Raw genomic sequence first — 115,343 nt, forward strand, 5'->3', positions numbered from 1 at the left:
TACGGTAGCATCATTGGCAACTACCACACACATCCTCCCCTGCACATAACCTATTCCAGTCACCACTCCGGCAGAAGGACAGCCCCCTTCTTCTTCATACATCCCATCGGCGGCCAATGCCCCAATTTCCAAAAACCGCGACCCCTTATCCAATAAATAGTCAATCCTTTCCCGGGCAGTTAATTTGCCTTTTTCATGCTCCCTGGCAATCCTTTTTTCTCCTCCCCCTTTTTGGACCTTTTCCAGTTTATGGTTCAATTCATCAACCATCTGCTTGAGCAAATCCTCATTTCTATTGAATTCAATATCCATAGGGCTTAAAATTAAATTGGGGATTTATCCCCTTTATTGGCCTTACCAACAAGGTGGCACCCCTCCTGAAAAGTTGTTTTATCCAATATAAAAAAATAAAGGTAAAAAAGCCTTCAGTCCCGGGTATTGAGTTTTTCTACGGTGTTCCGGAACTCCCTTTCCGGGTTATAACAGAAACAAAAAAAAAGCCCGAGAGGATCGGGCCAAACACTAAACACTCAATAATTGATACTATTTATAATACTAAAATGACTCAATCTCCTCCTTATATGACTTAATAGCACGGTAAATGGCAGATGCTACATAAGCCTGTCCATTTTCACTTTTCAAGTACCTTTCTTCTGTTCGATTGGACAAAAAGCCGGTTTCTATCAAAACAGAAGGCATACTGGTTGTCCACAACACATATAAAGGAGCCTGTTTAACTCCGCGGCTATGCCTATGAAGCCTGGTTTTAAAATCATTTTCCACTTTTTGGGCCAATGAAATACTATTGGAAAAATAGGCCTTTTGCATTAAGTTGAACATCATATAAGATTCTGGGGAATTGGGATCAAAGCCTTCATAATTTTCCTGATAACCATCCTCCAATAGAATTACGGAATTTTCCCTTTTCACCACATTAAAGTTGCCTTCAAAATTTTTCGACCCCATTACAAAGGTTTCGGTACCATGTGGGGAAGAAGAGCTGGAGGCATTGCAGTGAATGGAGACAAACAAGTCGGCTTTGTTCCGGTTGGCAATATTTGCTCTTTCCTTTAATTCAATAAACACATCACTTGTACGGGTGTAAATCACCTCAACACCTGGGATATTTTTTTCGATATAATCCCCCACTTTTAGTGCAAGAGACAATACCACGTCTTTTTCTCTACTGTGACTTCCACTGGTTCCGGGATCTTTCCCCCCATGACCAGCATCAATCACAATCCTTCTTAAACGAAATTCCCTCAATCCCTCACCTGTAGGAACAAAGGAAGAAAGCAAAACCCCACAGGTCAGGAAGCAAATTATTAGAATATTTTTGACAGTGGTTCGTTTCATAAACATTATTAACGTTAACTTTACGCAAAATTTAGAAATTTTTGAAGTAAATAGAAGTAATCGGTGCAGAATATTACGGTCGTTTATCTTTCCCTCATTTTATCATTAATCTCCATTTCGGGGCTAAGGGCGCAGGACACCATTCCAAGGCCCGCTGAAAAGGAAATTATCGCTCCTGACCTGACACCTGACATTGATAGTGCCCTTGTCTTTCCCGACAGTTTGTTGGTCTTGGATTCTCTTCCAAAAACCGATACAACAAAAGCTGTGCCCAAGGGAGATATCCAAAACCCAATTAATTATTATGCGGAAGACAGCATTGTCTCCAATTTCAAAGAACAAAAAGTATATCTTTACAGGGGGGCTTGGTTTGAATATGGGAATATTAGACTGGAAGCAGATTACATAGAAATCAACTGGGACAAAAGTGAATTATATGCCTCAGGCCTTGAAGATTCCACAGGAACGGTAACGGGCAGCCCTCTATTCCAGGAAGGAGGAACTTCTTACGAAATCCGCAAGCAAATGCGGTATAATTTTGAAAGCCGAAAAGCCATTATTACCGATGTGGTGACCGAACAACAAGAAGGATTATTGAGAGGCCAGACAGTAAAAAAAGATGAAGAAGGCAATGTGTACCTTCACAAAGGTTATTACACTACCTGTAATCTGGAACAACCCCATTGGCATATTTCCTCCAACAAAATCAAATCGGTCAAAGGAAACCAAACCATTTCCGGCCCTTTTAATTTATATTTCAATGGTATCCCCACACCTATTGGGCTGCCTTTTGGATTTATACCCGATCAACCAGAAGAAAAGGCTTCCGGAATCATTATTCCATCCTATGGGGAAGAAAGAAGAAGGGGCTTTTTCTTGCGGGATTTCGGTTATTATTTTGCCTTCAATGACTATATACATTCCAGGCTTACCGGGGAAATATTTTCCAAAGGAGGCTATGGCGTAAAGCTGTCCACGGTTTACAAAAAAAGGTATCGTTTTAATGGGGGGTTTAACATTGATTTCCAACAGTTCCGTAGCCCTGAAACTGAAGAAACTCCCTTGGATTACACGACACTTTGGGTCAATTGGAGCCATAGCCCTGAATCGAGGGGAAATTCCAGGTTTTCTGCTTCCGTAAATGCAGGGACCACCAACTATAACAATTTGGTGGTCAACCCAACCAATTACATGAGAAATACCAACTCGGAATTCACTTCCAATATCTCCTACAGCAAAACCTTTACCGGGACTCCTTTCAGCATGTCCGCCAACCTAAGGCATTCCCAAAACGTCCAAACCGATGAGGTAAGGTTGGTTTTACCGGACATCTCTGTCAATATGAACCGCCGAACCCCATTCCGGAATGTGGGTTTTGAGCCTTTGAAGACCCTTAACTTTGCCTGGAATTTTAATGCTCAAAACACCATTAACAACCGGGTAGAACAGGAATTGGGAGTGGAAAATGAGTTTTTACAGGAGGATCAATTTGCAGACACCCGCAATCCAGAAGTCACTACATTTAACCTTCAAAACCTTCCAAAACTATTGAAAGAGGCAGAAAATGGGTTCAGACATTCCTTACCGGTTTCCTCCAATTTCACCTTATTCAAATATTTTACAGGAACAGCTGGGTTCCAATATACCGAACTATGGTATTTTGATAAAATCAATTACTACTACAACCCAACCGAAGAGCGCGTTGACAGGATATTGGAAGATGGTTTTACCAGGGCAGGTTACTACAATTCTTCCTTTAACATGTCCACCAATATTTACGGTTTTTATTCATTCAAGGAAGGATCTAAAGTGGAGGCTATCAGGCACCATCTCCAGCCAACATTCGGTTTTTCCTACACTCCGGATTTCTCCGACCCAAAATATGGTTACTACCAAAATGTACAGGTGGATAATGAGGGCAACCAACAGCTCTACTCCCGTTTTCAGGGCCAGTTGTTCGGAGGTCCACCAAGAGGAGAGTCTCGTTCTTTGAATATCAACATCCGGAACACTTTGGAGGCTAAAGTAAAAACTAAAAGCGATACGGCAGAAACCACCACCAAAAAGGTTCCTATTTTGCAATCCCTTAATATCTCCACCAACTATAACTTTGCTGCGGATTCATTCAACCTGGCTCCAATAAATATGAACACCAGGACCTCATTTTTTGACAACCGCTTTTCTGTGGCCATGTCTGCTACCTTGGACCCTTATGCTACCAGAACAACCATTAACCCTGAAACGGGAAGTGAAACTATAAATAGGATCAATGAATTTGCCTGGAACCAGGGACAAGGGCTGGGAACCCTAAGAAGAGCCAATTTAAACTTAAATGGAAGCATCCGGCCGGGATCTACTGAAAAAACGCCCGCTGACACCCGGGAAGAATTGACCAATGAATACCTCGAACAGGGAGGAGAAATGAATGAATTTGCGGAAAGTGAAATCGACCGGATGGCCAACGACCCCAGCCAATACATTGACTGGGACATTCCCTGGAATTTGAATTTTGGCTACAATCTTAGCTATAGCAAATCCACCCGTGGAAACACCAATATCACCCAGGCAGTCAATGTTTCAGGAGACCTAAGTCTTTCGGAAAAATGGAAAATCAATTTTAATACTGGATTTGATATTTCCACCGCCAAAATCACCCAATCCATGATTGGAATTGCCAGGGATCTCCATTGCTGGCAGATGAATGCAAGCTGGATTCCATTTGGCAGGTTTACCAGTTACAATATTGACATCAGGGTCAAAGCAAGCATCCTGCAGGACTTGAAGATTTCCAGAAGAAGATCCTTCTTTGATTCTTTCTAAGAGTATATCATACAATTCTTAAATTTTTTACCTAACCTGGTAATCGGGATCTAAAAATTTGATAAATGGTACAAAGTACAAGGTACGATTTACCCGAATAAAGCTGAAAGACTGTAAAAGCTTCAACAATAATAGCCCGGGGTGCCAACCCAGGGAGATTTGATTCGTGATATCCCGCCAAACCCGTTTGTGGTGGAACTAAACTGAAAATTTAGATAAGATAAAAAAACCAGACTGTCGCCTGGTTTTTTTATGGTTCCTATTAATTGTTGGTTAAATGCTTGACCTGCTGAGTGGCATGGTCATACACCTTGGACCGCCCAGGCCCCGGGATAACTCTGAGGATGGAATTTCCAACACCTCCACACCGGCATCTCTTAAAGACCTGTTAGTGTATTTGTTCCTACTATAAGAAACCACTCTTCTAGGCCCTATGGCAAAGACATTGGCACCATCAAACCATTGTTCCCTTAGGGCATATTCCTTATTTCCATTCCCCAATTGAATGATCTCCAAATAAGGAATTTCCTTTTCAAGTACCGTTAATAAAGATTCTTTCAGGACGGTTCTTTTTATATGGACCTGATCATTATCAGAACTCTTCAGGGTATATAGGGAGGTTTTCAATACTGCTTCCAAAGCATCTGGGTAGGTCAACACCAGGTTTTCATCCAATATGGTAAAAACTGTATCTAAGTGCATAAAATTCCTTTGCTTGGGCAGGTGAACTTCGTAAACCCTTTCCACTGTTCCTTCTGCCAAAAGAGACTTAGCCACATGGTAAATGGCCTTTTCATCAGTCCTCTCAGAATTACCAATAGCCACAGCTTTATCAGAAATAATGATCACATCCCCTCCTTCTATACAAGCTGGGCTGTTATGGCCATCAATGGGATATATTTTATGATTGTTATCCATAAACTCCGGATGGTTCTCAAAAATGGCCCGAACAATATTTGCCTCCCTCTGCCGGCCTTCCATTTTCATGCTTGAAAAAATCATCCCCCCAGGGGTCAAAGCTGCTGTATCCCTTTGGAAATACAAGTTGGGGCTGGGAGGAATGATATAGGCAAAATCCATTAAATCCACTACCGGAAGTTTAGGGATCTTACGCTTCAATTCATGAACTTTGATCCCGGCCATCAATGCAGTTGAACACTCTGAGGTGGATAAACGAGCCACCATACTTTCCGCCAAATGAGATAATCTGGATACCGAAAGGGCTTCCTCCATTAATTTAAAAAGCACCTTTTCATCCGATATGGTTTCCATTAAAAGCTCATGGAGGCCATAAATCCGGGCTCCAGTGGCTTGTTTTATGACTTGAGTAAAATAATCATGCTCCCTTTGCATAGCCTCCAAATAAGGAACATCCTCAAATAATAATAATTCTTTATTGTAAGGAGTCAGCCGGTCTATTTCTCTTCCCGGCCGATGCATTAGCACTGCTTTGAGTGCACCAAACTCTGAGTTGAGTCTTAAATCCATCATATCACGTATATAGACCTATTTTCAAATTTTCAACAATTTAACAAAATAATTACCAATAAAGAAACAAAAATGATAAAACGTTAAAATTTAAATAATAAATCCGATAATTAACAATAAAAACAGTAGATAAATCATTAAAACACCCTAAAAACCTTCCAGGAATAAACCACCCCTTCTAATTTGGGTACAATTTTTTTTCAAAAATAGAGAAATTCACAAAACATGGTAATTACCTAAACCAAAAACCAATAATATATCTCAAAAACCGAAAAATAAGGATAAAAAAAAGCCAGGATTAACCCGGCTTTTTAATTTATTCACTGATCCATTTTTCCACATCCTCTTTGCTAGGATTGGAAGTCTCCAATTTCAATTTTTTCCTTCTTCCACAAACGTCGTTAAATAATTTATTGGCATTTTGTTCTTTCAATTGGTCAATGGTATGAATATTCAAATCCCTTAACGCAGGGATCAATCCCGGGTCCACCCCAACTGCCATAAAATCTTCATCAGTAGCAATCTTTTGCTTTTTCTCTGGTCTCATCTGCGGGAAGAACAACACCTCCTGAATGGTTGAATTATTCGTCAACAACATGGTCAAACGGTCAATTCCAATTCCAAGACCTGCTGTCGGCGGCATACCATACTCCAAGGAGCGAAGGAAATCCTCATCCATGGCCATGGCTTCATCATCCCCACGGGCAGCCAGTTTCAATTGTTCTTCAAAACGCTCCCTTTGGTCAATCGGATCGTTCAACTCAGTATAGGCATTGGCGATTTCTTTTCCATTGACAAATAACTCAAAACGCTCCACCAACCCTTCATCGGATCGGTGTTTTTTGGCCAGTGGGGTCATTTCAATTGGGTAATCTGTAATAAAGGTTGGTTGAACCAGGTGATCTTCCACTTTTTCACCAAATATCTCATCGATCAATTTTCCACGCCCCATGGTATCATCCACTTCTATACCAAACTCATGACAAACTTCCCTGAGCTCGGCTTCATCCATTTTACTCACATCAATTCCCGCATATTCTTTGATGGAATCAAAAAGGGTCAATCTTCGATAAGGGCCTGAGAAATCAATTTTAGTATCCCCAACGGTTACTTCAGCAGTACCATGAACTGATATGGTCACTGTTTCCAGCAGGTCTTCCACCATTTTCATCATCCAGATATAATCCTTATAGGCAATGTAAATTTCCATTGCAGTAAATTCTGGATTGTGGGTCCTGTCCATTCCCTCATTTCGGAACATTTTTCCAAATTCATAAACCCCATCAAACCCACCGACAATCAACCTTTTCAGGTACAATTCATTGGCAATACGAAGGTATAGTGGCATATCCAGCGTATTGTGATGGGTGTTAAAAGGTTTGGCAGCAGCTCCACCATGAACAGCTTGAAGAATGGGCGTTTCCACTTCCAACCATCCCCGCTCATCAAAATACTTCCTCATATTGGTAATGATCCTGGAACGGGTAAAAAACACATCTTTCACCTCAGGATTTACCGTAAGATCCACATAACGTTGGCGGTAACGGAGCTCTGGGTCAGTAAAACCATCATAAACATTTCCTGCCTCATCCCTTTTCACAACAGGTAAAGGTTTTACGGATTTTGATAAAACCGTAAGCTCTTTCACATGAAGTGAGATTTCTCCTGTCTGGGTAGTAAAGATGAACCCCTTTACGCCAATATAATCTCCTATACCTAATAGTTTTTTAAATACTTTATTATAAAGTGTTTTATCCTCTCCCTCACATATATCATCCCTTCTTACATATATCTGCAATCTTCCAGTGGAATCCTGAATTTCGGCAAATGAAGCTGAACCCATGATTCTTCGACTCATCAATCTACCGGCCAGGGAAATATTTTTATAATCATTTTTTCTATTCTCGTAATTCTCATGGATATCTTTTGCCGTTACATTGATGGGAAATTCAATGGCCGGATAAGGGTTAACCCCTAATTCCATCAAAGCTTCACGGTCCTTTCTCCGCTCTATCTCTTGTTCACTCAATAATTGCATAGGTGTTGGATATATTTAATTTTCTTTTTTTATGGCAGCACGTCTTGCCATCTCCTTTTTGATCAATTCAATTTCAAAACTGCTATGTCCAGACATACTGGAATTTTCTTTGGCCCTTCTGGACAGGTAAGGCATAACCGCCTCCACAGGGCCATAGGGGACGTATTTGGCGACATTATAACCGGCTTTGGCAAGGTTATAAGATAAATGATCCCCCATTCCATAAAGTTGGGCAAAGTAAAACCGCTCATCGTCCGGTTTAACCCCATGAAGCCCCATAAGCTCCGTAAGGATGATATTACTCATATCATTGTGAGAACCATTAACCAGGTACACCCTTTGTTTATTATTGACACAAAACTGCAAGCCCTTATTAAAGCAATCGTCTGTATCCTTTTTGGTAGGATGTATTGGATTGGGATAGCCCATATCTTCAGCCCGGTCTGCCTCTTTTTCCATATAAGCCCCCCTTACAATTTTAACCCCCAGATAATACCCTTTGGCCACTGCATCATGGTGGGCAGCTTTTAAGTTTTTCAACATATCTCTGCGGTACATCTGATAGGTATTGTAAACAATGGCTTTGTCCTTATTGTATTTGGCCATGGCATCATAGGTCATATCATCGATTACATCCTGAAACCAGGACTCCTCCCCATCGACCAGAATCCGGACATTATTTTCATAAGCAGCCTTACATAAGGAGTCAAATCTGCTTTTCAGCCTCACAAAGGCATCCCTCTCTTTGGAATTTAGCTCTTTACCGGCTTGAACCTTTGTCATGACCTTATAGTCCCCAAGGCCTGTGGCTTTAAAGACAGTAAAAGGGATTTCCTTGGCCCCGGCAGACCGCAATATGGTCCGGCGGATTTCATCCCTGGTAAAATCATAACTCCTTTCGGTTCCTTCACCTTCTACGGAATAATCCAGGATGGTTCCTATCCCGAAATCAGCCAATTCCTTGATAGAGCGGGCACTGTCTTTAATGCTTTCCCCTCCGCAAAAATGGCCAAACACCGTTTTTTTCATGAGTCCCTTTACCGGCAACTTTAATTTTATGGCTAACCTGGCCATTGCTACTCCCAAAATTACAGCCCACTTCTGATTCATGGCAGTAAATATGAGGTACATCTTTTTTAACTCCGCATCACTTCTAGATGCAAAGGCAACTTCTACATTCTCAAAAGAAATATTGGGTTTTGTATTCATATTATCGATTCAACGTGCAAATATACCAAAAAAAACACCTACTGACTTTATTTTGTCATCTGAATTCTATTAAGACTATATTTTCCTAAAGAAATATTAAGTCCACCTTATTTCAACCATATCTTGAATTAAAATACGTACAGTTTTCGTGCTTGACAAAAACTGATCTAAAATTTATTTATGATCAATACCATGTTTTTAAGTACAACCTTTAAAAAAACGGTTAAGGAAATAACATTCACCTCTTTCCTCCTCTATAATTGTTTAACTTAAATCAGTAAATTTTGTTACCCCTATCTGCTTACATAAATAAATTGATCCACCTTGCAAAAAATAATTGTTTTTTTATTGGTTTTTAAAGGAACAACTTTTAATTTTGAAGCCATGTTTAAACAAGCAGCAACATACTTTATTTACTTCTTCTTTTACTTTCGTCCAATCGGTCGAATCGGAGCTGCTTATTGTCTGAATAAAAAATAAAATTTCATACATCAATCAGGGAGCCCGATTCGAAAGAATCGGGCTTTTTTGTTAGAATCAAGTTAAAACAAAATGAAAGATCACTTACAAACATCAGAATGGGGCCTTGGACTGGAAGGACATATTATCATCGCAGGACCCTGTAGCGCTGAAACCCCAGAGCAAGTGGAAAAAGTTTGCCTGGACATGAAAAAAGAAAATATCATCCCTTCCATGTTCCGTGCTGGAATCTGGAAACCAAGAACCAGACCAGGAAGCTTCGAAGGAATCGGTGAAGATGGCCTAAAATGGATGGAGATTGTAAGGAACCACCTGAACATCCCTATTACCACTGAAGTTGGAAACACTGCCCACGTGGAATTGGCTTTGAAACACAATGTTGATGTCCTTTGGATTGGTGCCCGTACTACGGTAAACCCTTTCGCTGTACAGGAAATTGCCGAAGCCCTAAGAGGTACTGACATCCCTGTCATGGTCAAAAACCCAATGAACCCAGACCTTCAACTTTGGTTAGGCGCATTGGAAAGATTATATGCAGTAGGTATCCATAAACTGGCTGCCATCCACAGAGGATTCAGCGATGCTTACGACAAAAGATTCAGAAACAAGCCTAACTGGTCCATGCCCATCCACTTGAAAAGAGAATGGAAAGGAATGGAAGTCATCAATGACCCCAGTCATATCGTAGGAAAAAGAGAGGGTATTTTGGAAGTTGCCCAAAGAGCAATCAACTTCGGGTTGGACGGATTGATGATCGAAACCCACCATGACCCTGACAATGCATGGAGTGATGCCAAGCAACAGGTTACACCTGCACAATTGAAAGAAATCCTCTCCAAGATTGATTTCAAGAAAACCTTGGACAAAGAAAAACCAAGTGAAAAGCTGCATGATTTAAGATCTGCTGTGGACCATATGGATGACCAATTGTTGGATTTGCTTGCTGAGAGATTTGCTGTCATTGACCAAATTGGAGCCCATAAAAGAGAACACAAACTGACCGTTTTCCAGGCAGACCGTTGGAAGCAAGTAATGGATTCCAGAACTGAAAAAGGTGTTAAAAAAGGATTGAGCGAAAAATTCATGAAAGAATTGCTTTTCTCTATCCATGAAGAATCAGTTAAAAGACAAGAAAAGCAATTAAGAGCAGGAGATCCTGTCGATAAAAAAGCATAACTGATTATATTTGTTCAAAAACAAAAAAGCCATTGGAATCAATAATTTTCTCGACCCAGATTGCCACTGATCTAGATCGGTATTTGAAGACCAAAAACTTCTCAAAGCTTGGTCTTATTGCAGACCAAAATACCTTCAATGCCTGCTATCCTTTAATCCAGGAAATCCTCCCCAAACACGAGCATTTCCAGTTTCAGGCAGGGGAGGGCAATAAAAACCTGCAAACCTGTATATCCATTTGGGAATGGATGACCGATTGTGCATTTGACAGAAAATCACTGATTATTAATCTTGGAGGCGGAGTGACTGGAGATATGGGCGGATTTTGCGCAAGCACCTACAAAAGGGGCATCAGGTTCGTAAATATACCAACCACTCTGCTTTCCCAAGTTGATGCCAGTGTAGGGGGCAAGTTGGGGGTGGATTTTAATGGTTTCAAAAACCATATTGGGGTATTTAATGAACCTGAGGCGGTAATCATTTCTGATGCCTTTTTGAAAACCCTACCCCTTCCTGAGTTAAGGTCAGGTTATGCCGAGGTCATTAAACATGGCCTTATCATGAATGAAAATTATTTTCACAGCCTTAAATCCCACAACTGGGAGACACAGAAGTGGAAAGACATCATCGAAAAATCCGTTTCCATTAAAAAGGAAGTGGTGGAGAAAGACCCCAAAGAAGAAGGTTTGCGTAAAATCCTGAACTTTGGTCATACCGTGGGCCATGCTGTGGAATCCTTTTATTTGGGCAGCAAGTATCATCTACTTCATGGTGAGGCTATTGCCATAGGCATGATTGCCGAAGCATACCTTTCCAGACAACATATCGGCTTTTCCCAAGAGGGCCTTGACACCATCATCGAAACTCTTCTGTCCATTTTTGGCAAAGTCAATATTCCTTCAGAAGATCTGGAAGCCATTGCCCAATTATGCTTTCAGGACAAAAAGAATGAAGGCAAAACCATCAACTGTTCCCTGTTGAAAAAAATCGGGTCATGTGATTATAATATTGCCGTCAGCCAAGAAGACATTATTAATTCCTTAAATTTTTACAATACCATCCATAAATGAAACCCATTACGCTTCCGGTCAAATCCTCCTTTGGCGAAGTGACCATCCCCTTGCCATCATCCAAAAGTGAAAGCAACAGGGTATTGATCATTGATGCCCTGACTCCCGGGAAAAATCATATTACCAACCTGGCTGAAGCCCGGGATACACAAACCATGATCCGCCTTTTAAAAGAGGATCCGGAAACTTTCGATGTTTTGGACGCAGGAACCACCATGCGTTTCCTGACGGCATTTGCAGCCTTAACCGGCCGAAAAAAGACATTGACAGGAACTCCAAGGATGTGTGAAAGACCCATCGGGATTTTAGTGGATGCTTTAAGGGAAATCGGAGCCGATATTTCCTACAAAGGCCAGGAAGGTTTCCCTCCTATGGAGACCAAAGGTTTCAATAAGCAGCTTGCAAATCATATCAAAATCAGGGGAGATGTCAGCAGCCAATACATTTCTGCACTTTTGATGAATGCCCCATTGCTGCCCCAAGGTCTGACTTTAGAGTTGACTGGAAAAATCGGCTCCAGGACTTATATTGAAATGACTCTGGAACTGATGAGGCAATTTGGTATAGAATACAGCTTTGAAGGGAACATAATTAAAGTACCTCACCAAACCTATAAGAACACTTCTTTTGCCGTGGAAAGTGACTGGTCAGGTGCCAGCTATTGGTTCAGCCTGGTGGCCTGTGCAGATAAAGGCGAGTTTTTCCTTGAAGGATTAAAGCCCAACAGTTTGCAGGGAGATTCCAAGATAGTAGACATCATGGATAAGCTTGGCGTGCAGAGTGAATTTAAAGATGGGGGTATTTTGCTGACAAAAAAACCAGTTTCAGGATTACCTAAATTTGACTTCACCCATTGCCCGGACCTGGCTCAGACTGTCGCAGTTACTTGTGCCCTGACAGGACAAAAAAGTGAATTCACAGGACTGGAAAGCCTAAGGATCAAAGAAACTGACCGGATTTATGCACTTCAGCAGGAATTGGCCAAATTCAATGCTCAACTGGTGGAAGGAGAAAATGAAATTTTCACCCTGATTCCTTCAAATGAAATTCCTGAGGAAGTGAATATTCACACCTATGATGACCACCGTATGGCCATGGCTTTTATGCCGCTGGCTACCAAAACCAAGGTCACCTTTGATGACCAGGAAGTGGTCAATAAATCTTACCCCAGCTTTTGGAAACATTGTGCTTTGGTAGGTTTATCCTAAAAATTCCAAGAAAGACATTTAAAGGGAGGCCTAATTAAGTCTCCCTTTTTTTATGTCTATCAGAAAGTAAATTGGGGTAATTAGGGTATTTGTTGTTACCCCGGTACTTTTCAAAGTAAATCAGCAATTGTGTTTTTTCTTTATATTATTATTTTCCCTTTTGCACAATAGGTTGGATTGGCACTCAAAAGGATTACGCAACATCATTCATTCAAAGGGAAATGATGTCTATTTTCATAATAGTACTATTTTTGTGGTGCCGGTCGATTGAACGGAAAGTCAACCAAGAATTATTCGATTTTGAAAGATACACAGGAGAAAATCGCCATACAGGGCATCAAAGGATCTTACCATTATCAAGTGGCCAAAAATGTATTTGGTCCGGATACCGGGATTATTGAGTGCCTTTCTTTTACAGAACTGGTCAAAAAAATCATCCAAAAAGAAGCAGACATTGGGATTTTAGCTTTGGAGAATTCCATTGCAGGCGCTATTCTGCCTAATTATGATTTGATCGACCGGAACAACCTTCAGATTACCGGAGAATTTTATTTGCCCATTTCCCATCAATTGATGGCCCTCCCAGGGCAAACCATCCAAGACATCAAAGAAGTTCGCTCCCACCCCATGGCTTTGCTTCAGTGTAAAGCATTTTTTGAAAAGTACCCCCATATTCAACTAATTGAGGACATGGACACCGCATCAGTAGCCAGGGACATTAGAGAAAAAAAATTAAAAGGAGTGGGTGCAATCGCCGGTGTTGCTGCAGCAGATTTTTTTGAATTGGAAATTTTGGCTTCCGATATTCAAACCATTAAAAATAATATCACCCGCTTTTGCATCGTCCAAAATGAAAATGAGGCCAATACGCAAAAAGGTTTCGATAAGGTTTCCCTAAAGCTGGTTTTGGAAAACCAAAAAGGAATCCTGGCCAAAGTACTTCAGGTGATGAGTGAGCATAACTTGGATTTGACTAAAATCCAATCCCTGCCAGTGATTGACAAACCCTGGCATTATGCCTTTTTTATTGACCTTTTGTTTGAATCCAAGGAGGATTACACGCAAACCCTATCTGTTCTTGAGAAAATGGATATTTCCATCAAAATTCTCGGTGAATACAAAAACGCAAAAATCTAAAACATGATCAGTCCGGCCCAGCGTCTAAACAACGTCAAAGAATATTATTTTTCTCAAAAATTAAGGGAGGTAGCCCAATTGAAAGCTGATGGAGCGCCCATCATCAATATGGGGATTGGAAGCCCTGATCTCCCACCACACGAAAGTGTTATAGAGGCACTGAACCAAACCAGCATAAAAGCAGATGTCCATGGTTATCAAAGTTACCAGGGACTACCCGCTTTAAGGGAGGGCATTGCTTCTTTTTATAAAAAGTATTACCAGGTCCAGCTCCAACCTCAGGATGAAATACTCCCTATGATGGGCTCCAAAGAAGCCATAATGCATATTTCCATGGCTTACCTAAACCCCGGAGACAAGGTACTAATCCCAAATCCTGGATATCCCACTTATTCTTCAGTGACTGAACTAGTGGGTGCAGAAGCTATTTATTATGATTTAAAAGGGGAAAACAACTGGTTACCTGATTTTCAGCAATTGGAAGAATTTGCAAAAAAAGGAATCAAGATAATGTGGATCAACTACCCCCATATGCCTACAGGTGCCAATGCTCCTGAAACCACCCTCTCCCAATTGGTTGAGTTTGGCAAAAAGCATGGGATCTTACTTGTCAATGACAACCCCTACAGCTTTATCCTAACAGCCAAACCTCTCAGCATTCTTTCCATACCTGGAGCCAGGGAGGTAGCCATGGAACTTAACTCCCTTAGCAAAACCTATAATATGCCTGGATGGAGAGTGGGAATGCTTTGCGGGAAGTCAACCTACCTGAAGGAGGTTTTAAAGGTAAAAAGCAATATGGATTCTGGGATGTTTTTGGGCATACAAAAAGGAGCAATAGCAGCTTTAAACCTTGACAAAACCTGGTTTGAACAAATGGATGATATATATAGATCCAGAAGAGAGCTGGTATGGCAAATTATTGACAAAATCGGGGCATCCTACGACAAAAGCAGTTCGGGAATGTTTGTATGGGCCAAATTACCAGAGGGCCAGGACAGCAAAGCATTTGTTGATCAGCTATTGCAAAAAAACCATCTTTTTATTGCACCAGGAGACATTTTTGGCAGCAATGGAATTGGATATATCCGTTTTTCCCTTTGTGTTCCAGAAGATAAAATCAAAGAGGCATTAAAAAGGATTTAATAACAAAATGGCTAATCTCAATCAACCCATTAGAAAATCCATATGAAAAAGGTACATATCATCGGTTTGGGGCTATTAGGGGGATCTTTTGCCCTGGCCTTAAAAAAAGCTTTCCCAGGCATCCGCATTACCGGAACAGACCATAATCAGCAACACCAAGAGGAAGCTGTTCAAATTGGTTTAATTGAGGAAATAAAAGATGTTGCAGCCCCTGATACAGACCTAATCCTAATAGCCACCCCTGTTCATACCATTCCGGATTTGCTCAGGTCAGTTTTGGGCAAGATAGATAAAAACACTCTGGTCATGGATTTTGGAAGCACTAAAGCACAAATCTGCCAATCCATAGCAGACCACCCCAATCGGGAAAACTATCTTGCTGCTCACCCCATTGCAGGGACAGAATTTTCCGGACCAAAAGCTGCTATCGATCACTTATTTTCCGGGAAGATCCTTATACTTTGTGAATTGGAAAAAACCAACCTGGAATTAAAGGGGAAAGCATATGAGATTTTTGAAGCCCTTGGGGTAAAACTCCGTTTTATGGGACCAATGGAACATGACAACCAGTTGGCTTATGTTTCCCATTTATCACATATCAGTTCATTTATGTTAGGAAAAACGGTTTTGGATAAAATGGAAGATGATAAAAATATATTGAATATGGCAGGAAGCGGTTTTTCTTCCACGGTTAGATTAGCCAAAAGTTCACCAGCTATGTGGACTCCCATCATTAAGGAAAATAAAAGCAATATCCTGGAAGCCCTTAACCAATATATCAATAACCTGATGGAATTCAGAGACGAAATTGTTCAGGATGATTACAAAAAGCTTTTCAAGAAAATGGAGGAAATTAATAGAATCGGAAATTTGTTAAACTTGGAAAAATAATTCATCCTCCTGCTTATCGGCCCCCTTTGGCAGGTTATAATTTTTTAAAATATTCTGAGGAATAAAGTAAACGGCTTCCATACCAGGAAAACAGCTCCCCATCCACCAACTTGATTTGGGAAAAGGGAAATTTTTTCTTGAATTGTGCCTTATCCTTTTCATTAAAAGGATAAGGTTCTGTACTTAATAAAATATATTCAGGCTCTAGTGCCCTGATTTCTTCTTCGGTAATCTCTGGGTATCTTTCTTGTGAAACTATATTGATAAACCCGGCCCTTACCATCATGGTATCAATAAAAGTATACCTACCTACTGCGATCATAGGATTTTTCCAAATCAAGTAAATGGAAGTTCCTTTTTTTAAAAAGCCCCCCTCCATGTCTCTCAACATCAATTGGTTCAATGATTTAGCTTTTTCTTTTGTGTCTGTAATTTCTCCGATGGCCCATATCAACACCAATACGTCTCCTAAATCCTCCACATCGCTTACCCAAACTGGAAAATCCTTTTCCAACCTCTCAATCCCTTCTTTATAATTTTCCTCCTTATTACCAATGATTAAATCGGGCTGAAGGCTTTTTATTTTATCAAAATGAAAATTTTTGGTTCCCCCCACAATTACTTTTTCTTTTTTTAAGCCTTTGGGATGGTTGCAAAACTTGGTAACCCCTACCAGTTTATCCCCTAAACCCAAATCTACTAACAACTCAGTCAAAGACGGGACCAGTGAAACTATTCTTTCAGGTTTTCTCCCAATCCAAACTTTCCTGTTCATCTGATCCAAGTATTTCATAGCACTTTAGTCTAGGTAATTCTATTAATTAATAATTCACCTGCAATCAGCAAAAAACTATAAAAACAAAGGCTTTTTATTTGATTGGAATTATTTAAACTAAATCAGACTGATAGCTAACCCGATTTTTCGCGCCCTCAAAAAAAATTTTCTTTAAACCAATTCAAATCAACACTAGTAAAGAGCATTTTTTTTGATGTACACTACAATTTCCAAAAAAACAACCTTAAACTTAACCCACAATCCTTTATTGCTTTTTTTACACGAGTGGTAATTATACCTTTATTTAGGTTCAATTTGCCTTTTTATTTCCTTTTTTCCAAAACATTAAAACCTTCGAAATCTTTCTTTTATTCATACCTTAATAAAAGTCCCCAAAAAAGGTTTCAACAGGGAGCCTAAAGGGAAACTAAAAAACCGGAAACTCTCTAATTTGCTGATAAGCCTCTTTTTTAGGATCAAAAAACAAACAAATATGCTGGATACCATTACTAATGGCAATGTATTCTGCACCGATGGATTTATTATAAACGCAAACCTGTTCCACTGTCTTTTGGGTTAATTTCACCTCTGGGGCTTTGCATTCAATTAATAAAAAAGGATCTCCCCGGCGGTTCAACACCAAAATATCAAATCTTTTATTTACCCGGTTATATTTGAGACCTCGTTCCAGTGAAAACAAACTTTTTGGATAATTTTTCCAAGTTACCAAATAATGAATTAGGTGCTGGCGGACCCATTCTTCTGGAGTTAGGACAAGAAATTTTTTCCTTAAGGGATCAAATACATTTAATCTTCCCTTTTCTTCTTCCAATTTAAAATTCCCGGCAGGAAGGTTTAAGGGGTTTTTTAAGAAGGAATATTTTTCATCTACCATAAGGCAAATATGACAGCTTTTGGATAGATAGTGAAGCCCTGACTCAAAAATATCATTCCCACATTGTTAAGGCCTCACTACTCAATGCAATCCCCTTTCTTATTTGGTAGTCAAATAAGGTTTTATCCGGTCTAGCCAATCCTCTGAAAAAATCTTGATGTTCAGCAATTCATCCACTGTTTCGTATTCCCCATGTTGCTTTTTATAGGCCAAAATGACTTTGGCATAACCGTAATCAATATAAGGATGGTTAGCCAATTCTTTTATAGTAGTTTCATTTAGATTGATTTTTTTGGTAACCTTTGAGTTGAATTCAAAATACTCCAATACCCTAAGAGCCACTTCTTCTTTCAAGCCATATACATCCATCAATTGTTCTTTTTGATAAAAGCCGCCAAGACTCTCCCTGAATTTTACAATCCGGGAGGCTAGGGTTTGGCCAATTCCGGGCACAATCTGCAAAACTACAGAATCAGCTTCCGCAAAGTCCATTTTTTTTAGCTGAGGTTCCTTTTTCCTTTTAAAAGAATCCTTAGGAAGGTCAACTGAATCGACAGAATTAGAGACCCGCATAACCGGTGCTTTATTCGCCTTATTTTCTGAAAATTCCTTTTCCCATTCCTTCAATTTACTCCTCGCTTCCTGTAAATAGGCTTCGTATTGTCGCTCATGCTTTTGTTGCAACAAAAAATCATAAACGGAGGGAACCCAATACAATAGGAACAGGGCTGGCAAAACCAAAAGAAAACCTTTGGACTCCCTTCGCGAAAATCCCAGATAATTTTTAAAAAAATAAAAAAGGCGTTTCATTGTAATAGATAAAAAAAGAGTAAATTATAAAATTCAATTTCCTCCTGTTATCCTAGTAACAGGTTGGTAATAAATTTAATAAATTGGAATTATTTTCCCATATAAATCATTAATGATGTAATTATACCAGTCATATACATTAATATTATTTAGACACATTTTAAATTACAGAGTGCTTATGAAAATAATTCATTTCGTGCACTTTCTGTAATAAATTTGTAGTGTAAAAATACCAATAATGCAGCACAAGTTTAGAGCCATCAGTTTGTCCTACAAGAATACTCCTGTGGAAATCAGGGAAATCATCGCTTTGGATGAAACGGCTATCCAGTCTCTTCTGATAAAGCTGAAGGAATTTTTTAATGTTAGGGACACCCTGATTTTATCTACTTGCAACCGAACTGAAGTTTATTACTCTCATGAGCTGGATTTAAGTGTGGAGATCATTAAACTTATTGGTTCGGAGAAAGGGCTGCATGATGTGGTATCCTACATGGAATACTTTAAGATTTTTCATGAAGATAAGGAAGCCATCCAGCATTTGTTTAAAGTTTCCATGGGATTAGAAGCTCAGGTAGTAGGCGATATGCAGATCTCCAACCAGGTCAAAAGGGCATATCAGACTACCGCTGACATGGATATGGCTGGACCATTCCTCCATAGGTTGATGCATACCATTTTCTTTACTAATAAGAGAGTGGTACAGGAAACTGCATTCCGGGATGGAGCGGCATCCGTTTCTTATGCTGCCGTAGAACTAATTGAGGAACTCACCTCTAACACCATAGAACCAAGGATTCTTCTTATTGGATTGGGAGAAATTGGTGAAGATGTTGCCAAAAACATGGTTTACCTACCCCAGGCCAAAGTCACTCTTACCAACCGGACTTTTGCCAAAGCAGAAGCCATGGGTACGGAATTGGGTTATGAAGTTATTCCATTTGAAAAAGTCTATGAAGCCATGGAAGAGGCAGATGTCATAGTTTCCTCCATAACTACTTCCGAGCCCTTTATTACAAAAGGCCTTACCAAGAAATTCGACATTCAGAGTTACAAGCTTTTTGTGGACCTTTCTGTTCCAAGAAGTATAGAAACTACCGTGGAAGATGTCCCAGGGGCACTGTTATATAATGTGGACAATATCCGCAGTAAGGCTACAGAAACCCTGGAAAAGAGAATGGAGGCTGTCCCTCAAGTGGAAGCCATCATCTCTGAAAGTATCGAGGAATTTTATGATTGGAAAAAAGAAATGATGGTTTCCCCAACCATCAATAAATTGAAAAATTCCTTAGAGCAAATCCGCAAAGAAGAGCTCGAACGATATCTGAAAAATGCAAGCGAAAAAGAATATGCCATCATCGATAAGATCACGAAAAGCATGATGCAAAAAATCATCAAGGTTCCAGTGGTCCAGTTGAGAGCTGCGTGCAAAAGAGACCAGGCGGAAGAAATGATTGATATTATTTCTGACCTTTTTGACCTGGAAAAAGAAAACACCAAATCAAAGGGGAAATAGGCTCCCCCTATTTTCCTCTAACCTCCACTTTTTTAAAGGCTATTCCAATTATTTCTATTTTAATCAATTCTGCTTTTGATTAATGGCCCCATTCGATTTTCTTTGATTCAAATTCAGTAAAATGCCAGTATATCCAAAAAATAAGCTCAAGTTCCTTGCCCTGGGACTTCTTTTCATGTGCGCAAGCTATAATAGCCAAGCCCAGGTATATGAGGTTTATGATGACCAATTACAACTCATCCAAAAAATCAACAACGATCATATTTTCCTTTTGAGCAATGTAATCCGGGTAAGCGATAAAGATGGGCAGATCAAACTGCTCAATTATCGGTATGAACCTTTTTTGAACATTGATGGAGAAAAAATCTTCCAATACCTATCTCCCTGGATCATTATCCAAAAAAACGGAAAATTTGGGGCTTACCATGAATATGGAGAAAAAATCCTAGACCCCGAATATGATGAAATAGAGCCCTATTTCAATCAGATTTTAGCAAGAAAAGGGAATGAATATTTTCATTACGACAGGGGAAACAGAGAGGTAAAGCACCTTGGAAACTTCCAAAAGGCCTGGATAGCCTCTAATGGGCAAGTGATCGGAAAAATCCCTTCAGGTTACTTATTGCCACTATCTCCCCGACCTGATCATGTTTTCGAGAAAATAAGCAGCCCCAGTCCCAATACCCTTCTAACCCAAGAAGCCTCTGGTTACGGTTTAGTCAACAGGCAAGGGGAATATATTCTTGAACCGATTATCGATACCATCGCCCACCTGGAGGGGGATCAGTTTTATGCCTTTAATCAAAAGCAGCATATGCTGCTAAAGGCTCAAGAGGCTGATGTGGATATTAGTTACAGTAGTTATCACAAAATCACTGCTGATGGGAATGTTATCCTGGAATATATCCACGGCAAACTAAGGCGAATTATGAAGAACGGGGGAATATTACTGGACATACAAGGCATGGAAAGTGTAACCGAAGCAGGACAAAACCATTACAATGTCCTTTTTAAAAATAAAAAGCTCGGGCTTCTGGATGAGAAGGGGATCTGGAGAGTAGTTCCCACCGAAAACATCACCCAGCTTTTTCCCGGGCGGCAAGGCTTATATGGAGCCCTTATTGATCGAAAGTATGGCTTTGTGGACCAAAGTGGAAAACTAAGAATTTCCAACCGTTTTGAAATGGTAGGGCAGTTTTCTGAAGGCTTTGCCAGTATTCAATCCGGAGGAAAATGGGGATTTATAAATCAGAATGATGAAATCACCATAGAACCGCAATTTGACCAGGTGGGTGATTTCCACCGGGGCTTAGCCTTGGTAAAGAAAAATGGAAAAGACAACCTGATTGATACACAAGGAAATTTGATGCTTTCAAAATATTATGACCAAATTTCCCTTATTGCGGACCATTATTACATTACAGAAAGTAAGGGACAGTATGGTTTAATAAATCCCTTGGGAAAAGAAATAGCAACCCCAAAATTTGACGATATCAGAAGGGAAGCTTATGACCGGATAATTGTAAAAAGAAATGGAAAATACGGATTAATGAATGAAAAAGGCAATTATATTTTACCAATTTACTATCAGGACATTCTGCTGGACCAAGGCACCCAGAAAATTTTAGCAGAAGACATCTATATCCCACCGGTATTGGTAGAGGATGGAAAAAAGAAACGAAAAAAACAAAAGGGGGCATAAAAGCTCCCTTTTGTTTGCCTGGATGAATTCTAAGGTAAAGTTGATATTACCCAAGAGCATTTCATTTTATGGTTATTAATTTCAGGATCTTTGCTGCGCACCTATAAATAGGTGAAAAGAGAAAAGACTAATAATTTGGTACCGCCTTTTGGTCCACCGACAAAATTCAACGAAAATATCAACACCCTGAAATTTTTAAAGAATTGAAGGCCAAGGTTTACAAAATGGCGGTAATTAACCGTTTTGCTCTAGCCTAACCCTCACTATCATTAATTCAATATTCACAATTCACTTAGAGGTACACTCTCTCCAGGTATGGTTATAAAATCATAGAAAACTTCTAATTCTTATCCCCATTGGATTTTTTATTCCCTCTTTTGCCTTCCTCAGGTTTTGAAATAGAATCTCTCATTTCTGTATCTGATTTTATATTTTCCATTCGGTAATAATCCATCACACCAAGGTTACCAGAACGGAATGCTTCCGAAATAGCTTTTGGAACCTCTGCTTCTGCTTCTATGACTTTGGCTCTCATTTCAACATTTCTTGCCTTCATTTCTTGCTCCAAAGCAACCGCCATGGCCCTTCTTTCTTCAGCTTTTGCCTCAGCAACTTTCAAGTCAGCAGATGCCTGGTCTATTTGCAGTTTGGCGCCAATATTGGTCCCCACATCAATATCTGCAATATCAATAGATAGGATTTCAAATGCGGTTCCTGCATCAAGTCCCCTTTCCAAAACGAGTTTGGAAATCTTATCGGGATTTTCCAGTACACTTTTATGGGTATTTGCAGAACCAATGGAGGTCACGATACCTTCCCCTACCCTGGCAAGGATGGTATCCTCTCCGGCACCACCTACCAACTGGGCGATATTAGCCCTTACGGTCACCCGGGCTTTTGCAATCAACTGAATCCCATCTGCAGCAACAGCAGCAACATTGGGAGTATTGATCACTTTCGGATTAACAGAAATCTGAACCGCCTCAAAAACGTCTCTCCCCGCCAGGTCAATGGCCGTTGCTTGTTTAAAGGAAAGATTAATATTGGCTTTATCAGCTGATATCAAGGCCCTGATTACATTGGGCACATTTCCTCCTGCCAGAAAATGGGTCTCCAGATCATTGGTTTTCAGATCCAGACCAGCTTTGGTAGCGGTAATCAAGGAATTGACAATGATGCTGGGTGGAACTTTCCGGATCCTCATTCCAATTAGTTCCCCAATCCCCACTTTCACATTGGCAAAAATGGCCGTGATCCACAAGTTGACCGGGACAAAATAAAGAAAGATAAAAAGCAGGATTAAGCCCCAAAGGCCACAACCAAAATAAACACGGTGTTAGATATTTCTCCCATAACTTATTGTTTTATGATAATTTTATTGCTTTCCAACTTGTGAATAACTACTTCGGTACCTGCAGAAATAAATCCGGAATTGGATTTCACTTCATAAATTTTGTCATCAAATTCCGCCTTCCCAAAGGGTTTTACATCCGATATCGTCCTTCCTTTTTGGCCAACTTCCAGTCCTGCCAGCCTTTCATCAAATGCCCTTCCCACACTGGTTTCCTTTAGTGAAAAACGATTCCAAACTCCTGATCGAAACCCATAAAGAACAACCAGGACATTCCCCAACACAGTTAAAGCCACAACGATAAAAGCCGTTTCAGTTTCAAAATTTTGAAAACACACATAAATCCCCATTCCTGTGAAAAGGACCCCTAATATGCCAACCAAAGTGGTTCCGGGAACAAAAATTACTTCAACCAGGACCAGAAGGAGCCCCAGCACCAATAAACTCAAAATAATCGCCCAGGTCATAAAAGTTAGTAGTTGAACTGTTTAAATTATGCCATTTTTTCGGGAAAATAAAATAAATAATGAATAATAGGTCAATCCCTTCCCTCATAAAAAAACCGCTTTGCTGCTGGGTATTTTCACAAGCAAAGCGGTTATAAAATTCTTTAATAATGCTTAATTAATAGGCTTTGGCAAATAAGACCCTCCCTTTGGATGGTTTTCCTGTCAAAACACAAGCACCTTCTTCTTTGACCTGATCAAGAGGTATGCAGCGAATGGTAGCTTTGGTCAAATCCTTGATTTTTTCTTCGGTCTCAGCGGTTCCATCCCAATGGGCAGAAATAAACCCTCCTTTTTCCTCAAGGACTTTCTTAAACTCATCCCAATCATTGACCTTTCTGGTATTATCTGCTCTGTAATCTTTGGCTTTTTTATAAATATTGGCCTGAATTTCATCCAACAGAGCAGGAATTGCTTTGGATACATCCACCTCATCCAACTTCATCATTTCCTTGGTCAGTGTATCCCTTCTCGCAACTTCAATGGTATTATTGGCCAAATCCCTTGGTCCAAGGGCAATTCTGACAGGAACCCCCTTCAATTCATACTCAGCAAATTTCCAGCCCGGCTTATGAGTATCCCGATGATCAAATTTGACGGAAATCCCCAAGGGATTCAATTGATCCATAATCTCATGAGCTTTCTCCTCAATGGCCTGCAATTCCTCTTCACTGCGGAAAATAGGAACTATCACCACCTGAATCGGGGCCAATTTAGGAGGAAGCACCAAGCCATTATTATCTGAATGGGCCATGACCAAAGCTCCCATCAAACGGGTACTAACCCCCCAGGAAGTTCCCCAAACATAATCCAAACCTCCATCTTTAGAGGCAAATTTTACATCAAAAGCCTTTGCAAAATTTTGGCCCAAAAAGTGGGAAGTTCCAGCTTGTAAGGCCTTACCATCCTGCATCAAGGCTTCGATACAATAAGTTTCCAAAGCTCCTGCAAATCGTTCTGTTTCCGTCTTCAGGCCTTTTACCACGGGCATTGCCATATAATCTTCGGCAAATTGTGCATATATATTCATCATTTGCACTGTTTCTTCCTCAGCCTCCTCCCGGGTGGCATGGGCCGTATGGCCTTCTTGCCACAAAAACTCAGCAGTTCTCAAAAACAAGCGGGTTCTCATTTCCCACCTTACCACGTTGGCCCATTGGTTGACCTTCAGGGGCAGGTCCCGGTAAGATTGGATCCAGTTTCTGTATGTACTCCAAATCACTGCCTCTGAAGTCGGCCTTACAATCAGCTCCTCCTCCAGTTTGGCCTCTGGGTCCACGATTACCCCTTTATTGTCTTCGGAGTTTTTCAACCGGTAATGGGTTACTACCGCACATTCTTTGGCAAAACCCTCCACATGACTGGCTTCCTTGGAAAGGAAGGATTTTGGGATAAACAGGGGAAAATAAGCATTGCTGTGCCCAGTATCTTTAAACATCTGATCCAGTTGACCTTGCATTTTTTCCCAAATGGAATACCCATAGGGTTTGATAACCATGCAACCTCTTACGCCAGAGTTTTCTGCCAAGTCTGCTCGCTTCACCAATTCATTATACCACTGGGAATAATCGTCTTCCCGTTTTGGTAATCCTTTGCTCATATCAATTATTTGTTGTTATGAAAAAACTCTTTAACTTTCGTTCCTGATAATTGAAGGCAAATATAAATTAAAAAATGATAACCCTCCCCTGATCGCCACGTATATAGTGGTAGATGTTATAAACTGCATGATTATGATGAAATTAATCCCATATCGTTATTTTTCTTTTCTTCTTGCTTTAGGATTCACTGCTTGTAGTAGCAGCTATACCGCAATGCAGGGAGAATCCGATGATTTATACTTTATGGCCTCGGATAATGCCGCTGCCACAGCTCATGCTGTACCCAATAATACCCCCGGGCATTTTGAGGATTATGAAATCGCTGAGGGCAGTGCTCAGGAGAATTTTTCTGCTAAAAATGTAAATCCTGAATACATTGCCAAATATCAGATACAAAGCGATCGTGCAGATGATGAAATCGTCTATTTCGATGATGCTCCGGTTGCTTCCACAGAAGGAAAGGTTGGTGAAAGCGGAGACATCAATGTATATAATAACTTTTATGGTTACAACAACCCAAGGGGCTCTGCCTTTAATTCCAACCCATGGATGTATAATTCCTTTGGCATGATGGGAGGATTCTATCCAAGATTTGGATATGGCGGATTTTATGATCCCTTCTGGAGTTCTCCATTTGCCTTCCGACCAGGACTAAGCATCTCATTAGGATTTGGCTTTGGTAATTCTTGGGGATACAGACCTTATTACGGTGGATTTTATGATCCCTTCTACGATCCATTCTGGGATCCCTTCTGGAGTCCTGCTTTAGCTTATAGTCCCTATTCTAGATTTTATGGTTATGGCGGTTATTATAACAGGCCAATCATAATAAATAATATTTACGAAGGGGAAAGCAGAAACTTAGTTAGGGCTGCAAGGACCAGGAGAGGAAGTACCCTATCGGGTGATTATAGAGAAAGCAGAACTGCTATTGCTCCAAGTTCAACAAGGACAGTGGCCAGAAGAAGTGCCATTAGCAGGACAACATCCAGGTCCAGGGTAGATGGTTCCGATTTTAGTCGTTCAGAAAACGACTATTATAACAGCAGAGTTTCTGCAGAACCAACTAGGAGAAGCATCAATTCCGCAGCTATGACCACGAGAACCTCTACTACTACTAGAAGTAATAGGGACACTTATACACCTCCCAGAAGATCAAGCAGACCTAGTGTAACTCAACCTAGCGAAAGGTCCTCCTCAAGATCTTATTATGAAGCGCCAAGGTCAGGAAGGAGCACTTCCCCATCTTATAATAGAAGTACTTCTCCTTCAAGACAAAGAAATATTTCAACACCCTCTAGAACAAGAAGTTCTAGTTACACTCCCTCAAGGAGTAGCAGCTCTTCCAGAAGCAGCTCCTTCAGTTCTGGTAGCAGTTCGTCCAGGAGCTCAGGAGGCTCTACCAGTGGAAGTTCTGGAAGATCTAGAAGAGGGGGAAATTAATTATCCCCCTTTTTTTACCATTTTTTCAGTTCACACCGTTAAATAAGCAGATAACATCTTGGTATAGGCATAGTAATTGTCATTTTGGCTTATGACAAAATGGGATTTTATTAGCTAAAAAAATTATGAAAACATCTATTAAAATACTTTCTGGATTAACTTTTCTTGGACTATTATTGGCCACTGCAAAAGTAAAGTCTCAAGGTATTGATGACGCATTAAGGTTTAGTGAACATCAAGCTTCTGGTTCTGCAAGGGTAATGGGAATAGGCGGCAGCCAAACTGCCATCGGCGGAGATGTTTCCAACATCCATGGGAATCCTGCCGGGCTTGGTTTTTTCAGAAAATCTGAATTTAGCTTTACAGCTTCCTATGGAAACTTACAATCCAGGTCTACTTTTCTTAACCAAATACAAGAGGATAATACAGGAAATTTTGCCCTGCCCAATTTAAGTATTGTCCTAAGCAATATGAAAGATCCCTTGAATAGGGATAAATGGAGGGGGCATACTTTTGGTATTTCCATTAACAGGTCCCATTCTCTTAACCGTAATTTCGGTTACACATCATCCCGTTCTGGTAATTCATCCTTACTTGACTATTATGTTAATGATTACACCAATTTTGGTGAACCTCCATTAGGAGACCCTGCGGGGCTACCATTGGATGTTGAAATCATTGAAATAAATTCTGATAACACATTTGAAAAATCCGATTACGCCATTGGCAATCCTTTTCAAAGTGAGCTAATCGAAAATGAAGGTAGCAGAAGCCAGGTAACCTTTTCCTTTGGAGGTAATTATGACAACAAACTATTTGTCGGTGCAGCCGTTGGGATTACTTCAATAAATTTCCGTTCCTTCAAAACCTACAAGGAATCATTTATTGATGAAAGTGATATCAAAGCATTGGATTATGAGCTTAGAGAAAACCTTTACCAAAATGGTACTGGAATCAACTTAAACCTGGGCATGATCTACAAACCAATAGATGAACTTAATTTGGGGGTTTCATTCAGATCACCCACCTGGTCCAGGTTTGAAGATGAATTTGATGCCGATTTATACGCACAGTTTTATGATATTGAGGGAGACCCGGAGTTTGAAAACTATGAAACCAGCGATATTTATATATCCACCATTAACTTGCGAAGCCCCATGAAAATAAGCGGTGGAGCCACCTTTTTCTTCCAGAAAAATGGCTTTATCACAGCCGATGTAGATTACCTGGATTATTCCACCATGCATTTTTCTTCTCCAGATTTTTCTCTCGACAATGCCAACCAGGAAGTCAACCAGTTTGCGGAAAAGGTAATCAATTACCGGATTGGTGGAGAATACCGGTTTGATATCTTTAGAATTCGGGCTGGGACAGGTTTTTATGGAGACCCCTTGGATGAGCCAGACAGGGACCGATCCAGAATTCAATACACTGGTGGGATAGGAGTAAGACTGCCCAAAATGTATATAGATTTTGGCTTGGTACACAGCCAATTTGACAGTTACTATTTCTCATATCCTACTGCTGATCCCAATTTTGTTGACAACAAACAGACAACAGGTTTTTTAACCTTTGGGTTTAACTTCTAAAAAAAGTCAATAACTCAGAAATTAATAGCTCAGCGGAAATATCGTCTCCGCTGAGCTTTATTTTTGCCTTTTCATAATAATCAATTCTTTCTGAAAGCATATCCTGTAATTTCAGGGTAATTTCCCCAGTTTCTAGGCCTTGGAATAGGGGGCGTTTGGCTACTTCACCTTTGGTCAACCGCTCTAATATTTGTTCCAAGGAAACATCCAAGAATACTGAAATCCCCTTTTGATTGATGATTTCCATATTTTCATTGTAACAAGGGGCGCCCCCTCCGGTGGATAAGACAAAAGCTTCATCCCGGTCCAGGGCATCAGAAAGGACATTGGATTCCAGCCTTCGAAAATATCCTTCTCCCTTATCCATAAAAATTTTGGGGATGGATTCCCCCTCCCTTTTCACAATTAGGTCGTCCAAATCATAAATCTTAAACCCTAATTTATTGGCAATTTCTTTTCCAAGGGTGGATTTGCCACTGCCAGGCATTCCAACCAAAACAATTTTAACTTGGTTTTTCATGGAGTGAATAAGCTTTTTATCCGGGTAGTTTCAGGAATATCTGAATAGTGATATTTTTTAAGAATAATTCCATCTTGGATCAACATAAGTCCTGGATTGGAGCGAATCATGGTTTTAATCACTGTTGCATCTCCAAAATAATAAGGAACATCCCATCCCCTATTTTCCATTAAATTTTCAATTTCCTCATCAGATGAAGCGGTAATAATCACCGTTTTCCCTACCTCCAGATCAATCAGTGAATCAAACCCTTCCAAAACTTCAGGGTCCATATTATGAAAATTACTGATCAGAATAATAATTTTGTTTCCCTTTAAAATAGTCTCTGTAAAATCTCCCTGTTCATTCCATATAGCAAAATCGGAAATTTTGGGAAGTACTTCCGGATTTTTAAGTTTCATATCCACAAATTCATACCCATCTTCCTTAGGGTATTGGTCCAGAACCACTTCAGCCCCATCTTTTTTCATGATATATTGGTATTCCAATTCCCCGGAAGGTTGCATGGCCTGGGTAATATTTACCCCTTCCTTATAGGGCCGGAAATCAAGGAACGGCAAATTCCAAATTGCCCACAAAGAAAGCCCCAGCGCCCCAAAAAAGGCTAGAACTACAGAGATTTGGGCCCAAAATGCCTTTTGTTCAGGAAGACTTTTTCGAAATAGGACTAGCGTCCCTATCAATACTAAAAGGAAAATATCCTTATAAAAGGACTGCCAAGGGGTCAATTTTATCGCATCTCCAAAACAACCACAGTCGGTCACTTTATTGAAATAAGCAGAATAGAAAGTAAGAAAAGTAAAAAACAAGATCATGGCCGACAATAAACCCAAGGTCCAATTTCTTTTCACCCCCAAAATCAGCATCACTCCTAATACAACTTCCAAGGTAATCATAACCACAGATAGGGGAAGGGAAACTGGCATTAAATATCCAAAAATCCCTGCTATATCCTGGGAAAAAACATGGAAATATTCTTCCATTTTAATAGATGTCCCTATAGGGTCATTGACCTTGATCAGACCAGAAAAAATAAAAAGCCCCCCAACAATAAACCGGATAAGGCCCAATACAAATTTCTTAAGCATGTTGCTCTTCCTTTAACCGAATCAAACAAAAAACTGAATAATTGATCATATCTTGATAATTGGCCTCAACGCCCTCGGAGGCTAAAGTTTTACCTTGGTTATCTTCAATTTGTTTGACCCGGTATAATTTCATCAAAATAATATCGGTCATAGAGGCTACCCTCATATCCCTCCAAGCCTCACCATAATCATGGTTTTTATTTTCCAACAGTCCCCTTGTAGCTTCCACCCATTTATCATACATAGGTTCGAGTTCAGTATAATCCAATTCCAACCTATCATCTTCCTTCATTTCCAATTGGATCAAAGCAATTAAACAATAATTGATAATACCAATAAATTCCTCCTGAATAGTATCCCCTATTTTTTGTGATCCTTTTTCCTGGATAGACCTGATGCGCTGAGCTTTAATAAAAATCTGGTCTGTAATGGAAGGAATTCTAAGTATTCTCCAAGCCGTCCCATAATCAATGGTTTTCTTCTTAAAAAGTTCTTTACAAAGGCTAATAACTTGATTATATTCGCTAACTGTTTGCGTTCTCACAGCAATGATTATTTAATGAAAGATAGGTCTCAATTCACTTCAGAAATCGAAGATAAATTATTTCCCCCAAAAATAACACTTCAGATCAAAGGAAAGCTTTACTTCTTGGACGAACCTTGGGTTATGGGAATCCTCAACATCACTCCAGACTCTTTCTTTAGTGAAAGCAGGTTTTCTAAAGAATCCGGGAAAGTTTTGTCTCAAGCAGAAAAAATGATTGGAGAAGGGGCAAAAATTCTGGATTTGGGGGGATATAGCAGCAGGCCTGGTGCTTCGGAAGTTTCCATTGAGGAAGAACTTGCCCGGGTCATCCCGGCTGTCAAGGTCATAAAAACAGAATTCCCTGATATTTTGGTTTCCATTGATACCTTTAGACACGAAGTAGCCCGCCTTGCATATTATGAAGGGGCCGACATCATTAATGATATTTCAAGTGGAGAATTGGACAAAAGCATGATTCCTACGGTCGGAAAATTAAAAATTCCCTATATCAGTATGCATATGAAAGGGAATCCCGAAACCATGCAGGCCAAAACGGAGTATAATAACTTAGAAAAGGATATTTTATCATTTTTTAACGAAAAACTGAACCAATGTAAAAATGCTGGCATTAATGATGTAGTAATTGACCCTGGGTTTGGTTTTTCCAAAACAATAGGGCAAAATTATAGGATTCTTAAAAATTTATCTTATTTTAAGACTATAAAGGCCCCTGTCTTGGTTGGTGTTTCTAGAAAATCCATGATTTACAAAAGCTTGGATATCCAGCCTCAAGAAGCACTCAATGGGACAACCGCTTTGCATATGGTGGCATTGATCAACGGGGCAGATATCCTTAGGGTGCATGATGTAAAAGAAGCAATTGAAACAATTAAACTATATAAACAAATTTACCGTTGAATTTACTTTTCAAAATTGGCTTTTTGGACGTTTCCATTGTCAATATTATAGACATTACACTGGTAAGTATTCTGATCTACCAGGTCTATAAATTGATGAGAGGAAGTGTTGCCATTAAAATTTTCTTGGGATTTTTATCGCTTTATTTGGTCTATCTGGTGGTCAATGCCGCTAAGATGGAATTGCTCTCCATTATTTTGGGGCAGTTTATGGGAGTTGGTGTCATTGCTGCCATTATTCTTTTTGCTCCTGAAATCAGAAAATTCCTGCTTATAATTGGAAAGACTTCTATCCTATCCAATGAAAATGTACTTCAAGAATTATTGTTTTGGAGAAAAAAGGAAACTATGGCTTTCAATATCACTCCTATTATGGAGGCTTCCAAATCCCTTGCAGGGACCAGCACCGGGGCTTTGATGGTGATTTCCCGTAGTTCCGAATTAAAGTTTTATGCAGAAAGCGGGGATTTGATCGACGCTGTGGTTTCCAAAAGATTGTTGATTTCTATTTTCAATAAATACAGCCCCCTCCATGATGGGGCCGTTATTATTTATAATGGAAAAGTTAAAGCTGCCCGTTGTATCCTTCCAGTTACTGAAAGGGAGGTTCCTGCCCAATTTGGCCTTAGACACCGAGCTGCTATTGGGATGTCAGAAGCCACCGACACCTTGGTATTAATAGTTTCAGAAGAAACAGGCCAGGTCTCTATGGCCAAAAATGGCAAAATTCTTCATAATCTATCTTTCCAGGAAGTGAGGGAAATGCTCAATGATTATTTGACCGGAGAGGATATTGACGAAAAATTTGAAACCATAAGCGCTTTTAAAAGCAGAAAGTTAAAGCAAAGAACCGCTGAAGCATAAATTGGGTTCCACCAGATCCCTTTTTGGCAATTCCTGAAATAGGTGACCAGTTTATTGATCTTCTTCTGTTCACTACAAAGGTTTCCAAAAGAATTATCAAATAATAACGGTAAAGTAAAAACTGAGCCTCCTCTCCTATTCAATTACCTTCAACTCCTTACCAACTTCGACAAAGGCCTTAATAGCCCTGTCTAAATGTTCTTTTTGGTGATTGGCGGAAAGCTGCACCCTAATTCGGGCTTGCCCCTTAGGCACAACAGGATAATAAAAACCGATCACATATATGCCCTTTTCCAAAAGTTTTTCCGCCATTTGTTGGGAACGTTCCGCATCATATAGCATTATTGGGACTATTGGATGCTGACCCGGCTTTATTTCAAACCCTGCCTCAAGCATTTTTTTCCTAAAATACCGGGTATTATCTTCAAGCTTATCCCTGAGGGCAGTAGTTTCCGACAAAAGGTCAAAAACGGCAATAGATCCCCCGGCAATTGCAGGGGCAAGGGTATTGGAAAACAAATAAGGCCTTGATCTTTGCCTCAACAATTCAATAATCTCTTTCCTCCCTGAAGTAAATCCACCGGAAGCTCCACCTAATGCTTTACCCAAAGTTCCCGTAATAATATCAACTTCTCCCATAACACCTTTTAATTCGGGCACTCCCCTTCCTGTTTTTCCTAAAAAACCGGTTGCATGGCATTCATCAGACATGACCATGGCCCTATACCGCTTTGCCAACCCAACTATCTGGTCCAATTGTGCAATAGTTCCATCCATGGAAAATGCCCCATCAGTAACGATGATTTTTTGCCTTGCCCCCTTTAAATCGGCCTCCTTAAGCTGCTTTTCCAAATCATCCATATCATTGTGTTGATACCGGAACCGCATTGCCTTACATAGCCTTACCCCATCAATAATCGAGGCATGATTTAGTGCATCAGAAATGATAGCATCCTCAGAACCAAACAGGGGTTCGAAAACACCACCATTGGCATCAAAAGCTGCAGCATACAAGATGGTATCCTCTGTTCCCAAAAATTCGGAAATCTTTTTTTCTAATTCCTTATGCAAATCCTGCGTTCCGCAGATAAAGCGAACGGAAGACATGCCATAACCATGGGAATCAATAGCTTTTTTGGCCGCTTCTATTACTCTAGGATGGCTGGACAACCCCAAATAATTGTTGGCACAAAAATTTAAAACTTTTTCCCCTCCCTTAATGGTGATTTCTGCACCCTGGGGAGAAGTGATCACTCTTTCTGATTTAAAAAGTCCTGAATCCCGAATGGACTCGAGTTCAGCTTCTAAATGTTGCTTAAAACTTTCATTCATAAATGTCCGATCAACAATTAAATCACTGATTTAAAAATACTTATACATAAATGTAATTGAAATAAATCACAATTAGGACAAATGAAATTGTTATTTTTATATAGCATTTAAACAATTACAGCAAATTTCCTTCTGAGGCATTATTTAAAATTTGGACCAATTATATGGAACGCATTTTAATCACCGGGGCAGCTGGGCAAATAGGCGCTGAATTAACCAAATTCTTAATTGATATTCATGGACAAAATAATGTTTTGGCCACGGATATTATTGAACCCAACCGCTATCCTTTAGAGGATGCCAGATACCGGAAATTGGATGTTCTGGATTCCAATGCCCTTGGAAATATCGTTCAGAAAGAAAGACCTACCCAGATCTTTCACTTGGCAGCCCTGCTTTCAGCAAAAAGTGAAAAACAGCCTTTAACAGCCTGGAGATTGAATATGGACGGATTATTGGCCATTTTGGAAGTGGCAAGAGAGTTAAAAGTTCCAAAGGTATATTGGCCATCTTCTATAGCTGTTTTTGGCCCGGACACCCCATCCCAGAACACCCCTCAAAATACTGTTATGAACCCCATAACTGCCTATGGCATTTCTAAACTGGCAGGTGAACGCTGGTGTGAATATTATTATAGAAAATACCAACTTGACATTAGGAGTTTAAGGTATCCTGGCCTGATTGGTTACAAATCAATGCCTGGAGGAGGCACTACCGATTATGCAGTAGAAATATTCCGAAAAGCCATTGAAAGTGAACCTTATGAGTGCTTTTTAAAGGCTGACACTTATCTTCCCATGATGTATATGGGGGATGCAATCAATGCAACTCTTCAGTTAATGCAAGCCCCTTCTACTAGAATAAAAGTTCGGAGCAGTTATAACCTCAGAGGGATAAGTTGTTCCCCAAAAGATTTATTTGAAGGCATCAAAAAGTTTTACCCTGCCTTTCAAATCAGCTATAAACCTGATTACAGGCAAGAAATTGCCGACCATTGGCCGGATAGCATTGATGATAGGGAAGCCCGGAAAGATTGGGGCTGGCAACCTCAATTTGACCTGGAATTAATGATAAAGGAAATTTTAATTAACTTGCCAAAATACTTGCTTCACCCAAAATAGGTTCCTATGAAACTATGTACTTCTCTCTTTGCTATTTGTATAGGTTTACTGTGTTTGGCTTGCGACCCCTCTGCCAGTGAATCCGAAAATTCAGGTACGGAATCCAATTCACTGGAAGATAACAACGTCATTCTGGAAACAGGCGCATCAAAATGGTACACTTATGAAGGAACGGTTCCCTGTGCGGATTGTGAGGGGATCAAAATGGAATTGAGGTTAGAAAATAAGCCTAACAAAAAGGAAAGGGCGTACGAGCTTTTGGAAACTTACCTAAAAACTGATGAAGGAAACAGGTCTTTTGAATACCAGGGAATTTATGAGGTTACCTATGGCCTGGAGGAGGAACCTGATGCCATGGTAATTACTTTGTGGGACCAAAACAATTCCATAGTAAAAAGTTTTGTCCAGGAACAAAGTGGGAACCTCACCATGCTAAATCAGCAAAATAAAAGGATTAAATCCCCTTTAAATTATTCCCTGGAAAAAAAATAAAGCCTGATAATTCAGGTTTTATTTTTCAAGTATTTCATCAGGCTGAAATCCCACCAAATATCTTCCATCAGGAAATACCATCACTGGCCTTTTGATCATACTGCTATTTTTTATTATCAATGGTATTGCAGAATCTTCCTGTTTCAAACTCTCCTTTTCTTCATCGGATAATTTCCTAAAGGTCATTCCCTTTTTATTGACCAGCTTGTCCAAAGGTATTTCCTCCAAAAATTCATTCAACAACTCTTTTGTTGGGGGCGTTTTTTTATAATCAATAAAAGAATAGTCCACCTTGTTTTCCTCCAAAAACTTAAATGTCCTCTTCATGGTATCACAGTTTTTGATACCATATACCTTTACATTTTCCATATACTTCTCAGGAATTTAATATTCTCCCCCATTTCCAATTGGTAAAAAGGGGCAGTGTTCTATTGAGTTTTATTTAAAAAAGCCAGTCACTGGAAACTGGCTTTTTTAATTAATAAATATCCAATACTTCCTTTAAGGAATCTTCGTTGGCCTGTACAATATGTTGTACATGCTCATCCTTAATGGCTGTGGACAAGAAAAAGCTTTCAAATTGGGATGGTGCCAAATAAACACCGCGAGACAGCATAGCTTGAAAATATTTTCCAAAAAGCTGGGTATCGCAAGATTTTGCCGTTTCAAAATCCACCACTTCCTTATCGGTAAAAAACAGGCTAAACATACTTCCCAGATGAGTCATTGAATAATTCAAGCCCAATCTTTGTAGGGTATCCTTAAAACCACCTACAATTTTTCCACCTGTTTTATCCAATTCTTGGTAAATAGAAGGATTGTCATGCAAATGTTTTAACATGGCATAACCAGCAGCCATTGCAATTGGATTTCCAGACAAAGTGCCTGCTTGATAAACTGGTCCAGTTGGCGAAACAAATTCCATTATTTCCTTTTTTCCACCGTAAGCTCCAACTGGCATACCTCCACCGATGATTTTGCCCATGGTAGTCAGGTCTGGAGTCACATCAAAAACTTCCTGAGCCCCACCAGGTGCCAAACGAAAACCTGTCATCACCTCATCAAAGATCAATATGATCCCTTCCCTGTCACACAATTTCCTCAAACCTTCCAGGAAGCCTTTCTTCGGCAATATTAGCCCCATATTACCTGGAACAGGCTCTAAAATGATGGCAGCAACTTCCCCCTTATTGGCTTCCACAAGTTCCTCAACTGCTTTCAAATCATTATGAGGGGCCAAAAGGGTATCCCTGGCTGTCCCTTGGGTCACACCCGGGGAATTGGGCATTCCCATGGTTATGGCTCCAGAGCCTGCTGCTATCAAAAAAGAATCCCCGTGGCCATGATAATTACCTTCAAACTTGATGAATTTATCTTTACCAGTATAACCCCTTGCAAGTCTGACCGCAGACATAGTGGCTTCCGTTCCAGAATTAACCATTCTCACTTTTTCTACGGAAGGGACCATTTGAGTGATCAGGTCGGCAATTTCAATTTCCTTTGCCGTAGGAGCTCCAAATGAAGTCCCGAGTTCCGTAGCTTTAAGGATGGCTTCTTTGATGGCCGGGTGATTATGCCCCAAAATCAAAGGCCCCCAACTGTTTATCAATTCAATAAACGCATTCCCATCCTCATCATATAAGTACGGGCCATCTGCTTTTTTGATAAATAATGGATCCCCACCTACTGCCTTAAAAGCCCTCACAGGAGAGTTAACCCCTCCAGGGATAAATTGCTGTGCCTTCTCAAAAAGAGATTTACTAATATCAATTTTCATCAAAAACTGCTTTATTTTATTTCTTCTAACTTCCCTTGATTCATTTTTAATATTGGAATATGCTGATTGTACTGGGAATAACTAAAATTCAAACCAAAACTAAGGGTCCCCTGCTGATCTCCCAATTGGTTAAGGTTATTTCTAAAATCAAAACCCAAACGATTGTTTAAAGAATGAGCGACCCAATCCATCAGCTCGTAACCTAAATAGGCATTGATATTGGGGTAAGTCTGGAATTTTTCAAAAAACTTCTCCCTAAAATCGGAGACGGATTCCTTATCCATTTTGATGGTGTTGTTACCTATATAATGAAAATCATTTCCCCCTAGCATTTCAAAATTCACAAAATTAAAATATAACCAGGAATCCATGACCATAATAGGAATATCAGTTGTCAGGGACTCCAACAAAGAAAAAGTGGGGGAAGCGATATAAGGATCATCTGAGAAAATCACCACCATATCTGCATTATAAACTGTATCTTCCCTTATTCCAACATCCTCTAAAAAATCACGAATGTTATTGGAATTGACTTTCCTATTATAAGTTATTTCATACCCTCTATTTTTAGCTTCTTTTACGAATTGACCGGCCATCAACTCATCCCTTGTGGATCCAGAATAGGCCAAGGCCACTTTATTTCCAATATTTTTGTTCCGGCAAAATTCCAATACCCGTTGAACAATGCCTCCGGTGGATGGCCTGAACAAATAGGAATAATCCATCCCATCAAATTGATCCTTGATATTGGAAAGCGGGTTGATATAGGGAATTTGATTGCTTTCTGCAAAGTTAGCAACAACGGAAGTTTCTTCAGGGTAAATTGGCCCTATGATAATATCTGCAACCTGGAAAAAAGGATCGTCCAGTATTTTTCTCACCACCCCTTCATTCCTTTCAGAATCAAATGTTCGGACCGTCAGTTGCTCCCCTCTTTTTTTGGCTTCCTCAATGGCCATGGAAATGCCCTGGTACAATTCAAAAACAAAATTATTCCCTTCAATATTCCTAACTCCAGTGCCCCCTTGATAATTAAAAGGGAGAATAATAGCCACCTCCAGTATATTATTTTTGATATTTTGACTGGTTGGTATTTGGAGCTCCTCCTGCTTCATTTCCTGAAGTTCTCTAAATACTCTTTTTTCACTGTTAGACATCACCGTCTGTTGCTCCAGTTTTTCCAGTAACACTTTACTGTACCCCTTATTATCCTTAAATGTATTCCAGTGGGCCACCAAAAAACTTACAGAAACATTCCCTTTAAGATAATCATAACTGGCCTTTTGTCCTTCCTCTTTCAAGGCGGCATCCCGAATTTTGTTCAACACCGTAAGGGCATCAAAATATTCCTTCTGATTAAAATAATTTAAAGCCAAAAGGTATCTTGCATCATCCTCCTTTTCCCAATTATATTCATTTACAAGTTGGCTCAGGGTTGCCTGGGAAAGGGCATACTGACGGTTTTGAAAAGCGGCCCTAGCAAAATGATACCGGGCATACAATGCCAGTTCCCCATATTCCCGATAGTCCAAATAGGGCCTTAAAAGGCCCATGGCTGCTTCGGAATTTCCATTTTCGATCATTTGTTTGGCTCTCCTGTATTCAGGTGTCGCTTCTTGTGCCATAAGGGACGCACTGACAAAAAAAGCCATCAAAAATCCTATTAATTGCTTCATCTGTTTTCTATAATTTATGTATTCTCCCCTGGTTACCTGGGTTTATAATTGGGATGGTAAGTTGGATTATTTAGTAAAGGCTGTCCTGCAAAAAAAGGGAGCTTTCCCCGGATCCGAATCATTTCTGGGGAATTATTTTTGTCCATCTCATTTTTATATTTCCAGGACAAAATCAAATTTTATACCTAAATCCGACCAGTTTACGAATTTAATGGATTTCAGACCAAAACAGATAAAAAAAGCCTGATTTTAAATCAGGCTTTTTTTATTCCCATTCAATGGTTGCCGGTGGCTTAGAACTGATATCATAAACCACCCTGTTAACTCCTTTTACTTTATTGATAATTTCATTGGAGATGTTTCCTAAAAACTCATATGGCAAATGTACCCAGTCAGCAGTCATGCCGTCCACAGATGTTACTGCTCTCAAGGCCACAACCCTTTCATAAGTCCTTTCATCTCCCATTACTCCTACAGACTGGATAGGAAGTAAAACAGCACCTGCCTGCCATACATCATCATAAAGACCGTTATCCTTTAGACCCTTGATAAAAATATGATCCACCTCCTGCAAAGTGGCTACCTTTTCCGGGGTAATATCACCCAAAATCCTGATGGCCAATCCTGGCCCGGGGAATGGATGTCTTCCAATAATATTTTCAGGGATTTCAAGTGCTCTACCAACCTCTCTCACCCCGTCTTTAAACAAGGTATTTAGGGGTTCTACCACTTTCAATTTCATGAAATCAGGTAGCCCACCCACATTATGGTGGGATTTGATAGTTGCAGAGGGCCCATTTACGGACACAGACTCGATCACATCAGGATAAATTGTACCCTGCCCCAACCATTTTACACCTTCTATTTTATGAGCTTCATCATCAAAGACCTCTATAAAGGTTTTGCCAATGGCTTTTCGTTTTTCTTCCGGGTCAGATAATCCTAAAAGAGCATCATAAAAACGCTGCTTAGAATCCACCCCAATTACATTCAAGCCCATGTGTTTGTAGGAATCCAGCACTTCCTCATATTCGTTTTTACGGAGCAAACCGTTATCTACAAAAACACAGGTCAAATTATCTCCAATGGCACGATCAATCAAAGTGGCTGCTACTGAAGAATCAACACCACCGGAAAGCCCCATTACAACTTTATCATCTCCTATCTTCTCTTTTAGGTCCGATACAGTTGCATCGATAAAAATATCTGAGGTCCAATCTTGGGGGCAACCACAGATATGCACCACAAAATTCCTCAGGAGGTTTTTCCCTTCTGTGGAGTGAGTCACCTCAGGGTGGAATTGAATTCCAAAGGTTTCCTCCCCTTCCACCTTAAAGGCCGCTACTTCAACTGATGGAGTACTGGCAATCACCTTAAAATTTCCGGGTAATGTTTTAATCGTATCCCCATGAGACATCCATACCTGGGAACCATGGGTCATTTCTTTCAATAAATCTTCATGAAGATCCAAATGGGTCAGATTGGCCCGACCATATTCTCTGATTTCAGATGGAGTTACATCTCCACCATATTTCTGAGCCAAAAGTTGGGAACCATAACAAACCCCCAACACGGGCAATTTTCCACGAAACTGATCCAGATCAAGATCAGGAGCACCTTCATCCCTCACCGAACAGGGGCTACCTGATAGAATGATTCCTTTGATATCAGAAGTGATCTCAGGAATTTTATTATAAGGGTGAATTTCACAATAAACGTCGAGTTCTCTTACTCTTCTGGCGATGAGCTGTGTATATTGAGAACCAAAATCTAGGATTAAAATCTGTTCTGCCATGCGCAAAGTTAACCAAGCTTCCATAAATCAAAAAATAGTTCCCAAAAATTTCGGAATAATATTTGGATGGGAAGTTCCATTTTTCAAGACTTCAAAATGTAAACAGCTAATTTTCTGACAAATACCATTAATCCCTCCTAACCAACCTCAAACGATCAAAGCAAATAAAAGCCCACAATGGAGCATTTCATTATGGGCTTTTTTATTATAAAAACTTCGTTTTACTCTACGTATTTAAAATTATAATTGGGATTTAGATCTTCCAGGAAACCGGTAATCAAATCAATCACATTGTCAATATCCTTCTTACTGGCAGTCTCAACGGTGGTATGCATATACTTGAGAGGAAGAGAAATCAAAGCTGAAGGCACACCTTCATTTGAATAGGCAAAAGCATCGGTATCAGTTCCTGTCCCCCTAGAAGCAGCCGCACGTTGAAAAGAAATTTCTCGTTTATTGGCGGACTCAATGATCAAATCCAATAATTTCTTATGTACGGAGGCTCCATAAGTAAGTACAGGTCCATCACCTGCAACCTGTTCCCCACTTGTAATTTTGTTGTACATAGGGGCAGTGGTGTCATGGCACACATCAGTAATAATTGCAACATTGGGTTTAATGTTGGCCGCAATCATTTCTGCTCCCCGGAGACCTATTTCTTCCTGAACTGCATTGACGATATATAGCCCAAATGGAAATTCTTTTCCGGATTCCTGGATTTTCTTAGCCACTTGGGCAATCATATAACCGCCTACCCGGTTATCCAATGCCCTACCAGCATAAAATTTACCATTTAAGTCCAGTAAATCATCCTGAAAGGTCACCACACACCCCACATGAATACCCATTTTTTCAACATCTTCCTTGCTGCGGGCACCTACATCGATAAAAATATTTTCAAGGCTTGGCTTATCTTCTTTATCCCCCTTTCTCACATGGATAGCAGGCCAACCAAATACTCCAGGGATTATTTTAGCATCAGTATGAATATTGACCCTCATGGAAGGTGCAATGATATGATCTGAACCTCCATTTCTGCGGACGTAAATATATCCTTCCGGTGTAATATAGTTTACAAACCAACTGATTTCATCGGCATGTGCTTCTATCACAACCTTAAATTCAGCCTCCGGATTGATCACCCCAACAGCTGTCCCATAATTATCAGTAAAATGCTGATCCACATAGGGTTTTAAATAATCCAACCAAATTTGTTGGCCAGAAGCTTCAAAGCCTGTGGGAGAAGCATTGTTTAGGTATTTGTAGAGAAATTTTTCTTCGTTTGTCATATTTTATTTTTTATCCTAATGTTTAATCGTCCACAGTACACTTTACTGTAAACCGAAACTTAATTTAGTTCACTGAGTTTCGCAATTCCTGAATTTTCTAACCAGACCATTCACCTTGATAGTTAGTTCCAAGACCATCTCCCAAACTCTTAGATTTTCAAACTTGAACCCCATTAATAATAAATTTTATTAAAAAGTAAAAACTCCCTGGCCCTTTACCATACAGCAGTGGACCGTGGACCATTTAACTCACCTACAACGGTATATTCCCATGTTTTTTTCGGGGCAGTTTATCTACTTTATTGGAGAGCATCTTAAATCCACGTATTAGCTTTTCCCTGGTTTCAGAGGGCAAAATCACTTCATCAATAAATCCCCGATGAGCTGCCCTGTAGGGGTTGGCAAACCGTTCAGTATAATCATCCACTTTTTCCTGAAGTTTTGCTTCAGGGTCTTCTGCTTGGGCAATTTCTTTTCTAAAAATGATTTCTGAAGCACCCTTGGCACCCATTACGGCAATTTCTGCTGTTGGCCAGGCAAAGTTCAAATCTGCCCCAATATGTTTTGAGTTCATCACATCATAAGCACCTCCATAAGCTTTCCGGGTGATAACGGTAATCCTTGGGACAGTGGCTTCGGAAAAGGCATACAAAAGTTTTGCACCATTTGTAATTATCCCATTCCACTCCTGGTCTGTCCCGGGTAAAAATCCCGGAACGTCCACCAATACCAACAAGGGAATATTGAAACAGTCACAAAATCGAACAAACCGAGCAGCCTTAACTGAAGCATGATTATCCAATACCCCTGCAAGGGATTGAGGTTGATTGCCAACAACTCCAACACTTTTTCCGGCAATCCTTGCAAAGCCCACCACAATATTATCGGCAAAATTTTCATGGACCTCTAAAAAGGAGCCTTCATCGACTATCCCCTGGACAACTTCCCTCATATCATAGGGATGGTTGGGGTTTTCGGGGATTATATCATTCAAGATTTCCCTTGATTCATCTTCCTTTAAAGTATAAGGCAAATGGGGAGGATTATCTTCGCAATTTTGGGGAATATAACTTAAAATCTCCTTGATTCTCTTGATGCATTCCACTTCATTTTCACAGGAAAAATGGGTCACTCCGCTTTTGGTTCCATGAGCACTGGCGCCTCCTAATTCCTCTGCAGTTACTTTTTCCTGGGTTACTGTTCGTACTACGGAAGGCCCGGTAACAAACATATAGGAGGTATCTTCCACCATTAAAATAAAATCTGTAATGGCTGGAGAATAAACGGCCCCACCAGCACAGGGCCCCATGATCCCAGATAATTGGGGCACGACACCGGAAGCCAGGGTATTCCTGTAAAAAATATCTGCATAGCCGGCCAGGGATTTTACACCTTCCTGAATTCTTGCGCCTCCCGAATCATTAAGGCCAATTACAGGGGCCCCATTCTTCATGGCCATATCCATGATTTTACAGATCTTTTCCGCATGGGTTTCAGATAAGGAACCTCCAAAAACAGTAAAATCCTGGGAAAAAACATAGGTTAGCCGACCATTAATTTCTCCATACCCAGTAACCACTCCATCACCCAAATAATACTCCTTGTCCAATCCAAAATCTTTGGAACGGTGCATTACAAAGCGGTCTATTTCCTGAAAAGTCCCCTCATCGAGCAGAAGATGTATTCTTTCCCTTGCAGTAAGTTTTCCCTTTTTATGTTGGGCTTCAATCCTGACTTCCCCTCCACCCTTTATAGCTTCCTCATTTTTCTTTTCCAGTAGATCGAATTTTTCCTTATTCCCCGGAAAGGTGTAAACTCCTTTGGTTGAACTTTTCATAAACAAATCCCTTTTTTAATATAACAATTTCTTAAAAGTCATTTAATCCCAACATCTCAATAAACCATTACTTTTCCCAAAATCTTTCAGTTGAAATAGAGTTTTTTTGCGGCTTCACCCCTCTAACCAAATATAACCAGCCAATGATTAGCGAAGAAATTTTTTATAGAAATAAGCTATTTGGTACAAAAAAGGGAATTAAGCCAATGGACAAAAAAATCACTTCACAGAATCCTAATCTTGAAGCGGTTGCATTTTAAATAAACTTCATATATTCGCACAACTAAAATTTGGGCTTAATGACAAAAGAAAAGGCAGCCATAATTGATATGGGAACCAATACTTTCCATTTATTATTGGTGGAACTTAATCAGAATGGGTTCCAAACCCTCTACAAGGAAAAAGTTCCGGTAAAAATCGGGCAAGGGGGCATAAGTAACGACCTCATTCACCCGGAAGCCCAAAACAGGGCTTTAAACGCCCTGGGCCATTTCCGTAAACTGATTGATAAAGAAAACATCAAACAAGTTTATGCTTTTGCAACTAGTGCGGTAAGAAGTGCCAAAAATGGAAAAGAATTCACCCAATTTATCAAAGACCAATTGGACATTGAGGTCCATGTCATCAATGGAGATCAAGAAGCAGAACTCATTTATGAAGGAGTGCAGTTTAGTGGATCTTTGGAGGATGAAAACAGCTTAATCATGGATATAGGCGGTGGGTCTGTAGAGTTCATCATAGGTAATCAACATCAGGCGTTATGGAAAAGGAGTTTTGAAATTGGCGGACAACGATTGCTGGATCTTTTTCATTACCATGATCCCATTTTGCCAGAAGAAATAGGTAGGTTAATGGGTTACCTGGACGATCGATTAACCCCTTTGAAGGAAGCCATTGCACTTTATCAACCCAAGAGATTTGTGGGTGCTTCAGGCACTTTTGACACCCTTACAGACATGTATTATGCATCAGTTCATTTGTCCAAGGAAAAGGGCGAAAGGGTATTTCATCTTCCAAGAATCATTTTTGAGGCTTTTGCACAAAAATTAGTAACTCTAAACAAAGCTCAAAGGCTGGAAATCCCAGGCATGATTCCCATGAGAGTGGACATGATTGTGGTGGCCACTTGTTTAATAGAATATATTCTGAAATTTGTGGATGCAGATGAACTAATTTGTTCCCACTTTGCACTGAAAGAAGGGGTTATTTCCAAATTAATCAAAGGGGCGCAGTTAGAGGTTCCGGTTTATATCAATAATTCCCATTAGACCCTAAATAAAATTACTACCCCCTTTAGTTGATGGCGGCTTAAAAATGAAATACAAAAAATGAATTTTACTTTCGAGCAACTATTTGATTTCACCAAAAATATTTTTGTCAAAATAGGGTGTCCAGAAAGAGACGCTGAAACGGCAGCAGAAGTGTTACTTTCTGCTGATTTGAGAGGAGTGGACTCACACGGGGTGGCACGCCTTTCTGGCTATGTCAGACTTTGGGAGGCAGGTAGGATCAACCCTAATCCCAATGTAAAAATCATCCATGAGACCCCAAGCACCGCGGTAGTAGATGGTGATGGTGGTTTAGGCCTTGTTGTAGCCCCTGTGGCAATGAAAGTTGCCATGGATAAAGCCAGGAATGTAGGAACAGGCTGGGTTTCTGTAAAACACTCCAACCATTATGGTATTGCAGGTTATCATGCCATGCAAGCCTTACAAGAAAACATGATTGGACTTAGCATGACCAATGCAAGTCCATTGGTAAGCCCCACCTTTTCAAAGGAAAGGTTATTGGGGACCAACCCTATTTCCATTGCCATTCCAGCCAAAGAACAGCCTCCCTTTGTGGCTGACATGGCAACCACAACTGCAGCAAACGGTAAGCTGGAGATTCTTCAAAGAAAGGGGGAAAATGCTCCGGAAGGTTGGATTCAGGGAAAAGACGGCAATCCCACCACCAATCCCTATGGGGTTAAAGAAGGCGGATCATTATTGCCATTAGGTGGAGACCGGGAACATGGTTCCCACAAAGGTTACGCATTGGGCTCCATTGTTGACATCTTTTCTGCAGTACTATCGGGGGCAAATTATGGCCCCTGGGTTCCTCCCTTTGTGGCTTTCTTGGAACCGGACCCTAATCCTGTAGGAGAAGGATTAGGACACTTTTTTGGAGCAATGAGAGTGGACGCCTTCAGGCCTGCTGATGAATTTAAATCCCATATGGACAAATGGATAGAGCGGTTTAGGTCTTCGGCTACAACTCCTGGTCATGAAAAGGTTTTGATTCCAGGAGACCCTGAAAGGGAATTGGAGCAGGAAAGAAGAAAATCAGGAATCCCCCTATTAAATCCAGTTGAAAAGGATTTGAAGGCTCTTGGAAAAAAATTTAAAGTCCCATTTGCAGAGTAGGCTACAAAATTTCTTCTTAAGGATATTAAAAAGTCTTTTAGTAAATAAAACTAAAAGACTTTTTTCTTTTTCCCTTGAATACCAATATTTTATAAAAACACAAACCTTTTCATACTACCAATATCAAAGTTTCCCAATTTAAATATACCCATTCCAAATTGTATCAACTTTTGGAAAGTCTGAAATATATTTTTTAAATTATGTCCATGTCAAAATTCCATCATTACCAAAGTATTTTAGAGTGGACCGGAAACACCGGCATGGGCACCAGAGGGTATCTAGCCTATAAAAGAGATTTCGATATTATTATCGAAGGGAAATCCACCATACATGGCAGTGCCGACCATCATTTCAGAGGAACCAAACACAGGCATAATCCGGAAGAACTATTTTTATCAAGCATATCTTCTTGCCATATGCTCTGGTATCTTCATCTTTGTGCAGAAGCAGGGATTAGTGTAGTCAATTATGAGGACCATTCTGAAGGCATAATGCTGGAGGAAAGAAACGGTTCGGGCCATTTTAGTGAAGTCACGCTTTACCCTGTGGTCACCGTTGAAGACGAATCCATGAAAAACAAAGCCATGGAATTACATGAAGAGGCCAGAAAACATTGTTTTATAGCTAATAGCTGCAATTTTAAAATCAGGCATAAACCTGTGGTAAGGATTCAAAAAAAGGTTACTCAAGATGGAATTTATCCACCCCATAATTAACCCAATACTGACAGGTTAATCCAAAGGGGCCACCGGCTGGAAATAATAAAATAATGTTATTGGGGGTGGAATATAGTTTTCTTGCACCCTTTCAAATTTCAGTTCACTCTCGAAAACAAAAAATTGCATCATAAAAAAAGCACCGGCCAAAAAACCGGTGCTTGTCTCACTGAACGAATAGCAACTATTCTTCCACAATTTCATTTCCTTCAGCATCATACTTTTTGGTGATGCCTTCCTCTTCAGTACCAAATTTTACTTTGTAAATAACTTTTCCTTCATCATCAGTAATTTGATAAGCTTTTGAAATGGTCAATTCTTTGGTTTCCTCACTCTCACCGATGGTGTCTTTTACCGCTTGAGGCAAATCTTCAGGAGAGATTTCCACTTTGTCTTGTACCGTTTGAACAAAAGCGGGAGATTCATTTACTGGCAATGCCTGAACTCCTGCAGCTGTAAATACTCCAAATGCGAAAATTAAAACTAGTTTTTTCATGGTTGTTTTATTTATTGTTTTATAGTTCAATTAAATTTCCTTTTTCATCAAAGGAGACTTTCAATACTTCTCCTTCCTGGGTCTTAAAAGTAAGGTCATAGAGTTTTTCCTCTTCACCTGCCTCTACTAGATAGGCTTTTTCTAGTACCAAGCTGGACAACAAAGTATCCTTTTCCACCTTTTTGGTAACCATCTCAGGTAACATCTCGACTTTCACTTCAGTTTTTTCTCCTTCCATCACCGGTTCCATTTGGCTAACCTCCGTCATTTCCTGGTTAGGTTCTTCCATTTTATGAGACAAAGAATCTTGATGCTCTTCGTGGGAATCTTTATTTTCATTTTGCCCCCCACAAGAAACCAGCACAAAAGCTGGGATAGACATTAAATACAGTAATTTTTTCATAGCATTGTTGGCTTAGTTTTAATATAAGGTGCTTGTCGGACGAACTCGCAATGAAGTCCTATAGGTATTTTTGTTACTTTCTTCACCAATATGATAGCCTGTGGCTCCAATCAGCATCAAAATCACAAAACCTATTAATGACAGCATTAGAATTACTTTTTTTTCTACTGTCACTCACTTATTTTTGTTTATTTATATATGATCATATGCCATGCCATTCGAAAAATGCCCTTAAAAGGGCAAATAAGGGCTTCTTCAAAAAAATCAGATGTAGCTAAAATCCCCAAATTGTAGAAACAATAACTAGCAACAACAACATTTAGAACAAGACAACTTCACATTTCACCAAACATCAGCTAACTAAATACCATTCTTGCAATAAAAATATTTCCTGCCTTGATTTTTCCCTTTTGCTCAAATGAGAATGGATAAAACTGAAAAAGGTTAAAATTCCAACATAAAAAAAACGTGATCGACCATCAAAGCTATAAATATGCTTAGTTATTTATGGAAATGAGCTATCTATTCCATAACTTTAAGTAAAAGGAAACTGAAATGAACAGGTATTTTCTAAATATTGCTGCATTTTTTATTTTATTAATAACACCACTTCTGGCATGGGCCCAGATCCCAACTGGAACTCCAAGAACTGATGACCCATTTGTCATTAATACCACTGCAGATATAATTATATACTTGGTATTGCCATTATTAGTGATTGTATTATTTATATTCTGGTGGTTCTTTTACAAAAAGCCAAAAGAAAAAGAAAAAGAAAACAAAGGCTCCTGATCTTTGCCTTAACAAAAAATACATCCCCATTAAAAACTACTTTCTTACTCTTAGTTTTTCCAAAATGGTATTTAACTGTTTCTGATTTTGTATATATGGGTTTAAATCGAACACTTCCACTTGTCTAAAGTCTATAGGGTGGCTTTCACTTTGGAGCGAAATATATCCCTGTTTTAATGGGCGCCCATCTTTTTTTACATTTTCATCGTAATCATGCACATTACCTCCTCCAATTTGAGGTTTGTAGTAAGTCAAAACGGTGTCCCCCTCCACTATATGATGAATTACAGAATTCCCAAGAACCAAAAAATCTGCTGATACCCATTGTTCACCATGAAATGTTTTGGAATGGGAAGAAACGCAATGTGGGGTAAATAGCTCCCCATCCATCACCACATGGGTTCCTGGAGTACAAAGGTTACTGGTGGTTCTTTCTTCCACTCCATTTCCACCGAGCAATTGTCCCTCAATGGAAATGGGAAAATCCTGACCTTTCCCCATGGTTTCCGGAGCTTGCGAATGTAGCATGGCACCACTATTTCTAATGGCCCAATCTTCACCCCCTGGAGCTTGTTCACCAACAAACCTGTATTCTATATGAAGTAAATAATTAGAAAAGGGTTTGTCATAAAAAATATGGCCATATTTTTTATCAAAATCCTCATACCCCTCATAGCGAACTTTTAAGAGCCCATTCTCTACTTTAAAGGTATTGGCATAATTATCCCCCAATTCATGTTTAGAAATTTTGACCTTCCAATCATTCAAATCCTTCCCATTAAAAAGTGAAATCCATTGATCAGAAGAAACCTCCATCTCATCTTCAACTTTCTTTTCATTAGAATTACAAGACAATAGAGCTAATAATATAAAGATGGGTAAAAATAAATACCTTAGCATATTTTTTCTTTGCTTTATAATTTAATGAATTTCGGGTATATCCTGCTTTGATATAATTGACCTTTTGAAATTAATTTTCTATTAAAGGTAAAAATCATAATAAAAATTTCTTTTCTATTTTGAATTGAGCCCCTGCTAACTGAAAGGAAAGAAACCAGCCCGTTTCCTTAAAATCATTAAATGAAAATTTGGGCTGGATTTACTAGGATGAAATTTATTATTAATGGAGGTATTTTCCTCTATTTTTTATTTTTTCCTAAAGGGTATTGTCTGTTTTTTGGAATGTTATTAATAATAATTCCAACAATAAATAAAATCAAAACCCCAGAAAAAACGGGGCTAAGCAAATAATAATAGCCCAAAGTTTTTACTTTCTCGGTCCCAATGACGGCTATAAGTGCTGTAGCCCCTCCAGGAGGGTGCAGCGACTTGGTCAGCTGCATCCCAATAATAGCCATGCCAACTGCCAAACCACAACTCAACCAAATCACCTCATATTCACCTACAAATTTGTACACAGTTACTCCAATAAAAGCGGAGGTCAGATGCCCCAATATAAGGTTTCTTGGTTGGGCCAGGGGACTTTTCGGAGAACCATACACCAAAACTGCTGAAGCTCCGAAAGAACCAATTAAAAAAAGCTGTCCGGAGGGAGAAAAATCATGAAAATAGGATTGCAACAGACCAATGCAGGCTATCCCGATAAAACCTCCAAAAAAGGTCCAAAACATTTCCATTAACTCGGAGGGCCTTAACTTCTCTTCCACCCTCCACAACTTGTTGTAAGTTCTTTTAAAGCCTGCTAGTTTACCTATATCCATTTACCACTAATAATTGAATTAAATTGGAATATGAAAAATAAGAACCCAAAATTAGCTGGCCATAAATTATCCACAAAGCAATCGGAGATAACCAAAAATTATAATAAATTAATCAGGTCTGAAACCTCCAAAGAAAACAGCATAAAAATCAACCCACTTCTCTGCAAGGATCATAAACCAGAACAAATAGGGGTGTTTCATTCAACTATAAAAAACTAATAATCCGCCATCAGATTCAACAAACAGTTAAATCTAAAGCTAGCTATATTTCTATGAAAAAATTTCCTAATTGTATATTTTTCAACTTTCGGTTACCTTTTTCATTTCAATGGGTGAAAAAAAATGATTGAGGGGACCCTTTCCTTTACCTGTTCTAATCTCCTTACCAGATTCCAAAGCATTCCGCACATATTCCCTTCCCTCCCTTACTGCTTCTTCCAAATTTTTCCCCTGAGCAAGAAAAGAGGCAATGGCAGAGGACAGGGTACATCCAGTTCCATGGGAATTGGACGTTGAAATCTTTTCTCCTTTAAAAATGGTTATCTTTCCGCCCCGTTGGCATAAGACATCAAAAACCTGATTCCCTTCCAAATGTCCCCCTTTTACTAAAACCGCTTTACTACCATAATGAAGTATTCTTTTCCCAACTTCTTCCATATCCTTTTTGTTTCTGACAGGAAAGCCCTCCAAGGTTTCTGCTTCGTCTAGATTGGGAGTAACAAGATCACAAAGAGGAAAAAGTTTTTCCTTGAGCAATTCCACGGTTTCCAGAGTAATCAAAGGATCTCCGCTTGTGGACACCATCACCGGATCGAAAACAATTGGAGTTTCATTTAAGGCTTGAAGTTTTTCAGAAACAATTTCCACAATTTCGGGTCGGTGCAACATGCCAATTTTTATAGCTCGGGGAGGCAAGTCCTCCAAAACAGCATCCAATTGGGAGGCCACATGGTTTCCCTGAACTCCTAAAATGTTCCTTACTCCGCAGGTATTCTGGGATGTGACAGCAGTAATGACAGACATACCATAACAGCCCAAAGCAGAAAAAGTTTTTAAATCGGCTTGGATACCAGCCCCACCTCCACTGTCAGACCCTGCAATAGTTAAAAGCTTTATGTATTGATATTGAGTGTTCATTTCCATTCCACAAACAGCAAAAATGTTTATTGGTCAAAATACCCAGTAAGGAATTTATTTCCTTACTGAATAATAATTCAAATGGGTAAACCATTCTTAACCTTATTTTTTTCCCATACCTTCAGAAACCCCATCAAAAATAATGATAAAATTCTGCTATATAGCTCCTTTATTCAAAAATGGAGGATTAGCCCCCTTGGCCCTTTCTTTTGGAATTAATAACATTCTAAATAATTCCAAAAAAACCAAGATTAAAATTGGCATCCAATTGCCCCGGTGAAGAAGCTTTAGACTAAATCATTCCAAAATTTACTGAGACAGTTCCATTTTGGTTCTTTTAATAATTTCTGCTAAAATTTGATAAGAAAGTATTCTTGCATCGTGATCATAAATATGCGAGGTGACCATGATCTCATCTACCTGAGCCAATTCCTGAAAAGCCTTTAAGTCATGCTCCACCGTCGAAGGGGCCCCAATAAAGGAACAAGCCATCATATGACGAACTGCTGTTTCCTCCTCGTTACTCCATAAGCCCTCCATATTTTCCACAGGGGGAAGCAAAGGGAATGACAATCTTCTGATACCATTTAAGGCCAACCTGTATAATGAAGTTGCAAGTTGGTGAGCTTCTTTATCTTCTTGAGCAGCTATCACATTGACACAGGAAATCACATAGGGCTTAGAAAGTTGGTCTGAGGGTTCAAAATTCTCTTTATAATATGCTATTGCTTTCAAAAACTGTTTTGGTGCAAAATGGCTGGCAAAAGCATAAGGCAATCCTTTTTTTGCAGCAAGGGCAGCACTACTCATACTAGAGCCCAACAAATAAATCGGAATATCCAAACCTTCTCCAGGAATGGCATGAACCCGGCCATCAATATTTTCCGGGGATAAGTACATCTGCAGGTCCTCAAGGTCTTGAGGAAATTCCTCAAGGGTTTCCAACCTGTTTCTCCTAAGGGCCCTTACTGTTTCCTGATCGGTACCAGGTGCTCTTCCTAGACCTAGATCCACCCTGCCAGGAAATAACGAAGCCAAGGTACCAAACTGTTCAGCTACCATCAATGGACTATGGTTGGGCAACATAATCCCACCTGACCCAATTCGAATGGATTTGGTTCCTCCCCCAATATGGGCCAATAAAACGGCCGTTGCTGAACTTCCTACACTGGGCATATTGTGGTGTTCAGCCATCCAAAACCTTTTATATCCCATATCCTCCACATGCTTGGCTAAATCCATACTTCTTTGAAAGGCATCAGCTGCATCCCGGCCTTCGTTGATTATGGCCAAATCCAATACGGAAAAATTCACTTTACCCAGCTTCAAATCTTTTTTCATTGGAATCGGATTTTACTAATCAACTACCATCAATACATTTTCATTCCTTCTCGATTGATTTTTTATTCAGTTTTCAATTTTGGAAAAGAAAATTAATAGCCAAAGAGGAAATGATTGAAGTCTTAATTTATCAATTTCATGGGGCTTTAATGATTAAAAATTGTTATTTCTAAAAAAAATCAAGCCATCCTATTTTCCCTTACAATCAGAGAAGTAAAAAACCAGGCAACAGATACATTTTAACTAAAAAACCGGACAAGTTAAAACGTCCGGTTTTTTAGATTTATAACCATTGTCCCTCAAGAGAGATTTATTTTTATACAACAATTTTACCCAAATAAATCGGAACTCAAATAGCGATCTCCACGATCACAAGTAATACAAACAATCACTCCTGATTCCAGGGTTTCAGCCAATTTTACAGCTGCATGAAGGGCTCCCCCACTACTCATACCTGCCAGAATTCCTTCTTCTTTAGCCATTCTTCGGGTCATCTGGGTGGCTTCTTCTTGGCTGACATCAATGACCTTATCCACCCTGGAAGGATCAAAGATCTTGGGCAAGAACTCAGGGGACCAACGCCTAATCCCAGGAATATTGGAGCCATCGGTGGGCTGGGTTCCTACGATTTGAATAGCAGGATTTTTTTCTTTCAAATATTTAGAAACTCCCATTATGGTTCCCGTAGTCCCCATTGCAGATACGAAATGTGTGATCTTCCCCTCAGTATCCCTGAAAATCTCGGGGCCTGTCCCTTCATAATGGGATCTGTAATTATCAGGGTTGGCAAATTGGTTTAGGATAAAATACTCTTCTTTTTCAGCCATTTCCTCTGCAAGGGTCCTGGAGTATTCGATGGTTTTTTCAGCCGGGGTCAGAATCACCCTTGCCCCATAAGCTTCCATGGATAACACCCTTTCCCTGGTGGAATTATCAGGCATAATCAAGGTCATATTTACCTCCAAAAGTTGCGCAATCATCGCCAAGGCAATGCCTGTATTCCCACTTGTTGCTTCCACCACATTGGCTCCTTTTTGGATTTCACCACGTTCCAGCGCACTTTTTATCATAAAATAGGCGGGTCTGTCCTTTACGCTCCCGCCTGGGTTTTGCCCCTCAAGTTTACAATAAATTTTTACTTTTGGATTGGTTGGTATGTTTTCTAACTCCACCAAAGGAGTGTTTCCAATTAGTTCAAACAACTTCATTAAGCGTCATTTTTAAAGACATACATGTCAGTAGTTTCCGCATTAGCATTGTACATCTTTGTCTGGTAATATATTTTACTTTTTGCTGGAATGCTTTTGGTTAGCCAAACATTACCTCCAATAATGCTGTCAGACCCGATTACGGTCTTCCCTCCCAAAATGGTGGCTCCGGCATAAATCACCACCCGGTCTCCAATTGTAGGATGCCTTTGTGTATCTGCTGCCTCCTTATTGACACTTAGAGCCCCCAAGGTTACCCCCTGATAGATTTTCACATGGTCCCCTATCACTGTGGTCTGTCCAATCACCACCCCGGTACCATGGTCAATGCAAAAATGCCGACCGATATTGGCACCAGGGTGAATATCAATACCGGTCTTGCTATGCGCAAATTCAGTAATCATCCTGGGGATCAACTGGATTTTTTTCTCCAACAGCAAATGAGCAATCCTGTAAGCTGCTACAGCATAAAAGCCTGGATAACTTCTAATCACTTCATTGGTTGAACGGGCAGCAGGGTCCCCTTCAAACATTGCCTGCACATCACCATGAATAAGATCAAAAACCAATTCCAAATCATCGAAAAAAGATTTGGCCAAATCTTTAGAATGCCCCTCATGTAACCTGGGGTTTTTACTTAAAATATCCTCTAATTGATTTTCTAAGGATTGAAGTTTATTTGCTACTTCTGACTTGTCCTTAATTACTTTTACTGCATATTCAGGAAAAAGTACCCAAAGCAAATCCTCAAAAAAAGATTGAATCAGTTTTGGAGACGGGCAATTTTTACATTGTTGATGTGAATAATATATTTTATCAATAAACTTTTCTCTTGATTCCATTTTTTCCAACTCCTTTAGAATACAAAACCCGCCCTTATGACATATGGTTCGTTATAAGGTGATTTTTGATTATCATATAATACATTATACAATATCGAAAAGTTCAATCCACCACGGTTTCCAAAAGGCATGAAGTATCCACCTCCTAAAAATAAACCTGGGACCCATTCCCTATAAAAAACAAACTCCCCGGGAGGATCCTCCCGGACTAGTTCTACATTTAGGGTTTCTAATTCCGCATGGGCAAATAAGTTATCCAGTAAATTATACCTGTTAAATACCTTACCCCCATAAATACTGGATTTGGCATTCGGTATATCCTTATAATTTAAATACCTATAGGTTGCACCGAGCCCCACCGAATACCGCTCTGTCATCATGAGTCCCACCAAGGGAGAGGCTTCAATATAAGTGATTGACCCAAATTGCAATCCAAAATTACCTCCAAAATAGAGGCGCTCATTTAAAGGTGTCTTCACACCTTCCTCTGGGAAATACGCTCTTTGTGAAAATCCCTGATAGGAAATCAGTCCCAAAGTAAAAAAAAGAAGAAAAATTTTTGTAATGATATTTTTATTCTTCCACCACCACATATAGATCTTCGGTTTTCTTTTTCATCATATACCTTTCCCTGGCAAACTTTTCCAACAATTCATAATTGCTCATGAGTTCCTCCCTTTCTTCCTGAATTTTCTTTTTCCTTTCCAGGTAAAATTCCTTTTGGTCCTCCAGGTGGCTTAATTTAGCCCTCAATGTAAATTGGCTTATGATATCATTTGTATCAATTAAGACCATCCATAGGATGAACAAAACAGTAAAAACGAAATAGAAATTTTTGGTATATTTTAGATACTTCCCCATTATACCGAAGCTTTGTTTTAAACAAATATAGGGAAATGGTATGAGTAACTACCACCCCACAGCTGAAAAATAAATCGCCACTAACAGAAGATTAATCAGGCAAAAACAAAATAAGCACCCACCGGGGTGGATGCTTTAACTTTTTATTGTTTTTCCTGAATTATGAAATTTTTCCAGGGAAATAAGCAGAGCTTTCCAAAAGCTCCTCGATTCTTAGCAATTGGTTGTATTTGGCCATTCTGTCTGATCTGGAAGCAGAACCTGTTTTGATCTGGCCAGTATTGCATGCCACTGCTAGGTCAGCAATGGTAGAATCTTCGGTTTCACCAGATCTGTGAGACATTACAGCAGTAAATCCAGCTTTATGAGCCAATTCAATGGCATCCAATGTTTCAGTCAAAGTGCCGATTTGGTTAACTTTGATCAAGATGGAGTTAGCTGATTTTTCTTCAATACCTCTTTTCAGGAATTTCACATTGGTCACGAAAAGGTCATCACCAACCAATTGAACTTTATCTCCAATTTTAGCGGTCAATAAAGCCCAACCTTCCCAATCTTCTTCTCCACAACCATCTTCGATAGAGTCGATAGGATATTTCTGAGTCAATTCAGCCAAATATTCTACTTGTTCTTCACGGGTTCTGGCTTTGCCAGATTCACCTTCGAACTTCTTATAGTTATAAGTATCATTTTCGAAGAATTCGGAAGAAGCGCAGTCAAGTGCAATGGTAATATCTTTTCCAGCTTCATAACCAGCTTTGGATACTGCATCAAGGATGCATTCCAAAGCTTCCTCAGTACCACCAGAGAAATTAGGAGCAAAACCTCCTTCATCACCTACTGCAGTGCTAAGGCCTTTGTCATGCAAGATTTTTTTCAAATGGTGGAAAGTCTCGGCACCCATTCTCATTGCTTCTGAGAAAGTAGCTGCACCTACTGGTCGGATCATAAATTCCTGGAAAGCAATAGGAGCATCGGAGTGAGAACCACCATTAATAATATTCATCATAGGAACAGGAAGGGTTTTAGCATTTACCCCACCTACATATCTAAACAACGGAAGTCCCAATTCATCAGCAGCTGCTTTAGCAACGGCCAAAGAAACACCCAAAATAGCATTGGCACCCAATTTGGATTTGGTCTCAGTACCGTCCAAATTAATCATCATTTCATCAATGCCTCTTTGATCAAATACAGACTGGCCTATCAATTCAGGTTGGATAATTTCGTTTACATTTTCAACTGCTTTCAAAACGCCTTTTCCAAGATAAGTAGCTTTGTCACCGTCTCTCAGCTCAACCGCCTCATTTACTCCGGTAGAAGCACCACTAGGAACTGCAGCCCTTCCAAATGCACCTGTATCGGTAAGTACATCAACTTCAACAGTTGGATTTCCTCTTGAATCTAAAATTTGTCTCGCGTGAATTGATTGTATCAATGTCATATTATAAAAGGTTTATAGGTTTCAATTTTTATTGATTAAAGAAATAAAGTCATCAAACAAGTAGCGGGAATCATGCGGTCCCGGCGCAGACTCTGGGTGATATTGTACCGAAAATGCAGGGCGGTCCTTTAACTTGATACCCGCTACGGTATTATCATTTAGGTGAATATGAGTAATTTCTACCTCCGGATGATTTTCGCTGTCTTCTTTCACGATATTAAATCCATGGTTTTGAGAGGTGATTTCACTTTTTCCAGTCAGCAGGTTTTTGATGGGATGGTTGATTCCCCGGTGGCCATGGTGCATTTTATAGGTTTTGATACCTACTGCTTCAGCAAGAAGTTGATGCCCAAGACAAATTCCAAATACTGGTTTGTTTAGTGCCAATATATCTTTTACCGTATTCACAGCATAATCCATCACTGCTGGATCTCCAGGGCCATTTGAAAGGAAATATGCATTTGGTTTCCAAGCCTCCATTTCATCCAAGGAAGTTTTGGCAGGAAATATTTTACAGTAAGCTCCCCTTTCCACCAAGCTCCTTAAAATGTTCTTTTTTATTCCATAATCAAGACAAGCCACTTTAATAGAAGAATTTTCATCTCCCACAAAATAAGGTTCCTTAGTACTCACTTGAGAGGATAGTTCCAAACCATCCATATCAGGAACTTTATCCAGTTCTTGTTGCAAGTCCTCAATATTATGAAACTCTGAACTGATGATAGCATTCATGGCTCCTTTGGACCGGATGTGTCTCACCAATTTACGGGTATCCACATCGGCAATCCCGGTGATTCCATGGCTTTCCAAATATTCCTGCAATGATTGGCTGGCATCAAGCCTGCTGTAAATTTCAGAAAAACTATTTACAACTATTCCAGCAATTGTAGGATTATCAGATTCTACTTCGTCTCCGATCACCCCATAGTTACCAATATGGGATGTAGTGTTCACAATTATCTGTCCGGTATAACTAGGGTCAGTATAGATCTCTTGATAGCCGGTCATACCAGTATTAAAACAGATCTCACCACCATTTGTACCATGTTTACCGATTAGGGTCCCGTGAAATACGGTCCCATCTTGGAGTAGGAGTATTGCTTTTTGTTTGTCCATTTATTGAAATTAATTGGGCAAATTTAAGGATTTTCTCAGTAAGAGTTAGAATATTTTTAAGAGATAATAAAAAAGGGATTGAACAATTGTCCAATCCCCATTATTTTAACTGAAAATAACACATCTATTATTCAGATTTTTTATCATCTTCAGCACCGGCATTGTCCTCAGTGGACTTATCCTCTGATGCTTTGTTTTCAACATCTTCAGTTTTTGCTTCAGCAGAAGCAGAGGAAGCACCTTCGCTGGCAGATTTGCCAGAACCACGACGGCTTCTTCTTGTTTTCTTCTTAGCAGGAGCAGCTTCTTTCAACATCAGTTCATTGAAATCAACCAATTCGATAATACACATTTCAGCATTATCACCCAACCGGAAACCGGTTTTGATAATTCTGGTGTACCCACCTGCTCTATTACCTACACGATCAACAACCTCCCCAAAAAGGGATTTAATTGCTTCTTTATCTTGAAGGTAGGAAAAAACAATTCTTCTATTATGAGTAGTATCTTCTTTGGCTCTGGTTACCAAAGGCTCTACATATTTTCTTAATTCTTTGGCCTTGGCAAGCGTTGTAGAAATACGCTTGTGAAGAACCAGCGAAGCAGCCATATTAGAAAGCATGGCTTTCCTGTGAGGAGCTTTTCTGCCAAGGTGATTAAATTTCTTACCGTGTCTCATCTTTTATTATTCTTCATCAAGTTTATACTTAGATATGTCCATGCCAAACTGAAGACCTTTTTCCTGGATCAACTGCTCCAATTCGGCCAAGGATTTTTTACCAAAGTTTCTGAATTTCATCATATCAGAAATTTCCAACCTGGCCAGATCCCCAAGGGTTTTCACATCAGCTGCCTTCAAACAATTGAAAGCCCTAACGGAAAGATCCAAATCACTCAATGGAGTCTTCAGGAGCTTACGCATATGCAAAAACTCCTCATCAATTGGTTCAGGAGAATCCCCACCAGGAGTGTCAATGACCATTGTCTGATCAGAGAACAACATAAAGTGCTGAATAAGGATTTTAGCAGATTCCTGCAAAGCTTTTTCAGGGTGAATTGAACCATCTGTAGTCACTTCAAGGATTAATTTCTCAAAGTCGGTCTTTTGCTCTACCCTGGTATTTTCAACGCTGTATTTTACATTTTTAATAGGAGTAAAAATAGCATCGATTGGAATAAGCCCAAACACCTGTTCTTTTGGTTTCGATTCTTCGGCTGGCAGATATCCCCTGCCTTTTTCTACCGTAAGTTCAATCTCAAAACTCTTGGAATCATCCAAATGGCAAATCACCAAATCCGGATTCAAAACCTCAAAAGAAGAGGTGAACTTAGCGATATCTCCAGCTGTAAAAACGTCCTGGTTCTTAACTTCTACGGTAATTTTACCATCTATGGATTCATGCTTTTTCTTAAGCCGAATTTGTTTGAGGTTAAGAATAATATCAGTAACGTCTTCCACAACTCCCTCGATGGTAGAAAACTCATGCACAACCCCTGGTAATTTTACAGAGGTGATGGCATAGCCCTCAAGGGAAGAAAGTAAAATTCTTCTCAGCGCATTACCAATAGTCACCCCGTAACCTTTTTCCAGTGGTTTGAAAGTAAATAAGCCTTGGAAGTCATCGGCTTTTTCCATCACCACCTTTTCGGGCATTTGAAATGCTAATATGGACATATCAATAGTTCTTTTAAGTCAGAAAGTTTAGTTATTACTTAGAGTAAAGTTCAACGATAAGTTGTTCTTTAATATTCTCAGGAATATCTTCCCTAACAGGAATACTAACAAACTTACCTGAATACGAATTATTATCCCACTCTAACCAGGAATAACGATTCGCTCCTCTACCCGCGAGACTTTCGGTGATGGCCTGAAGGGATTTGGACCTTTCCCTTACAGAAACAATGTCACCTGGTTTCAAGGTAAAAGAAGGGATGTTTACCACCTGACCATTTACCAAGATATGTTGGTGTGATACAAGTTGACGAGCACCTCTTCTTGTAGGAGCTATTCCAAGCCTAAATACTGTATTATCCAGCCTAGATTCTAGCAATTGCAATAGGTTTTCACCGGTAATGCCTTGTTTACGGGAAGCAATGTTAAACATTTTGGCAAATTGTCTTTCCAATACGCCATATATATATTTTGCCTTTTGTTTCTCCGCTAACTGGATCGCATATTCAGACTGCTTTTTTCTTCTTCCTCTTCCGTGCTGTCCTGGAGGATAGTTCTTCTTTTGAAGGGCTTTGCTTTGTCCTTCAATAGGTTCACCAAATTTTCTAGAAATTTTTGCTTTTGGACCTCTATATCTAGCCATTCTTATTTCTCGGTTAAATTAAACTCTTCTACGTTTTGGAGGACGACATCCATTATGAGGAAGTGGCGTCACATCAATAATCGTAGTAACATCTAGACCTACATTTTGTAGTGTTCTGATTGCAGATTCCCTACCTGATCCGGGACCCTTCACAAATACTTCCACTTTTCTTAATCCAAGGTCATAAGCAACTTGTCCACAGTTCTGAGCGGCCATCTGGGCAGCATAAGGAGTGTTCTTTTTGGAACCTCTAAAGCCCATTTTACCGGCAGAAGCCCATGAAATCACTTGTCCTGCATTATTGGTTATGGAAATAATAATATTGTTAAAAGAAGCTTTGATGTGAGCCTGGCCCACTGCTTCCACCTTAACAACTCTTTTTTTATTTTTAGCTTTATCGTTTCTTCTTTGAGCCATAATCTATATCAAGATTTATTTAGTCGCCTTTTTCTTATTAGCAACAGTCTTTCTCCTACCTTTTCTTGTTCTTGCGTTGTTTTTAGTCTTTTGACCTCTAACTGGAAGACCTTTTCTGTGTCTAAGCCCTCTGTAGCAACCAATATCCATCAATCTCTTGATGCTCAACTGAACCTCAGATTTCAAAACACCTTCAGTTTTGAATTCTTCTGAAATAATATTCCGGATAGCAGTAGATTCTTCATCTGTCCACTCGCCGGATTTCTTATCAAACGATATTCCCGCTTTGGCCAAAATGGCCCTGGCGGAGCTTCTTCCTATACCAAAAATATAGGTCAAGCCGATTTCACCCCTTTTATTGTCAGGGATATCAACTCCTGCGATTCTTGCCATAATTTTTAACCTTGTCTTTGTTTAAACTTAGGATTTTTCTTGTTGATGACGTAAAGCTTTCCTTTTCTTCTAATTACTTTACAGTCCACACTTCTTTTTTTAATAGATGCCTTTACCTTCATGACATTTTATTTATACCGATAAACAATTCTTCCTTTGGACAAATCATATGGAGACATTTCCAGCTTCACCCTATCACCTGGAAGGATTTTTATATAATTCATCCTCATCTTTCCAGAAATATGGGCGATCAACTGATGGCCGTTCTCCAATTCCACTTTAAACATCGCGTTGGATAACGCTTCTATTATTGTACCATCTTGTTCTATAGATGCCTGTTTAGCCATATTTAGAATTTAAAGTTTTCTTCTATGTACTGATGTGTTGTTAGAATTTCAGTCCGGTCTTCAAATATCGCAATGGTATGTTCAAAGTGTGCAGATGGTTTTCGATCCGCTGTACGGATGGTCCAACCGTCCCTTTCCTGAACTACATTCCGGGTACCCAAATTTACCATTGGCTCAATGGCAATGACCATACCGTCTTTCAACAGTGGCCCACTGCCTCTTTTACCATAATTAGGAATTTCAGGTGCCTCATGAAGGCTTTTTCCAACACCATGGCCAACCAATTCCCGAACTACGGTATAGCCTTTGGCTTCTACGTATTTTTGGATGGTATGACCTACATCTCCTACCCGGTTGCCAGAAGTGGCTTTTTCTATGCCCAGATAAAGAGAAGCTTTGGTGTCTTTGAGTAATGACAATACTTTTGGAGAAACTTCACCGACAGGGTAAGTATAAGCTGAATCGCTATGAAAACCTTGGTGAAAGACTCCACAATCTATTGAGATTATATCGCCATCTTTCAATACATAATCACTCGGAAAACCATGCACAACTACTTCGTTGACAGATATACAGAGTGATGCGGGAAAACCACCGTACCCTTTAAATGAGGGGATACCTCCATGGTCCCTGATAAATTCTTCTGCTATTTTATCTAAGTATGAGGTCTTTACCCCAACTTTGACTTCTTTGGCTATTTCGCCATGAGCCTTTCCTAAAATTTGAGCACTTTCTTTAATCAACTGGACTTCTTCCGAAGTCTTATAATGTATCATATTTTATGCTACAGCGTAATTTGAAGGATTGTCTTTTACATTTCCACTTTTCATCATTCCTTCATAGTGCCTCATTAATAGATAGCTTTCAATTTGTCTCAATGTATCCATGATCACGCCTACCATAATTAATAAACTGGTACCGCCATAGAACTGGGCAAATTGATTTCCTACTCCAGCAATCATAGCAAAGGCTGGCATGATAGCTACCAAAGCCAATAGAATAGATCCTGGAAGTGTGATTCTAGAAATAATATTATCAATAAAATCAGCAGTAGGAGCACCTGGTTTTACACCGGGTACAAATCCACCATTCCTTTTCATATCCTCAGCTATTTGCTCTGGATTTACTGTAATAGCAGTATAGAAAAAGGTAAACAGGATTATCATAACACCAAACACCAAATTATACTGCCAGGAAGTAGGGTTACTGAAGGTACTACCAATATAGCTGGCGATATCACTTTCTGCTGACCAAATTTGAGCAATCAAAGCAGGCAAAAACATCAATGATTGAGCAAAGATGATAGGCATAACTCCAGAGGCATTTACCTTTATCGGAATATATTGTCTTTGTCCTCCGTATACTTTACCCCCAACAACCTGTTTTGCATATTGAACGGGAATCCTTCGTGTTGCTTCTGTAAGGGCTACTACCCCTACCACAACAAAGAACAAAACAAAAAACTCAATAATCAGCAATAATGCTCCGGAAGTACCTTTACTTACAATTTCACCTAAAATAGCTCCGGGAAGGCTGGAAATAATACCGATCATAATCAACATGGAAATACCATTCCCAATACCTTTTTCGGTGATTTTTTCTCCAAGCCACATGCAGAACATGGTACCAGCAGATAACAATACCAAGGAACTGAACATAAATAAAGCTTTGCTCACCATGATAGCTTCATTAGGAATAGTGGCTGTAATATAACCGATACCCTGCGCTATGGTGATCAAAATGGTCAGTACCCTGGTGATTTGATTTATCCTTTTTCTACCAGATTCTCCTTCTTTTTGAAGTTTCTGGAAATAAGGCACTCCAACAGTTAATAATTGCAACACAATGGATGCAGAAATATACGGCATAATACCCAACCCAAAGATGGATGCATTACTAAATGCTCCACCAAGGAAGGTATCAATTAGGCCAAATATCCCTTCTGAAGAACCAGACAATTGATTAGGATCCACTCCGGGCAATACAATAAAAGAACCAAGTCTGAATACAATCAAAAATCCAACTGTATTCAGAATTCGGGTTCTTAAATCTTCAATAGAAAAGATATTCTTAACTGTTGAAATAAACTTTTTCATTGGTTATATCTTGTTAACAGTGCCACCCACTTTCTCAATTGCTTCTACTGCGGATGCAGAGAAATAATGGGCACTTACGTTTAATTTGGCCGTAAGTTCGCCTCTTCCTAGGACTTTTACAACATCTTTTTTGGAAACCAATCCATTTTCTACCAGGGTTTCTACAGAAATTTCCTCAACCTTAAGTTTATCAGCGAGTTCCTGTAGAGCATCCAAATTGATAGGTTTAGTTTCAATGCGGTTTAAGCTTTTAAAACCAAATTTAGGAACTCTTCTTTGAAGAGGCATCTGCCCACCTTCAAATCCAAGTTTATAAGAATATCCTGATCTGGATTTGGCTCCTTTATGACCTCGGGTAGAAGTTCCACCTCTACCGGATCCTGGACCTCGGCCAATTCTTTTTCGGTTCTTTACAGAACCTTCAGCAGGTTTTAAAGTATGTAGTTTCATAATTAGGCTTCCTCCACTTTTACAAGGTGACTAACTTTTCTTATCATTCCGGCAATTTGTGGAGTATCATCTACTTCCACAAATTTATTGATCTTACCAAGTCCTAAAGCCTGAATAGTAGCTTTCTGGTCTTTTGGCCGACTAATAGTGCTTTTGATCTGTGTTATTTTTACCTTTGCCATTTTCTTACCCGTTAAATACTTTAGACAATTTAACACCACGTTGCTGGGATACGGCGATGCCATCTCTCAATTGAGAAAGGGCTTCAATGGTAGCTTTAACCACATTGTGCGGATTGGAAGATCCTTTAGACTTAGCCAAAACATCTTTTACCCCTGCACTTTCAAGTACAGCACGCATCGCACCACCAGCGATCACACCGGTACCAGGAGCACCTGGTTTGATCAGCACCAAGCCACCACCATATTTTCCAGTAGATTCGTGAGGAATGGTACCTTTCAAAATCGGCACTTTCACCAAACTTTTCTTGGCATCTTCTATACCTTTAGTGATAGCATCAGTCACCTCATTTGCCTTACCAAGACCAAAGCCTACTATACCGTTACCGTCACCTACTACAACAATTGCAGAAAAAGAGAATCTTCTACCACCTTTTACCACTTTGGCTACTCGGTTGATCGCTACTACTTTTTCTTTAAGCTCTGTATCTGTTGCCCTAATGGGTTTTCTTTTTACTTGGGACATAATCATTAAAATTTAAGGCCACCTTCCCTTGCACCTTCAGCAAGAGCTTTAACATTACCATGAAACAAGTAGCCACTTCTATCAAAAACTACTTCTGCAAATCCATTTGCAACCGCTCTCTCCGCTAATTTCTTACCTACTTCTTTAGAAACAGTCACATTGGCATTTTTTGTTGCACCTAATTCCTTAGAAGAAGCATGCGCAAGGGTATGACCTTTGAGGTCATCGATTAGCTGCGCATAAATTCCTGTGTTGCTCTTGTACACTGACAAACGGGGTCTTTTATCAGTACCGGAAATCTTTTTCCTGATACTCCTTCTGATCCTAAGTCTTCTTGAATTCTTATTAAAAGCCATCTCTCAATTATTTTTTAGCGGCAGTTTTACCAGCCTTACGTCTAACTTGTTCACCTACAAAGCGAATACCCTTTCCTTTGTATGGTTCTACCTTACGTAGAGACTTGATTTTGGCAGCAACTTGCCCGATTAATTCCTTATCAATGCCTTCCAAAGTTACCACAGGGTTCTTACCTTTTGGGGTTTCAGCCTTAACAGCAATATCTTGAGGAAGTGCAAAATAAATATTGTGTGAGTAACCAAGAGAAAGCTCCAATACTTGTCCCTGATTGGTTGCCTTATAACCTACCCCTACTAGTTCCAACTCCTTCTTGTATCCCTCACTCACACCAACTACCATATTATTGATCAATGCCCGGTACAAACCATGTAATGATTTGTGACGCTTAGATTCAGTTGGTCTGGCAAGAACAACTTGATTGTCCTCCAATTTAACTGTAATGTCGGGATTCACATCCTGAGATAGTGTACCTTTGGGACCTTTAACAGTGACTACATTATCTGTGGCCACGTCTACAGTAACACCCGCTGGTATATTTATTGGTTTTTTACCTATTCTAGACATAACGGTTAATTAATATACATAACAAAGTACTTCTCCGCCTACACCTTCTGTACGCGCTTCCTTATCAGTCATCACACCTCTAGAGGTGGAGATAATTGCAATACCGAGGCCATTGATTACCCTTGGAAGGGTTTCATGCTTCGTGTATTTTCTCAAACCTGGCTTACTTACCCTTGAAAGTTTTACAATTGCATTTTGCTTGTTGACAGGATTATATTTCAAAGCAATTTTAATGGTACCCTGAGGTCCATTATCTTCAAATTTGTAGTTTTGAATATATCCCTTGTCATGAAGTACCTTTGTAATCTCCTTCTTGATATTGGAAGCAGGTATCTCAACGATACGGTGAGATGCCTTTATGGCATTTCTCAACCTGGTTAAATAATCAGCTATTGGATCAGTCATATTAATATAAGCCTAACTGTACGCTATTTTAAGCGTGCAAAGTTACACATTGATTCTTAGAATAAAAACTTTTATCTGATTTTTACCAGCTCGCCTTAGTTACACCAGGAATTTTACCTGCAGCAGCCATCTCTCTAAAGGTAACCCTGTTGATACCGAACTTCCTCATATAACCTTTAGGACGACCGGTAAGCTTACATCTATTGTGCAACCTAACTGGAGAAGCATTTTTTGGTAATTTATCCAAAGCTTCATAATCTCCGGCTGCTTTTAGTTCAGCTCTTTTTTTGGCGTACTTGGCTACAAGACGTTCTCTTTTCCTTTCACGAGCTTTAATCGACTCTCTTGCCATAATTTATTCTTCTTTATTAAAGTTTACAAAAGGCATCCCGAAAGCTTTCAATAAAGAATAGCTTTCTTCGTCAGTATTGGCTGTGGTCACAAAAGTGATATCCATACCCGTAATTCTGTTTACCTTATCAATACTGATTTCAGGGAAGATAATTTGCTCAGAAATACCCAATGTATAGTTACCTCTACCATCAAATCCTTTATCACTGATTCCTTTAAAATCCCTTACACGAGGAAGGGCCACAGTCATCAAACGATCAAGAAATTCGTACATTTTGTTACCTCTTAGGGTAACTTTTGCACCGATGGGCATCCCTTCTCTCAACTTGAAGTTGGAGATGGAATTTTTTGCCTTAGTGGACACAGCTCGCTGACCTGTTATCAAGCTAAGCTCTTCAACACCTTGGTCAACTAACTTTTTATCAGCCACCCCTGCACCGATACCTTTATTGATCACAATTTTAACCAACTTAGGCACCTGCATTACTGAAGCATATTCGAACTTGGTCTTCAGTTCAGGAGCAATGTCATTTAAATATTTATCTTTTACTCTAGGATTAGCCATTGATCACCTCCCCGGTTTTCTTAGAATATCTAACTAATTTACCATTTTCACCTTTTTTTCTTCCAGTACGGGTAGCCTCCCCTGATTTAGGGTCAACCAACATCAGGTTACTAATGTGAATGGCAGCTTCTTTCTTTTCGATTCCACCTTGAGGATTGGTCGCTGTGGGCTTCACATGTTTTGTCACCATGTTAAGACCTTCCACAATTGCCCTTCTTTTTTCCAGGTTTAGCGAAAGTACTTTACCAGTTTTACCTTTATCATCTCCGGCCAATACCTTTACGGTATCTCCACCTTTGATGTGCAATTTTGGTTGCTTGTTATTTTTTCTTTCCATGATTACAATACTTCAGGTGCCAAAGATACAATCCTCATAAATGCCTTCTCTCTCAATTCTCTGGCTACCGGGCCAAAGATACGAGTACCTCTTGGCTCGTCATTATTATTCAAAAGAACTGCAGCGTTGTCTTCAAAACGGATATAAGATCCGTCTTTTCTTCTGACTTCTTTTTTCGTTCTAACAATTACCGCTTTTGAAACGGTACCTTTTTTCATATTGCTGGAAGAAAGAGCTGTTTTTACAGTTACAACAACCTTATCACCGATGGAAGCATATCGCTTCTTGGTTCCTCCCAGTACCCGGATCACAAGCACTTCTCTTGCACCTGAGTTATCCGCTACACTTAATCTGGACTCTTGCTGTATCATGATTATTTAGCTCTTTCTAATATTTCAACTAATCTCCAACGCTTATTTTTACTCAGCGGACGAGTTTCACTAATTTTAACGAGGTCTCCTTGTCCACACTCGTTTTTCTCGTCATGAACCACAAATTTAGTCGTCTTAGCAACAAATTTACCGTAGATTTCATGTTTTACCCTTCTTTCTACAGCTACAGTGATGGACTTATCCATCTTGTTGCTGACTACTTTACCTATTCTTTCTTTACGTAGATTTCTCTCAGTAGCCATCTTCTTCTTATTTAGCTGATTGTTTTGCTGTCAAAAAAGTTTTTAATCTAGCGATCAACTTTTTTGTTTCCCTTATTCTGTTAGGATTCTCGATTGGAGAAACTGCATGAGCAAAACGCAATTTGGTTAATTTTTCTTGCTCAGCGGCAATACGCTCATTGATCTCACTCACGGAGAGTGCGTTAATTTCAGAGTTTTTCATAGTTATCTTATCCCGCGTAATCCCTACGCACTATAAATTTTGTACTAACTGGTAACTTCTGTTGAGCTAATCGAAGTGCTTCCTGGGCAAGTTCTTTGCTAACTCCTGTAGCTTCGAAAAGGATGGTTCCTGGTTTAATTACTGCAACCCAATATTCAGGGGCTCCTTTACCTTTACCCATACGTACCTCTGCAGGCTTCTTGGTAACGGGTTTGTCAGGGAAAATCCTGATCCATACTTGACCTTCTCTTTTCATTGCCCTCGTCATCGCGATACGTGCCGCTTCGATTTGACGGGAAGTTATCCATCCTGCTTCAAGAGACTTGATACCAAAGTTCCCGAAAGCGAGCGTATGCCCCCTTTGCGCGATTCCTTTGATACGCCCCTTTTGCATTTTTCTATATTTAGTTCTTCTTGGCTGTAACATGATTTCTCACTTAGGTGGTGAAAATTAGTTATTTCTCTTTCTTCTCTTAGGTCCGCCTTCTCTTCTTCTTCTTCCGGCTCCTCCGGATTTTTCATTGGCTATTCCGGCATTTGGAGAAAGGTCTCTCTTTCCGTAAACTTCACCTTTGAAAATCCAAACTTTAATACCGATGATTCCGTAGATAGTAGCGGCTTCAGAAATGGCATAGTCGATGTCAGCTCTCAATGTATGCAAAGGAATTCTACCTTCTTTGTACATTTCAGATCTTGCCATCTCAGCTCCACCAAGACGTCCAGAAAGTTTAATTTTAATTCCCTCCGCACCTACTCTCATGGTAGCCGCGATGGATTGTTTCATTGCTCTCCTAAAGGAGATTCTGGCCTGAAGTTGTTGAGCTATAGATTCTCCTACCAATTTGGCATCCAGTTCAGGCCTTTTGATCTCAAAAATATTGATCTGAACATCCTTGTTGGTAAGCTTTTTCAGCTCTTCTTTCAATTTATCGACTTCGGCACCACCTTTACCGATAACTACTCCTGGACGGGCAGTATGAATAGTAAGGGTGATTCTTTTAAGGGTCCTTTCGATGATAACTTTGGCTATGCCCCCCTTAGGGATCCTGGCATAAACGTATTTTCTTATCTTCTGATCCTCATAAAGCTTGTCGGCAAAATCCCTGCCGCCATACCAATTAGAATCCCAGCCCTTTATGATACCAAGTCTAAGACCAATAGGGTTAACTTTTTGTCCCATATTCTAATCTTAATTAGCGTTTTCTTTTGTTTCTACTTCATCAGCGGTAACTTCTGAGTTGAACGCATCAACAATCAAAGTTACATGATTTGATCTTTTACGAATTCTGTGGGCCCTACCCTGGGGAGCAGGTCTAAGTCTTTTTAGCATACGACCACTATCCACTTGAATGGTCTTCACATAAAGATCCGCTTCTTCAAGTTTCAGGTCCGGATTCTTGGCCTGCCAGTTGGCTACAGCAGAAAGCAGCAGTTTTTCCAACCTGATCGAAGCATGATTAGGCGTAAACTTCAATACACTCAATGCACTTCCCACTCGCTGCCCTCTAACCAGGTCGGCTACCAGGCGCATCTTACGAGGCGATGTAGGAACGTTATTTAATCTTGCTATTGCTTCCATGATTATCTTCTTCCTTTATCTTTTTTGGCGATGTGACCTCTAAAGTTCCTGGTAGGGGCAAATTCTCCTAATTTGTGACCTACCATATTGTCTGTAATAAACACAGGAATGAACTTATTACCGTTATGCACTGCAAAGGTATGGCCTACAAAATCCGGAGAGATCATGGATCTCCTTGACCAAGTCTTGATTACAGACTTCTTGCCGGATTCGTTCATTGCATCTACTTTCTTGGCAAGGTAATGGGCTATATAAGGACCTTTTTTTAATGAACGTGCCATAATTATTTAGATCTTTTACTTACAATAAACTTATTTGAATACTTTTTGGGCGATCTGGTTTTCTTACCTTTAGCAAGTACACCAGTTCTGGATCTTGGATGTCCTCCGGAAGCGCGGCCTTCACCACCACCCATTGGGTGATCAACAGGGTTCATGGCAACACCTCTTACTCGTGGACGTCTTCCTAACCATCGGTTTCTACCGGCTTTACCCAAAACTACGTTCATATGGTCCGCATTGGATACAGTCCCAATGGTAGCCAAACATACTCCCAACACATGCCTCATTTCACCTGAAGGCAATTTGATGGTTACATATTTACCTTCTCGGGCAACCAATTGTGCATAACCTCCTGCACTTCTTACCATAGCTGCACCCTTACCAGGCTTCAATTCCACATTGTGGATAATGGTACCTAAAGGAATGTTCATCATAGGAAGAGCATTTCCAACCTCAGGAGGCACATTCTCGCCAGCAATAACCTGCTGTCCTACTTGCAAACCTTCTGGAGCGATAATATAAGATTTCGCACCATCTGCATAGTACAACAATGCCAAACGTGCTGTTCTGTTAGGATCATATTCGATCGCTTTTACAGTCGCAGGCACATTTTGTTTATTTCGCTTAAAGTCAACTACCCTAAGCCTTCTCTTATGACCACCTCCCAAATAACGGGCGGTCATCTTACCTGAATTATTTCTACCGCCTGATTTCTTCAACGGAGCCAATAGGGACTTCTCTGGGCTTGACTTGGTAATCTCGTCAAACGCAGGTGCCATCCTATTTCTGGTACCGGGAGTTACAGGCTTTAATTTTTTAACTGCCATGATTCTGATTCAATTAAATTTCTCCGTAAAAGTCAATTACTTCTCCATCCGCCACTTTTACAATTGCTTTTTTGTAAGCATTAGTGTAACCGGATACTACTTTGGTTTTGGTGTATCTTGTTTTATGCTTCCCAGCATACCTCATGGTTCTTACACCTACCACTTTTACACCAAACATTTTCTCTACGGCTGCTTTGATCTCTGGCTTCTTTGCAGTCTTCTCAACAACAAATCCATACACTCCCTGCTCATTCAACGCAGAAATCTTTTCCGTAATCAAAGGCTTCTTTAGTATATCCATTGTCTTACTTCGATAAAAGGTTTTCTAACTTACTTACGGAACCTTCACAAAGCACCAAAGTATCTGCGTGCAACAATTCGTAAGTATTTACATCATTTACTGTGATCACGCGTGCCTTGGGCAGGTTGCGGCTAGACAGATAAACATTCTTGTTGGTTTCTGGCAATACCAAAAGTGTTTTCTTGTCAGAAAGAGAAAGACCGCTCAACAAAGAAACATATTGCTTAGTTTTGATGCTGTCAAAACTAACATCTTCCAAGACCGTAACATTGTTTTCCTTCGCCTTATAAGTAAGGGCAGACTTTCTGGCCAATTGTTTTACTTTTTTGTTCAGTTTGAAAGAGTAGTCTCTTGGTCTTGGACCAAACACCCTACCTCCTCCTCTGAACAAAGGAGATTTTATAGAACCTGCTCTGGCTCCACCTGTACCTTTTTGTTTCTTTATCTTCTTGGTTGATCCAGCTATTTCAGCCCTTTCTTTTGACTTATGTGTTCCCTGTCTTTGGTTGGCCAAAAACTGCTTCACATCCAGGTAGATGGCATGATCATTAGGCTCGATCGCAAATACCGCATCAGAAAGCGATACTTTCCTACCTGTTTCTTCACCGTTATGTTTTAATACTGCTAATTCCATGTGCTTACTTCTCTAAAATAACGAAAGAATTTTTTGGACCTGGGACAGAGCCACTCACTAGGATCAAGTTCTTTTCAGGATAGACTTTCAACACCCTCAGGTTCAATACTTTTACTCGGCTTCCACCAGTTCTTCCGGCCATTCTTAAGCCTTTAAAAACCCTGGATGGCCAAGAACATGCACCAATAGCACCTGGATGTCGCTGACGGTTATGCTGACCATGGGTGGAACCACCTACACCGCCAAAACCGTGACGTTTAACCACACCTTGGAAGCCTTTACCTTTAGAGGTTCCAATAGCATCAACGAAGTCTCCTTCTTCGAAAACTTCCCCGGCTTTCACGTCGTTTCCTAAGTCTACCTGTCCTTCAAATTCAACTCTGAAGTCTCTGAATTCTACAACTTTCTGTTTAGGGGTTGTTCCGGCCTTTTTAAAGTGGCCCAACAACGGCTTTGGCGTATTTTTCTCCTTACGCTCACCATAACCCAACTGAACAGCGCTGTACCCGTCTGTTTCTACATTTTTTACTTGCGTCACTACGCAAGGACCAGCTTCTATTAGCGTGCATGCGACATTTTGTCCATCGGCACTGAAAATGCTAGTCATTCCTACTTTTTTACCTATTATTCCAGACATCTTCTGTTATATAATATAATTATGCACAAGCATTTACACACTTGTGCCTTTTTAAGGACTGCAAAGTTAGTAATTTATAAACAGCTAACAAATTACAACTTATATATTTTCAAACATTTACGAGAAATATAATTTCATTTCAAGGCATTTCTCTTTATTTGAAAGCTGTTTATATCATAAAAGCATACCCCTGATAAAAGAAAAACCCATCCGCCGTGACGGATAGGTTTTCAGATTATATATGGTATTAGGATCAAACTTTGATCTCTACATCGACACCGCTAGGAAGTTCAATCTTCATCAAAGCATCTACAGTTTTGGAACTGTTAGAGTAGATGTCAACCAATCTTTTATAGGTACACAACTGGTATTGGTCCCTGGCTTTTTTGTTGACGTGTGGGGATTTTAGGACGGTAAATTTCTCTTTTTTGGTAGGAAGAGGAATAGGTCCAACTACTACAGCTCCTGTAGATTTTACAGCTTTAACGATTTTCTCTGATGACTTGTCCACCAGACTATGATCGTAAGACTTAAGTTTTATTCTAATTTTCTGATTCATGTTCAATTAATTTTAGGCTTTGGCTCCTTTTACTTCTGCAATTACGCTCTCTGCGATATTGTTAGGAACTGGCTCATAGTGAGAGAATGTCAAAGAAGCAGTCGCTCTACCAGAAGATATTGTTCTCAAGTCAGTGATATATCCGAACAATTCAGACAATGGTACAGCAGCTTTGATTACAGAAGATGTCCCTTTGGTATCCATCCCTTTCATCAAACCTCTTCTCCTGTTCAAGTCACCAGTAATAGGGCCGGTATAATCATCTGGAGTTACTACGTCTACAGACATTATAGGCTCCAGCAACTGAGGTTTGGCCTTTTTAGCTGCTTCTTTGAAACCTAATCTTGCAGCAAGTTCAAATGAAAGTGCATCAGAATCGACATCGTGGAAGGAACCATGGAAAAGCCTTACTTTCATAGCATCTATCGGGTAGCCTGCCAATGGACCATTTTTCATGGCTTCTTGGAACCCTTTCTGAATAGCTGGAATAAATTCCTTAGGAATCACACCACCTACGATATCATTCTTGAATTCCAATCCTGGTTTAATCTCGCCAGTTTCTTGATCTTTCTCTTTTGGTCCAAGTTCGAATACGATATCCGCAAACTTACCTTTACCACCTGTTTGTTTCTTATAAACTTCTTTGTGTTCAACTGTTCCAAACAAGGCTTCTTTATAGGCCACCTGAGGAGCACCTTGGGTGATTTCAACCTTAAACTCTTTCTTCAAACGATCAATGATAATATCCAGGTGAAGTTCGCCCATACCTCTAAGGATAGTTTGTCCTGTTTCGTGGTCAGTATTAACCTGAAGGGTAGGATCCTCTTCAACCAATTTGGTGATTGCCATAGTCAATTTATCCACGTCGGCCTTAGTCTTAGGCTCGATCGCGTATCCAATTACTGGCTCAGGGAAGATCATAGATTCCAATACTACCTTACGGTCTTCAGAACAAAGAGTATCACCAGTTTTGATATCCTTAAAGCCAACTACGGCACCGATATCACCGGCTTCAAGTCGGTCAATTTGATTTTGTTTATTGGCGTGCATCTGGAAAATACGAGAAATACGCTCTTTATTTCCAGACCGGCTATTGAACACATAGGAACCTGATTCCAGCACTCCAGAGTAAGCTCTTACAAAGCATAGACGACCTACGAATGGGTCAGTAGCAATCTTAAAAGCAAGACCTGCAAATGGCTCGTCACGATCAGGAGCAATAGCAATCTTTTTCTCCTCGTCATTCAGATCATTTGCGATCATGTCATGCTTGTCCAATGGAGAAGGAAGCAATTCCATCACCAGGTCCAGCATGGTTTGAACACCTTTATTTTTGAATGAAGAACCACATACCATGGGTACAATTTTCATATCAATGGTAGCAGCTCTCAAAGCAGTAAGAATTTCATCTTCGGTAATAGAGCTAGGATCATCAAAGAACTTCTCCATCAAAGACTCATCATATTCAGCTACCGCTTCAAGCAAATGCTCTCTCCATTCAGCAGTTTCTTCTTTAAGATCATCTGGAATTGGAACTTCTTCAAAGGTCATTCCCTTATCTTCTTCATTCCAGATGATGCCACGGTTGTTGATCAAGTCAATCACACCACGGAATCGGTCTTCAGACCCAATAGGAATTTGCAAAGGAACAGCGTAGCTACCTAGCATGTCCTTCACTTGTTTACATACGTCAAGGAAGTTGGCACCCGCACGGTCCATTTTGTTAACGAAACCGATACGAGGCACTTTATAGTTATCAGCTAGTCTCCAGTTAGTTTCAGACTGCGGCTCCACTCCGTCCACAGCACTAAATAAGAAGACAAGACCATCCAAAACACGCAGGGAACGGTTAACCTCAACGGTAAAGTCCACGTGACCTGGAGTGTCAATGATGTTTATTTGGTAATTATTATCTCTGTAAGGCCAAAATACGGTCGTAGCGGCTGAAGTAATGGTAATACCTCTCTCCTGCTCTTGAGACATCCAGTCCATGGTAGCAGCCCCATCGTGTACCTCTCCGATTTTATGGGAAACCCCTGAATAGTATAGAATCCGCTCAGTGGTTGTTGTCTTACCAGCATCGATGTGAGCAGCAATACCGATATTTCTTGTATATTTTAAATCTCTTCTTGCCATCCTAATTAAAATCTAAAATGTGAGAATGCTTTATTGGCTTCTGCCATTCTATGGGTATCATCTTTTTTCTTCACCGCGGCACCTTCACCTTTTGAAGCAGAAATAATCTCACCTGCAAGCCTATCCATCATAGTTTTCTCACCTCTTCTTCTGGCAAAAGTGATCATCCACTTGATTCCGAGTGAAGTCTTTCTTTCAGGCCTTACTTCCATGGGCACCTGGAATGTAGCTCCCCCAACTCTACGACTCTTCACCTCTACAGCTGGAGTTATATTGTTAAGCGCTTTTTTCCAAACCTCAAGACCATTCTCACCTAATTTCTCTTCTACTTTTTCAACTGCATCGTAGAAAATTTTGTAAGCAATACTCTTCTTCCCATCTACCATCAAGCAGTTCACAAACTTGGTCACCAAAGTATCATTGAACTTTGGATCAGGAAGAATATATCTCTTTTTTGGTTTCGCTTTTCTCATTACTAAATTGTCTTATGCTTTAAATTATTTTTTAGCGTCTTTTGGACGCTTGGCACCGTACTTAGAGCGACCTTGCTTACGGTCTTTTACTCCCGCGGTATCCAGTGCACCCCGGATAATGTGATAACGAACACCAGGAAGGTCTTTTACACGACCACCTCTGATCAGTACAATAGAGTGCTCCTGAAGGTTGTGGCCTTCTCCTGGAATGTAGGCATTAACCTCTTTTCCATTGGTCAATCTAACCCTTGCCACTTTCCTCATGGCTGAATTAGGTTTCTTTGGTGTGGTAGTGTACACCCTGGTACATACTCCCCTTCTTTGAGGGCAAGCATCCAAAGCCCTGGATTTGGACTTAGACTCTAGGGTGGTCCTACCTTTTCTAACTAACTGTTGTATAGTAGGCATTAACTGATAAAATTTAGAATACTTCTTTTAACATATGAAATTTGGATTGCAAAGGTAATCAAATAGGTAAAACAAACAAAGCTAAAGGGTTATATTTTCATTAGGCCTCTCCCAGTGTGCCTCCGAAATTCATAGGGAATTCAGGGGGCTCATTTCCTGACTCAATTTTCCCAAATGCCTTTTCATATTTTTCTACATTATCCTTCAAGGCATTCAACAAACGCTTGGCATGGTCAGGGGTCATAATGATCCGCGATTTTACCCGGGCTTTAGGAACTCCTGGCATCAACCGGATAAAATCAATGACAAACTCTGAATTGGAATGAGCAATCATGGCCAGATTACTATAAATCCCTTCGGCAACTTCATCAGACAGTTCTACATTTATCTGCTGATCTTCTTTTTGCTTTTTGTCTTTTTCGTCATCCATTTTTTTGAGGAGATTAAAAAAGGCCTGCATTTACTACAGGCCTTTTACGGATTTGATTATAGTCTTATTATTTCACCGCTTCTTTAGATTTGCGGCTGGCTTTTTCTTTATCTGAAGTAGTCAATTTCTCATACTCTTCTTGAGAACCTACAATAATATGATTAAATCGACGCTGACCAGTACCAGCTGGGATCAAATGACCCACAATCACATTTTCCTTCAGACCCAATAGCTCATCTCGTTTACCTCGGATGGCTGCCTCACTGAGCACTTTGGTAGTCTCCTGGAAAGAAGCTGCAGAAATAAAGCTTTCAGTACCCAAAGAAGAGGCCGTAATACCCTGAAGGGTAGGTTTGGAAACGGCTGTTTCAGCATCCCTCACTTGTACAAGTTTCATATCTTTACGCTTCAGGCTGGAGTTTTCATCTCTTAACCTTCTAACGGTAATGATCATACCTGCTTTCAAGGTGGAGGAATCTCCCGGATCCATTACGACCTTTTTATCCAAGATATTATCATTTTCCGCACGGAAAGCCCACTTGTCAACTACCTGTCCTTGAAGGAAGCCTGTATCCCCGGCATCAAGGATTTCAACTTTTTGCATCATCTGGCTAACGATCACCTCGATGTGCTTATCGTTGATTTTCACCCCTTGAAGTCGGTAAACTTCCTGAATTTCATTTACCAAGTATTCCTGAACTGCTGTTGGCCCCTTGATGGATAGTATATCATTTGGCGTAATAGCACCATCAGACAATGCCTCACCTGCACGGATAAAGTCATTTTCCTGAACAAGAATGTGCTTGGAAAGAGATACCATGTAACGTTTCTTCACTCCATCTTTGGATTCAATGAAAATTTCACGATTACCTCTCTTGATTCCACCATATGTAACTACCCCATCAATTTCAGATACTACTGCTGGGTTAGATGGGTTCCTGGCTTCAAACAATTCAGTTACCCTTGGAAGCCCCCCAGTAATATCCCGGGTTTTTCCTACCGAACGAGGGATTTTAACTAAAATCTGACCGGATTTCACTTTATCCCCCTCTTCAACTGCAAGGTGGGCACCTACTGGAATATTATATGATTTGGTTTCCCCTCCATAATTCACTACTACAGCAGGGTTTTTGGTTTTATCTTTGGTATCGATAATTACCTTTTCTTTATATCCAGTCTGATCATCGGCTACCTCTTTATAAGTAACCCCTTCGATAATGGATTCAAAGGAAACCTCTCCATCAAACTCAGACAAAATAACCGCATTGTAAGGGTCCCAAGTACACAGGGAATCACCTTTATTGATTTTTTGTCCATCTTTTACGTTTAGGATGGCACCATAAGGAACATGGTTAGCTACCAAAGTTTTGCCGGATTTGGAATCATTGATTTTGATTTCTCCGGATCTACCCATAACGACAGCTACATCATCTCCTTCTTTATTAGTGGTCTGAATCCATCTTAATTCTTCATCGAATTCAACTACACCATCAAACTTAGCATTGATACTTGCTTCAACGGAGATATTAGATGCTGTACCCCCTACGTGGAAAGTCCTCAAGGTAAGCTGGGTACCAGGTTCACCAATGGACTGGGCAGCAATAACACCTACAGATTCACCACTTTGAACAATGCTTCCTGTAGTCAGGTTACGTCCATAACATTTGGTACATACACCTCTTCTTGATTCACAAGTTAATACTGACCTGATTTCTACTTCCTCAAGAGAAGATTCATCTACCTTCTTGGCCAGTTCATCAGTGATTTCTTCACCGGAATTGATGATAACTTCTTCCGTTACCGGGTCAATTACGTCATGAACGGAAACCCTACCGACAATTCTTTCAGAAAGTGGTTCTACAATTTCATCATTGTCCTTCAATGCTTGAACAACCAAACCTCTCAAAGTACCACAATCTTCTTCGGTCACGATTACATCTTGGGCTACATCCACCAACCTTCTGGTCAAATACCCGGCATCAGCCGTCTTAAGGGCAGTATCTGCAAGACCTTTCCTGGCACCGTGGGTGGAGATAAAGTATTCCAATACATCCAACCCTTCTTTAAAGTTGGATAGAATTGGGTTTTCGATAATTTCTCCAACAGAACCCTGAAGGTTTTTCTGCGGCTTGGCCATCAGACCTCTCATACCACCCAACTGACGGATCTGCTCTCTAGAACCCCTGGCCCCAGAGTGCATCATCATATAGATGGCATTAAAACCTTGTTTATCCTCCTCCATCTGCTTCATAAGGATATTTGTCAGATTGGAGTTGGTTCTAGTCCAGATATCAATTACCTGGTTATATCTTTCATTATCAGTGATCAGCCCCATCAGGTAGTTGTTCCATACCTGATCTACTTCTTCTTTCGCTTTAGTGATTAATGGGTCCTTTTGTTCTGGAATAATAACATCGTTAAGCCCCATAGAAAGTCCACCTTGGTAAGCCATTTGGAACCCAAGATGCTTGATATCATCCAAGAACTTGGCACTTTTTGCTATACCACAGATTTTAACAACCTCAGCAATAATTTGCTGTAATCTTTTCTTGGTCAATAATTCATTGACATATCCCACTTCTTCAGGGACAAACTGGTTGAAGATGAGTCTTCCGGCTACGGTTTCTACGATCTTGTCTACCAGAGAGCCGTCTTCTTCCCGGACTTTAACCTTACACTTGATATGGGCATGTTGGGAAATTCTGCCTTCATTCAAGGCAATCACAACATCTTCCTCACCATAGAATGTCATTCCTTCTCCAGGTACAACTTCTTCTGTAGTTGATTTTTTGCCTTTGGTAACATAGTAAAGTCCCAATACCATATCCTGGGATGGTACGGTAATAGGAGCACCATTGGCAGGGTTAAGGATATTGTGGGAGGAAAGCATCAAAGTGGAAGCTTCCAAGATAGCTTCATGGCCCAATGGCACGTGAACGGCCATTTGGTCACCATCAAAATCAGCGTTAAAGGCTGTACACACTAATGGGTGAAGCTGGATAGCTTTTCCTTCTATCAGTTTTGGTTGGAATGCTTGGATACCCAACCTGTGAAGGGTTGGAGCCCGGTTAAGAAGTACAGGGTGTCCTTTCAATACATTTTCAAGGATATCCCATACTACAGGGTCTTTACGGTCCACAATCTTCTTGGCAGACTTCACGGTTTTAACAATACCTCTTTCAATCAGTTTCCTGATAATAAAAGGTTTGAAAAGCTCAGCGGCCATATTTTTTGGCAAACCACACTCATGAAGCTTCAATTCAGGACCTACCACAATTACAGAACGGCCTGAATAATCCACACGCTTACCAAGTAGGTTTTGACGGAAACGCCCTTGCTTACCTTTCAACATATCAGAAAGTGACTTTAAGGCTCTATTACCATCGGACCTAACAGCATTTACCTTCCTGGAGTTGTCAAACAAGGAATCCACAGCTTCCTGGAGCATCCTCTTTTCATTTCGAAGAATTACTTCAGGAGCTTTAATATCAATCAATCTTTTAAGACGGTTATTTCTGATGATAACCCTTCTATAAAGATCATTAAGGTCAGATGTTGCAAATCGCCCCCCATCCAAAGGAACCAAAGGTCTCAGTTCTGGCGGAATTACAGGAACCATTCTGATGACCATCCATTCCGGACGGTTTTCAATCCTTGTTCTTGCATCTCTGAATGCCTCAACGACTTTCAGTCGCTTTAAAGCTTCAGCTTTACGTTGCTGAGATGTATCGGTTGCAGCTTGGTGACGAAGGCTGTAAGAAAGCTCGTCAAGTTCCAATCTTGCCAACAACATTTCTATAGCCTCAGCACCCATTTTAGCGATGAACTTATTAGGGTCATCGTCATCGAGCATTTGGTTTTCTTTTGGAAGTTTGTCCATGATGTCCAAATACTCATCCTCTGTCAAAAAGTCCAGGTATTGCAGACCATCTTCCGCTTTGATACCAGGATTGATAACAGCGTATCTTTCGTAGTATACAATTTGATCCAGTTTCTTGGTAGGAAGGCCTAACAAGTAACCAATTTTGTTTGGCAGGGATTTGAAATACCAGATATGCGCTACAGGAACAACAAGCTCAATATGGCCCATTCTTTCCCTACGCACTTTCTTTTCAGTCACCTCTACCCCACATCTGTCACAAATGATACCTTTATATCTTATGCGCTTATATTTACCACAATGACATTCCCAGTCTTTGACAGGGCCGAAAATACGCTCACAGAACAATCCGCCCATTTCAGGCTTGTAGGTTCTGTAATTGATAGTTTCCGGCTGCGTCACCTCACCATGAGAGCTATCCAGGATGGATTCCGGAGAAGCCAAACTAATAGTGACTCTGGAAAAGTCGTTGTTTAGTTTTTTATTTTTTCTGAACGCCATAATTTGTATTGTGAGTATGTGAAGGGCCTTTCGGCCCAATATATTCTTTTTTAGTCAAGTGTGATTTCAAGTGCCAAACCTCTTAATTCATGAACCAATACATTGAATGATTCAGGAATATTTGGTTTAGGCAGGTTTTCACCTTTGACAATGGCCTCGTACGCTTTGGCCCTGCCTATCACATCATCTGACTTCACAGTAAGTATTTCTTGAAGCACGTGGGAAGCACCGAATGCTTCCAATGCCCAAACCTCCATCTCTCCAAATCGCTGACCACCAAACTGGGCTTTACCACCCAATGGTTGTTGCGTAATCAAAGAGTATGGACCAATGGATCTGGCGTGCATTTTGTCATCAACCAAGTGACCCAGTTTCAACATATAGGCAATACCTACGGTTACCGGTTGGTCAAACTTCTTACCAGTAAGGCCATCAAACAAGTGGGTCCTTCCGAAGGATGGCAATCCCGCTTCATCCAATTCAGCGGCCACTTCCTCAGTACTAGCTCCATCGAAAATCGGGGTAGCATACTTCTTACCAAGTTTATGTCCTGCCCAAGCTAATACAGTTTCAAAGATCTGTCCAATGTTCATCCTGGATGGTACACCCAGTGGGTTCAATACTATATCCATTGGGGTTCCGTCTTCCAAGAACGGCATGTCCTCATCACGAACAATTTTGGCTACAATACCTTTGTTTCCGTGACGGCCGGCCATTTTATCACCCACTTTCAGTTTACGCTTCTTAGCAACATAAACCTTGGCAAGTTGAACTATACCTGCAGGGAGTTCATCACCCACCTCCATGGTGAATTTATCTCTCTTAAATCTACCTGAAATTTCATTTCTGGTATTAGTATAGTTTTTTACCAACTGTTGGATCAAACTGTTGGTATGTTCATCATCAGTCCAATCATCCAGAATGATATCTGAAATCAAATTGGCTTCCTCAGGAACATTATAGTTGCTTTCATCCCTGTATGGATTTTTGGCAGGAAATAGGTTGTTTTCAATATTTTGAGCATTGAACTTCACACCTTTGCTGATAATCTCATCACCAAATTTGTGTTTCACACCTTGAGAAGTTTTTCCTTCAAGTAGAGAAAGCAACTTTCTGATCATCTTGGCTCTTACACCAAGCAATTCTTTGGTGTAGCTTTGCTTCAGCTTTTCAACTTCGGCTTTAGCCTTCGTTCTTAATTCCTTATCCTTTTTAGGTCTGGAGAACAGTTTGGTTTCGATTACCACACCATTTAATGAAGGAGAGGCTTTCATGGATGCATCCTTAACATCACCGGCTTTATCTCCAAAGATCGCTCTCAAAAGCTTTTCTTCAGGGGTCGGATCAGTTTCTCCTTTTGGCGTGATTTTACCAATAATGATATCTCCTTCTTTCAATTCAGCACCTATACGGATAATACCATTCTCATCCAGGTTTTTAACTGCTTCTTCGGAGACATTTGGGATTTCTGAAGTAAGCTCTTCTTCACCTCGTTTAGTATCCCTTACCTCCAGCTGGAATTCCTCGATATGGATAGAAGTAAAGATATCTTCTCTTACAACTCTTTCAGAAATTACGATCGCATCCTCAAAGTTATACCCTTGCCAAGGCATATAAGCAACTTTAAGGTTCTTACCCAAGGCAAGTTCACCTTGATTGGTTGAATAACCTTCCACCAATACCTGGCCTTTGGTCACTCTTTGACCTTTTAGAACAAGTGGCGTCAGGTTAATCGTAGTGTCCTGGTTAGTTCTTCTGAACTTAATCAGGTCATAAGTCTTATATTCATCATTGAAGTTAACCAATAACTCATCGTCTGTCAAATCGTATTTGATGACAATTTTCTTGGCGTCCACAAAGTCAATTACACCATCAGCCTCAGCAATTATCAGAGACCTTGAGTCCACTGCTGCTTTGGCTTCCAAACCTGTACCTACAATTGGAGATTCGGCTTTCAACAATGGAACAGCTTGACGCTGCATGTTGGATCCCATCAAGGCACGGTTGGCATCATCATGCTCCAAGAATGGAATCAATGAAGCTGCTACTGATACAATTTGGTTAGGTGCAACGTCCATGTAGCTGATTTCGGTAGGATCCAATACAGGAAAGTCACCTTCATATCTAGCTTTCACACGATCGTTTACAAATGCACCATCTCCTTTCAATGGGGCATTTGCCTGTGCAATGTTATTGTTGTCTTCTTCTTCAGCAGTAAGGAATACAATGTCGTCATGTTTCATTCCTACTTTGCCTTCTTTCACTTTTCTGTAAGGGGTTTCCAGGAATCCCATGGAATTTACCTTAGCGTGAACACAAAGTGAAGAAATCAATCCAATGTTCGGACCTTCCGGAGTCTCAATAGTACAAAGACGACCATAGTGAGTATAGTGAACGTCCCGAACTTCGAAACCAGCTCTTTCTCTGGAAAGACCACCAGGCCCCAAAGCAGACAACCTACGCTTATGGGTAAGTTCGGCCAATGGGTTGGTTTGGTCCATGAACTGGGATAGCTGGTTGGTTCCAAAGAAGGAATTGATTACAGAGGACAAAGTCCTTGCATTAATCAGGTCAACAGGTTTGAAATCCTCATTGTCCCTTACATTCATTCTTTCCCGGATGGTTCTGGCCATACGTGCAAGACCAACACCAAACTGGCTATATAATTGTTCCCCAACGGTTCTTACCCTCCTATTGCTCAAGTGGTCAATATCATCCACTACAGCTTTGGAGTTGATCAACCCGATCAGGTATTTAACAATGTTAATAATATCCTCAGTGGTAAGTACGATTTTATCCCTATCAATATCAAGACCTAGCTTTTTATTGATTCTGTATCGACCGACTTCACCAAGATCATATCTTTTATCTGAAAAGAACAGGCCGTGAATTACCTCCCTGGCAGTGGCTTCGTCAGGGGCTTCAGTATTCCTAAGCTGACGGTAAATAACCTCAACAGCTTCTTTTTCTGAGTTAGAATTATCTTTTTGTAGGGTATTGTAAATGATAGAATAATCGGAGATATTCACATCTTCTCTATGGAGAATAATGCTCTTGGCACCTGAATCCATGATCAAGTCAATATCCTCCTCAGAAAGGATGGAGTCTCTTTCCAGTAATACCTCATTACGGTCAATGGAAACCACCTCTCCAGTATCCTCATCCACAAAATCTTCCACCCAAGTTCTCAAAACACGGGCAGCTAATTTTCTACCTACTACCTTTTTAAGTTTATCCTTTTTGGATTCAACCTCTTCAGAAAGTCCAAACAGGTCCAATATTTCTTTATCAGACCCATACCCTATTGCCCTGAGCAGAGTTGTAACAGGGAATTTCTTTTTCCTGTCAATGTAAGCATACATGACATTATTAATATCGGTAGCAAACTCTATCCAAGAACCCTTGAAAGGAATAATTCTGGCAGAGTACAATTTGGTACCATTGGTATGCTTACTTTGGGCAAAAAACACACCCGGAGACCTGTGCAGCTGGGAAACAATAACCCTTTCAGCTCCATTGATCACAAAGGAACCTTTTTCGGTCATATAAGGTAGATTTCCCAAAAACACTTCCTGCTCAATCGTCTCGAAATCCTCATTGTCCTCATCCGAGCATAGCAAGCGAAGTTTAGCTTTCAGGGGTACAGAATAAGTTAGTCCCCTGTCAATACATTCGCCAACACTGTATTTTGGAGGATCCACTGCATAGTCAATAAATTCAAGGGTGAAATTTTCCCTGGAGTCACTGATAGGGAAATTTTCTGAAAACACCTTGAAAAGCCCATCCTGTCTCCTCTTTTCAGCGGGGGTATCCAATTGGAAAAAGTCTTTGAAAGATTGCAATTGAATATCAAGGAAATCCGGATAGTCTTTGACTATCTTAATAGATGAGAAACTTTTCCTTTCGGTTTGATTCTGGATAGCCAAGGCAGTATAAATTTATAGTGATAATTAATAACCAAATACGGCAATTGCCGATTAGAATAGTGCAATTTTATAGCTGCGCACAAACAGGAAAAGACCTGACTTAAAAGTCAGGTCTAAGCAATAACCTATACCTAATAGATTAGGTTATCCAAATTATTTAAGTTCTACTTCAGCACCAGCTTCCTCAAGTTGCTTCTTAAGTGCTTCAGCTTCGTCTTTTGCGATTCCTTCTTTGATAGCCTTAGGAGCTCCGTCAACTACTTCTTTAGCATCCTTAAGACCAAGACCAGTCAATTCTTTAACAAGCTTAACTACGGCCAATTTTTGTCCGCCAGCAGCTTTCAAGATCACATCAAAAGAAGTTTTTTCTTCTTCTGCGGCACCTTCGCCGCCACCACCAGCTACCATCACTGGAGCAGCTGCAGCAGCAGGTTCAATACCATACTCGTCCTTCAATATTTCGGCTAATTCACTAACCTCTTTAACAGTCAAGTTAACTAACTGCTCAGCGAATGCTTTAAGATCTGCCATTGTATTATTTATTTAAATTGAATTATTTTTTTTAACTAAATTGATTAATTGATTATTATCCTTCTCTTTCGGATAATGTTTTGACTAATCCTGCCAAAGTGTCTTGACCACCCTGAAGAGCGGAAATAACATTTTTGGCTGGAGATTGAAGTAAGCCGATAACCTCTCCAATAAGTTCTTCACGAGATTTAAGTTTCGCAAGAGTTTCTAAGTGCTCAGCACCTATATATAGATCACTTTGATCAATACAAGCCGCTTTTAAAGCTGGTCTTTGCTCCTTGAACCCTGATTTTTTCTTAAAGTCTTTAAGAACTTTTGCAGGAAGGTTAGCCGTTTCGGGAGCAAAAATAACTCCTGAAAAGCCCTTCAAAGTGGTTTCATAAAGTTCAGAAAAATCAGCTTCTAAGTTATCCAAAGCCTTTTCGATGAAAGTATTTTTATAAACTCTATATTCAATCCCTTGCTCAAAACAAATTCTCCTGAAAGCATTTACCTGAGCTACAGTGAAACCTGATGCATCTGTAATATAGAAATGCGGAGTTTCTTTAAACTTCTCGGTAAGACTTTCGATTATTTCTTTTTTTTCCTCTCTAGTCATAATTATATACCTTGAATACTCCCCTTATCGATTGCAATACCAGGAGACATTGTGCTAGACAAATGAATACTTTTGAAGTATGTCCCTTTGGAAGATGATGGTTTTAACTTAGAAATGGTCTGAATTAGTTCCTTTACATTGTCTTCAATTTTAGAAGGGTCAAAGGAAACTTTACCTACACTAGCGTGTACGATACCAAATTTATCTACTTTAAAATCAATCTTACCGGTTTTCACTTCTTTTACCGCTTTCCCTACTTCTAGGGTAACGGTGCCGGATTTTGGATTAGGCATCAAACCTCTAGGGCCTAATACTCTACCTAATCTACCAACCTTTGCCATTACATTAGGCATGGTGATGATGACATCAACATCTGTCCATCCACCTTCTATCTTAGCAATATAGTCATCTAAGCCAACATAATCCGCTCCAGCTTCCTTGGCTTCTTCTTCTTTATCAGGAGTACACAGTACCAATACTTTTACTTCTTTACCTGTGCCATGCGGCAAGGCAACGACACCTCTTACCATTTGATCTGCTTTACGAGGGTCTACACCCAATCGAACATCCAGATCAACGGAAGCATCAAACTTAGAAGTTGTGATTTCCTTAACAATAGAAGAAGCATCAGCTAGGGAGTACTGCTGGCTTGGGTCGTACTTAGAAAGAGCTTCTTTTTGCTTTTTTGTTAACTTAGCCATTATATTTTTTTTATTCCTCCCAAGGAGCTTTTCCTGAAACTGTGATTCCCATACTTCTTGCAGTACCTGCAACCATTTTCATTGCTGATTCTACTTTAAAAGCATTTAAGTCAGGCATTTTCACCTCAGCAATTTCTTTCACTTGATCCCAGGTTACTGAGCCAACTTTCTTTCTGTTAGGTTCTGGAGAACCTCCCTTTAATTTTGCCGCCTCTACCAACAAATTAGCTGCAGGAGGAGTTTTTACTACAAAATCAAATGACTTGTCCGAATAAATCGTTACAAGAACAGGCAGAACCTGACCCATTTTGTCCTGAGTCCTAGCATTATATTGCTTACAGAACTCCATGATGTTCAAACCCTTGGCACCAAGGGCCGGACCAACTGGAGGAGATGGATTCGCCTGGCCACCTTTAACCTGTAATTTCAGATAACCAGTAATTTCCTTCGCCATTTCCTAGTCTTGTTTTTCTACTTGCATAAAGTTTAATTCGACAGGTGTATTTCGACCAAAGATCTTAACCATAACATTAAGTTTCTTCTTGTCTTCAAACACCTCTTCTATTGTTCCCGAGAAACCACTGAAGGGACCGTCCATTACTTTAACGCTCTCTCCGACTATAAATGGCGTATCCAATTTCTCAGCAAACTCATCAATCCCTTCAACTCGTCCTAATATACGGTTGACTTCAGATTGTCGTAATGGTTCAGGGGTTTTGGAAGCTCCCCCTGAGCTTGCACCTAAGAAACCGATTACACCCGGGATACTTGTAATTACGTGATTGGCTTCGCCATGGGACAAATCCGCATTGACCAAAACATAACCAGGGAAAAAGTTTCTTTCCCTAACACGCTTTTTGCCATTGCGCATTTCATATACTTTTTCAGAGGGGATTAAAACCTCGGGAATATATTCCTCTAGTTTTTGCCGTGCAATCTCATTATCAAGATAAGACTTGGCCTTTTTTTCTTGCCCAGCAACCACTCTGAGTACATACCACTTGTGCTCTGCCATCAGTAATCTTAGATTCTATTAAAACAAATCATAAAACCATGACATGACATTCTCAAAGCTCAAATCAATCACGCCAATCACTATGGCAAAGATCAATGAGGCCACAAGAACCAGTACTGCACTGCTTTGCAGTGAAGAATATTTAGGCCATGTCACCTTATTCTTCATTTCGTCAATTGACTCGACAACGAAATTCTTTACATTCATGGTTTTGATTTTTCTTTTGCACGGGCAGAGAGATTCGAACTCCCATCAACGGTTTTGGAGACCGCTATTCTGCCATTGAACTATGCCCGTGTATTTATACCTTCAAAAGGAACGCAAAAATACCTATTTTTCTATAAAGAAACAAATGCGATTCTGAAAATTTCAGAATCGCATTCGAATTTTATATTTCTTGATTAGATTAATCAAGAATTTCAGTTACCTGACCTGCCCCTACAGTTCTACCACCTTCTCTGATGGCGAAACGAAGGCCTTTTTCAAGGGCTACAGGGTTGATCAAGGAAACTTCCATAGTTACGTTATCACCTGGCATTACCATTTCAACGTTTTCAGGGAGTTTGATTTCTCCAGTTACGTCAGTTGTTCTCAAGTAGAACTGAGGACGATATCTGTTGAAGAAAGGAGTGTGACGTCCACCTTCTTCTTTAGACAGGATATAAACCTCAGCTTTGAAAAGAGCGTGAGGAGTTACAGAACCTGGCTTACAGATAATCATACCTCTTTTGATTTGAGTCTTTTCAATACCTCTCAACAAAAGACCTACGTTATCTCCAGCTTCACCTCTGTCCAAGATTTTACGGAACATTTCCACACCGGTAACAGTTGATTTCAGGTTTTCAGCACCCATACCGATGATATCTACAGGATCACCAGAGTTGATAACACCTCTTTCAACCCTACCAGTAGCTACAGTACCACGACCAGTAATAGAGAATACGTCCTCAACAGGCATCAAGAAATCTTTGTCAACAAGACGCTCAGGAAGTGGGATGTAGTTATCTACAGCTTCCATCAATTCCATCACTTTTTCTTCCCACTTCTCTTCGCCGTTAAGGGCGCCAAGAGCAGAACCGGAAATTACAGGAATATTATCTCCGTCAAAGTCATAGAAAGAAAGCAATTCTCTTACTTCCATTTCTACCAGCTCAAGTAGTTCAGGATCATCTACCAAATCCACTTTGTTCAAGAAAACTACCAATGCAGGCACACCTACCTGACGAGCAAGAAGGATGTGTTCTCTTGTTTGAGGCATTGGACCGTCAGTGGCAGCAACTACTAGAATAGCACCGTCCATCTGAGCAGCACCAGTTACCATGTTTTTCACGTAATCCGCGTGACCAGGACAGTCAACGTGAGCATAGTGTCTGCTATCTGTTTGATATTCTACGTGAGAAGTGTTGATAGTGATACCTCTTTCTTTCTCTTCTGGGGCGTTATCGATAGAAGAGAAATCTCTTAATTCAGCAAAACCCTTTCTGGCCAGTACAGTTGTAATAGCAGCAGTCAAGGTAGTCTTACCGTGATCGACGTGACCAATAGTACCGATATTTACGTGCGGTTTGGAACGGTCAAAGGTTGCTTTTGCCATGCGTGAAAATCCTCTGTTTAGTTAATGATATGAATTAGTTAAATTATGCTAATGTCTCTGAGCCAACGACGGGATTTGAACCCGTGACCTCTTCCTTACCAAGGAAGCACTCTACCCCTGAGCTACGTCGGCTGATAACATTTTCACTATGCCTTAAATAGCATAGAGCGGGAGACGAGGCTCGAACCCGCGACCTGCAGCTTGGAAGGCTGCCGCTCTACCAACTGAGCTACTCCCGCTTATACTCTATTACTATATATTTGCTACGCTAAAAGGAACGTTTTAGCTTAAACCAAAACATTCTCAAAGTAGATACTCTTATTGATTTTAATTCAAATTTGAGCAATCTTACATACTAAAATCTTACCGAAGTATGTCTAATGACATCCCCTCCTTTGAAAACCACCCTCTGAGAAAAGATGATCTTGAGGATTTCATTTCACAAATTTAGTGAAATCTGTGAAATATTAAAGCGTGGGGGAAACAGGATTCGAACCTGTGAAGACATAAGTCAACGGATTTACAGTCCGTCCCAGTTGGCCGCTTTGGTATTCCCCCAGTTTACTTCAGTTTTTCAAGATTTCTTAAAAGAACCTTTTGTTCTTTTTTTCGTTGTTTTTGTTTGTCTTAACGGATGGCAAAATTATACCCTTTTCTGAAACATTCAAAATCCTGAACAAAAATTTCTAAACTTTTTTACACCTTTTTTAGTAAGGTTTTCGTACTCAGAGGATTAATTTTTCACTTGAAAAGGGGACAAATAGTAGGATTGCTCCCTTTGGATATCCGGATCGGTTTCCTGCTCCCTGATTTTCTCTATCTCCTCCAACACGCCCTCCACCTCAATAAACCCAAACAAAGCCTGAAATGCAGCCAACCTAACATAACTTACTACATGTTGCTTAGCTATGGTTACCAGGTTGCTGATAGCCTTGTCCCTCCCCTCTTCCGGCATCCTCACAAAATAATCTCCATAGTAGCCCAGCAAATAATATAAAATCCTCCCAGAAATTTTATTAAACTTTTCGTGAAGCCAAGGGCCCTTCCCAGGAATGGCCTCTTCGGTATAATAGTCAATTAGAGGAATTACTATCCTGAAGTTATCCAACCCGCTAAACCTTTCTGCTACCTCCTTTCTTTTAGGAGCAGATTTATCCTCCATATATGCCTGAAGAGCTGCACCTGCAACATAATAGGAAGAATCCTGTGCCCACCTCAATAAATTTTCATGATACAAACGGCTTCCCTGTCTTGAAAGCGCCTCAATCGCCGAAGCCCGCACATGGTTAACAGGATCATTTTCTGCCAATTGAAGGATTTCATCTTCCAATCCAATCTCCCAGTTACTTTCCTGCGATAGCTGTAGCAGCGCCAATTCCCTGAGTGACCAAAAGTCATCTTCTAATGCTTTATTATACAGCTCCCAAGGAACTTTTCCCTGGTTTATCAAACTATCCAGCGCTTCATACCGGGACACCCCAAAATCAGAAAGATAATACTGTTTTATCCACTTTTCTTCTCCATAGTTAGTCCTTTTTTCAGTCAACAGGATTTTTTCCTCATCGAACAAAACCAGGTCAACAGGTTCCCCATTTTCAAGTGCAAATTGTTGCTGCCCCTTATCCAACCAAAAAGTCTTTTCTTTTCGAACGCTATCCACATACCAGCTTACCTTAAAAGGAAGCTGGTATAAAGGAGTGGTTTCAAGGTTTTGCGATTGTCTGACCGTCAATAGTATATTTTCAGGAACACTCTGATCAAATTCAATTTCTAATATAGGGTGGCCCGAGGCCAAAAACCACTGGTTAAAAAACCAATTCAGATCTTTTCCTGTAACCTCTTCCATGGCCAATCTCAGATCGTGAATTTCCACGCTGCTCATTTTATTCTTTTCTAAATAGTGATGAAGCCCCCCAAAAAAGCTTCATCGCCCAAATATTTTCTGAGCATATGCAATACTCTGCCCCCCTTGGCATAAGAGTGATTATCAAACATGTCCTCCCCGTCCTTATAATCATACCGAATCAGGTCCACTTGTTTTTCCTTTGCTTCCTCAAAATAACTTTCCATTTCTCCAATATGATGCAGGTCGGCCGCAGCCCTTCCCTCTTTATATTCATACCATAGATATTCGCTGTAGTTGGCAAATGCTTCATTAAGCGGCAAATGGGCCCAAGATTCTGTCGTCACATAATTACCAAACCATTGATGAAACAATTCATGGGCTATGATTCCATCCCATTCACTATCAATTGCAGCTCTTTTGTCAAGGTTAAGTCCTTCCATAAAAATCGAAACGGTAGTGTTTTCCATAGCTCCTGCCACAAAATCCCTAACTACCACCTGGTCATATTTGGGCCAGGGGAATGGGACTCCTAACTTTTCAGAAAAAAACGTCATCATTTCTGGTGTATGCGCAAATACCCTTGAAGCACCTTCCTTATAAGCTTCCTCCACATAATAATGCAATGGAACCCCTCTCCACTGATCATCCAGTTTCGTAAATTCCCCTAGAGCAAAAGCTACCAAATATGGGGCGTGGGGAAGGTTCATTTCCCAATGATCTGTCCTTGTACCATCTGAATTTTTTTCTTGTTTGACCAACGTCCCATTACTAATGGTAGAAAAGCGGTCTTGAACAGTTATCTTTAAATCATGAGTTGCCCTTTCATTAGGGGCATCAATGGTAGGAAACCACTTGGAATTGTGCACAGTCTCTCCCTGAGTCCACACTTGAACAGGTTTTCCACCTTTTTCGAGAGGATTAATAAAATACAGCCCTTTAGTGTCTGCAAATAATTTATTTTCACCTTCGGCCACTGCCTCCGGATTTGCGGTATATTTAATGAAAAGTTCCAAAGTATCTTGCTCCTGATAAGTTTGGGGAAGGTAGACACTAATTTTTTGTCCATTATACCTACTGGCTAATGCTTTCTTTTCCCCTGCTTCCACCAAAGCCAATTGGTGGATTTCAAAATCTTGGGCATCCAGTTCCAATATATCCTGGGGATAAAAATAAGGTTTTAGCTTTAGCTGGGCTTTTCCATGGACCAATTGTTTTGAATGATCCAGTTTCAATTCCAAGGAAGTGTGTAATAAATCAAATTTTCTTTCATGGCTCCCTTTATATTTGGCTATGGCAGCCTCTTTTTTTTCCATTAAGGTTGGCCCTATTGGAATGGGGACAGGAACTGCTATTTGAGATTGTTTTTTAACAAGCTCTGGGTTTGGTTCCAGCAACTTTTTTTGCGTGGTACAGGCAAGCACTAAAATAATGGGCAATAAGGATAAGCTAGGGAAATTGATTTTCATAAAAGTCTCTTCCAAATAAATTTTCTATATTAATGCTAAAATTACTCAAATGTATTCAGTTTCCATACAGCGAAAAGCCTTTAGGGTCGAGAAAGATAAAGATTTTTTTAAGGTTGAAGGCCAACCCATTAACTGGGACCTCCAGTCGATCGGTAATAGCAAATACCATCTCATATACAAGCACAAATCCTATAATGTCGAACTCCTTAAGGTAGATGAAACTGCAAAAAAATTCACCATTAAACTCAATGGCAAGGTAACCGAACTTCATGTAAAAGATAGATTTGACCTATTGTTGGAACGCCTTGGAATGAACAATAAAACAGGCCCTCAAGTAAAAAACATAATTGCCCCCATGCCAGGTTTAATTTTTGAAATCAGGGTCAAAGAAGGTGACAAGGTTAAGAAAGGTGATCCTTTACTTATCCTGGAAGCCATGAAAATGGAAAACATCATCAAATCCCCAGGGGACGGGGAGGTAAAAAAGATTATGGTAAAGAATGGAGACAGTGTAGAAAAAAACAAGGTATTGATTCAATTTTAGATTTTGAAATTTATTTTTCTGAATACAAGAATTTATATTTGTCGAGTTTATCATATCAAGAAAAATAACAATAGAGGCACGCTGGAAACCGATCATCAAATTATGAAGTATAAAAGAATTCTGCTAAAACTTAGTGGGGAAGCATTAATGGGGCCAAATGGCTATGGTATTGACTCCGAAAAGCTCAAGCAATACACCCAGGAAATCAAGAAAGTAAAGGACTTGGGCGTAGAAATTGCCATAGTTATTGGGGGAGGAAATATTTTTAGGGGAGTTCAAGGAGAAAAAGTGGGAATCGATCGGGTCCAGGGAGATTACATGGGCATGCTCGCCACCTTGATCAATGCAATGGCCCTTCAAAGCTCTTTGGAACAAAATGGAATGTACACCCGGCTGATGTCTGGGATCAAAATAGAAAGTGTATGTGAACCATTTATTAGAAGAAGGGCAATCAGACACTTGGAAAAAGGCAGAATTGTCATTTTTGGGGCAGGGATCGGAAATCCTTATTTTACCACAGATTCCACCGCTAGCCTTAGGGCTATTGAAACCGAGGCTGAAGTCGTTCTTAAAGGAACCCGTGTTGACGGAGTTTATACCGCTGACCCAGAAAAAGACCAATCGGCAGAAAGATACACCAATATTTCCTTCCAGGAAGTATATGAAAAGAACCTTAACGTAATGGACATGACTGCCTTTACCCTTTGCCAGGAAAACAACCTTCCTATTATTGTGTTCGATATGAACAAAATAGGAAACTTACAAAACCTTATCTTAGGAGAGGATGTCGGAACATTAATAACTTCAAATTAAGCAATATTACAGACAAAAATGGAAGAGATACAGCTAGAACTCGATGAAGCCAAAGAACTCATGCAAAAATCCGTGGACCACACGGCCAGTGAGTTATTAAAGATCAGGGCAGGCAAAGCCATGCCAAATATATTGGATGGAATCATGGTAAACTATTACGGTGCTCCTACCCCTATACAACAGGTCGCTTCTATAAACACCCCTGATGCGAGAACCTTGGCCATCAAACCCTGGGAAAAAAACTTGATCGGTGAAATCGAAAAAGCCATCATCAATTCTGATTTGGGTCTTGCTCCACAAAACAATGGCGAGATTGTGATATTGACCATTCCCCCATTAACCGAAGAAAGAAGAAAAAGCCTGGTCAAACAAGCAAAAATGGAATGTGAAAATGGCAAAATCAGTATAAGGAATGTCAGAAAAGACACCAATGATTCCTTGAAAAAACTACAAAAAGAAGGTGTTTCTGAAGACGAAATCAAAAGGGCTGAGGAGGTTGTTCAAAAATTGACCGATAAATATTCCAGTAAAATAGATGACCTATACAGCAAAAAAGAAGTTGATATCATGACTGTTTAAGTTATTGCTAAATCCGGGTCTGCTGATCCGGATTTTTTTTTACCCAACTCAGTCGGGTCCAGACCTAATAATGCTTAAAGCCATACTAAAGTCCATTAAAACCGGAGATGACAAGCCCCTTTCATTTTAACAAAACTTAAGTTTTCTTCTTCTTTACTGACAAGAATGGATAAAGGAGGGTAAGTTAAATAGGAGAAACCCCTATTAAAAAGGAAATTCCTATTCGGATAAAAAATCATTCCCCATCGTACTTAAAGATTCTTTCGAGGGTTTCATGTTTATTAAGAGAAAAATATTAGGCATAAAAAAAGCTTCCTAAGAAGCTACAGAAACAAAGAACGGACAGCCATGAGCTGTCAATTCTTTTCCATTTATTTAAACCTTACTAGGCGTAATATAATTTCATTTTTTTCAAATTCAAAATATCCAACCTGTTTTTTCCTTAAGGGTTTAATTTAAAAAAATCTAATTGGATGAAATTTTAAGATATTGGTAGGTTATTTCACTTAAAAAAATCGGAGTAAACTTCACCCTCATTAATAAGCATAAAACTTTTTTCCCTTGATATAATCTTCCACTAGTGAGGGGAGCAGGTATTTAACTGAATAACCATTTTGGATAGAATTCCGGATAAATGTCGCAGATATATCGATTAACGGGGCATCTACATAGCAGACATTTTCATGTTCTATTTTTTTTGATTCCCCTGGCCTTGGGTAAACATATAGGCCATAATTCTCCAGAATTTGATCGCAATTTTTCCACTTATGGAAATGGGTCAGATTATCCCCCCCTATAATCAACTTGAATTCATGTTGGGGATATTTGTCAGTTAAGTAGGTTAATGTATCTACGGTATAACTGGGCTTAGGCATATGAAACTCAATATCCATAGCCCTGAATTGAAAATGATCCTCAATAGCCAATTCCACCATTTTCAACCGGTCGAACTCATGAAGGAGGGATTTCCTTTTTTTAAAGGGATTTTGGGGAGAAACGATAAACCAAACCTCATCCAAATCTGTCCTGTCCTGCATGATATTTGCAATGACCAGGTGCCCCATGTGGATAGGATTAAATGAACCAAAAAAAGACCTACTTTCAATTTTCTTTATTTTGTAATAAAGTCATTGACCAATTTGCCAGCCTGCTCAAATGATTTTTCCATATTGTCATTGACCAGGGTAACATCAAATTTATTTTCAAAAGACATTTCAAATTTTGCCTTGTAAAGCCTGCGGGAGAGGCTTTGCTCGGATTCAGTCCCCCTATCCTTCAATCGCTCAGAAAGGGTATTAATGGAGGGGACTTTCACAAAAACTGCCAGCGCTTTATCTCCAAAATAATTTTTCAGGTTTAAGCCTCCTTTCACATCAACATCAAATATCACATGCTTTCCACTGTCCCAAATTCTTTGGATTTCGGATTTAAGGGTACCATAAAAGTTACCCTCATAAACTTCTTCCCATTCTACAAAGGCATCTTCATCGATCTTTCTTTTGAAATCCTCAGGGGTCAAAAAATAATAATCTTTTCCATTTTCCTCCTCTCGACCTCTTTTATCTCTGGTACAAGCAGAAATAGAAAATCCAAGGTCAGAGCGGGTGTTTAAAAGATGTTTGACGATAGTGGTTTTACCGGAACCGGACGGCGCCGAAAAGATAAAAGCTTTTCCTTCGGGCATAGTGATTTTTTTGCTTATTTGATATCTTCTATTTTCTGACGGATACTGGCAGCCAGTTCATTCGGGACAGATTGCTTGGTACATTTATTTTTTAGTACTTCCCTTATGGCCTGTTCCAAATGATAGTGTTCAAAACAGGGTTGGCACTTGGAAAGCTTTTCCTTCAAAATTTCTTTTGAGCTTTCCCTATCCTCTCCGTCCAAAATACTTTCCAACAGTTGGAAACATTTGCTAACATCTCCACACTTGAGCTTTCTTTCTCCGGATGAATCAGTATTTTTATCCATAATTTTTTTGTTCACTTTCCAAGATAATTTTACTCTTCCTCAGTATCATACCCCATATTCTTAGCATAGGAACGCAGCTTATCTTTTAATAAGTTCCGTGCCCGGTGCAATCTTGAACGAACCGTCCCGATGGGGATATCCAGGATCTTTGCCATTTCTTCATAAGTGAAGCCTTCCAGATCACAAAGAATGATTACCGTTCTAAAATCCACAGCCAAACTATTCAGGGCATTGGAGATCTCATCTCCCAACATATCTTTGACTGCATCCACCCTCAAATCCGAGGTGATATTGTAGTCAACATTTTCTGAGTTGTAATAAGTTTCAACTTCTTGATAATCAACTTTAGAAGGCTGCTTGCTCTTCTTTCGGTATTCATTGATGAAACTGTTTTTAAGGATCCTGAAAAGCCAGGCTTTGGCATTGGTTCCCTGCTCGAAGGAGTTGATAAAACGATAGGCTTTTAGATAAGTATCCTGAACCAAGTCCTTGGCATCATCCTCATCAAAAGTCAGCCTGAAGGCAAAATTGTACATTGAGTCTATATGAGGCATAAACTCATTATCAAATATGCTGTTTTTCTCTGGATCGGTATATTTTTTCTTTTGTACCTCAGACATAAGTTTCAAAAATAATCATTGACTTAATTTATCACTAATTTTTTGAAAGAAAGTCACCTGATTTCATTTATTTTGAAACACCAAAGCCACTTCTTTCCTTTAGTTTAACAGGACGATAATAACGTAACCCATTTATTAATGTTCGCATTTCGGCTCATTTCCTACCTGCCTTTTTGGTGCTTATACCTTCTTTCGGACCTCCTTTATTTCTTTGCCTATTACTTGGTTGGATATCGTAAAGGAGTGATTGAAAGAAACTTAATCCAAGCCTTTCCGGAGAAAACTCCCAAGGAAAGAAAAAAAATAAAAAACAATTTTATAGGAATTTTACCGACTCCTTTGCCGAGACCATAAAGCTCCTCACCCTAAAGGAGGAAAAAATCAAAAAAGGTTCGTCATCAAAAATGGAGAAGAAACAATTAAAAAATTGAATAATGGGGAAATCGTATTGGGTTTATCTGCACATTTTTTCAACTGGGAGGCCTTACCTCTGGCTTTTAAAGTGGCGGTAGATCCCCGGGTGGAGACGGTTTACCTCAAGGTGAACAATCCCTTTTTTGAAAAACTAATGCGAATAATTCGAAAACGCTTTGGTGGCTACCTGGTCGAAAGGGCAAATTTCCAAAGACATTTCCTTAAACACAGAAAAACTCCAAGACTCATTGGGTTAGCAGCGGACCAAAGACCCAGCCGTCAGGAAACGCGATACTGGACCCCTTTTATGAACAAGAAGACTTCCTTTTTTGAAGGTCCGGAAAAGCTGGCAAAAAGATTTGGCCTTTCACTGTTCTTTTCCAAGGTCCACAAGCCCAAAAGAGGTTATTATGAATATACACTTTACCCCCTAGGCCAACCCCCATTCTCAGAAAAAGACCATTCAATTACTGACCGGTTCATTCAGTTGGTCGAACAAAATATCAAAGAGGAGCCCCCGCTTTACCTCTGGTCCCACAACAGGTGGAAAAATAGTCCCTGATTATTAATATCTTCGGGTTTTTCAATTTAACTTTGAGGGTTCAACCCGGATTTCGCCTTAGGGTTTCTAATAGAGGGTTGAAAGTGAAAAAAACCAAGTTTTTTGGAGACCGAAACATCTGCAACTGCGGAAAGGGAAGTCAAAACACCAACGAAGTGGTTGAATTAAAATCAGTTTCGAGCCACAATAGAAACTCTTATGCCTTATTACGGGTTCAATGGAGGTTAATGTAGTTAGGAGGTTATAATGGATTATCTTAAAGGTTTAAACCCACCTCAAAGGGAAGCAGTAGAGCATACAGAAGGTCCGCTAATGATCATCGCGGGTGCTGGATCAGGAAAAACCAGGGTTTTGACCTATCGAATTGCCCATCTGATCCATGCAAAAAAAGTAGACCCCTTTCAAATATTATCACTGACTTTCACCAATAAGGCAGCCAATGAAATGAGGGGCAGGATAGAGCAGTTGATTGGCCTGGAAGCAAGAAATACCTGGATGGGAACCTTCCATTCTGTTTTTGCAAAAATCTTAAGGGTGGAATCAGAAAAGCTGGGCTATCCCTCCAATTTCACCATTTACGATACCGATGACAGCAAATCCCTGATCAAAACAATTGTCAAGGAAATGAGGCTGGATGACAAAATCTATAAGCCCAACACGGTGTTATCTAGAATATCCGGTGCAAAAAACAGGTTGATTTCATGGGAAAATTACATCAATGATCCTTATATCAAAGCCGATGATGAAGCTGCCCTTAAACCCAAAATGGGGGAAATATACCGGGCATACCAAAAAAGACTTTTTAAGTCTTCGGCCATGGACTTTGATGATTTGCTTTTCAATACCAATGTCCTATTCCGGGATCATGTGGATGTTTTGAACAAATATCAACAAAAGTTCAGGTATGTTTTGGTGGATGAGTTTCAGGACACCAATCTTTCCCAATACCTGATTACCAAAAAACTGGCAGCTGTCCACCAAAACATTTGCGTGGTGGGGGATGATGCCCAGAGTATATACGCCTTCCGTGGAGCCGACATTCAAAACATCCTCAATTTTGAAAAAGATTATCCGGACCTGTTTGTAGTAAAACTGGAACAAAACTACCGCTCCACCAAAACCATTGTAGAGGCAGCTAATTCAATTATCGAAAAAAATAAAGCCCAGCTTAAAAAAATCGTTTGGACACATAATGACCACGGAGACTTGGTTGAATTAATTAAGTCTACTTCCGATAATGAAGAAGGGAGAATGGTAGCCTCAGCCATTTTTGAAGAAAGAAATAACAAAAAGCTTAACAACAGTGATTTTGCAGTCCTTTATAGGACCAATTCCCAATCCAGGGCCATAGAGGAAGCCTTACGGAAGATGAACATCACTTATAAAATCGTGGGAGGCCTTTCCTTCTACCAAAGAAAGGAAATAAAGGATTTGATGTCCTACATGCGATTTGTAGTCAACCAGGATGATGAGGAAGCTTTCAAACGTATTATCAATTACCCAAAAAGAGGGGTAGGAGCGAGCAGTGTAGAAAAGATCCTGGTAGCCGCCTACGAGCACGATATCCCGCTTTGGGAAGTTCTCAATAATGCCTCCAGCTTCCTTTCCGGAAGGGCAGCAAACTCGATAAGTGATTTTACCACCATGATCAAAAGTTTCCAGATGGAAACCGAGAGGAAGGATGGTTACGAAGCTGCCTCCACCATTGCCAAACAATCCGGTTTGCTTCGAGAACTTTATGAGGACAAAACCATTGAAGGGCTCAACCGGTATGAAAATGTCCAGGAACTGCTCAATGCCATCAAAGAATTTGTGGACAACACGGAAAATGAAGACAAAAGCCTTGGCGCATTTCTTCAGGAAATCGCCCTCCTCACGGACAATGACAGGGATAAGGATGACACAGATGCCGTAACCTTAATGACCATCCACTCTTCAAAAGGTTTGGAATTCAAACAAGTATTTGTTGTGGGAATGGAAGAAGATCTTTTCCCTTCCCAAATGATGATGCAAAGCAGGGAAGACCTGGAAGAGGAACGGCGTCTTTTCTATGTGGCAACCACCCGGGCCATGGAAAAATTATACTTAAGCTATGCCCTTACCCGTTACCGTTTTGGACGTTTACTTAATTGTGAACCCAGCCGCTTTTTGGAAGAAGTGGACCCAAGTTGCATAAGGGTAAATAAAAGAAAAGGATCCCAGTTGGCGAGTACCTTCCGGGACCAAACCAATGGTAGAGAAGGTAAAACCGGATTTATCGGCTTAAAGAGACCTGCGACTCGGGCAAAAACTGCTAAAATCCATACCCCAAGCCCTGACTTCAAACCTTCCAACACCAATAACCTGGCAGAAGGTATGCAGGTTGAACACCCTAAATTCGGATATGGAAAAGTGCTGAAAGTGGAAATAGAAGGGAGCAATAAAAAAGCCACCATAGGATTTAAGGATTTTGGAGATAAGACTTTATTACTTAGCTTTGCAAAGCTTCGTATTGTTGAATAAAAACCCATTGAAGGAATCAAAAAAAATCGCTCCTTGTTGAGCCAAACCCAAGTATCTGGATTCCAACAATCTTGCTCCCTAAGAGTGACATATTTTTTGTAACTTATAACCAAAAAGGAGCAAAGTATGATAGATAACGATAAGCATAAACAATCATTGATCTTGAAAGAATACGGCAAAAACATTCAGAAACTAGTGACCTACATCACTACCGTTCCTGATAAGACCAAACGTACAGAATACGCATTTACCCTTGTGGAGCTGATGAAGCAGCTTAACCCTCATCTAAAGGCTGAAAACGACCAAAAACTTTGGGACGACCTGTACATCATGTCAGATTTTCAGCTGGATGTAAATGCTCCCTTTCCTATGCCTGAAAAAGAATTGCTAGGTAAAAAACCCCAACCTGTAGGTTACCCGGAAGGAGAGGTTAAATTCAAACATTACGGCAGGAATATCGAAAAGCTGATCGAAAGGGCTATTGAAATCGAAAATGACGAGGAACAGGAAGCTGCTATTATCTACATTGGTCAATTGATGAGAAGTTTCCACTCCACATGGAACAGGGAAAATTTTGACGATGGAATCATCATAGATGACATTAAAACCCTAAGCAAGGGGAAACTGCACATTGACCTGGAAAAGGTAAAAGAAAATGCACTTTTTGAAACCAATATGCGCAGGGATTTTAAAAATGGTTCCCAGGATAGTGACCAAAACAATTCCGGCAGAAGAAGCAAAAGAAGAAATAACGGGGGCAACTACAAAAAACGCAGAAACTAAATGTCTTCATTCCGAGTAACTGGGGGATTAAAACTAAAAGGCGAAATCACCCCTCAAGGGGCCAAAAATGAGGCCCTTCAAATTCTTTGCGCCGTACTTTTAACAAGTGAAACTGTAACAATCCACAAAATCCCCAATATCAGGGATGTCAATAAGCTCATCGAGCTGCTTGCTGATATGGGGGTACAAACTGACAAGATAGGTCCGGAAAGCTTTTCTTTTAATGCCTCCAAAGTAGACCTATCCTATTTGGATTCCGAAAAATTCTTAAAAAAGGCCTCGACACTCAGGGGGTCGGTCATGTTGCTTGGCCCATTGCTGGCCAGGTTTGGTCAGGGAAAAATTTCCAAACCAGGAGGGGATAAAATCGGACGAAGAAGGTTGGACACCCACTTTGTAGGTTTCCAAAAACTAGGTGCTAAATTCCACTATGACCATCAACAGGAAATATATAATATCGATGGGCATCAACTCAAGGGAACCTATATGCTCCTTGAGGAAGCTTCTGTAACCGGTACTGCCAATATTATTATGGCTGCCTCCATGGCCCAGGGAAAAACTACCATTTACAATGCCGCCTGCGAACCCTATATCCAGCAATTGTGTGAAATGCTGAACAGGATGGGCGCTAAAATCAACGGCGTAGGCTCCAATTTACTCCACATTGAAGGGGTTAAAGAACTCAAAGGCACAGAGCACACCCTGCTTCCCGACATGATTGAAATCGGATCCTTCATTGGTCTGGCTGCTATGACCCAATCCGAAATCACCATTAAAAATGCCAAGGTTGACCGCTTAGGCTTGATTCCGGAAACCTTCAAAAGGCTAGGAATAAAACTGGAGATTAGAGGTGATGATATATTTATCCCTTCCCAAAAGCATTATGAAATTGAAACTTTCATCGATGGATCCATCCTCACCGTAGCGGATGCCATTTGGCCTGGCTTTACTCCTGACCTTTTAAGTATTGTTTTGGTAACTGCCATTCAGGCAAAAGGTACTGTCCTGGTCCACCAAAAGATGTTCGAAAGCCGCTTGTTCTTTGTAGATAAATTGATCGACATGGGAGCTCAAATCATCCTTTGTGACCCTCACCGTGCAACAGTGATTGGTCTGGACAGAAAATACCCCCTGAAAGGTATCAGGATGACATCCCCAGATATCAGAGCTGGAGTTTCCCTGCTTATCGCGGCTTTATCTGCAAAAGGTTCTTCAATAATTGATAATGTGGAGCAAATTGACCGAGGTTATCAATATATTGACCAAAGGCTAAATGCCCTGGGCGCTGATATTGTCCGCCTAGATTAATTAAAAAAAATTCCCCTTACTAAAATCCCTTGAATGAATAACTTTCAAGGGATTTTTTTTATACCCCTCCCCTTTTATCCAACTTTCCTTGAATAAACTTGAATTACCCTAACAAAACCCGGAAAATACGAAAAAATTGATTACATTAATAAGCAGAACTAACTTTTACCAAAGTTAATTACGGATTTTACTTAAGAAACTCTGGAAAGTTCCCAACTTATTATGAAATAAAGCTTTTGCACATCTATCAATATTTTCCATTTTCTAAACAAAAACCATTAAACCATGAAAAAATTAATATTTAATCAATCCATTTTACTCAATCTGTCAACCCTAGCTTTAATTTTTAGGTTAGCTTTAGGGGTTATCTTTTTTGCCCATGGAGCCCAAAAAGTCTTAGGCTGGTATGGAGGATTTGGACTGGAAGGAACCGTGGGCTGGATGAATGGCGAATTAGGCATCCCTGTATTTTTGGCTTATATCTCATGTTTTGTCGAATTTCTTGGTGGAATATTTCTGATCTTAGGTTTTTTAACTAGAGTTTGGGCAGGAGCCTTGGCTATCAATATGCTTGTGGCCATTTTAATTGTGCATTCAGGTTTCTTCAACCCTGATGGAATAGAATTTCCTTTTGCTGTCATGGTATTGGCTATAGGCTCTTTCTTGGCTGGCCCGGGAAAATTGAGCATCGATGCCAATTTGGGGAAAAATTAATTTTTATACCTGTAGATTCGCTTTTCTGCCGGTTGGACAAATTTGATGGAGGCAATCCATAAAAACCCCGGAAAACCAATTGACAAAAAATGATATTGAATAAAAAAGCCGGTGAGGAATTACTACTCCCGGCCTTTTTTGATCACAACAAAAAAATCATCTACTTGCTAATTCCTGATTTTCATGGTCCATTTGTTCCAGCAATTCCCTAAGCGCAACTACCCTATCAGAGGGATAAATTTTTTGAGCTTTTGCCAATTGGTTTAGGGAGGTTTTCAGGGCATTTTCATTAAAATGTAAGATGGCATCATTATAATATTGCAACCCTGCCAATTCAGTTAAAGATATTGCTTTAAATATCGTTTTGGCCTCCCCTGGCTGTTGGGCCAAACTTCCTAAGCTTGGGTTTCTATCATTATTTGACTGAGAATTAGAAGGGAGAAATGCCCTCAAATATTCTTTTACTCTTCCAGGATCATGGATAAACCCAGATCGGGGTTCGGTACTTTCAAAAATAAAATTCTCCCCATTTTCATTTACCAACACAAAAACATGGAAGTCGGTCTCAATAATTTTATAATCAAAGGCATACCTTTCAAGCATCAAGGCATAAATCGCAGAACCACTTACACAGTCGTAAAGTCCTTGATTTAACAAATCATTAAAAACGCTGTGTTTTTTATATTCCTTGAGCAAAACTTTATGGGTTTGGTAAAAAACCTCCCCCAAAAACCATTTGGTATGGTCCTTATTCTTGGCCCTCTTGTCCAACTTTTCCACCAACTTATTATACCCTTTCAAGGAAGTGTTTTTTTTAGCATGAACCGCTTGCAATAACAAAAAAGGATTCTCTGATGATTGATTAAAAATGGCCTTTTCAGATTCATTTTCATAAGGAGAATAATTGACCAATCCGCCCCCACTTTGGCTTCTTCCCGGAGAAACTATCAACACCAACAAGGACAATATGAACAAAAACCTTTTCAACACTTTAATATTAACTTGGTGTTACATAAGATAACAATTAATTAATATCAAATCAAAAACAGTTCAGCCCCCAATAAATAAAATTCGTTCAACCCTTTGTATTACAATTATTTACATATTACTTAAACATTAATTTTATAATATTACAATTAATTACCACCTATTTATAAGTTAACCCTCTTCACCCCCTATCCCCAAAACTATTTGTTAATCAACACTTTAAAAATCAAATCCCCTTTCATTACTGACAGAATAAGATTAAATTAAATCAGATTTATATTGATTTTTTATTAACCAAAACTTTCTCAAGTGCTATGAAAAATTCATGGATCTTCATTTTAATATTTTGGTGTTGGACAGCTTGTTCTGGCCCCAAAGAAAAACAAGAGCAGCTCACCCTCCCCATGGAGGTAGCCAAAGCCTATGGCTATGAAAATTTTAAAAACATCAAATCCATACATTATACCTGGAATGTCCAAATAGATAGTGCCCGGCAAATTGCAAGGACTTGGACTTGGAATATCCCGGAAAGAGTTGTTCATTATACGGGTCAGGACACCAGTATGCAATATTCCCTGACTGAGGTAAATGAAGGACTCGAAAAAATGGATCACAGTTTTATCAATGACAAATATTGGCTTATGTTTCCTTTTCAATTGGCCTGGGATAGGGGATATGAATATGAAGTAGAAAAAAAGTCCAATGCACCAATATCAGGTCAGCCTTGTACCCGGTTAACCATTATATACCCCCAGGACAAAGGATATACCCCTGGAGATGCATATGATTTGTTTATTGATGATAATAACATGATTATGGAATGGGTTTACCGAAAAGGAAATGGATCAAAAGGTAGGGCTTATACTTGGGAAGGCGTAAAACAATATGGAGGCATTAAATTAGCAACAGAACACAAAAATGAAGCAGGAGAAATGAAAATCTGGTTTTCAGATATTCAGGTCAAATAAACTTTAACGCCCAAAAACAACTTTTTATTTGATAATAAATGGTTCAGGACCATTAGCCTAAAGGAGGCTATTATTGTGATTTGGAATCATAATATTTTTTACAGGAAAATTAATTTCATTTTAAAATCGAATACATTTATTTACTTATTAATTCAAACCACAAACTAATCAGCCAACTCATTACAATTACCGGGATTTTATTTCGAAATTGAATTCAATAAATTTTCAATTGCCCACTCTCAAAATTCCAAGGGTATGCCGGGAACTTTTAAAAATATGGGTTTATTTTTTTTTATGGCATTGGTCATTTTTTTGGCATGTTTATTCATTGATATTGACTACAAGGACAATAAAAAGGGCATTCAAAGGTTTAAATGGATTGGTATCAGCCATATTAGTGAAGACAACCCTTTTGAAATTATCATCAATAAAAGGATTTCATTGGACTTGGACGGCATTGACGGTCCTTATATAATTGATGATCAACTTTATAAAGTAAACCTTCAAAATGGCTTGGTTGCTCAAATCATTGCCGACAGAGATTCAATTTTAGTGGAGGTGGACAACTCTGACAATGACTTCTTTGTAGTCGGGCTAAAAGACCATTATCCAAAAGAAGCCTGCAGGTACGAATCCCCAAGAAAGTTGGTGGCCATCTCGGATATTGAGGGAAATTTTGATGCATTTTATGGCTTTTTGGTTAACAATAAGATTATGGACACCTCCTACAACTGGACTTTAGGAGAAGGCCATTTGATCTTATTGGGAGACTTTGTCAATAGGGGCAAAAATGTCACACAAACTCTTTGGCTAATTTATTTACTGGAAGAAAAAGCCCGGAAAGAAAATGGGAAGGTGCATTTTATATTAGGCAATCAAGAGGCCATTAAATTGCAAGGTACGCCTATTAATTTATCGGATAGATATTTGAGGGTTGCTCAGGAAATCAGCCAAGTCAGGGATTGGGACAAAGCAAGCAAGTATGTTTTTTCAAAAGCATCTGAACTTGGAAACTGGTTAAGGAGTAAAAATGCAATAGAAATAATTGGTGACTACCTGTTTGTCCACGGCGGTATTAGCCCCGAATTGGCCTCCTTACAATTACCTTTGGAAGAAATCAACCAATATACCCAAGAAAACCTTGATCTTCCCAAAAAATCACTGGAGGCCTTAAAAAACCCAACTGTCAAATTAGTCCTCGGACCTAAAGGCCCACTGAATTACAGGGGATTCATAATGGGTTATAAAAATTACAAAAAAGCCTCCCAAAAGGAAATAGATCATATCTTAAACTTATTAAAGGTAAAAAAAATAGTAATCGGGCATATTTTTGTGGACGACATCTCAAAAGATTATAGAAATAAAATTATTAGAATTAATGTTCCGCATGGTATGGGAAAAAATTCCCCTCAAACAAAAGGTTTATTGATTGAAGATGGCATGGAGTATAAAATAAATGGAAAGGGAGAAAAAGAAAGAATATAAAAAAACCTGGCATTTAGAGTAATTACCAGGTTTTTTCCAGAAGACCATTAATAACCTTCCTTATACATAGTTGTTCAACATCACCGGCATCACCAACATGAGAATATCTTCATTGTCTCCAGTATCATTAGGAACAATAAGTCCCGCTCGGTTCGGAGCACTGAATTTCAGGGTCACTTCTTTGGCAGAAATATTATTAAGCATTTCAACCAGGAACTTAGCATTGAATCCAATTTCAATATCTTCACCCTCATGTTCACAAGACAACCTTTCATTGGCCTCATTGGAGAAGTCAAGATCCTCTGCTGAAATCTGAAGTTCACTTCCTGTTAATTTCAACCTAACCTGATGAGTGGTTTTATTGGCATAGATAGCAATCCTTTTCAGCGAGCTCAAAAACTCTACCCTGTCAATGGTCATATCATTATTATTATCCACAGGGATTACATTTTCATAATCCGGGAACCGCTCATCGATCAAGCGGCAAATCATCTGGATATTTCCAAATTTGAAATAAGCATTGGAGTTATTGAATTCCAAAGTTACAGGAACATTTTCAGCCGGAAGGGTGCTTTTCAACAAGTTCAATGCTTTTCTTGGAATTATAATATTGCTTGCATCCTGAGAGGCAATGTCCACTCTTCTATATCGGATCAACCTATGACCATCTGTTGCCACAAAAGTAGTGTTTGTATCGCTCAAATTGACATAAACACCGGTCATTGCAGGACGTAGCTCGTCATTAGAGGTGGCAAAAATCGTATTGTTGATGGCACTGCTCAACACCTCTGTTGACATTTCCACTGCCGTTGCCTCCGACACTGTGGGGATTTTCGGGAAATCTGTAGCATTCTCCCCGGCCAATTTATAGCGACCATTATCCGAACTAATTTCCACACTATAAGTATCGTGATCGATACTGAAAGTCACCGGTTGTTCTGGAAGATTTTTCAAAGTATCAATCAAAATCCTGGCAGGGACTGCAATATTTCCATCTTCCTTGGCTTCCACATCAATTTCCGTCATCATGGAGGTCTGAAGGTCGGATGCCGTAATGGTCAATTTTCCCTCTTTAATTTCAAAAAGAAAGTTTTCTAATATAGGCACAACCGGATTGGTGGTCACCACCCCATTGATTCCTGAAAGCTGCTTCAATAAAGCAGAAGAAGAAACAATAAATTTCATGTGAATATGATTTAGATTTTATAGATCAAAAGCCGTGGATGTTAAACTGCCGGTTTGGGAGAACTAAACAACCAACCTACCTTGTCCACGGTTTGACTGACCAAAGCTTATGATTCCAATTAGATTTCAACAGGGTAAATTTATAAATAAAATTATAAAAGAGGCCATGCCTTTTAAATTTCTCTGGAAAAAATCCCAGAATGTTTTTTCGGTTAAATTCAATCCCTCATTTTCTTCGAATATTTCAGCCTCCTACCATAAACCTTGAAGACCCCAACCGCCCAAACAAGGGCAATAGGGACAAAAATATTAATTAGTTGCCAGGTTGATTTTTGACGTTCTATTTTTTGTTGATCCAAAGGCCGAATTTTCAGCTCTTTTCCTCTGGTCACCATAATCCCTTCCGGGTCAACCAAATACTTTACCGCATTTTGTAAAAAGTTCTTATTGGCGTAAGTGGATTTTGAAAAAAGGTCCTTTCCAAGTGGAAGAGGCTCCCCAGTGGACCTATCCCTTTCACTTTGTATCCAATCCCCATCTCCAATTACCAAAACAGCTCCCTTCCCTTGGGAATTTTCAAAGGCCTGAGTTCCTTCAAACTCTTTAGGCTTAAACCTATTTTTAAAAAGGGAGGTGAAATCCCCTTCTAACAAATATACCAAGGGGAGATTATTTTGGTTAAACAAATCAATATCAGGGCCTTCAGCCATATCTTGAAAGGCTACTTGTACCGGTGATGACAATACCCTGCTATAACTGCCCGAAAATACCAGGGGAGTTTTCTTTACCCCATCTGCTTTTACGGTATCAAGGGAACTTACAAATTCAAATTTTATTTGGTCAAGTCCTTTGGTTATTACATGGTCCCCCATATGATTGGCCACTACATAAAAAGGCCAGGGCATGGGCTTCACCTGAGGTTGATTGCCAAAATCTCCAGCCACAACGGGGTAATACCCAAAATTCATATCCTGGACAAAATCATTATTGATCCGGATTCCATACCGGAAAAGCAATCGGTCCAAACCAGAATCAAAAGGTAAGGCCACTGTCCCTTCTTCCCCTGCTTCATTAATATCCACAGCTAGTTGATCCAGTGAAAACAATAGTTTTCCACCGCGCATAAGGTATTGATCCAGCAAAAACACCTCTCTTTGGCTGAAAGTGGCTTTTGGTCCCGCAATAATTATGACATCAAAGCTCATTAAATCCTCCACTTTTTTTGCTTGTTGCAAGGGGACTTTATAAACATCATAGTTACCGGACAATGCCTCTACAATTCCGTAGCCCTCATCCCCTTGTAGTTCTCCATGATTGGTAATCATGGCAACTGCCTTTTTCTTTTTTTGGGTAAGTTTTTGGATGAGATTGATCAGCTCATATTCCAGATTTTCTATGGATAAATTCAGAATGGCGGTGGGCCCCATTCCTTTTTCCCCCTTTAACAAAAGAGCCCCAACTTCTTTTTCTCCATCACTAATTAAAACCCCGGGAAAAATAAGGCGGGAAGATTGGCCTCCATTTTCACTGGCCATCAGGTTAGTTGGATTAATTCCCCAATCCGCCAAATAATAAATGAATTCCTTTTGCACCTTTTCTTCTTCAATGGCCAAAGGATCATAAAAACTGATATGAATGGGATAATTGCTGTAGGCATTAAAGGTATTAAGGGTTTCCTTTATATTTTTCTGAAACCTTCGCATTCCACCCGGAAGCTCCCCGGTCAGAAGGATATCAGCATATAAAGGTCCTTCCAACTGACTTAATACATCCTTTGTGGAAGAATGGATGGAATACCGGTTTTCCTCAGTAAGATCAATTCGAAAAGGAAAGAACTGCTGCAATCCATATAAAAAAAGTCCAATTAATAAAGTTATACCAAGTACAGCCCAAGGCTTATGATTTTTTTGATTCATTTCCTCCTGATCATTAATATGGTCAACATCAAAAGAAAAATTATCCAGCCCACAAAATAAAAAAGGTCCGCTGAATCAATAACCCCTCGCCCCAAATTTTGGAAATGATAACTCATGCTAAATGCCTCCAGATAAACGGACAGGCTCCTCATTCCAGACAAAGAGGCCAGTGAGGATAATCCAAAATAAAGGAAGAAGCACAAAAACACTCCGACAACAAATGCTGTAATTTGATTGGAGGAAAGGGATGAGCCCAGTAAACCAATGGCCCCAAATACCGCTCCAATTAATATTAATCCTATAAAAGACCCGAAAAAACCTGCGCTGTCCAGATTTCCCTGTGGGGAACCCAAATAATAAACACTAAAATAATACACCATTGTAGGTATTAAAGCCAATATCAACACCGAAATGGCTGCTGCATATTTAGCCAACACAATAGAAGAGGGTTTTAAGGGAGAGGTCATCAACAATTCCCAGGTTCCGGACATTTTTTCTTCAGCAATCATCCTCATAGTGATGGCAGGAACCAAAAAGACAAAAACATATGGGGTATATACAAACATTGCCTCCAAATCTGCAAAACCATATTCCAGCACACTGGTTTCTGGAAAAACCCAAACTATCAATCCAAGCGCTAACAAAAAAACTGTTAGGATGAGGTATCCAATCAGATGGTTAAAAAAAGAATTGATTTCCTTAAAAACCAGTGCCCTCATATCTTAGCCCCAGTTAGATCATGAAATACCGCCTCCAAATTTTGCTCTTGTTGTTTTAAACTATTCAAAGATAGATTTTTTTCCTGGATGAGTTGGAGCAAGGATTTTCTCAATTGCTGGGGTTGGTCAGTTGAAATTTGACAACTATTATTTTCCAACCATTGGATATCCTTTACCCCTTTCAGGTCTACAAACCAAGCCTTTTCTAAAGGTTCTTCCGTTTCCAAAAATAAAGCCACCCTGCCTTGAGTGGATTTTAAATTTTGAAGAAGGTCCTGAGCCACAATTTTTCCTTGGTGAATAATCACCACTTTATCACAAAGCAATTCCACCTCCTGCATTACATGTGTGCTAAGGATCAAGGTTTTTTCTTTACTTATTTCCTTAATGAGTTTTCTAATTTCCACCAATTGATTAGGGTCCAATCCAGTGGTAGGTTCATCTAAAATGATAACCAACGGGTCATGAACCAAAGTTTTGGCCAGCCCTACTCTTTGCCTGTACCCCTTGGAAAGCTGCCCTATCTTTTTATGCTGTTCCGGGCCAAGACCACATCGGTCCACAACCTGATCGATTCTTTTGGTTGCATATTCTCCTTTCAACTGGTAAAGCCCCGCAACAAATTTCAAAAATTCCCGAACATACATATCCAGGTATAAGGGATTGTTTTCTGGCAAATATCCCAAGATTTTACTAACCAATTTGGGCTGCTCCAATACCGACATGCCCTGCACCCAAACATCCCCCTCATCTGGGAGCAAATAGCCTGCCGCAATTTTCATGGTAGTTGACTTGCCAGCACCATTTGGTCCTAAAAAGCCTAGGATCTGGCCTGCTTGGGCAGAAAATGAAATCTGGTCCAATGCCTTTTGCTTTTCAAAAATCTTGGTAAGGGCTTTTACTTCCAGGGACATTTTTACTTATTTCTTTTTGGTCGAAGGGGTCTGCATTCCACATCGGCAACAAAATAGTTGGGAGGAGTCTCCAAATTCTGAACTATGGTAGTAGCCACATCCTCGGGCAACATCATATTTTCATTTGCTTCCATCCCTTCAATGTCATCGAAAAACTGGGTTTGGACTGACCCCGGGTAGATGGTGCTTACCTTGATGCCATAATCCCTCAGCTCCAAATAGAGAGAATGGGAAATTCCCTTAACAGCATGTTTGGTTCCACAATAGCCAGCAAAGTTAACCACTCCATTTATTCCTGCAAGAGAGCAAACATTGATAATATGCCCCTCTCCCTTCTTTTTCATATTGGGAATTACTTTTTGGCTGGCATAAAATATTCCATGAACGTTGGTATCAAACATGCCTTTCCAATCGGAAGAATCCATCTCTTCAAAAGGTCCTGCTACTCCATACCCGGCATTGTTTACCAATATCCGAATATCCTCCCCCACCAATTCTTTGGTATTTTGATAAGCCTCCTGGACTGAAGATTCACTTGCAATATTACAGGAAACAAAATAAAAAGCCGGGTGATCCAGGTCTGGCCGGTTTCGCCCCCAGCCTACCACATTTACCCCTTTATCCAAAAGTTGAAGGACTACTTCATATCCAATACCCCGGCTTACTCCGGTCACAATAGCTGTTTTTCCTTTTAATTCCATGGGTACAATTTGGTTTAAATTACAGAAATTCCCAATACCAATTTTGACGGAGCAAATCATTAATAGGAAATTATTTCAGTCTTTTCATCCTTTATTTGACTTAAACCTTTTTGAAGTCAATTACTTACCGCCCCTCTTTAATTGAGCAGGGGTCCTTTAAATCTTACCAAAAAACCAAATTGCACTTAAAACTTCTGATAAGCTGCCTACTTTGTTTTTGAGGATAAGTCTAGGTATAATTTATTTTTTGTAAATTTTAAAACATCAAAAGATATAGCAATGAAGAAAATTCTGTCCCCCCTTTTTTTCTGTTTTTGTTATTCCACCTTTGCCCAATCATTTTTAAAACCAAAAATTGACAGAGAGGCCAAAGAACTGGAAACCCAGGTTATTGAATGGAGAAGGGACATTCACGAAAATCCCGAATTGGGAAACCAGGAAACCAGGACAGCTCAATTGATTGCTGATCACCTCAGAATTTTGGGAATGGATGTAAAGGAAAATGTAGCAGTTACAGGCGTGGTTGGTTTGCTCAAAGGAGGGAAACCTGGTCCCGTTGTAGCGCTGCGGGCAGATATGGATGCACTTCCTGTTAAAGAAAGAAACGAACTTCCTTTTAAATCCACCAAAACCACCATTTATAATGGCCAGGAAGTAGGAGTCATGCATGCTTGTGGCCATGACACCCATGTTGCCATCCTTATGGGTGTTGCTGAAATTTTAGCTGGGATGAAAGATGAATTAGCAGGGTCGGTAAAATTTATTTTTCAGCCGGCTGAGGAAGGTATTTTTGAGGAGGGTATTGAAAGCTGGGGAGCAGAACAGATGGTGGAACAAGGAGTAATGGAGGGAGTAGATGCCATATTTGGTTTACATATCAATTCCCAAACCGAAGTCGGTAAAATCAAATACCGACCGGGTCCAGCCATGGCTGCTGTGGACAATCTAAAAATCATTGTTAATGGACGCCAGGCCCATGGGGCCTATCCCTGGTCTTCTGTAGATCCTATCGTAACTTCATCTCAGATCATCAATTCTCTTCAAACTATTGTAAGCAGGAATGTCAATATCACCCAAAATCCAGCCATAGTAACCATTGGAAGCATCCATGGGGGCGTTAGGCAAAATATTATTCCCGAAAAAGTGGAAATGTTAGGAACAATTAGAACTTATGGGGAAAAGCAACAGGAATTGGTGCACAAAAGAGTAAAGGCAATTGCCGAAAAAATAGGAGAAAGTGCTGGAGCCAGGGTAGAGGTTCTAATAGAAAAAATTTATCCTGCTACTATCAATCATCCGGAATTGACTGAAAAAATGTTAAACACCCTTAAGTATACCGTGGGGGAGGAAAGCCTGATTCACCATGACCCGGTAACTGGGGCAGAAGACTTCAGCTTTTTTCAAAGAGAAGTGCCGGGGCTTTATGTTTTTTTGGGAGGGATGCCCAAAGGACAGGATCCTGATCAAGCCCCTGCCCACCATACTCCAGATTTTTTTATTGATGAAAGCAGCCTTGAGATTGGAGTCAGGGCATTGAGCCACCTTACCGTTGATTATTTGGGAATGGAATAAATTAAAAAATCCACCCTTTGTTTCATGTTATAACATTCCAAGGGTGGATTCATTAAAATGATATTACTTTATTTTTCAAAAACCAGGGCATCAGGAGAAGCCCCAAGCTCCTTCAAATTCCCCATAACAGCTTTCATAAATCCATTGGGGCCACAAACGTAGAAATGTTGATCGTTAAAGTGATGGATTTTGGATTTAAGGTAGCCCTTATCGATTAGGCCTTTATCATAGGCTGTGTCTTTTTGATCGGAAATAATATTATCAAACTTGCTTCCCAAAATAGCCTTGAGTTCTTCATATAAAATGATATCATCATTGGTTTTATTAGCAAAAATCAACTGGCTAGTACCTAACCGGTTCTTTTTCCTCAAAAACCTTAAAATAGCAATAAAAGGAGTAATACCAGCTCCCCCTGCAATAAAAACACCCTCTCCTTTGAAAGAAATGGTTCCCCAGGGGTCACCGATTTCCAGTTCATCTCCAACTTTAGCTTCTCCCAATCTTTTGGTCACTCCCTCATGACCGTTATACGATTTGATAATAAACTCTAAATAATTATCTGAAGGTAAGCATGTAAAAGTAAATGGTCTTTTTTCTGCCTCCCAACCTGCTTTGAGCAAACTCACCTCCGTGGCCTGTCCAGGTTCAAAAGTAAAACCACGGGGCTTTTCCAACCTATACCGGTTGACATCATGGGTCACCGGTGCTTTGTCTATGATTTTAAGTCTGTAATTTGCCATGTCTTAACTTACAAAAAAGTGGGGGATTTTGGAAACATTCCCCCCAATGATCCCTTTTTACCAAAGGATAAATTTTGGCAATAATTATTACAGTTCTTTCAGCATGGCTTCTATTATCTTGGTCATTTTTGGCTCTGCGATACTGGCCGCTGCTATTACCTCCTGAATGGAAATTTTCGTTACCTTTCCAGGGGAGCAAAGGTCTGTAATAGCAGATATGGCAAATACCGGCAATTCCATATGTCTGGCCACAATTACTTCGGGTACGGTACTCATCCCAACGGCATCTGCACCAATAGTCCTAAGGTACCGGTATTCAGCTTTTGTTTCCAAGTTTGGTCCTTGGACACCTGCATAAACCCCTTCTCTAAGTTTTACATTTTTTTCCAGAGAAATTTCTTTTGCCTTTTGTATTAATTTTTGATCATATGGCTCACTCATATCTGGAAATCTTACTCCAAAACCATCCAGATTTTGCCCACGTAAAGGATTTTCGGGAAAAAGATCAATATGGTCCTTTATTACCATAATATCCCCCACCTTAAAATCAGGGTCCAACCCTCCAGCTGCATTGGATACAATAAGTTTTTCTATTCCCAATTCTTTCAGCACCCGGATGGGAAAAGTTACTTCCTTCATGTCATAGCCCTCATAGTAATGGAACCTCCCCTTCATGGCGACGACAGTTTTCCCACACATTTCCCCAAATATTAATTGCCCGCTATGGGTTTCTACCGTGGAAAGGGGAAAAAATGGGATATCGCCATAATTGATCTGGCAATTAATTTTAATATGATCTATCAATTGCCCCAATCCTGTTCCTAATACTATCCCAATTTCAGGCTTTCCAGAATAATTGTCTTTAATATGGTGAACGGCCTCTTGAATTTTTTTTGCATAAGGAACTACAGGTTCATTTCTCATTTGTAAACTATTTAAATAGATGGTTCAAGTTTATTTTA

The 115,343-nt window shown here is 39.9% G+C and carries 120 protein-coding genes, 4 tRNA genes and 1 pseudogene (1 of these 125 only partly in view); 30 read left to right on the forward strand and 95 right to left on the reverse strand.

The genetic code is table 11. The features are described 5' to 3' along the window. On the reverse strand, positions 1-312 hold the 5' portion of the coding sequence (locus QWY93_RS02915) for an acyl-CoA carboxylase subunit beta (protein WP_290246690.1). Its footprint begins 1,317 nt before the window's first position; only the first 312 of its 1,629 coding nucleotides appear in the window; the start codon lies at positions 310-312; the stop codon falls past the left edge of the window. Positions 313-555: 243 nt separating this feature from the next. Further along, the gene (locus tag QWY93_RS02920) at positions 556-1,356 is read right to left on the reverse strand and encodes an N-acetylmuramoyl-L-alanine amidase family protein (protein ID WP_290246691.1); all 801 of its coding nucleotides are present in this window, start codon (positions 1,354-1,356) and stop codon (positions 556-558) included. A 63-nt stretch (positions 1,357-1,419) separates the two neighbouring features. Between QWY93_RS02920 and QWY93_RS02925 the strand changes: the two genes are divergently transcribed. Then, a complete protein-coding gene (locus QWY93_RS02925; protein ID WP_290246692.1) occupies positions 1,420-4,176 on the forward strand; it encodes a putative LPS assembly protein LptD in 2,757 nt (918 codons plus the stop codon). Positions 4,177-4,449: 273 nt separating this feature from the next. Here QWY93_RS02925 and QWY93_RS02930 read toward each other — a convergent pair whose 3' ends face one another. The 3 genes from QWY93_RS02930 to QWY93_RS02940 form a co-directional block, all read right to left on the reverse strand. Continuing rightward, positions 4,450-5,664, reverse strand: coding sequence for an arginine deiminase (locus QWY93_RS02930; RefSeq protein ID WP_290248810.1), 1,215 nt, complete (start codon positions 5,662-5,664; stop codon positions 4,450-4,452). Positions 5,665-5,980: 316 nt separating this feature from the next. Further along, the gene (lysS, locus tag QWY93_RS02935) at positions 5,981-7,702 is read right to left on the reverse strand and encodes a lysine--tRNA ligase (protein ID WP_290246693.1); all 1,722 of its coding nucleotides are present in this window, start codon (positions 7,700-7,702) and stop codon (positions 5,981-5,983) included. Between the two features lie 15 nt (positions 7,703-7,717). Continuing rightward, positions 7,718-8,911, reverse strand: coding sequence for a proline dehydrogenase family protein (locus QWY93_RS02940; protein WP_290246694.1), 1,194 nt, complete (start codon positions 8,909-8,911; stop codon positions 7,718-7,720). Positions 8,912-9,463: 552 nt separating this feature from the next. Here QWY93_RS02940 and QWY93_RS02945 point away from each other — a divergent pair. The 6 genes from QWY93_RS02945 (at position 9,464) to QWY93_RS02970 (ending at position 16,019) form a co-directional block, all read left to right on the forward strand. After that, on the forward strand, positions 9,464-10,567 hold the full coding sequence (locus QWY93_RS02945) for a chorismate mutase (protein ID WP_290246695.1): 1,104 nt from the start codon (positions 9,464-9,466) through the stop codon (positions 10,565-10,567). A 32-nt stretch (positions 10,568-10,599) separates the two neighbouring features. Beyond that, a complete protein-coding gene (gene aroB / locus QWY93_RS02950) occupies positions 10,600-11,637 on the forward strand; it encodes a 3-dehydroquinate synthase (protein ID WP_290246696.1) in 1,038 nt (345 codons plus the stop codon). Next, on the forward strand, positions 11,634-12,845 hold the full coding sequence (locus QWY93_RS02955) for a 3-phosphoshikimate 1-carboxyvinyltransferase (protein WP_290246698.1): 1,212 nt from the start codon (positions 11,634-11,636) through the stop codon (positions 12,843-12,845). Before aroB ends, QWY93_RS02955 begins: the two co-directional genes overlap by 4 nt. Before the next feature lie 300 nt (positions 12,846-13,145). Then, positions 13,146-13,982, forward strand: a complete 837-nt coding sequence (locus QWY93_RS02960) for a prephenate dehydratase (protein ID WP_290246699.1) — start codon at positions 13,146-13,148, stop codon at positions 13,980-13,982. Positions 13,983-13,985: 3 nt separating this feature from the next. Next, positions 13,986-15,128 carry a pyridoxal phosphate-dependent aminotransferase gene (locus QWY93_RS02965; protein WP_290246700.1) on the forward strand — a complete coding sequence of 381 codons (1,143 nt, stop codon included), beginning with the start codon at positions 13,986-13,988 and terminating at the stop codon, positions 15,126-15,128. Positions 15,129-15,170: 42 nt separating this feature from the next. After that, positions 15,171-16,019, forward strand: coding sequence for a prephenate dehydrogenase (locus QWY93_RS02970; RefSeq protein ID WP_290246701.1), 849 nt, complete (start codon positions 15,171-15,173; stop codon positions 16,017-16,019). 34 nt (positions 16,020-16,053) lie between these two features. Here the strand turns inward: QWY93_RS02970 and QWY93_RS02975 are convergent, their stop codons facing one another. From QWY93_RS02975 to QWY93_RS02985, 3 genes are all read right to left on the reverse strand, one after another. After that, the gene (locus tag QWY93_RS02975) at positions 16,054-16,812 is read right to left on the reverse strand and encodes an ABC transporter substrate-binding protein (RefSeq protein ID WP_290246702.1); all 759 of its coding nucleotides are present in this window, start codon (positions 16,810-16,812) and stop codon (positions 16,054-16,056) included. A gap of 409 nt (positions 16,813-17,221) precedes the next feature. After that, positions 17,222-17,689: a type I restriction enzyme HsdR N-terminal domain-containing protein gene (locus tag QWY93_RS02980; protein WP_290246703.1), complete on the reverse strand. Its 468-nt coding sequence runs from the start codon at positions 17,687-17,689 to the stop codon at positions 17,222-17,224. A 99-nt stretch (positions 17,690-17,788) separates the two neighbouring features. Then, on the reverse strand, positions 17,789-18,499 hold the full coding sequence (locus tag QWY93_RS02985; RefSeq protein ID WP_290246704.1) for a ComEA family DNA-binding protein: 711 nt from the start codon (positions 18,497-18,499) through the stop codon (positions 17,789-17,791). A gap of 238 nt (positions 18,500-18,737) precedes the next feature. Here QWY93_RS02985 and hemA point away from each other — a divergent pair, with 238 nt between their 5' ends. After that, complete coding sequence (gene hemA, locus QWY93_RS02990; protein ID WP_290246705.1) at positions 18,738-20,015, forward strand: glutamyl-tRNA reductase; 1,278 nt, start codon at positions 18,738-18,740, stop codon at positions 20,013-20,015. Positions 20,016-20,136: 121 nt separating this feature from the next. After that, positions 20,137-21,717: a WG repeat-containing protein gene (locus tag QWY93_RS02995; RefSeq protein WP_290246706.1), complete on the forward strand. Its 1,581-nt coding sequence runs from the start codon at positions 20,137-20,139 to the stop codon at positions 21,715-21,717. Positions 21,718-22,057: 340 nt separating this feature from the next. On the opposite strand, the pseudogene floA reads toward QWY93_RS02995, so the two are convergent. From floA to proS, 3 genes and pseudogenes are all read right to left on the reverse strand, one after another. Then, positions 22,058-23,070: pseudogene (floA, locus tag QWY93_RS03000) on the reverse strand (flotillin-like protein FloA). A 3-nt stretch (positions 23,071-23,073) separates the two neighbouring features. Continuing rightward, a complete protein-coding gene (locus QWY93_RS03005) occupies positions 23,074-23,535 on the reverse strand; it encodes an NfeD family protein (RefSeq protein ID WP_290246707.1) in 462 nt (153 codons plus the stop codon). Between the two features lie 157 nt (positions 23,536-23,692). Continuing rightward, positions 23,693-25,174: a proline--tRNA ligase gene (proS, locus tag QWY93_RS03010; protein WP_290246708.1), complete on the reverse strand. Its 1,482-nt coding sequence runs from the start codon at positions 25,172-25,174 to the stop codon at positions 23,693-23,695. 133 nt (positions 25,175-25,307) lie between these two features. Here proS and QWY93_RS03015 point away from each other — a divergent pair, with 133 nt between their 5' ends. Further along, complete coding sequence (locus QWY93_RS03015; RefSeq protein ID WP_290246709.1) at positions 25,308-26,618, forward strand: hypothetical protein; 1,311 nt, start codon at positions 25,308-25,310, stop codon at positions 26,616-26,618. Between the two features lie 125 nt (positions 26,619-26,743). After that, positions 26,744-28,207, forward strand: coding sequence for an OmpP1/FadL family transporter (locus QWY93_RS03020; RefSeq protein WP_290246710.1), 1,464 nt, complete (start codon positions 26,744-26,746; stop codon positions 28,205-28,207). Here QWY93_RS03020 and QWY93_RS03025 read toward each other — a convergent pair. From QWY93_RS03025 to QWY93_RS03035, 3 genes are read right to left on the reverse strand one after another with little or no spacing between them, the layout of a single operon-like run. Continuing rightward, positions 28,197-28,727 carry a shikimate kinase gene (locus tag QWY93_RS03025; protein WP_290246711.1) on the reverse strand — a complete coding sequence of 177 codons (531 nt, stop codon included), beginning with the start codon at positions 28,725-28,727 and terminating at the stop codon, positions 28,197-28,199. The two genes, QWY93_RS03020 and QWY93_RS03025, sit on opposite strands and share 11 nt — an antisense overlap. Next, positions 28,724-29,815: a BT_3928 family protein gene (locus QWY93_RS03030; RefSeq protein WP_290246712.1), complete on the reverse strand. Its 1,092-nt coding sequence runs from the start codon at positions 29,813-29,815 to the stop codon at positions 28,724-28,726. The genes QWY93_RS03025 and QWY93_RS03030 overlap by 4 nt, the downstream gene beginning before the upstream one ends. After that, positions 29,808-30,359, reverse strand: a complete 552-nt coding sequence (locus QWY93_RS03035; protein WP_290246713.1) for a DUF1599 domain-containing protein — start codon at positions 30,357-30,359, stop codon at positions 29,808-29,810. Before QWY93_RS03035 ends, QWY93_RS03030 begins: the two co-directional genes overlap by 8 nt. A 15-nt stretch (positions 30,360-30,374) precedes the next feature. On the opposite strand from QWY93_RS03035, the gene folP reads away from it, so the two are divergent. Then, positions 30,375-31,259: a dihydropteroate synthase gene (folP, locus tag QWY93_RS03040; protein WP_290246714.1), complete on the forward strand. Its 885-nt coding sequence runs from the start codon at positions 30,375-30,377 to the stop codon at positions 31,257-31,259. After that, positions 31,256-32,122 carry a diadenylate cyclase CdaA gene (gene cdaA / locus QWY93_RS03045; RefSeq protein WP_290246715.1) on the forward strand — a complete coding sequence of 289 codons (867 nt, stop codon included), beginning with the start codon at positions 31,256-31,258 and terminating at the stop codon, positions 32,120-32,122. The genes folP and cdaA overlap by 4 nt, the downstream gene beginning before the upstream one ends. A gap of 135 nt (positions 32,123-32,257) precedes the next feature. On the opposite strand, the gene kbl is transcribed toward cdaA, so the two are convergent. Further along, positions 32,258-33,454 carry a glycine C-acetyltransferase gene (gene kbl, locus QWY93_RS03050; protein WP_290246716.1) on the reverse strand — a complete coding sequence of 399 codons (1,197 nt, stop codon included), beginning with the start codon at positions 33,452-33,454 and terminating at the stop codon, positions 32,258-32,260. 164 nt (positions 33,455-33,618) lie between these two features. Between kbl and QWY93_RS03055 the strand changes: the two genes are divergently transcribed. Together QWY93_RS03055 and QWY93_RS03060 are read left to right on the forward strand one after the other, a co-directional pair. After that, positions 33,619-34,575 (forward strand): NAD-dependent epimerase/dehydratase family protein, encoded by a 957-nt coding sequence (locus QWY93_RS03055; protein ID WP_290246717.1) that lies wholly within the window; start codon positions 33,619-33,621, stop codon positions 34,573-34,575. A gap of 6 nt (positions 34,576-34,581) precedes the next feature. Further along, the gene (locus tag QWY93_RS03060; protein ID WP_290246718.1) at positions 34,582-35,067 is read left to right on the forward strand and encodes a copper resistance protein NlpE; all 486 of its coding nucleotides are present in this window, start codon (positions 34,582-34,584) and stop codon (positions 35,065-35,067) included. Between the two features lie 18 nt (positions 35,068-35,085). On the opposite strand, the gene QWY93_RS03065 is transcribed toward QWY93_RS03060, so the two are convergent. From QWY93_RS03065 to QWY93_RS03090, 6 genes are all read right to left on the reverse strand, one after another. Then, positions 35,086-35,436 carry a Spx/MgsR family RNA polymerase-binding regulatory protein gene (locus QWY93_RS03065; protein WP_290246719.1) on the reverse strand — a complete coding sequence of 117 codons (351 nt, stop codon included), beginning with the start codon at positions 35,434-35,436 and terminating at the stop codon, positions 35,086-35,088. Positions 35,437-35,545: 109 nt separating this feature from the next. Further along, positions 35,546-36,844, reverse strand: coding sequence for a glutamate-1-semialdehyde 2,1-aminomutase (gene hemL, locus QWY93_RS03070; RefSeq protein WP_290246720.1), 1,299 nt, complete (start codon positions 36,842-36,844; stop codon positions 35,546-35,548). A gap of 11 nt (positions 36,845-36,855) precedes the next feature. Next, a complete protein-coding gene (locus QWY93_RS03075) occupies positions 36,856-38,520 on the reverse strand; it encodes an ABC transporter substrate-binding protein (RefSeq protein WP_290246721.1) in 1,665 nt (554 codons plus the stop codon). 265 nt (positions 38,521-38,785) lie between these two features. Further along, the gene (guaA, locus tag QWY93_RS03080; protein WP_290246722.1) at positions 38,786-40,315 is read right to left on the reverse strand and encodes a glutamine-hydrolyzing GMP synthase; all 1,530 of its coding nucleotides are present in this window, start codon (positions 40,313-40,315) and stop codon (positions 38,786-38,788) included. Between the two features lie 221 nt (positions 40,316-40,536). Continuing rightward, entirely contained in the window at positions 40,537-41,604 is a 1,068-nt protein-coding gene (locus tag QWY93_RS03085; protein WP_290246723.1) for a M20/M25/M40 family metallo-hydrolase, read from the reverse strand. A 253-nt stretch (positions 41,605-41,857) separates the two neighbouring features. Beyond that, positions 41,858-43,441: an acyl-CoA carboxylase subunit beta gene (locus QWY93_RS03090; protein ID WP_290246724.1), complete on the reverse strand. Its 1,584-nt coding sequence runs from the start codon at positions 43,439-43,441 to the stop codon at positions 41,858-41,860. A 299-nt stretch (positions 43,442-43,740) separates the two neighbouring features. Here QWY93_RS03090 and QWY93_RS03095 point away from each other — a divergent pair, with 299 nt between their 5' ends. The 3 genes from QWY93_RS03095 (at position 43,741) to QWY93_RS03105 (ending at position 46,562) form a co-directional block, all read left to right on the forward strand. After that, positions 43,741-44,709: a Ppx/GppA phosphatase family protein gene (locus QWY93_RS03095; protein WP_290246725.1), complete on the forward strand. Its 969-nt coding sequence runs from the start codon at positions 43,741-43,743 to the stop codon at positions 44,707-44,709. A 60-nt stretch (positions 44,710-44,769) separates the two neighbouring features. Beyond that, complete coding sequence (locus QWY93_RS03100) at positions 44,770-45,846, forward strand: Ldh family oxidoreductase (protein WP_290246726.1); 1,077 nt, start codon at positions 44,770-44,772, stop codon at positions 45,844-45,846. A gap of 206 nt (positions 45,847-46,052) precedes the next feature. Beyond that, positions 46,053-46,562, forward strand: a complete 510-nt coding sequence (locus QWY93_RS03105; protein ID WP_290246727.1) for an OsmC family protein — start codon at positions 46,053-46,055, stop codon at positions 46,560-46,562. 184 nt (positions 46,563-46,746) lie between these two features. On the opposite strand, the gene QWY93_RS03110 is transcribed toward QWY93_RS03105, so the two are convergent. Genes QWY93_RS03110 through QWY93_RS03120 form a run of 3 tightly spaced genes read right to left on the reverse strand, consistent with a single transcriptional unit; the run spans position 46,747 to position 47,608 of the window. Further along, positions 46,747-47,058 carry a hypothetical protein gene (locus QWY93_RS03110; protein WP_290246728.1) on the reverse strand — a complete coding sequence of 104 codons (312 nt, stop codon included), beginning with the start codon at positions 47,056-47,058 and terminating at the stop codon, positions 46,747-46,749. A gap of 19 nt (positions 47,059-47,077) precedes the next feature. Beyond that, positions 47,078-47,461 (reverse strand): hypothetical protein, encoded by a 384-nt coding sequence (locus tag QWY93_RS03115; RefSeq protein WP_290246729.1) that lies wholly within the window; start codon positions 47,459-47,461, stop codon positions 47,078-47,080. Between the two features lie 18 nt (positions 47,462-47,479). Further along, complete coding sequence (locus tag QWY93_RS03120; protein WP_290246730.1) at positions 47,480-47,608, reverse strand: hypothetical protein; 129 nt, start codon at positions 47,606-47,608, stop codon at positions 47,480-47,482. A 408-nt stretch (positions 47,609-48,016) separates the two neighbouring features. Between QWY93_RS03120 and QWY93_RS03125 the strand changes: the two genes are divergently transcribed. After that, on the forward strand, positions 48,017-48,253 hold the full coding sequence (locus QWY93_RS03125) for a hypothetical protein (protein WP_290246731.1): 237 nt from the start codon (positions 48,017-48,019) through the stop codon (positions 48,251-48,253). A 36-nt stretch (positions 48,254-48,289) separates the two neighbouring features. On the opposite strand, the gene QWY93_RS03130 is transcribed toward QWY93_RS03125, so the two are convergent. The 59 genes from QWY93_RS03130 to QWY93_RS03420 all read right to left on the reverse strand — a co-directional run bounded on the left by QWY93_RS03130 (position 48,290) and on the right by QWY93_RS03420 (position 92,399). Beyond that, a complete protein-coding gene (locus tag QWY93_RS03130; protein ID WP_290246732.1) occupies positions 48,290-49,153 on the reverse strand; it encodes a 3-keto-disaccharide hydrolase in 864 nt (287 codons plus the stop codon). Positions 49,154-49,392: 239 nt separating this feature from the next. Further along, positions 49,393-49,974, reverse strand: coding sequence for an HPP family protein (locus QWY93_RS03135; protein WP_290246733.1), 582 nt, complete (start codon positions 49,972-49,974; stop codon positions 49,393-49,395). Positions 49,975-50,274: 300 nt separating this feature from the next. Beyond that, entirely contained in the window at positions 50,275-51,111 is an 837-nt protein-coding gene (thiD, locus tag QWY93_RS03140; RefSeq protein WP_290246734.1) for a bifunctional hydroxymethylpyrimidine kinase/phosphomethylpyrimidine kinase, read from the reverse strand. Positions 51,112-51,420: 309 nt separating this feature from the next. Further along, complete coding sequence (locus QWY93_RS03145) at positions 51,421-52,452, reverse strand: LLM class flavin-dependent oxidoreductase (protein WP_290246735.1); 1,032 nt, start codon at positions 52,450-52,452, stop codon at positions 51,421-51,423. Between the two features lie 329 nt (positions 52,453-52,781). Continuing rightward, on the reverse strand, positions 52,782-53,660 hold the full coding sequence (cysM, locus tag QWY93_RS03150; RefSeq protein WP_290246736.1) for a cysteine synthase CysM: 879 nt from the start codon (positions 53,658-53,660) through the stop codon (positions 52,782-52,784). After that, positions 53,660-54,502: a serine O-acetyltransferase gene (locus QWY93_RS03155; protein WP_290246737.1), complete on the reverse strand. Its 843-nt coding sequence runs from the start codon at positions 54,500-54,502 to the stop codon at positions 53,660-53,662. The genes cysM and QWY93_RS03155 overlap by 1 nt, the downstream gene beginning before the upstream one ends. A 14-nt stretch (positions 54,503-54,516) precedes the next feature. Further along, positions 54,517-55,095 carry a hypothetical protein gene (locus QWY93_RS03160; RefSeq protein ID WP_290246738.1) on the reverse strand — a complete coding sequence of 193 codons (579 nt, stop codon included), beginning with the start codon at positions 55,093-55,095 and terminating at the stop codon, positions 54,517-54,519. Then, positions 55,076-55,363 (reverse strand): FtsB family cell division protein, encoded by a 288-nt coding sequence (locus QWY93_RS03165; protein ID WP_290246739.1) that lies wholly within the window; start codon positions 55,361-55,363, stop codon positions 55,076-55,078. Before QWY93_RS03165 ends, QWY93_RS03160 begins: the two co-directional genes overlap by 20 nt. Before the next feature lie 160 nt (positions 55,364-55,523). Next, the gene (eno, locus tag QWY93_RS03170; protein WP_290246740.1) at positions 55,524-56,807 is read right to left on the reverse strand and encodes a phosphopyruvate hydratase; all 1,284 of its coding nucleotides are present in this window, start codon (positions 56,805-56,807) and stop codon (positions 55,524-55,526) included. A 21-nt stretch (positions 56,808-56,828) separates the two neighbouring features. After that, positions 56,829-57,923 carry a glutamine-hydrolyzing carbamoyl-phosphate synthase small subunit gene (carA, locus tag QWY93_RS03175; protein WP_290246741.1) on the reverse strand — a complete coding sequence of 365 codons (1,095 nt, stop codon included), beginning with the start codon at positions 57,921-57,923 and terminating at the stop codon, positions 56,829-56,831. A 127-nt stretch (positions 57,924-58,050) separates the two neighbouring features. Continuing rightward, positions 58,051-58,602: a 50S ribosomal protein L17 gene (rplQ, locus tag QWY93_RS03180; RefSeq protein WP_290246742.1), complete on the reverse strand. Its 552-nt coding sequence runs from the start codon at positions 58,600-58,602 to the stop codon at positions 58,051-58,053. A 6-nt stretch (positions 58,603-58,608) separates the two neighbouring features. Continuing rightward, positions 58,609-59,598, reverse strand: coding sequence for a DNA-directed RNA polymerase subunit alpha (locus tag QWY93_RS03185; RefSeq protein WP_290246743.1), 990 nt, complete (start codon positions 59,596-59,598; stop codon positions 58,609-58,611). Positions 59,599-59,632: 34 nt separating this feature from the next. Beyond that, entirely contained in the window at positions 59,633-60,238 is a 606-nt protein-coding gene (gene rpsD / locus QWY93_RS03190) for a 30S ribosomal protein S4 (RefSeq protein ID WP_290246744.1), read from the reverse strand. Positions 60,239-60,256: 18 nt separating this feature from the next. After that, complete coding sequence (gene rpsK, locus QWY93_RS03195) at positions 60,257-60,655, reverse strand: 30S ribosomal protein S11 (RefSeq protein WP_290246745.1); 399 nt, start codon at positions 60,653-60,655, stop codon at positions 60,257-60,259. A 15-nt stretch (positions 60,656-60,670) separates the two neighbouring features. Next, complete coding sequence (rpsM, locus tag QWY93_RS03200) at positions 60,671-61,048, reverse strand: 30S ribosomal protein S13 (RefSeq protein WP_290246746.1); 378 nt, start codon at positions 61,046-61,048, stop codon at positions 60,671-60,673. 5 nt (positions 61,049-61,053) lie between these two features. Then, positions 61,054-61,170, reverse strand: coding sequence for a 50S ribosomal protein L36 (rpmJ, locus tag QWY93_RS03205; RefSeq protein ID WP_009034194.1), 117 nt, complete (start codon positions 61,168-61,170; stop codon positions 61,054-61,056). Positions 61,171-61,176: 6 nt separating this feature from the next. Beyond that, entirely contained in the window at positions 61,177-61,395 is a 219-nt protein-coding gene (gene infA / locus QWY93_RS03210) for a translation initiation factor IF-1 (protein ID WP_186754549.1), read from the reverse strand. 2 nt (positions 61,396-61,397) lie between these two features. After that, positions 61,398-62,171: a type I methionyl aminopeptidase gene (gene map, locus QWY93_RS03215; RefSeq protein ID WP_290246747.1), complete on the reverse strand. Its 774-nt coding sequence runs from the start codon at positions 62,169-62,171 to the stop codon at positions 61,398-61,400. A 3-nt stretch (positions 62,172-62,174) separates the two neighbouring features. Then, entirely contained in the window at positions 62,175-63,491 is a 1,317-nt protein-coding gene (gene secY, locus QWY93_RS03220) for a preprotein translocase subunit SecY (protein WP_290246748.1), read from the reverse strand. A gap of 3 nt (positions 63,492-63,494) precedes the next feature. Continuing rightward, positions 63,495-63,941 carry a 50S ribosomal protein L15 gene (gene rplO / locus QWY93_RS03225; protein WP_290246749.1) on the reverse strand — a complete coding sequence of 149 codons (447 nt, stop codon included), beginning with the start codon at positions 63,939-63,941 and terminating at the stop codon, positions 63,495-63,497. Between the two features lie 2 nt (positions 63,942-63,943). Beyond that, complete coding sequence (gene rpmD / locus QWY93_RS03230; protein WP_290246750.1) at positions 63,944-64,123, reverse strand: 50S ribosomal protein L30; 180 nt, start codon at positions 64,121-64,123, stop codon at positions 63,944-63,946. Between the two features lie 4 nt (positions 64,124-64,127). Next, entirely contained in the window at positions 64,128-64,646 is a 519-nt protein-coding gene (gene rpsE / locus QWY93_RS03235; RefSeq protein WP_290246751.1) for a 30S ribosomal protein S5, read from the reverse strand. 5 nt (positions 64,647-64,651) lie between these two features. Beyond that, positions 64,652-65,002, reverse strand: a complete 351-nt coding sequence (gene rplR / locus QWY93_RS03240) for a 50S ribosomal protein L18 (protein WP_290246752.1) — start codon at positions 65,000-65,002, stop codon at positions 64,652-64,654. Between the two features lie 7 nt (positions 65,003-65,009). Beyond that, entirely contained in the window at positions 65,010-65,567 is a 558-nt protein-coding gene (gene rplF, locus QWY93_RS03245; RefSeq protein WP_290246753.1) for a 50S ribosomal protein L6, read from the reverse strand. A gap of 9 nt (positions 65,568-65,576) precedes the next feature. Further along, positions 65,577-65,972 carry a 30S ribosomal protein S8 gene (gene rpsH / locus QWY93_RS03250; protein ID WP_290246754.1) on the reverse strand — a complete coding sequence of 132 codons (396 nt, stop codon included), beginning with the start codon at positions 65,970-65,972 and terminating at the stop codon, positions 65,577-65,579. Between the two features lie 82 nt (positions 65,973-66,054). Next, positions 66,055-66,324: a 30S ribosomal protein S14 gene (gene rpsN / locus QWY93_RS03255; RefSeq protein WP_290246755.1), complete on the reverse strand. Its 270-nt coding sequence runs from the start codon at positions 66,322-66,324 to the stop codon at positions 66,055-66,057. 3 nt (positions 66,325-66,327) lie between these two features. After that, a complete protein-coding gene (gene rplE / locus QWY93_RS03260; RefSeq protein WP_290246756.1) occupies positions 66,328-66,888 on the reverse strand; it encodes a 50S ribosomal protein L5 in 561 nt (186 codons plus the stop codon). Continuing rightward, positions 66,881-67,225: a 50S ribosomal protein L24 gene (rplX, locus tag QWY93_RS03265; RefSeq protein ID WP_290246757.1), complete on the reverse strand. Its 345-nt coding sequence runs from the start codon at positions 67,223-67,225 to the stop codon at positions 66,881-66,883. The genes rplE and rplX overlap by 8 nt, the downstream gene beginning before the upstream one ends. Positions 67,226-67,227: 2 nt before the next feature. Next, a complete protein-coding gene (gene rplN / locus QWY93_RS03270; RefSeq protein ID WP_290246758.1) occupies positions 67,228-67,596 on the reverse strand; it encodes a 50S ribosomal protein L14 in 369 nt (122 codons plus the stop codon). Positions 67,597-67,598: 2 nt separating this feature from the next. After that, on the reverse strand, positions 67,599-67,859 hold the full coding sequence (rpsQ, locus tag QWY93_RS03275) for a 30S ribosomal protein S17 (protein WP_290246759.1): 261 nt from the start codon (positions 67,857-67,859) through the stop codon (positions 67,599-67,601). 7 nt (positions 67,860-67,866) lie between these two features. Next, positions 67,867-68,061 carry a 50S ribosomal protein L29 gene (rpmC, locus tag QWY93_RS03280; protein ID WP_290246760.1) on the reverse strand — a complete coding sequence of 65 codons (195 nt, stop codon included), beginning with the start codon at positions 68,059-68,061 and terminating at the stop codon, positions 67,867-67,869. A 7-nt stretch (positions 68,062-68,068) separates the two neighbouring features. Next, positions 68,069-68,488: a 50S ribosomal protein L16 gene (rplP, locus tag QWY93_RS03285; protein WP_290246761.1), complete on the reverse strand. Its 420-nt coding sequence runs from the start codon at positions 68,486-68,488 to the stop codon at positions 68,069-68,071. Between the two features lie 24 nt (positions 68,489-68,512). After that, the gene (gene rpsC, locus QWY93_RS03290) at positions 68,513-69,241 is read right to left on the reverse strand and encodes a 30S ribosomal protein S3 (RefSeq protein WP_290246763.1); all 729 of its coding nucleotides are present in this window, start codon (positions 69,239-69,241) and stop codon (positions 68,513-68,515) included. Between the two features lie 9 nt (positions 69,242-69,250). Further along, positions 69,251-69,640, reverse strand: a complete 390-nt coding sequence (gene rplV, locus QWY93_RS03295) for a 50S ribosomal protein L22 (RefSeq protein ID WP_290246764.1) — start codon at positions 69,638-69,640, stop codon at positions 69,251-69,253. A gap of 2 nt (positions 69,641-69,642) precedes the next feature. Beyond that, positions 69,643-69,921: a 30S ribosomal protein S19 gene (gene rpsS / locus QWY93_RS03300; RefSeq protein ID WP_290246765.1), complete on the reverse strand. Its 279-nt coding sequence runs from the start codon at positions 69,919-69,921 to the stop codon at positions 69,643-69,645. A 2-nt stretch (positions 69,922-69,923) separates the two neighbouring features. Next, on the reverse strand, positions 69,924-70,748 hold the full coding sequence (gene rplB, locus QWY93_RS03305) for a 50S ribosomal protein L2 (protein WP_290246766.1): 825 nt from the start codon (positions 70,746-70,748) through the stop codon (positions 69,924-69,926). A gap of 13 nt (positions 70,749-70,761) precedes the next feature. Then, positions 70,762-71,049: a 50S ribosomal protein L23 gene (rplW, locus tag QWY93_RS03310; protein ID WP_290246768.1), complete on the reverse strand. Its 288-nt coding sequence runs from the start codon at positions 71,047-71,049 to the stop codon at positions 70,762-70,764. A 4-nt stretch (positions 71,050-71,053) separates the two neighbouring features. After that, entirely contained in the window at positions 71,054-71,683 is a 630-nt protein-coding gene (gene rplD / locus QWY93_RS03315; RefSeq protein WP_290246769.1) for a 50S ribosomal protein L4, read from the reverse strand. 4 nt (positions 71,684-71,687) lie between these two features. After that, positions 71,688-72,320, reverse strand: coding sequence for a 50S ribosomal protein L3 (rplC, locus tag QWY93_RS03320; protein ID WP_290246770.1), 633 nt, complete (start codon positions 72,318-72,320; stop codon positions 71,688-71,690). A 253-nt stretch (positions 72,321-72,573) separates the two neighbouring features. Then, entirely contained in the window at positions 72,574-72,879 is a 306-nt protein-coding gene (rpsJ, locus tag QWY93_RS03325) for a 30S ribosomal protein S10 (RefSeq protein ID WP_290001741.1), read from the reverse strand. Positions 72,880-72,891: 12 nt separating this feature from the next. Further along, positions 72,892-75,015 carry an elongation factor G gene (gene fusA / locus QWY93_RS03330; protein WP_290246771.1) on the reverse strand — a complete coding sequence of 708 codons (2,124 nt, stop codon included), beginning with the start codon at positions 75,013-75,015 and terminating at the stop codon, positions 72,892-72,894. A gap of 5 nt (positions 75,016-75,020) precedes the next feature. Further along, complete coding sequence (rpsG, locus tag QWY93_RS03335; protein WP_290246772.1) at positions 75,021-75,488, reverse strand: 30S ribosomal protein S7; 468 nt, start codon at positions 75,486-75,488, stop codon at positions 75,021-75,023. 24 nt (positions 75,489-75,512) lie between these two features. Continuing rightward, positions 75,513-75,896: a 30S ribosomal protein S12 gene (gene rpsL, locus QWY93_RS03340; protein WP_290246773.1), complete on the reverse strand. Its 384-nt coding sequence runs from the start codon at positions 75,894-75,896 to the stop codon at positions 75,513-75,515. A 100-nt stretch (positions 75,897-75,996) separates the two neighbouring features. Beyond that, positions 75,997-76,326: a DUF3467 domain-containing protein gene (locus QWY93_RS03345; protein WP_290246774.1), complete on the reverse strand. Its 330-nt coding sequence runs from the start codon at positions 76,324-76,326 to the stop codon at positions 75,997-75,999. Positions 76,327-76,393: 67 nt separating this feature from the next. Further along, positions 76,394-80,707, reverse strand: coding sequence for a DNA-directed RNA polymerase subunit beta' (rpoC, locus tag QWY93_RS03350; protein ID WP_290246775.1), 4,314 nt, complete (start codon positions 80,705-80,707; stop codon positions 76,394-76,396). A gap of 50 nt (positions 80,708-80,757) precedes the next feature. Further along, entirely contained in the window at positions 80,758-84,633 is a 3,876-nt protein-coding gene (gene rpoB, locus QWY93_RS03355; protein WP_290246776.1) for a DNA-directed RNA polymerase subunit beta, read from the reverse strand. Positions 84,634-84,786: 153 nt separating this feature from the next. Then, entirely contained in the window at positions 84,787-85,164 is a 378-nt protein-coding gene (gene rplL, locus QWY93_RS03360; protein WP_290246777.1) for a 50S ribosomal protein L7/L12, read from the reverse strand. 55 nt (positions 85,165-85,219) lie between these two features. Continuing rightward, positions 85,220-85,762, reverse strand: coding sequence for a 50S ribosomal protein L10 (rplJ, locus tag QWY93_RS03365; RefSeq protein ID WP_290246778.1), 543 nt, complete (start codon positions 85,760-85,762; stop codon positions 85,220-85,222). A gap of 2 nt (positions 85,763-85,764) precedes the next feature. Then, a complete protein-coding gene (gene rplA / locus QWY93_RS03370; protein ID WP_290246779.1) occupies positions 85,765-86,463 on the reverse strand; it encodes a 50S ribosomal protein L1 in 699 nt (232 codons plus the stop codon). Between the two features lie 10 nt (positions 86,464-86,473). Beyond that, positions 86,474-86,917: a 50S ribosomal protein L11 gene (gene rplK / locus QWY93_RS03375; protein ID WP_290246780.1), complete on the reverse strand. Its 444-nt coding sequence runs from the start codon at positions 86,915-86,917 to the stop codon at positions 86,474-86,476. Between the two features lie 3 nt (positions 86,918-86,920). After that, positions 86,921-87,478, reverse strand: a complete 558-nt coding sequence (gene nusG / locus QWY93_RS03380; protein ID WP_290246781.1) for a transcription termination/antitermination protein NusG — start codon at positions 87,476-87,478, stop codon at positions 86,921-86,923. Between the two features lie 18 nt (positions 87,479-87,496). Next, complete coding sequence (gene secE, locus QWY93_RS03385) at positions 87,497-87,685, reverse strand: preprotein translocase subunit SecE (RefSeq protein WP_290246782.1); 189 nt, start codon at positions 87,683-87,685, stop codon at positions 87,497-87,499. Positions 87,686-87,704: 19 nt separating this feature from the next. Further along, positions 87,705-87,775 (reverse strand) — tRNA-Trp (locus tag QWY93_RS03390). A 109-nt stretch (positions 87,776-87,884) separates the two neighbouring features. Continuing rightward, positions 87,885-89,072 (reverse strand): elongation factor Tu, encoded by a 1,188-nt coding sequence (gene tuf, locus QWY93_RS03395; protein ID WP_290246783.1) that lies wholly within the window; start codon positions 89,070-89,072, stop codon positions 87,885-87,887. Between the two features lie 60 nt (positions 89,073-89,132). Next, positions 89,133-89,204: transfer RNA gene (locus QWY93_RS03400), tRNA-Thr, on the reverse strand. Positions 89,205-89,238: 34 nt separating this feature from the next. Further along, positions 89,239-89,311, reverse strand: a tRNA-Gly gene (locus QWY93_RS03405). 236 nt (positions 89,312-89,547) lie between these two features. Continuing rightward, positions 89,548-89,630: transfer RNA gene (locus tag QWY93_RS03410), tRNA-Tyr, on the reverse strand. A gap of 175 nt (positions 89,631-89,805) precedes the next feature. Beyond that, positions 89,806-90,954, reverse strand: coding sequence for a M1 aminopeptidase family protein (locus QWY93_RS03415; RefSeq protein WP_290246784.1), 1,149 nt, complete (start codon positions 90,952-90,954; stop codon positions 89,806-89,808). A gap of 11 nt (positions 90,955-90,965) precedes the next feature. After that, positions 90,966-92,399, reverse strand: a complete 1,434-nt coding sequence (locus QWY93_RS03420) for a M1 family metallopeptidase (protein ID WP_290246785.1) — start codon at positions 92,397-92,399, stop codon at positions 90,966-90,968. 34 nt (positions 92,400-92,433) lie between these two features. Here QWY93_RS03420 and QWY93_RS03425 point away from each other — a divergent pair, with 34 nt between their 5' ends. From QWY93_RS03425 to frr, 3 genes are all read left to right on the forward strand, one after another. Continuing rightward, entirely contained in the window at positions 92,434-92,928 is a 495-nt protein-coding gene (locus QWY93_RS03425) for an acyl-CoA carboxylase biotin carboxyl carrier protein subunit (protein ID WP_290246786.1), read from the forward strand. A 102-nt stretch (positions 92,929-93,030) separates the two neighbouring features. After that, positions 93,031-93,741, forward strand: coding sequence for a UMP kinase (gene pyrH, locus QWY93_RS03430; RefSeq protein ID WP_290246787.1), 711 nt, complete (start codon positions 93,031-93,033; stop codon positions 93,739-93,741). Between the two features lie 18 nt (positions 93,742-93,759). Beyond that, positions 93,760-94,320: a ribosome recycling factor gene (gene frr, locus QWY93_RS03435; protein ID WP_290246788.1), complete on the forward strand. Its 561-nt coding sequence runs from the start codon at positions 93,760-93,762 to the stop codon at positions 94,318-94,320. 536 nt (positions 94,321-94,856) lie between these two features. Here frr and nadD read toward each other — a convergent pair. From nadD to QWY93_RS03455, 4 genes are read right to left on the reverse strand one after another with little or no spacing between them, the layout of a single operon-like run. Next, the gene (nadD, locus tag QWY93_RS03440; protein WP_290248811.1) at positions 94,857-95,426 is read right to left on the reverse strand and encodes a nicotinate (nicotinamide) nucleotide adenylyltransferase; all 570 of its coding nucleotides are present in this window, start codon (positions 95,424-95,426) and stop codon (positions 94,857-94,859) included. A 5-nt stretch (positions 95,427-95,431) separates the two neighbouring features. Then, positions 95,432-96,004 carry a guanylate kinase gene (gmk, locus tag QWY93_RS03445; RefSeq protein WP_290246789.1) on the reverse strand — a complete coding sequence of 191 codons (573 nt, stop codon included), beginning with the start codon at positions 96,002-96,004 and terminating at the stop codon, positions 95,432-95,434. Between the two features lie 14 nt (positions 96,005-96,018). Then, positions 96,019-96,291 (reverse strand): anti-sigma factor, encoded by a 273-nt coding sequence (locus QWY93_RS03450; RefSeq protein WP_290246791.1) that lies wholly within the window; start codon positions 96,289-96,291, stop codon positions 96,019-96,021. Positions 96,292-96,320: 29 nt separating this feature from the next. Then, complete coding sequence (locus QWY93_RS03455; RefSeq protein WP_290246792.1) at positions 96,321-96,911, reverse strand: sigma-70 family RNA polymerase sigma factor; 591 nt, start codon at positions 96,909-96,911, stop codon at positions 96,321-96,323. A gap of 427 nt (positions 96,912-97,338) precedes the next feature. On the opposite strand from QWY93_RS03455, the gene QWY93_RS03460 reads away from it, so the two are divergent. The 5 genes from QWY93_RS03460 (at position 97,339) to QWY93_RS03480 (ending at position 103,194) form a co-directional block, all read left to right on the forward strand. Beyond that, positions 97,339-97,887 carry a lysophospholipid acyltransferase family protein gene (locus QWY93_RS03460; RefSeq protein WP_290246793.1) on the forward strand — a complete coding sequence of 183 codons (549 nt, stop codon included), beginning with the start codon at positions 97,339-97,341 and terminating at the stop codon, positions 97,885-97,887. Between the two features lie 246 nt (positions 97,888-98,133). Beyond that, the gene (locus QWY93_RS03465; protein ID WP_290246794.1) at positions 98,134-100,389 is read left to right on the forward strand and encodes an ATP-dependent helicase; all 2,256 of its coding nucleotides are present in this window, start codon (positions 98,134-98,136) and stop codon (positions 100,387-100,389) included. 126 nt (positions 100,390-100,515) lie between these two features. Continuing rightward, a complete protein-coding gene (locus QWY93_RS03470) occupies positions 100,516-101,172 on the forward strand; it encodes a DUF4290 domain-containing protein (RefSeq protein ID WP_290246795.1) in 657 nt (218 codons plus the stop codon). Beyond that, positions 101,173-102,480: a UDP-N-acetylglucosamine 1-carboxyvinyltransferase gene (gene murA, locus QWY93_RS03475; RefSeq protein WP_290246796.1), complete on the forward strand. Its 1,308-nt coding sequence runs from the start codon at positions 101,173-101,175 to the stop codon at positions 102,478-102,480. Between the two features lie 285 nt (positions 102,481-102,765). Next, positions 102,766-103,194 (forward strand): DoxX family protein, encoded by a 429-nt coding sequence (locus tag QWY93_RS03480; protein WP_290246797.1) that lies wholly within the window; start codon positions 102,766-102,768, stop codon positions 103,192-103,194. A 156-nt stretch (positions 103,195-103,350) separates the two neighbouring features. On the opposite strand, the gene QWY93_RS03485 is transcribed toward QWY93_RS03480, so the two are convergent. Continuing rightward, positions 103,351-104,181 carry a hypothetical protein gene (locus tag QWY93_RS03485; protein ID WP_290246798.1) on the reverse strand — a complete coding sequence of 277 codons (831 nt, stop codon included), beginning with the start codon at positions 104,179-104,181 and terminating at the stop codon, positions 103,351-103,353. A 314-nt stretch (positions 104,182-104,495) separates the two neighbouring features. On the opposite strand from QWY93_RS03485, the gene QWY93_RS03490 reads away from it, so the two are divergent. Together QWY93_RS03490 and QWY93_RS03495 are read left to right on the forward strand one after the other, a co-directional pair. After that, positions 104,496-105,149 carry a hypothetical protein gene (locus tag QWY93_RS03490; RefSeq protein ID WP_290246799.1) on the forward strand — a complete coding sequence of 218 codons (654 nt, stop codon included), beginning with the start codon at positions 104,496-104,498 and terminating at the stop codon, positions 105,147-105,149. Positions 105,150-105,425: 276 nt separating this feature from the next. Beyond that, a complete protein-coding gene (locus tag QWY93_RS03495) occupies positions 105,426-106,634 on the forward strand; it encodes a metallophosphoesterase (protein ID WP_290246800.1) in 1,209 nt (402 codons plus the stop codon). 60 nt (positions 106,635-106,694) lie between these two features. On the opposite strand, the gene dnaN is transcribed toward QWY93_RS03495, so the two are convergent. The 5 genes from dnaN to QWY93_RS03520 form a co-directional block, all read right to left on the reverse strand. Continuing rightward, positions 106,695-107,819: a DNA polymerase III subunit beta gene (gene dnaN, locus QWY93_RS03500; protein WP_290246801.1), complete on the reverse strand. Its 1,125-nt coding sequence runs from the start codon at positions 107,817-107,819 to the stop codon at positions 106,695-106,697. A gap of 218 nt (positions 107,820-108,037) precedes the next feature. Beyond that, positions 108,038-109,735, reverse strand: coding sequence for a gliding motility-associated ABC transporter substrate-binding protein GldG (gene gldG / locus QWY93_RS03505; protein ID WP_290246802.1), 1,698 nt, complete (start codon positions 109,733-109,735; stop codon positions 108,038-108,040). After that, positions 109,732-110,454, reverse strand: coding sequence for a gliding motility-associated ABC transporter permease subunit GldF (gldF, locus tag QWY93_RS03510; protein WP_290246803.1), 723 nt, complete (start codon positions 110,452-110,454; stop codon positions 109,732-109,734). The genes gldG and gldF overlap by 4 nt, the downstream gene beginning before the upstream one ends. Further along, positions 110,451-111,368, reverse strand: a complete 918-nt coding sequence (gene gldA, locus QWY93_RS03515) for a gliding motility-associated ABC transporter ATP-binding subunit GldA (RefSeq protein WP_290246804.1) — start codon at positions 111,366-111,368, stop codon at positions 110,451-110,453. Before gldA ends, gldF begins: the two co-directional genes overlap by 4 nt. A gap of 2 nt (positions 111,369-111,370) precedes the next feature. Then, positions 111,371-112,069 carry an SDR family oxidoreductase gene (locus QWY93_RS03520; RefSeq protein WP_290246805.1) on the reverse strand — a complete coding sequence of 233 codons (699 nt, stop codon included), beginning with the start codon at positions 112,067-112,069 and terminating at the stop codon, positions 111,371-111,373. A gap of 279 nt (positions 112,070-112,348) precedes the next feature. Between QWY93_RS03520 and QWY93_RS03525 the strand changes: the two genes are divergently transcribed. Further along, on the forward strand, positions 112,349-113,641 hold the full coding sequence (locus QWY93_RS03525; protein WP_290246806.1) for an amidohydrolase: 1,293 nt from the start codon (positions 112,349-112,351) through the stop codon (positions 113,639-113,641). A 68-nt stretch (positions 113,642-113,709) separates the two neighbouring features. Here the strand turns inward: QWY93_RS03525 and QWY93_RS03530 are convergent, their stop codons facing one another. Then, positions 113,710-114,381 (reverse strand): FAD-binding oxidoreductase, encoded by a 672-nt coding sequence (locus QWY93_RS03530; RefSeq protein ID WP_290246807.1) that lies wholly within the window; start codon positions 114,379-114,381, stop codon positions 113,710-113,712. An 87-nt stretch (positions 114,382-114,468) separates the two neighbouring features. After that, positions 114,469-115,305: a purine-nucleoside phosphorylase gene (locus QWY93_RS03535; RefSeq protein WP_290246808.1), complete on the reverse strand. Its 837-nt coding sequence runs from the start codon at positions 115,303-115,305 to the stop codon at positions 114,469-114,471. Positions 115,306-115,343 lie beyond the last annotated feature (38 nt).

It is taken from the genome of Echinicola jeungdonensis, assembly GCF_030409905.1.
In the GTDB taxonomy this organism is placed as follows: Bacteria; Bacteroidota; Bacteroidia; order Cytophagales; family Cyclobacteriaceae; genus Echinicola; species Echinicola jeungdonensis.

Bases quoted from the DNA above. Each gene is read 5' to 3' on its own strand.
- QWY93_RS02940 (WP_290246694.1), bottom strand. From the start codon at position 8,911: ATGAATACAAAACCCAATATTTCTTTTGAGAATGTAGAAGTTGCCTTT.
- rplR (WP_290246752.1), bottom strand. From the start codon at position 65,002: ATGGCTTTTAATAAGAATTCAAGAAGACTTAGGATCAGAAGGAGTATC.
- QWY93_RS03020 (WP_290246710.1), top strand. From the start codon at position 26,744: ATGAAAACATCTATTAAAATACTTTCTGGATTAACTTTTCTTGGACTA.
- QWY93_RS03125 (WP_290246731.1), top strand. From the start codon at position 48,017: ATGAACAGGTATTTTCTAAATATTGCTGCATTTTTTATTTTATTAATA.
- QWY93_RS03535 (WP_290246808.1), bottom strand. From the start codon at position 115,305: ATGAGAAATGAACCTGTAGTTCCTTATGCAAAAAAAATTCAAGAGGCC.
- QWY93_RS03055 (WP_290246717.1), top strand. From the start codon at position 33,619: ATGGAACGCATTTTAATCACCGGGGCAGCTGGGCAAATAGGCGCTGAA.
- rplP (WP_290246761.1), bottom strand. From the start codon at position 68,488: ATGTTACAGCCAAGAAGAACTAAATATAGAAAAATGCAAAAGGGGCGT.
- rplX (WP_290246757.1), bottom strand. From the start codon at position 67,225: ATGGAAAGAAAAAATAACAAGCAACCAAAATTGCACATCAAAGGTGGA.
- folP (WP_290246714.1), top strand. From the start codon at position 30,375: ATGAAAGATAGGTCTCAATTCACTTCAGAAATCGAAGATAAATTATTT.
- QWY93_RS03530 (WP_290246807.1), bottom strand. From the start codon at position 114,381: ATGGCAAATTACAGACTTAAAATCATAGACAAAGCACCGGTGACCCAT.
- rplO (WP_290246749.1), bottom strand. From the start codon at position 63,941: ATGAAACTACATACTTTAAAACCTGCTGAAGGTTCTGTAAAGAACCGA.
- rplB (WP_290246766.1), bottom strand. From the start codon at position 70,748: ATGGCAGTTAAAAAATTAAAGCCTGTAACTCCCGGTACCAGAAATAGG.
- rpsG (WP_290246772.1), bottom strand. From the start codon at position 75,488: ATGAGAAAAGCGAAACCAAAAAAGAGATATATTCTTCCTGATCCAAAG.
- gldF (WP_290246803.1), bottom strand. From the start codon at position 110,454: ATGAGGGCACTGGTTTTTAAGGAAATCAATTCTTTTTTTAACCATCTG.
- rplN (WP_290246758.1), bottom strand. From the start codon at position 67,596: ATGATACAGCAAGAGTCCAGATTAAGTGTAGCGGATAACTCAGGTGCA.
- guaA (WP_290246722.1), bottom strand. From the start codon at position 40,315: ATGGCAGAACAGATTTTAATCCTAGATTTTGGTTCTCAATATACACAG.
- rpsC (WP_290246763.1), bottom strand. From the start codon at position 69,241: ATGGGACAAAAAGTTAACCCTATTGGTCTTAGACTTGGTATCATAAAG.
- QWY93_RS02930 (WP_290248810.1), bottom strand. From the start codon at position 5,664: ATGGATTTAAGACTCAACTCAGAGTTTGGTGCACTCAAAGCAGTGCTA.
- gldA (WP_290246804.1), bottom strand. From the start codon at position 111,368: ATGTCCCTGGAAGTAAAAGCCCTTACCAAGATTTTTGAAAAGCAAAAG.
- nusG (WP_290246781.1), bottom strand. From the start codon at position 87,478: ATGGCAGAGCACAAGTGGTATGTACTCAGAGTGGTTGCTGGGCAAGAA.
- QWY93_RS03520 (WP_290246805.1), bottom strand. From the start codon at position 112,069: ATGGAATTAAAAGGAAAAACAGCTATTGTGACCGGAGTAAGCCGGGGT.
- QWY93_RS03490 (WP_290246799.1), top strand. From the start codon at position 104,496: ATGAAAAATTCATGGATCTTCATTTTAATATTTTGGTGTTGGACAGCT.
- rplL (WP_290246777.1), bottom strand. From the start codon at position 85,164: ATGGCAGATCTTAAAGCATTCGCTGAGCAGTTAGTTAACTTGACTGTT.
- QWY93_RS03030 (WP_290246712.1), bottom strand. From the start codon at position 29,815: ATGCTTAAGAAATTTGTATTGGGCCTTATCCGGTTTATTGTTGGGGGG.
- frr (WP_290246788.1), top strand. From the start codon at position 93,760: ATGGAAGAGATACAGCTAGAACTCGATGAAGCCAAAGAACTCATGCAA.
- rplE (WP_290246756.1), bottom strand. From the start codon at position 66,888: ATGGCTAATCCTAGAGTAAAAGATAAATATTTAAATGACATTGCTCCT.
- lysS (WP_290246693.1), bottom strand. From the start codon at position 7,702: ATGCAATTATTGAGTGAACAAGAGATAGAGCGGAGAAAGGACCGTGAA.
- QWY93_RS02985 (WP_290246704.1), bottom strand. From the start codon at position 18,499: ATGAAACGCCTTTTTTATTTTTTTAAAAATTATCTGGGATTTTCGCGA.
- QWY93_RS03145 (WP_290246735.1), bottom strand. From the start codon at position 52,452: ATGAAAAAAGATTTGAAGCTGGGTAAAGTGAATTTTTCCGTATTGGAT.
- rpsE (WP_290246751.1), bottom strand. From the start codon at position 64,646: ATGTCCCAAGTAAAAAGAAAACCCATTAGGGCAACAGATACAGAGCTT.
- rpsN (WP_290246755.1), bottom strand. From the start codon at position 66,324: ATGGCAAGAGAGTCGATTAAAGCTCGTGAAAGGAAAAGAGAACGTCTT.
- QWY93_RS02975 (WP_290246702.1), bottom strand. From the start codon at position 16,812: ATGAAATACTTGGATCAGATGAACAGGAAAGTTTGGATTGGGAGAAAA.
- QWY93_RS03110 (WP_290246728.1), bottom strand. From the start codon at position 47,058: ATGAAAAAACTAGTTTTAATTTTCGCATTTGGAGTATTTACAGCTGCA.
- QWY93_RS03005 (WP_290246707.1), bottom strand. From the start codon at position 23,535: ATGACCTGGGCGATTATTTTGAGTTTATTGGTGCTGGGGCTCCTTCTG.
- rpmC (WP_290246760.1), bottom strand. From the start codon at position 68,061: ATGAAAAACTCTGAAATTAACGCACTCTCCGTGAGTGAGATCAATGAG.
- rpsL (WP_290246773.1), bottom strand. From the start codon at position 75,896: ATGCCTACTATACAACAGTTAGTTAGAAAAGGTAGGACCACCCTAGAG.
- rpmD (WP_290246750.1), bottom strand. From the start codon at position 64,123: ATGGCAAAGGTAAAAATAACACAGATCAAAAGCACTATTAGTCGGCCA.
- QWY93_RS03160 (WP_290246738.1), bottom strand. From the start codon at position 55,095: ATGTGGTGGTGGAAGAATAAAAATATCATTACAAAAATTTTTCTTCTT.
- rplQ (WP_290246742.1), bottom strand. From the start codon at position 58,602: ATGAGACACGGTAAGAAATTTAATCACCTTGGCAGAAAAGCTCCTCAC.
- QWY93_RS03025 (WP_290246711.1), bottom strand. From the start codon at position 28,727: ATGAAAAACCAAGTTAAAATTGTTTTGGTTGGAATGCCTGGCAGTGGC.
- rpsS (WP_290246765.1), bottom strand. From the start codon at position 69,921: ATGGCACGTTCATTAAAAAAAGGTCCTTATATAGCCCATTACCTTGCC.
- fusA (WP_290246771.1), bottom strand. From the start codon at position 75,015: ATGGCAAGAAGAGATTTAAAATATACAAGAAATATCGGTATTGCTGCT.
- hemA (WP_290246705.1), top strand. From the start codon at position 18,738: ATGCAGCACAAGTTTAGAGCCATCAGTTTGTCCTACAAGAATACTCCT.
- rplK (WP_290246780.1), bottom strand. From the start codon at position 86,917: ATGGCGAAGGAAATTACTGGTTATCTGAAATTACAGGTTAAAGGTGGC.
- QWY93_RS03095 (WP_290246725.1), top strand. From the start codon at position 43,741: ATGACAAAAGAAAAGGCAGCCATAATTGATATGGGAACCAATACTTTC.
- carA (WP_290246741.1), bottom strand. From the start codon at position 57,923: ATGGACAAACAAAAAGCAATACTCCTACTCCAAGATGGGACCGTATTT.
- rpsK (WP_290246745.1), bottom strand. From the start codon at position 60,655: ATGGCTCAAAGAAGAAACGATAAAGCTAAAAATAAAAAAAGAGTTGTT.
- gldG (WP_290246802.1), bottom strand. From the start codon at position 109,735: ATGAATCAAAAAAATCATAAGCCTTGGGCTGTACTTGGTATAACTTTA.
- QWY93_RS03165 (WP_290246739.1), bottom strand. From the start codon at position 55,363: ATGGGGAAGTATCTAAAATATACCAAAAATTTCTATTTCGTTTTTACT.
- QWY93_RS03415 (WP_290246784.1), bottom strand. From the start codon at position 90,954: ATGAGCAGCGTGGAAATTCACGATCTGAGATTGGCCATGGAAGAGGTT.
- QWY93_RS03120 (WP_290246730.1), bottom strand. From the start codon at position 47,608: ATGCTGTCATTAATAGGTTTTGTGATTTTGATGCTGATTGGAGCCACA.
- QWY93_RS02970 (WP_290246701.1), top strand. From the start codon at position 15,171: ATGAAAAAGGTACATATCATCGGTTTGGGGCTATTAGGGGGATCTTTT.
- rpoC (WP_290246775.1), bottom strand. From the start codon at position 80,707: ATGGCGTTCAGAAAAAATAAAAAACTAAACAACGACTTTTCCAGAGTC.
- proS (WP_290246708.1), bottom strand. From the start codon at position 25,174: ATGAGCAAAGGATTACCAAAACGGGAAGACGATTATTCCCAGTGGTAT.
- rplA (WP_290246779.1), bottom strand. From the start codon at position 86,463: ATGGCTAAGTTAACAAAAAAGCAAAAAGAAGCTCTTTCTAAGTACGAC.
- rpmJ (WP_009034194.1), bottom strand. From the start codon at position 61,170: ATGAAGGTAAAGGCATCTATTAAAAAAAGAAGTGTGGACTGTAAAGTA.
- rpsQ (WP_290246759.1), bottom strand. From the start codon at position 67,859: ATGGCTACTGAGAGAAATCTACGTAAAGAAAGAATAGGTAAAGTAGTC.
- cysM (WP_290246736.1), bottom strand. From the start codon at position 53,660: ATGAAGTTGTTTGAACTAATTGGAAACACTCCTTTGGTGGAGTTAGAA.
- rplD (WP_290246769.1), bottom strand. From the start codon at position 71,683: ATGGAATTAGCAGTATTAAAACATAACGGTGAAGAAACAGGTAGGAAA.
- QWY93_RS03015 (WP_290246709.1), top strand. From the start codon at position 25,308: ATGATGAAATTAATCCCATATCGTTATTTTTCTTTTCTTCTTGCTTTA.
- rpsH (WP_290246754.1), bottom strand. From the start codon at position 65,972: ATGACTGATCCAATAGCTGATTATTTAACCAGGTTGAGAAATGCCATA.
- rplV (WP_290246764.1), bottom strand. From the start codon at position 69,640: ATGGAAGCAATAGCAAGATTAAATAACGTTCCTACATCGCCTCGTAAG.
- QWY93_RS02995 (WP_290246706.1), top strand. From the start codon at position 20,137: ATGCCAGTATATCCAAAAAATAAGCTCAAGTTCCTTGCCCTGGGACTT.
- QWY93_RS03470 (WP_290246795.1), top strand. From the start codon at position 100,516: ATGATAGATAACGATAAGCATAAACAATCATTGATCTTGAAAGAATAC.
- QWY93_RS02945 (WP_290246695.1), top strand. From the start codon at position 9,464: ATGAAAGATCACTTACAAACATCAGAATGGGGCCTTGGACTGGAAGGA.
- QWY93_RS03495 (WP_290246800.1), top strand. From the start codon at position 105,426: ATGGGTTTATTTTTTTTTATGGCATTGGTCATTTTTTTGGCATGTTTA.
- QWY93_RS03130 (WP_290246732.1), bottom strand. From the start codon at position 49,153: ATGCTAAGGTATTTATTTTTACCCATCTTTATATTATTAGCTCTATTG.
- rpsM (WP_290246746.1), bottom strand. From the start codon at position 61,048: ATGGCAAGAATCGCAGGAGTTGATATCCCTGACAATAAAAGGGGTGAA.
- hemL (WP_290246720.1), bottom strand. From the start codon at position 36,844: ATGAAAATTGATATTAGTAAATCTCTTTTTGAGAAGGCACAGCAATTT.
- QWY93_RS02965 (WP_290246700.1), top strand. From the start codon at position 13,986: ATGATCAGTCCGGCCCAGCGTCTAAACAACGTCAAAGAATATTATTTT.
- QWY93_RS03100 (WP_290246726.1), top strand. From the start codon at position 44,770: ATGAATTTTACTTTCGAGCAACTATTTGATTTCACCAAAAATATTTTT.
- QWY93_RS03425 (WP_290246786.1), top strand. From the start codon at position 92,434: ATGTATTCAGTTTCCATACAGCGAAAAGCCTTTAGGGTCGAGAAAGAT.
- thiD (WP_290246734.1), bottom strand. From the start codon at position 51,111: ATGAACACTCAATATCAATACATAAAGCTTTTAACTATTGCAGGGTCT.
- QWY93_RS03090 (WP_290246724.1), bottom strand. From the start codon at position 43,441: ATGAAAAGTTCAACCAAAGGAGTTTACACCTTTCCGGGGAATAAGGAA.
- QWY93_RS02980 (WP_290246703.1), bottom strand. From the start codon at position 17,689: ATGGTAGATGAAAAATATTCCTTCTTAAAAAACCCCTTAAACCTTCCT.
- dnaN (WP_290246801.1), bottom strand. From the start codon at position 107,819: ATGAAATTTATTGTTTCTTCTTCTGCTTTATTGAAGCAGCTTTCAGGA.
- infA (WP_186754549.1), bottom strand. From the start codon at position 61,395: ATGGCTAAACAGGCATCTATAGAACAAGATGGTACAATAATAGAAGCG.
- murA (WP_290246796.1), top strand. From the start codon at position 101,173: ATGTCTTCATTCCGAGTAACTGGGGGATTAAAACTAAAAGGCGAAATC.
- QWY93_RS03085 (WP_290246723.1), bottom strand. From the start codon at position 41,604: ATGACAAACGAAGAAAAATTTCTCTACAAATACCTAAACAATGCTTCT.
- QWY93_RS03155 (WP_290246737.1), bottom strand. From the start codon at position 54,502: ATGGAATCAAGAGAAAAGTTTATTGATAAAATATATTATTCACATCAA.
- QWY93_RS03075 (WP_290246721.1), bottom strand. From the start codon at position 38,520: ATGAAGCAATTAATAGGATTTTTGATGGCTTTTTTTGTCAGTGCGTCC.
- QWY93_RS03060 (WP_290246718.1), top strand. From the start codon at position 34,582: ATGAAACTATGTACTTCTCTCTTTGCTATTTGTATAGGTTTACTGTGT.
- QWY93_RS03065 (WP_290246719.1), bottom strand. From the start codon at position 35,436: ATGGAAAATGTAAAGGTATATGGTATCAAAAACTGTGATACCATGAAG.
- gmk (WP_290246789.1), bottom strand. From the start codon at position 96,004: ATGCCCGAAGGAAAAGCTTTTATCTTTTCGGCGCCGTCCGGTTCCGGT.
- map (WP_290246747.1), bottom strand. From the start codon at position 62,171: ATGATACATTATAAGACTTCGGAAGAAGTCCAGTTGATTAAAGAAAGT.
- QWY93_RS03185 (WP_290246743.1), bottom strand. From the start codon at position 59,598: ATGTCCATATTAGCATTTCAAATGCCCGAAAAGGTGGTGATGGAAAAA.
- secY (WP_290246748.1), bottom strand. From the start codon at position 63,491: ATGAAAAAGTTTATTTCAACAGTTAAGAATATCTTTTCTATTGAAGAT.
- secE (WP_290246782.1), bottom strand. From the start codon at position 87,685: ATGAATGTAAAGAATTTCGTTGTCGAGTCAATTGACGAAATGAAGAAT.
- eno (WP_290246740.1), bottom strand. From the start codon at position 56,807: ATGACATTGATACAATCAATTCACGCGAGACAAATTTTAGATTCAAGA.
- QWY93_RS03115 (WP_290246729.1), bottom strand. From the start codon at position 47,461: ATGAAAAAATTACTGTATTTAATGTCTATCCCAGCTTTTGTGCTGGTT.
- QWY93_RS03455 (WP_290246792.1), bottom strand. From the start codon at position 96,911: ATGTCTGAGGTACAAAAGAAAAAATATACCGATCCAGAGAAAAACAGC.
- rpsD (WP_290246744.1), bottom strand. From the start codon at position 60,238: ATGGCTAGATATAGAGGTCCAAAAGCAAAAATTTCTAGAAAATTTGGT.
- tuf (WP_290246783.1), bottom strand. From the start codon at position 89,072: ATGGCAAAAGCAACCTTTGACCGTTCCAAACCGCACGTAAATATCGGT.
- rplC (WP_290246770.1), bottom strand. From the start codon at position 72,320: ATGTCTGGAATAATAGGTAAAAAAGTAGGAATGACTAGCATTTTCAGT.
- QWY93_RS03450 (WP_290246791.1), bottom strand. From the start codon at position 96,291: ATGGATAAAAATACTGATTCATCCGGAGAAAGAAAGCTCAAGTGTGGA.
- QWY93_RS03345 (WP_290246774.1), bottom strand. From the start codon at position 76,326: ATGGATGACGAAAAAGACAAAAAGCAAAAAGAAGATCAGCAGATAAAT.
- rplF (WP_290246753.1), bottom strand. From the start codon at position 65,567: ATGTCTAGAATAGGTAAAAAACCAATAAATATACCAGCGGGTGTTACT.
- pyrH (WP_290246787.1), top strand. From the start codon at position 93,031: ATGAAGTATAAAAGAATTCTGCTAAAACTTAGTGGGGAAGCATTAATG.
- QWY93_RS03465 (WP_290246794.1), top strand. From the start codon at position 98,134: ATGGATTATCTTAAAGGTTTAAACCCACCTCAAAGGGAAGCAGTAGAG.
- QWY93_RS03480 (WP_290246797.1), top strand. From the start codon at position 102,766: ATGAAAAAATTAATATTTAATCAATCCATTTTACTCAATCTGTCAACC.
- QWY93_RS03135 (WP_290246733.1), bottom strand. From the start codon at position 49,974: ATGGATATAGGTAAACTAGCAGGCTTTAAAAGAACTTACAACAAGTTG.
- QWY93_RS03525 (WP_290246806.1), top strand. From the start codon at position 112,349: ATGAAGAAAATTCTGTCCCCCCTTTTTTTCTGTTTTTGTTATTCCACC.
- QWY93_RS03105 (WP_290246727.1), top strand. From the start codon at position 46,053: ATGTCAAAATTCCATCATTACCAAAGTATTTTAGAGTGGACCGGAAAC.
- kbl (WP_290246716.1), bottom strand. From the start codon at position 33,454: ATGAATGAAAGTTTTAAGCAACATTTAGAAGCTGAACTCGAGTCCATT.
- QWY93_RS02920 (WP_290246691.1), bottom strand. From the start codon at position 1,356: ATGAAACGAACCACTGTCAAAAATATTCTAATAATTTGCTTCCTGACC.
- QWY93_RS02955 (WP_290246698.1), top strand. From the start codon at position 11,634: ATGAAACCCATTACGCTTCCGGTCAAATCCTCCTTTGGCGAAGTGACC.
- rplJ (WP_290246778.1), bottom strand. From the start codon at position 85,762: ATGACTAGAGAGGAAAAAAAAGAAATAATCGAAAGTCTTACCGAGAAG.
- rpsJ (WP_290001741.1), bottom strand. From the start codon at position 72,879: ATGAATCAGAAAATTAGAATAAAACTTAAGTCTTACGATCATAGTCTG.
- rplW (WP_290246768.1), bottom strand. From the start codon at position 71,049: ATGGATATACTAAAGAAGCCTTTGATTACGGAAAAGATTTCTGCGTTG.